The following is a 108,537-nucleotide window of genomic DNA, read 5'->3' as shown; positions in this document are numbered from 1 at the left end:
GGCCGCCCTCAAGGTGCCGCCGCAGAAGCTCATGGCGCTTGAAGCGGACGACATTGCCTCGCTGCCGGATCCGGTCTTTGCTCGCGCCCTGGCGAGCAGTGTCTGCCGCGCTTTGCGCATCGATCCGGCGCCCGTGCTCGCGAAGTTGCCCAACACGCAAAGGGTGTCGCTGGCCGAAACCGATCGCACCCTCCGTACGAACATCACCTCGGGCACGCCGCGCTGGAACAGCAGCAGTCGCTCCAGCGGACTGCCTTCGCGCGGATTGCTGACCGTGGTGCTGGTGCTGCTGGTTGGCGCGGCTGCCTTGTTCTGGTTGCCGCAATCGGTGTTCGACCAGATCAGTGCTTCCGTGTCGCGCCTGACGGCGCGCAGCGAGGCCGATGCTGAGCCGGCGCCTGCGAACGGACCTGCTTCGTCCGGTGCAACCGGCGCCGTGGCCGAAACCGTGCCCTCGCAGGCCGTGGCACCGAGTGCTCCGGTAAGCCCAGTTCCGGCAGCGGCCACCGCCACGCCAGTTGCCCCCACAGCGGTCGCCGTTGCCCCCGCTGCGCCCGTGGCGACTGCCGCAAGCGCAAGCAGCAGCCAACAACTCGTTTTCGTGGCACGCGAAGAGTGCTGGATCACCGTGACGGAAGCCGGCGGCAAGCAGTTGCTGCGTCGCAGCCTGCAAGCCGGCGAAACGGTCGGTCTGTCGGGCACGCTGCCGCTGTCCGTGGTGGTGGGCCGTGCGTCGGTGGTCGATGTGCAGGTAAGCGGCAAGCCTTACGATCTGAAGCCTGTCACGCGCGGCGGCGGCGTGGCGCGTTTCGAGGTGAAATCGTGACCGACTGCTATCCGGATCCCATTCCATCGGCGGCACCCAAGGCGCGCCGCTCGCGCCAGTCCAGTGTGGCCTGGGGCTCGCGTGTGGTCACGGTGGGCGGCGACGCCCCCGTGCGTGTGCAGTCCATGACCAACACCGACACCGTGGATGCCATCGGCACCGCGATCCAGGTGAAGGAGCTGGCTATCGCCGGCTCGGAAATGGTCCGCATCACAGTCAACACGCCCGAAGCCGCGGCGCAGGTGCCCTACATTCGCGAGCAGCTCGACCGCATGGGCATCGACGTTCCGCTGATCGGCGACTTCCACTACAACGGCCACCGCCTGCTCACCGACTATCCGGCCTGCGCCGAAGCGCTGAGCAAGTACCGCATCAACCCCGGCAACGTGGGCAAGGGCGACAAGCGCGACCGCCAGTTCGGCCAGATGATCGACGCGGCCATGCGTTGGAACAAGCCCGTGCGCATCGGCGTCAACTGGGGCAGCCTCGACCAGGAACTGCTCGCCAGCCTGATGGACACCAACAGCCAGCGTGCAGAGCCGTGGGACGCCAAGCAGGTGATGTACGAGGCGCTGATCACCTCGGCCATCGAATCCGCGAAGCTGGCCGAATCGATGGGCATGGCCGGCAACCAGGTCATCCTGTCGTGCAAGGTGAGCGGCGTGCAGGACCTGATCTCGGTTTATCGCGAGTTGGCCCGCCGTTGCGACTATGCGCTGCACCTGGGTCTCACCGAAGCTGGCATGGGCACCAAGGGCACGGTGGCGTCGGCCACGGCGCTGTCGATCCTGCTGCAGGAGGGCATCGGCGACACCATTCGCGTGTCGCTCACGCCGCAGCCGGGCGAGTCGCGCACGCAAGAGGTGGTGATTGCCTCCGAAATCCTCCAGGCGCTGGGACTGCGCGTGTTCGTGCCCAGCGTTACGGCCTGCCCGGGCTGCGGCCGCACCACCAGCACCACCTTCCAGGAACTGGCCAAGCAGATCGACGACTATCTGCGCATGCAGATGCCGGTCTGGCGTAAGAAATATCCGGGCGTCGAGACGATGAAAGTGGCCGTCATGGGCTGCATCGTCAACGGCCCTGGCGAGAGCAAGCATGCCGACATCGGCATCAGCCTGCCCGGCACTGGCGAGGCACCCGCCGCGCCGGTCTTCATCGACGGCGAAAAGGCGCTCACGCTGCGCGGCGACAATATTGCCAACGAGTTTCACCAACTCGTCGAAACCTACATCGAAAAGCGCTTCGGCGGCGAACACGCTGTCGCGGCCTGACACCTCCGCAGACTCATGGCTGAAAAATTGAATGCCGTCAAAGGCATGAACGACATATTGCCGCCCGAATCGGCGCGCTGGGAATGGCTCGAGGCCACCGTGCGCGACCTGATGGGGCGCTATGCGTACCGCAACGTTCGCACGCCGATTCTTGAGCACACGGCGCTGTTCGTGCGCGGCATCGGCGAAGTGACGGACATCGTCGAGAAGGAGATGTACTCCTTCCACGACCGTTCGGACAAGTACGGCGACAACGATCACCTGACGCTGCGGCCCGAGAACACCGCCGGCATCGTGCGGGCCGCGATCGAGCACAACATGCTCTATGACGGCGGCAAGCGCCTGTGGGCCATCGGGCCGATGTTCCGGCGCGAGAAGCCGCAGCGCGGGCGTTTCCGGCAGTTCCACCAGATCGACGTCGAGGCACTGGGTTTTGCCGGTCCCGACATCGACGCTGAATTGATCCTGCTCGCGAGCGCGCTCTGGAAGGCGATCGGCCTGACCGACGTGCGGCTGGAACTCAACAGCCTTGGCCAACCGGCAGAGCGGGCTCAGCACCGCGCCCAGCTCATCGCGCACTTCGAGGCACATGCCGACAAGCTCGACGAGGACGGCAAGCGCCGCCTGCACAGCAATCCGCTGCGCATCCTCGACACCAAGAATCCGGCGATGAAGGACGTGGTCGAGTCGGCGCCGAGACTGATGGACTTCCTCGGTGCCGAATCGCTGGCGCACTTCGAGGGGCTGAAGGCCATCCTCGATGCCAACGGCATCGCCTACACCATCAACCCACGCCTTGTGCGCGGCCTCGACTACTACAACCTCAGCGTGTTCGAGTTCGTGACCGACCGGCTCGGCTCGCAGGGCACGGTGTGCGCTGGTGGCCGCTATGACGGCCTGTTCGAGCAACTCGGCGGCAAGCCGGCGCCTGCAGTGGGATGGGCGATTGGCGTGGAGCGCGTGCTCGACCTCATGAAGGAGCAGGGCACCCAGATCCCGGTACGGGCCCCTGATGTCTATGCCGTCGTGCCTGATGCCTCCGCCATGCCGGTGGCGCTGCGTACGCTGCAGCAACTGCGCGACGCCGGCGTGCGCGTACAGATGCATGCCGCCACGGCGGATGGCCTTGGCAGCTTCAAATCGCAGTTCAAGCGGGCCGACAACAGCGGCGCCACCTACGCCTTGATCTTCGGCGCCGATGAACTTGCGCGCGGCGAAGTGACTCTCAAGGCGCTGCGCGACGGAAGCGGCGCGCAAACCTCCCGGCCACTTGCTGAAGTGGCCGCCTGGGCCGCCACCCTACAATCGCCGGCTCCCAACAACTGACAGCGCATGGCAACCCATCTCGACCTCGAAGAACAGGAACAGCTCGACCAGCTCAAGCATTTCTGGAATACCTACGGCACCCTGATCACCTCGGTCGTGCTGCTCGTCGCCGGCGCCTTCGTGGCCTGGAACGGCTGGCAATGGTATGGCCGCAACAAGGCGGCGCAGGCCTCGTCGCTCTACGACGAGGTCGAGAAGACGGCGCAGGCGGGCGACCCGGCACGCATCGCTCTCGTGCTCGACGACATGAAGAAGCGCTTCGCCGGCACTGCCTATGCGCAGCAGGCCGGCCTGCTGGTCGCCAAGACGCTGTACGAAAAGGGCAATGCCGCGGGCTCGCGCGCCGAGCTCGAATGGGTCGCGCAGAACGCCATTGACCCCGGCTACAAGGCCATCGCCCGGCTGCGACTTGCGGCCGAACTGCTCGACAGCAAGTCTTACGACGATGCCCTCAAGCAGCTCGACGGCAGCGTGCCCAAGGAATTCGAACCGCTGGTAGCCGACCGCAAGGGCGACATCTATCTGGCTCAAGGCAAGCGCGCTGAAGCACAGACCGAATACCGCAAGGCGTGGACCGGCCTCGGCGCCACCTCGGACTATCGCCGTCTGGTTGAAATCAAGCTCAACGCGGTCGGTGTCGACCCGAAGAGCCTGGCGCCCGTCGTCACCGTTACACCCGCAGCCCCCAAAACTCCCTGACCGCATCATGAATTTCAAGCGTTTCATGCCTGAATCGACCGCCCTGCGTGCGGGATCAGCTCTTGTTTTGGTAGCGTTTCTCGCCGCCTGTTCGGGTACCAGCAAGCCGAAGCCGGCCGAACTGCCCGCCAATCCGGCCCTGATGAGCGTGCGTCAGGCTTGGACTGTGCGCATCCCCGAAGTCCAGTTCCCGCTCACCACCGACATCAGCGGCGACACGGTCACCGTGGCTGGCAGCGACGGCACGGTGGTCGCCATCGACGCCCGCGCTGGTCGCGAAACCTGGCGCGTCAGCGCTGGCGCTCCGCTGGCGGCCGGTGTCGGCAGCGACGGATCGATGGCCGCGGTCGTCACTACCAGCAACGAGCTGGTCGCCATCGAGAACGGCAAGGTCCTGTGGAAGCAGAAGCTCTCGGCCCAGGCCTTCACCGCACCGCTGGTGGCAGGCCGCCGCGTGTTCGTGCAGACCGCCGACCGCAGCATCAGCGCTTGGGATGGCCAGAGCGGCCGTCGCCTCTGGATCCAGCAGCGCGCCGGTGAAAACCTGGTGCTGCGCAAGTCGGGCGTGCTCATCGCCGTGGGCGATACGCTGGTGGCCGGCATCGGCGGCCGTCTGGTCGGCATCAACCCCGCCAACGGCACCTCGCGCTGGGAATCTCCCATTGCGGCCCCGCGCGGCACCAACGACGTGGAACGCCTGGTCGACCTGACCGGTAGCGTGAGCCGTTTCGGCGACACGGTTTGCGCCCGCGCCTACTACGCCAGCGTCGGCTGCGTCGAAACCGTGCGCGGTTCGCTGGTCTGGAGCAAGTCGGCTTCGGGCGCGGATGGCGTCAGCGGCGACAGTGGTTTTGTCTACGGCACCGAGTCCGACGGCAGCGTCGTGGCCTGGCGCCGTGCCGACGGCGAACGCGCCTGGCAGATGAGCCGCTTCAAGAATCGCAACCTCACCGCGCCGCTGGCCGTGGGCCGCTCGCTGATCATCGGCGAAGACACCGGCACGCTGCATTTCGTCTCGCGCGAAGACGGTGCGCTGCTCAATCGCATCACGCCCGATGGCTCGGCCATCACCGTCACGCCGGTACTGGCCGGCAACACGGTCGTGGTGGTGACTGCCAAGGGTGGCATTTTTGGCTATCGCCCTGAATAACTTTTCTTTCTTTTTCCAAGGCCCGACCATGAATACCGAGCCATCGAAAGGCCGGCCATGAAGCCGGTCGTGGCCCTGGTCGGGCGGCCCAACGTTGGCAAATCGACCCTCTTCAACCGCCTGACCCAGACGCGCGACGCCATCGTCGCCGACTTCGCCGGACTCACGCGCGACCGCCATTACGGCAACGGCCGCCTGGGCAAGCACGAGTTCATCGTCATCGACACCGGCGGCTTCGAGCCCGATGCGGGCAGCGGCATCTACAAGGAAATGGCCAAGCAGACGCGGCAAGCCGTCGCTGAGGCCGACGTGGTGATCTTCGTGGTCGACGCCCGCGAAGGCCTCTCGGCGCAGGACCATGACATTGCCAACGAACTGCGCCGTCTCGGCAAGCCATGCGTGCTGGCGGCCAACAAGGCCGAGGGCATGCACGACGGCACCAAGCTGGTCGACTTCTACGAACTAGGCTTTGGCGACGTGCACGGCGTGTCGGCTGCGCACGGGCAGGGCATGCGCGATCTGGTCGAGCTTGCGCTCGAGCCGCTGAACCTGCCAGATCCCGACGACGAGACGGACGAGGACGAAGTCAACAAGCCGATCAAGCTGGCCGTGGCCGGCCGGCCCAACGTGGGCAAGTCCACGCTGATCAACACCTGGCTGGGTGAAGAGCGCCTGGTGGCCTTCGACATGCCGGGCACCACGCGCGACGCCATCTCCGTGCCCTTCGAGCGAAACGGCCAGCGCTTCGAGCTGATCGACACGGCCGGCCTGCGCCGCAAGGGCAGGGTGTTTGAGGCGATCGAGAAGTTCTCGGTGGTCAAGACGCTGCAGGCCATCGAGTCGGCCAACGTCGTGCTGCTGCTGCTCGACGCCACGCAGGGCGTGACCGACCAGGACGCGCACATTGCCGGCTACATCCTCGAGAGTGGTCGCGCGGTGGTGATCGCCATCAACAAGTGGGATGCGGTCGACAGCTACCAGCGCGAGCAGATCCAGCGGCAGATCGAGACCCGGTTGCCGTTCCTGAAGTTCGCGGCGCTGCATTTCATCTCGGCCATCAAGCGCCAGGGCCTGGGCCCGGTGTGGCAGGCGATCGCGCAGGCCCACAAGTCGGCCACGCGCAAGATGTCGACCCCGGTGCTGACGCGCCTGCTGCTGGAGGCGGTGCAGTTCCAGGCGCCCAAGCGCGGCGGCATGTACCGCCCCAAGCTGCGCTATGCGCATCAGGGGGGCATGAACCCGCCGGTGATCGTGATCCACGGCAATTCGCTGGAGCACGTCACCGACGCCTACAAGCGCTTCCTCGAGGGACGCTTCCGCAAGGAATTCGACCTTGTGGGTACCCCCTTGCGCATCGAGTTCAAGAGCTCGCACAATCCATTTGCCGACAAGGACGATTGAGGGAGCTTGGCCGCCGATGGCGGCCAATGAGCTGTAGCTGGAGCGGAAGTTCCGCCTTTTGAGAACCGTTATTTTCTCAAGGCTTTTGACCCCGATTGCTGCAGCGCAGAAACCCTGTGTTAAGGTCATCTCTCCAACAACTACTCTTGAACACGGAGAATATCGTGAGCAATAAAGGGCAACTTCTGCAAGACCCGTTTCTGAACACCCTGCGTCGTGAGCACGTGCCGGTTTCCATTTATTTGGTGAACGGCATCAAGCTGCAGGGCCAGATCGAGTCTTTTGACCAGTACGTCGTGTTGCTTCGCAATACGGTGACGCAAATGGTCTACAAGCACGCCATTTCCACCATCGTGCCGGGTCGTGCCGTCAACTTCTCGGCTGCCGAGAACGACGACGCCGCAGCCTGATCGCGCGGAGCGCGGCAGCTCTGCTGCCGCGCTTTTTCCCAATTTCTGATCCCGCTTGTCTGAACTGATCCCCCGCCAGGAAGGCGCCGCCGTTCTCGTCGGCGTCGATTTCGGGCTGCCCCATTTCGACAGCGAACTCGAGGAACTCGGCCTGCTCGCGCAGACCGCGGGCCTGACGCCCGTCGCCCGGCTTGCGTGCAAGCGCAAGGCGCCCGATGCGGCATTGTTCGTTGGCAGCGGCAAGGCCGAAGAAATCAAAGAGCTGGCTGCGCTGTACAGGGCAAGCGAGGTCATCTTCGACCAGGCCCTGAGCCCCGCGCAACAGCGCAACCTCGAGCGCCAGCTCGACGTTGCCGTCTACGACCGGACCTTCCTCATCCTCGAGATCTTCGCCCAGCGCGCGCGTTCACACGAAGGCAAGCTGCAGGTCGAACTGGCTCGCCTGCAGTACCTCAGCACGCGGCTGGTCCGCCGCTGGTCCCACCTGGAGCGCCAGACCGGCGGTGCCGGTGTGCGCGGCGGCCCGGGTGAAAAGCAGATCGAGCTCGACCGGCGGATGATCAGCGAGTCGATCAAGCGCACGCGCGAGCGTCTCGCCAAGGTGCAGAAGCAGCGCGGCACGCAGCGCCGCCAGCGCGAGCGCCGCGAGACCTTCAACATCTCGCTGGTGGGTTACACCAATGCGGGCAAGTCGTCGCTGTTCAATGCGCTGGTCAAGGCCCGCGCCTATGCCGCCGACCAGCTGTTTGCCACGCTCGACACCACCACGCGCAACCTCTACCTGGGCGATGCGAGGCGGCAGGTGTCGATCTCCGACACCGTGGGCTTCATCCGCGACCTGCCGCACGGCCTGGTCGATGCCTTCAAGGCCACGCTGCAGGAGGCGGTCGATGCCGACCTGTTGCTGCACGTGATCGACGCCTCCAACCCGCATTACCCCGAGCAGATGACCGAGGTGCAGACGGTGCTGCGCGAGATCGGTGCCGACACCGTTCCGCAGCTTTTGGTATTCAACAAGCTCGACGCCCTTGAAAGCGCGCAACATCCGCTGCATCTGCAGGACGAGATGGAAATCGACGGCGTGCAGGTCCCCCGCATCTTCCTCAGCGCCAAGAGCGGCGAGGGCGTGCCGCTGCTGCGTGCCGAGCTCGCCCGGCAGTCGGGCTCCGTAGCCGATACGATGACCCCTGGGGCAAACGCTGAATTGCACGATGCAGCCGATTGATTGGGCACAATCCCGCCACTGACAAGAGAACGAAGCGAATGAATTCAAAGCCAGCGCGGAGAGGGTTTCTGGGCATGTTCAACCTGAACGATGGCCGATGGGGGCGCGGCGACGAGCCGTCGTCCTCCAACGGCGACCGCCCGGCCGGCAACCGGCCCCCCGATGCGAATCCCCCCGGCGCACCGACGCCCCCGCCTTCGGGCAACAACAGCAACGACAACCGTCCCCGCGGACAAGGCCCGAACCAGGGCCCGCCCGACCTCGACGAACTCTGGCGCGACCTCAATCGCAAGCTCGGTGGCTTCTTCGGCGGCAAGGGCGGCGGCAACCGCCCCAACGGCGGCAGCGGCGGTGGCGGCAACGGCTACAGGCCCGACATGAAAAACGCAGGATTCGGCCTCGGCCTCGTGGCTGCAGTGGCGGTCCTGATCTGGCTCGGCACCGGCTTCTTCATCGTGAACGAAGGCCAGCAGGCCGTCGTCACGCAGTTCGGCAGCTACAAGAACACCGTGGGCGCAGGCTTCAACTGGCGCCTGCCGTACCCCATTCAGCGCCACGAAGTGGTGGTGACCACGCAGATCCGCTCCGCCGACGTGGGCCGCGACGCCATCGTGCGCTCCACTGGCCTGCGCGAATCGGCCATGCTGACCGAAGACGAGAACATCGTCGAGATCAAGTTCGCCGTGCAATACCGTCTGAGCGACCCGCGCGCCTGGCTCTACGAGAGCAAGTCGCCCGCCGATACCGTTGTGCAGGTGGCCGAGACTTCCGTGCGCGAGGTGGTCGGCAAGATGAAGATGGACGCCGCGCTGGCCGAAGAGCGCGACCAGATTGCACCGCGCGTGCGCGCGCTGATGCAGACCATCCTCGACCGCTACAAGATCGGCGTTGAAGTCGTCGGCATCAACCTGCAGCAGGGCGGCGTGCGTCCGCCCGAGCAGGTGCAGGCCGCGTTCGACGACGTGCTCAAGGCTGGTCAAGAGCGCGAGCGCACCAAGAACGATGCGCAGGCCTATGCCAACAACGTGGTGCCGCTCGCCACCGGTACGGCTTCGCGCCTGAAGGAAGAGTCCGAGGCCTACAAGGCGCGGATCGTGGCGCAGGCACAGGGTGATGCCGGCCGCTTCAGCGCGGTGCTGGCCGAGTACCAGAAGGCCCCGCAGGTAACGCGCGACCGCATGTACACCGACGCCATGCAGCAGATCTACGCCAGCACGACGAAGGTGCTGGTCGACACCAAGCAGGGCTCGAACCTGCTGTACCTGCCGCTCGACAAGCTCATGCAGATGAGCGGCAACAGCGGCGCCGCCGCGGCCACCCCGGTCGATGCGGCAAGTCCCAACGTTGCCGGCACCGCGCCGGCCCAGTCCTCGGTGATCCCGGTGGCCCCCGCGACGACCGATGTGCGTGGCCGCGATGGCCGCTCGCGTGACCGCGACGTGCGTTGAGAAAGGCCCGAAAGAATATGAACAGAATCGGATTCATCGCTACGTCGATCCTCGTGCTGCTCGTGCTGGCAAGCTCGACCCTCTTCGTGGTCGACCAGCGCCAGTTCGGCGTGGTCTATGCCCTCGGCCAGATCAAACAGGTCATTACCGAGCCCGGCCTGAACTTCAAGCTGCCGCCGCCGTTTCAGAACGTGTCGTACATCGACAAGCGCCTGCTGACGCTGTCGAGCGTGGACACCGAGCCCATGCTCACTGCCGAGAAGCAGCGCGTGGTGATCGACTGGTACGTGCGCTGGCGCATCAGCGACCCGCAGGCCTACATCCGCAACGTCGGTCTCGACGAGAACGCCGGTGCAATGCAGCTCAACCGCGTGGTGCGTAATGCGTTCCAGGAAAACATCAACAAGCGCACCGTGCGCGACCTGATCTCGGTGCGCCGCGAGGCCCTCATGGCCGACGTGCAGCGCGAAGTGCTGTCGGTGGTGAAGGGCGCCAAGCCTTGGGGCGTGGACGTGGTCGACGTGCGCATCACGCGTGTCGACTACGTGGAAGCCATCACCGAATCGGTCTATCGCCGCATGGAAGCCGAGCGCAAGCGCGTGGCCAACGAACTGCGTTCGACCGGTACGGCCGAAGGCGAAAAGATTCGCGCCGATGCCGATCGTCAACGCGAGGTGATCGTGGCGAACGCCTACCGCGACGCCCAGAAGATCAAGGGTGAGGGCGATGCCCAGGCTGCCTCCGCCTACAGCGAGGCCTTCGGCCGCGATCCGCAGTTCGCGCAGTTCTACCGAAGCCTCGATGCCTACAAGCAGAGCTTCAACAAGAAGAGCGACGTGATGGTGCTTGACCCATCGTCGGACTTCTTCCGCGCCATGCAAGGCTCGGGCTCAACCACCAACGCCCCTCGTCGTTGATTCTTCGCCAGGAGCCGTGAGCGCCGACACTTTCTGGAGCGCATTGGCGCTCGTCTTGGTGATCGAAGGGATCCTGCCTTTCGTCTCGCCGGGAGGGTGGCGGCGCGGCTTCGGGCAGCTCATGCAGCTGCGCGACGGCCAGCTTCGTTTCTTCGGACTTTGCAGCATCCTGCTGGGTTTGATACTGCTCTGGATCCTGGCCTAGTCTTGGGCTGGTCGCGGTCCCGGTAGAATCCCGGTTTAACCACGCCCCCGATCCCCATGTCCGCTTGGGTCCTCCCGGATCACATTGCCGATGTGCTGCCCTCCGAGGCGCGCCACATCGAAGAACTTCGACGCCAGCTGCTCGATACCGCCCGTGGCTATGGCTACGAGCTGGTGATGCCGCCGCTGCTCGAGCATCTCGAATCGCTGCTCTCGGGCACCGGCGAGGCGCTCGATCTCCAAACCTTCAAGCTCGTCGACCAGCTCTCCGGCCGCAGCATGGGCCTGCGTGCCGACACCACCCCCCAGGTGGCGCGCATCGATGCCCACCTGCTGAACCGCGACGGCGTGGCCCGCCTGTGCTACTGCGGCCCAGTGCTCCACACCCGGCCCGACCGCCCGCACGCCACCCGCGAGCCCCTGCAGTTCGGCGCCGAGATCTACGGCCATGCCGGGCTCGAGGCCGACACCGAAACCCTGCTGCTGGCGCTCGACTGCCTCGATGCCGCCGGCCTGCGCGATGGCGTGATCGTCGACCTGGCCGATGCCCGCATCGTGCGCGCCCTGTTCGCCGGCGTGCCGGTCGATGCTGCTGCGCTGGCCCGGGTGCATGCCGCGCTGGCCGCCAAGGATGCGAGCGAGCTCGAATCGCTTACCAAGGATTTCCCCGCCGCCTCGCGTGAGGGGCTGCGTGCGCTGGTCCAGCTGTACGGCGACGCGTCGGTGCTCGACGAGGCCGCCAAGGCCCTGAAGGGCACGCCCGCCGTGGGTGCTGCCCTGGCCGATCTGAAGCAGCTCGCTGCTGGCCTGCAGGGCGTGGCCGGCCGCCAGATCAGCTTCGACCTGGCCGACCTGCGTGGCTATGCGTACTACAGCGGCATGCGCTTCGGCATCTACGTGCCTGGCGCGGCCGATTCGCTGGTGCGCGGCGGCCGCTACGACGAAGTGGGGGCCGTGTTCGGCCGCAATCGTCCGGCCGTCGGCTTCAGCCTCGACGTGCGCGAACTGGTCGGCGTGCTGCCGGCCCGCCCGCTGCGCGCTGCCATCCGTGCGCCCTGGAGCGACGCGGCCGGCCTGCGTCAGGCGATTGCCCAATTGCGCAAGTCCGGTGAAACGGTAGTCTGCGTGCTGCCGGGCCATGGCAGCGAAATCGATGAATTCCACTGCGACCGCGAGCTCGTCGAGCAGGCGGGCCAGTGGAATGTCCGAGCGATCTGAATTTTTGAAGTAATGGAACGAGCATGAGCGTAACCACCGGAAGAAACGTGGTCGTCGTCGGCACCCAATGGGGCGACGAGGGCAAAGGCAAGCTGGTCGACTGGCTGACGGAAAGCGCCCAGGGCGTGGTCCGTTTCCAGGGCGGCCACAACGCGGGCCACACGCTGGTCATCAACGGTGTGAAAACCGCGTTGCACCTGATCCCGAGCGGCATCATGCGGCCCGGCGTCAAGTGCTACATCGGCAATGGCGTGGTGCTGTCGGCCGCCAAGCTCTTCGAGGAAATCGAAGGGCTGGAGAAGGCCGGCGTCGAGGTGCGTTCGCGCCTGCGCATCAGCGAGGCCTGCCCGCTGATCCTGCCGTTCCACGCCGCACTCGACATCGCGCGCGAGGCTTACCGTGAAAAGGGCGGCATCGAGAAGATCGGCACCACCGGCCGCGGCATCGGCCCGGCCTACGAAGACAAGATCGCCCGCCGCGCGCTGCGCGTGCAGGACCTGAAGCACCCCGAGCGCTTCGCGGCCAAGCTGCGCGTGCTGCTCGACCTGCACAACCACGTGCTGACGCAGGTGCTGAGCGCGCCGGCCATCGATTTCGACGAAGTCTTCAACGAAGCGATGAAGCACGCCGAGCTGCTCAAGCCCATGATGGCCGACGTTTCGCGCGAGCTGAACGACGCGCACAAGAACGGCGCCAACCTGCTGTTCGAAGGCGCGCAGGGCACGCTGCTCGACGTCGACCACGGCACCTACCCGTACGTCACCTCCAGCAACTGCGTGGCCGGCAATGCCGCCGCCGGTTCGGGCGTGGGCCCGGGCATGCTGCACTACATCCTCGGCATCACCAAGGCCTACTGCACGCGCGTGGGCGGCGGTCCGTTCCCCACCGAACTCGACTGGGCCACACCCGGCACCCCGGGCTATCACATGAGCACCGTGGGCGCCGAAAAGGGCGTGACCACGGGCCGCAGCCGCCGTTGCGGCTGGTTCGACGCCGCGCTGCTCAAGCGCTCGGCGCAGGTCAATGGCCTCTCGGGCCTGTGCATCACCAAGCTCGACGTGCTGGACGGCCTCGAAAAGCTCGAGCTGTGCACCGGCTACGAACTCGACGGCGAGATCACCGACATCCTGCCGATGGGCGCCGACGAGATCGAGCGCTGCACGCCGATCTACGAAACCCTCGAAGGCTGGAGCGAAAGCACCGTCGGCGTCACGCAGTACGACAAGCTGCCGGTCAACGCGCGCCTTTACCTGCAGCGCATCGAGCAGGTCACCGGTGTGCCGATCCACATGGTGTCGACCAGCCCCGACCGCGACCACACGATCATGATGCGCCACCCTTATTTGGCCGACTGAAGAGGAAAAGAAGAACCATGTTGACCGAAGACGGCAAGCATCTCTATGTCAGCTACGACGAGTACCACAACCTGATCGAAAAGCTCGCGATCAAGGTGCACCAGTCGGGCTGGCAGTTCGACACGATCCTGTGCCTGGCGCGCGGCGGCATGCGTCCCGGCGACGTGCTCTCGCGCATCTTCGACAAGCCGCTGGCGATCATGTCGACCAGCTCGTACCGCGCCGACGCCGGCACGGTGCAGGGCCACCTCGACATCGCCCGCTTCATCACCACGCCCAAGGGCGAGATCGCCGGCCGTGTGCTGCTGGTCGACGACCTGGCCGATTCGGGCCACACGCTGCATGCCGTGATGGACATGCTGCGCAACAACTACCCGCCCATCACCGAGTTGCGCAGCGCCGTGATCTGGACCAAGGCGCTGTCGACATTCACGCCCGACTACCAGGTGGAATTTCTTGCCACCAACCCGTGGATCCATCAGCCCTTCGAAGGCTACGACTCCATGGGCGCCGAGAAGCTGATCGAGAAGTGGTCGGTCTGATTCATCGGCAATAGACAGCGCCGCCGGCTCATCCGGCGTCGCTGAGCATCGCGGTGTAGCGCCGCTGCATCTCTTCCGGCGTCAGCTTCTCTATGCTGTGCCCCACGTTCCAGCGATGGCCGAACGGGTCGTGAAAGACGCCGGAACGTTCTCCATAAAACTGATCCTGCGGGGCCATGTTCAGCGTGGCGCCCGCGGCGACAGCGCGCGCCACCACCGCGTCGGCATCGTCCACGTGCAGGTGCAGCGTGACGGCCGTGCCGCCCAGCGTCTTCGCGCTGTGGATGTTGAACTCGGCGAATTCGTCCGAGATCATCAGGATCGCGCCGTTGTGAAAGTCCAGCTCCGCATGGCCGATGCGGCCGCTCGGCTCGGTCAGGCGAAAGATTTCCTTCACCTCGAAGACCTTGCAATAGAACTCGATGGCTGCGCCGGCATCGTGGACGCAGAGGTACGGAAACAGTTCGTGGATGGCCATGGTCTTGTCCGGTCGGTTTGATGAGATAGGCGCGATTCTGGTGGCCGGTGCTTTCCAGGTCTTGAACAAATTTGACCTGCGGGCTCGTAGTCAGATTCGCACATGCCGGGACGATGCTGGCGCCGCTCGCCGATACGCCTGCGGTGACATACCGGCGATGGCCAGGAAGTCGCGGTTGAAGTGCGCCTGGTCGCTGTAGCCGGCCTGCAGCGCCAGATCGACCCAGGGCTGGGCGGGGTCCATGGCGAACTGCCCGATCACGCGGTCGAAGCGCAGCATGCGCGCGTACTGCTTGGGCGCCAGGCCGGTCATGCCGCGAAAGAGCGCGATGAAGCGCCTGTGGCTGTAGCCGCTTTGCTTCACCAGTTCGCGGATGGCGCCGGCTTGCGCATCGTCGTCACGGGCGCTCGCGCTTGCCATGCTGGCCAGTGCCTGTGCCACCGCGGGATGCAGTCCGTGCATTGCGGAGGCGGCGAGGCGTGCGCCCAGCAGGGCATCGGCGATCGCGAGTTGCCGCGTCAGCGAGTCGGTGCCGTGGAACTGCTCTAGCGCGAAGTCTGCGTCCGCGCCCCAGAGCGCGTCCAGCGAGGTGTGGTGGTCGGCCAGCGCGTCCTCGGGTACGCCGAGCAGCGCCATGGCCGCACCCGGCTGCAGCATGACGCCCACCGAGCGCGTCTGCACCGACACGTCGCGCACGAAAAACGCCGAGCGGGCTCCGCCCACCATGGCATGACCCACCGTGAAGCCCTGTGCATCGGCATCGTCATGGAACAGGCGCAGGGGCGGCCCCGAAAGCCGGAACACGAGGTGCATGCCACCTGTGGGCAGCACGTGTTCGCGCGCGCCCGGCTGTTCCTCGTGCGGCCCATCGGGCGCGGAGGCCCACAGGAGCCGCACGAAGGGGCGCAGATGGGGGGAGGGTGGTCGGGTCAGCTGCATGGACGCGGGAAGTGTCTGCCGAGCCGCCACGCGGCGCAATCACCCCGCCCGCGAAATCCCCGGATGCGGCGCTCGCGCTAGCATCGCTCCATGAGCAAGCCTTCCACGACCCTGATCCACCACCCCTACGTTCCGCCCGCCACCTTCGCCGCGCCGCAGCCCGGCGTGTTCAAGGCATCGACCGTGTTCTTCGCCGACGTGGCCGCCATGCGCGCACGCGACTGGCGCACCAAGGCCGGCTACACCTACGGGCTGCACGGTACGCCCACCACCTTCACGCTTGAGGAGCGCCTGGCCACGCTCGAAGGCGGCACTGAATGCCTGCTCGTGCCCAGCGGGCTGGCGGCCATCTCGCTGGTGTCGTTCGCCTTTCTCAAGACCGGCGATGAGGTGCTGATCCCCGACAACGCCTACGGCCCTAACAAGGCGCTGGCCACCGGCGAGCTGGCGAATTTCGGCATCACCCACCGCATGTACGACGCGATGAATCCGGCCGACCTCGCCGCCAAGCTGTCGGATCGCACGCGGCTGGTCTGGGTCGAGGCAGCGGGCTCGGTGACGATGGAGTTTCCCGATCTGCCCGCACTCGTGAACGTCTGCCGCGCGCGCGGCGTGATGACTGCGCTCGACAACACCTGGGGCGCGGGCCTGGCCTTTGCGCCCTTCGATTTCAACGACAGCGGGCAGGGCGTCGACATCTCGGTGCACGCGCTCACGAAGTACCCGAGCGGCGGCGGCGACGTGCTCATGGGGAGCGTGATCACGCGCGACGAGCGGCTGCACCGCGCGCTCAAGCTCACGCACATGCGCATGGGTTTCGGCATCGGCGTGGGCGATGTCGAGACGCTGCTGCGCTCGCTGCCCAGCATCGCGCTGCGCTATGCCGCTCACGACCGCGCGGCGCGTGAGCTGGCCGGCTGGCTCAACGGCTGCGACGAGATCGCGCAGGTGCTGCACCCAGCGCTCGAAGACTCGCCCGGGCACGTGCACTGGCGCGCGCTGTGCGGCGAGACCGACCTGGCCGCAGGCCTGTTCTCGGTGGTGTTCGACGAGCGCTACAGCACCGAGCAGGTCGACCGCTTCTGCGACAGCCTGCAGCTCTTCCGCCTCGGCTATTCGTGGGGCGGCCCTATCAGCCTGGTGGTGCCGTACGACATTGGCCTGATGCGCGACGCCTCCGTGGCGCGCTGGCCTTACAAGGGCACGCTCGTTCGTTTTTCGATCGGCCTCGAAGACGTGGAGGACCTGCGTGCCGATCTGCAGCAGGCGCTGGCGCGGATGTAAAAAATCGCTTCCCGCTCTCTGAGAGCGTCATTGGGTACCGTCTTGGGACTGCACCGTTATCGCTTACAGTAGGCCACGCGCAGTCACCCTGACTGCCTCGCCCAAGGAGAAGCAGTGGCAACACCCAATTACGGCTACGAGAAGCGCCAGAAAGAGCTGGCCAAGAAGAAGAAGAAGGAAGAAAAGCTCCGGGAAAAGGCGAACCGCAAACTCAATCCGAGCAGCGACGGCTTGGCCCCCGGAGACCCGGAAACCGATGTGGCCTCGCTCGAACGCGATCCACCCACGGTGCCCGAGTTGCCCACCAAGAACGGTTGATCCGCTCCTGGCGTACCCATCAAGAAGCCGCCGCAGGCCTGCGCCTGCGGCGGTTTTTTTATTTCGGCAGCAGCTTGCGCAGCTCGGGCCAGACGTTGTCCAGCAGTTGCGGCTGCGCCGCGGCCGTCGGGTGGATGCGGTCGGCCTGGAACAGCGAGAGCGCGTCGGGCGCATCGGCCACGCCCTTGAGCAGGAAGGGCACGAGCGCAGACTTGGTCGCGCCCGCCACCTTGGAGAACACCGCCTCGAAGCGCCGCGTGTAGTCGCCGCCGTAGTTCGGCGGCACCTGGATGCCGACGATCAGCACCTTCGCGCCTGCAGCCTGCGCGGCCTTGGTGATCTGCATCAGGTTGCTTTCCGTGTCCGAGAGCGGCAGGCCGCGCAGAGCGTCGTTGGCGCCGAGCTCCAGCACCACGTGGCTGGGCTTGTGCTGCGCGAGCAGCGAAGCAAGGCGCGAGCGCCCGCCGGAGCTGGTGTCGCCGCTGATGCTGGCGTTGACCACGGTGGCCGCGATCTTCTGCTGCGCAAGCCTTTTTTCGAGCAAGGGTACCCAGCCTTCGCCGCGCTTGAGGCCGTACTCTGCGCTCAGCGAATCGCCGAGCACCAGGATCACCGGCTTGCCAGCCGTCGGTACTTGGGCCTGCGCCGCTGTCGTCCATAGCCCCGCGCTGCCGAGCGCGGCGGTGGTCAAGATAAAGTCACGTCGATTCAAAACCAAAGCCTTTCCATGTCCCAACCCCCGTCTGATGCCATTGTCGCCGTCGAGCATGTCTTCAAGTCCGTCACCGATTCGGCCGGCACGCTGGACATTCTGCAGGACATCGATTTCACCCTCGGCGCGCGGGAAACCGCAGCCATCGTCGGCGCCTCCGGCTCCGGCAAGAGCACCCTGTTGTCGATCATTGCGGGGCTGGACACGCCCACGCGCGGCACGGTGCGCATCGCCGGCGAAGACATCTTCGCCATCGACGAGGACGAGCGCGCCGCCGTGCGCGCGCAGCGCGTGGGCTTTGTGTTCCAGAGCTTCCAGCTGCTGGGCAACCTGAGCGCGCTCGAAAACGTGATGCTGCCGCTGGAGCTGGCCAACCGCAAGGACGCCCGCAAGGCGGCCACCGAAATGCTCGGCCGCGTCGGCCTCGGCCAGCGGCTCGGACACTACCCCAAGGTGCTCTCGGGCGGCGAGCAGCAGCGCGTGGCGCTGGCCCGAGCCTTCGTGGTGCAACCGGCGCTGCTGCTGGCCGACGAGCCCACCGGCAGCCTCGACTTCGCCACCGGCGAGCAGGTGATGCGGCTGATGTTCGACCTGAATCGCGAGCTCGGCACCACGCTCGTGCTCGTCACCCACGACCGGGGCATCGCGGCCCGATGCGAGCGACGCATCACCATCGAGGCCGGTCGTGTCGCACTTAATGAAAAAGTGGCTCTGGCGCCCGCCTGACAAGCGCAATAAGCTATTAAACATAAGTAAATAGCCAGCCACACAGGAGATATTCATGGAGGAGCTTCCGCCCGACGCCGTCCTGGCGCTGCAGCGCGGCAGGATGATCGAGGCCATCAAGATCGTGCGCGATCGCACGGGCGTGGACCTCAAGTCGGCCAAGGACGCTGTCGATCACTACGCCGACAGGCTGGAGCGGGGGGAAGGCGATGCCAGCGGACGCGGCGCGCCTGCCGCCGCCATGCAGGACCGCGGCTTCGCCTCGATGCCCTCCATCGCACTTGCAGCCCTGGCGCAGGGCAACAAGATCGAGGCCATTCGCCTCACGCGCGAAGCCACGGGCCTGAGCCTGTCTGCGGCCAAGCGGCTGGTCGACAACCACGACGATCCGGCGCTCGGCAGTTTCAGCCCCCTGACCCAGCACATGCCGCGCCGCCCGATGGACGAACCGGGCCGCGTGCACGGCGACGGCTACAAATGGCTGCCGGCGTTGATCATCGTGCTGGCGGCGGTCATGGCCTGGTTGTTGTTTGCCGGAAAGGCTTGAGTCGATGATCGTTCCCCAGTTCTGGGCCGAAGGCCGTATCCAGGAGAGCGTGGCCGGCAAGCAGTTCACCGTGCGCCGCTTCGGCTGGTCGGACGAGAGCCCGCTGGCCGCGCAGGCGCACGCCGACCAGCGCACGCGCGATGCCTTCGACCGCATCGTTCACAAGGGCGAGAAACTCGAGCGCCGCGAACGCAAGATGCCCTACAACGGCGCCGACGGTACGCCGATCCGCGAGGAAATCGTCGAGCGCCAGGGCGACACCGTCATCACGCGCAACACCTATGGGGCGCGCTGCCTCAACACGCCCGACGTGCTGTTCGTCGACATCGACTTCGAGGAGCCCTTGCGCGGCAGCGTGTTCGGCTTTGCGCTGGTGCCGGCGCTGATCGCCGGAGTGGTCGGCGGCTGGGCCGCCAAGACCTGGCTGGGCGGGCTGATCGCGGGCATCGTGGTCTTCGTCGTGGCCTGGGTCATCGGCCAGCGCAAGAAGCGCGGCGAGCACAGCGGCAACCCCGCGCCTGAGAAGCGGGCGGCCGAGCGCATCGGGCGCTTCATGCAGCAGCACCCCGACTGGCACTTGCGCATCTACCGCACGCCCGCGGGCTTCCGGGTGCTGGCGATGCACGATGTCTTCGACCCGGCCGACACCGCGGTGGCCGACTGTTTTCATGCAATGGGCGTCGACAAGGTCTACGCACGCATGTGCCGCAACCAGAAATGCTTTCGTGCCCGGCTGAGCGCCAAGCCTTGGCGCATCGGCATCGGCGAGCACATGCGGCCACAGCCGGGTGTGTGGCCGGTGTCGCCCGAGAAGCTGCCCGCGCGCGACGCCTGGATCGCGCGCTACGAAAAGGCGGCCGAGGGCCACGCCGCGTGCCAGTACCTGGAGAGCGTGGGCAATGGTGCGAAGGTGCATCCGAGCGCGCTGGCGGTGCAGGAACTGCACGACGAGCGCACCCGTGCGCTCAGCGGTTTGCCCCTAGCCTGACCACGCGAAGGGGGCAGGCCCCGGGGTAGGGATAATCCAGGGATGTCTTCCCCCAAAGTGATCTTCGGCTTCCATGCCGTGGGCGTGCGCATCAAGACCGCGCCGAAATCGGTGCTCGAAGTGATGTTCGACGCCAGCCGGCGCGATGCGCGCATGAAACAGTTCATCGCGCGTGCGCAGGAAGCCGGCGTGCGGCTGGTCGAGGCCGACGGCCTGCGGCTGTCCAAGCTCAGCGGCAGCCACGGCCACCAGGGCGTGGTGGCGCGGGTCGAACCCGTGGCCCAGGTCCGCTCGCTCGACGAACTGCTCGAAGGCCTCGAAGAGGCCGGCACCGTGCCCCTGCTGCTGGTGCTCGACGGCGTGACCGACCCGCACAACCTCGGCGCCTGCCTGCGCGTGGCCGATGGTGCCGGCGCGCATGCGGTCATCGCCCCCAAGGACCACGCGGCCGGCATCAACGCCACCGTGGCCAAGGTGGCCAGCGGCGCGGCCGAGACGGTGCCGTACTTCATGGTCACCAACCTCGCGCGCACCCTGAACGAACTCAAGGAGCGCAACATCTGGTGCGTGGGCACCAGCGACGACGCGCCGGGCACGATCTACCAGAGCGACTTCAAGCGCCCCCTGGCGCTGGTGCTGGGCGCCGAAGGCGAAGGCATGAGGCAGCTCACGCGCAAGACCTGCGACGAACTGGTGAGCATTCCGATGGCTGGCGCGGTCGAGAGCCTGAATGTCTCGGTGGCGAGCGGCGTGTGCCTCTACGAGGCGATGCGGCAGCGCGGTCTTTGAGGCCATGCGAACCCTCGTTTCAGGACTCTTCCTGCTCGTTGTGCTCGGCTTGGGAGGCTTTTACTTCACCAATCGCCAACTGGTTGATGCCAACATCGAATCACTGACCAAGGCGACATCGCCGCTAGAGATTTCGCTCAACGATTTCTCCTCGGACATGACTGAGGCCGACGTGCGCGCCGCGGTGGACTTGCCCGAGCTGCGATGTGTCGACGAGCGTGCGCTGCGTTCGATGGGTGACCGCACTTGCTACGCCAACATTAAGTCCTTCCACAAGGTGCAGGCCCTGCTGGTCGCGTTCTTCTTCAAGGAGGGCAGACTCTCCACCATCAAGATCGACGTGCCGAACTGGCGGCATACCAATATGGCGCGCGCGCTGTCCAGGCAATACGGCTCGCCGACCGGTGCGCAGGATCAACCCGTGGCCGGTGTGCGGCTGGTGCGCTGGGACGCCGAGCGCGGCCGTATCTACTACAACCGCGATCGCGAGTTGAACCGGGCGAGTTGGAGCACGGTTTACTGGGAAAGCGAGCGAAAGGCAGCTCGCCGCTGAAGTGATGCTCGTGTGCTAGCCCTTGGGCAGCGATGTGCCCTTGCGGTGGAAGTAGATGAGCTCCGCCACCCGCCGCATCTGTGGCGTGCCCAGCAGGTGGTTGAACATCCAGTCGCTCTGGAAATGGTCGAAGGCCCAGCGCAGCGTGCGCTTGAGCCGGAAGCCCGGGTAGCCACGCACGAACCACGTGGCCGGGTCGCCGGCCTCGCCGCGCACGAAGCTCGCCACCGCCTCTCCCGCGCGCTCCCCGTGCAACAGCGCCGTGTGGATGCCGCCTGCCGTCACCGGCGACACCATGCCCGCCGCATCACCCACCAGCAGGGCCCGTTCGCGCGCCACCACCGGCAGCACGCCGCCGCAAGGGATCATTCCCGCGCGTATTGCGACTGGCGGGGCATCTCCTGGCGTGACCACCGAAGCAATCTTGCGCAGCAGCGGATCGAGCCTAAGCGCGCCCGCGTCGTTGTGCACCATGCGGCGAGCCAGCCCGATCTGGCTCACGCCCACACCGTCGAGCGCCCAACCGATATAGCCGGGCGCGAGCTTGCGGTCGATGAAGCAATGCAGCAGGCCGGGCGCCATCCGCGCGCCCTGGTATTCGTGCTCGATGCCGTAGAGGAAGCGCGTGTTGCGCGACAGGCCTAGAGCCTTGGCAACGCGCGAGTGGGGGCCGTCAGCGCCCACGAGGTAGGTGGCCGTGATGCAGGGCCCTTGCGTCACAGGCACCTCCCACCGGCCGTTGAGCCACAGTGCCTGCTCGAACAGCGTGCCAAGTCGCACGTCCACGCCGCTGGCGCGGGCCGAGCCGACCATCCAGTCGAGCAGGGCGGGCGCGTCGGTGGCCCAGAACCAGTAGCCCGGCGCATGCAGGTCGACATGGCGCATGTTGGGCGAGTAGAGCCGCACCCCTTCGATGCGGCGCACGAGTGTCGCTGGCACTTCGGCCAGCCACGGCACGCTGTCGACCGCGTCCTTGACGATGATGCCGGTGGTGTGCAGCTTGGCGCCGGCGGTGGTCTTCTTCTCCAGCACCATCACGCTGAGGCCCGCAAGGGCTGCGGCCCGGGCACAGGCCAAGCCCGCAAAGCTCGCGCCCACGACGAGAAGGTCGACCTTGATGTTGCCGGGGCTTGCTGCTGGAGTCGGGGCCGGCTGGGGCGCTGCGCAGGACGAAGGGGCGAGGGGAGAAAAGAAGCTGGAAGAAGTGTGCATGGGGCAGCCAACTGGATTCGATGCGCACCGCGGTCTGCGGTGCGCATGCGAAGTTAGCTACGCCATGTGCGCGCGGCGTGAAGCCTGTGTGAACACTATTGATGCACCCGGCCGCTCAGGACGGATCCTTGCCACGTGTGCGGCTCACCGCGCTGAAGATGCCAATCCCCAGCAGGATCACCGCCCCGATGCCGATGTAGAGCGTCGGCACGCCGGCGACGGAGGCGCCCCAGATGAGGCCGCCCAGGAAGATCACGAAACCGATCATGTAGAGCGCGAATGACATCGTCGTTCCTCTGGAAGCTGAGATGCCTTGCAGTATCCCGGGCAGTGGCATGCGCCACACAGGCATCGGCCGCCAGTGCGTGTCGGAGCTTGCCTACCCTGCGCGTGCGGCTACTCCGGGCTCGCCACCAGCAGATAGCGGCAGGCGGTGCGCCCCAGCGCCTTGAAGACCAGCGGCCGGTCCACGCCGAAGTCGAGGCAGTCGCCCGGCGCGAGCTCGAAGCGCTCGTCGCCGTAGTCCACCCGCAGCGCGCCTTCGAGCATCCACAGGCATTGCCGGTAGGGTTTGCCGCTCCAGCGCGGGTAGTCGACCTGCGCCGAGCGCGGCAGTTCGACCTCGACCAGTTCGACGCCGCTGCCCGCATGGCGCTCGGTGACCTGGCGCCGCAGGTAGCCCGCCTTCGGGTCGCGCCAGACCTCCTGCTCGGCGCGCGTGCGCAGGCGCTGTGGCTGCTCTTTCTCTTCCGTCAGGAGCTGCGCCAGCGGCACGCCGAGGCCAGCGGCCAGCCGCCCCAGCAGCACGGCCGTGGGGCTGCTCTGCGCGCGCTCCACCTTGGAAATCATGGCCTTGCTCACGCCCGAGCGCTCGGCCAGTTCCGCGAGGCTCAGCCCTTGTGCCTGACGCAGCGCGAGCAGCTGGGTGGCGATGAGCATGTCGATGCTCTGGCCGGGCGTATCGGCAGGAGATGAATCGTTTCTCATATGAGATTATTATTCTCCTATATTGAACGAAATTTCAACGAGGACACCATGCGTCTCATCCCCTGCACCGAAGAAGCGCACGCCACCGCGATCCTGGCCATCCTCAACGAGGCCATCGTCACCTCCACCGCGCTATACGACTACAAGCCGCGCACGCCCGAGAACATGGTCGCGTGGTTCGCGACCAAGCGTGCCAATGGCTTCCCCGTGATCGGGGCCGTGGACGATGCTGGCAAGCTGCTGGGTTTCGCGAGCTACGGCACGTTCCGCGCCTTTCCCGCCTACAAGTACACGGTGGAGCACTCGGTCTATGTCGACAGCGCGCACCGCGGCGAGGGCCTGGGCCGCACGCTGATGGAGGCGATCATTGCCGAGGCCATCGCGCGCGAAGTGCACGTGATGGTCGGCGCCATCGATGCCGCCAACGCCGGCAGCATCGCGCTGCATGAGCGCCTGGGCTTCGAGCATTCGGGCACGGTGCGGCAGGCTGGCTTCAAGTTCGGCCGCTGGCTCGACGTGGCCTTCTACCAGCGCATTCTTGCGACGCCGCTGAACCCGGTCGACGGTTGAGGCGGTCAGGCCAGCACGAAGAAGCGCATCACCACCTCGGCCGGGTGGCGCACCCCGGCACCGACGAACATGCGCTCGTTGATCCACTTCAGCGAAGGCGATGAGGTCTCGAAGCGCGGGCTGCAGCGAAAGTACACCTGCGACGGATCGACCGGTTCGCCGCGCAGCAGCTTGCCCATTACCTCGGGCGAGGCCGAACGCACCGCATGGTTCTGCACGTAGACCAGATCGCCCGCATCGGTCTCCAGGCCATAGCGCGCGTCGAGTTCGGAGAGCGTGTCGCTCACGATCAACTGAAAGTCGCTGCCGCCCGGCAGCACGCGCGCCCGCCAGCCGTGGCCGATGGCTTCGCCGCCCGTGATCGGCACCACTCGGCGCAGCCCGCGCGGGCTGTTGCCCAGCACCTGCGGCACGCCCACCTCGACGCGCAGGTCGACGAAGTGCTCGAGCGTGGGCGCTGCGATGGTGTCGAACACGCTCATCGCTGGGAGCTGCTCAGGCGGCGGGTTTTGCTTCAGCGCTGGCGCGGTCGAGCATCTCGATGGTGCCCGCGTCGAGCTTCAGCTGCGTTGCGACCACGAGCTCTTCGAGCTGCGCGATGGAGGTGGCGCTGGCAATGGGCGCCGTCACGCCCGGGCGTGCGATCTGCCAGGCGATGGCGACCTGGCCCGGCTTGGCGTTGTACTGCTGGGCCACCTTGTCGAGCGCGTCGAGGATGCGCAGGCCGCGCTCGTTGAGATACTTCTTCGTGGTGTTGGCGCCGCGCGCGCTCTTGGCGGCATCGGCCTCGGTGCGGTACTTGCCCGTGAGGAAGCCGGCGGCCAGAGCGTAGAAGTTGATCACGCCAACTTCGCGCTTGATGCACAGCGGCTCCAGCGCATGTTCGAACACTGCGCGGTCGTACAGGTTGTACAGCGGCTGCAGGCTTTCATAGCGGGCGATGCCCAGGCGTTCCGACACGTCGAGCGCCTCGGCCAGCCGCGGCGCGCTGTAGTTCGATGCGCCAATGGCGCGCACCTTGCCCTCCTTGATCAGGTCGTCGAAGGCGCCGAGCGACTCTTCGAGCGGCGTGTTGGCATCGTCATCGTGCGACTGGTAGAGGTCGATGTAGTCCGTCTGCAGGCGCTTGAGCGAGGCCTCGACGGCTTCGCGGATGTACTTGGGCGCCAGCCCGACCTTGCCTTCGCCCATCGGCTTGCCGACCTTGGTGGCCAGCACCACGCGGTTGCGCTTGCCGCTGTGCTTGAGCCATTTGCCGATGATGGTCTCGGACTCGCCGCCGGTGTGGCCCGGCACCCATGCCGAATACACGTCAGCGGTGTCGACGAAGTTGAAGCCCGCATCCAGCCAGGCATCGAGCAGCTTGAACGACGCAGCTTCGTCGACGGTCCAGCCGAACACGTTGCCGCCGAAGGCGAGCGGGGAAACCAGGAGGCCGGAGCGGCCGAGCGGGCGAAGTTGCGACATGTCGAGTGTTCCTGTTGAAAGGGATGAGACGAAGACGAAGGATCAGACGAAGCCCACGGCGCCCAGCGCCGCTCCGGCGCCGAGCAGCCAGAGCAGATGAATGCGCGTGCGCCAGACAATAAGGGCGGAAACGCCGGTCAGCACCCACAGGTGCCAGGCAGGCGCATTGCCGGCATGGTTTCCCGCCGCCAGCACCCAGCCGGTGGCGATCAGCAGGCCCACCACCACGGGTGCCATGCCCTGTTTGAAGGCACGCACCTCGCGGCGCGTGCGGTTGCGGTGGCCCCAGCGCGTGGCGAAGTAGGTGAGGGTGGTGCTCGGCAGCATGATGCCGACCATGGTGAGCATCAGCCCGAAGAAGCCGAGCAGCCAGGCCGAGGGCCCGGCGCCGATGCCGCCGCCCGCGTTGAGCCCGACGTTCCAGCCCATCAGCGCCACGAACAGCACGTTGGGCCCGGGCGCGGCCTGCGCGATGGCGATCGAGGAACTGAACTGCGCGTCGGTGAGCCAGTTGTGCTGGACTACGAGGTAGCGGTGCATGTCGGGCACCGTGGTGATGGCGCCGCTGATCGACAGCAGCGACAGCAGCGCGTATTGCCCGAACAGGGCCAGCCAGTCGTGCCATTGCATCGTGATGGTCATGGCGCAATCCTCTTCCAGGTCCACACGCAGGCGACGCCACCCACCACCAGCAGCACCCATCCGAGCGGGATCTTGAACACCGCAATGGCCACGAACACCAGCGCCATGAAAGTCAGGCAGGTTGCAAAGCCCAGCGGATGCTTGCGCAGCTGCGGCACCAGCTTGATGCCGGTCGCGGCAATCAGCCCGCCCGACACCGCACCCATGCCGCGCAGCGCGGCCGCGACCTGCGGGTTGCCGGCGAAGTGTGCATACAGCACGGCCAGCGCGAGGATGACCACCAGCGGAATGGTCAACATGCCCGCCAGGGCGGCGAGCGCGCCGCGCAAGCCGAAGTAGCGATCGCCGATCATCAGCGCGAGGTTGATCACGTTGGGCCCCGGCATCACCTGCGCCACGGCCCAGTCTTCGAGGAACTGCTCGGGCGTGAGCCATTTCTTCTTCTCGACCATCTCGCGCTGGACGATGGCGAGTACACCGCCGAAGCCCTGCAATGCGAGCCAGGTGAACGAAACAAAAAGGTCGCGTGGCGACTGGGGCTGGGCGGCGGCGGGGGCTGGCGACGCCGCCGCGCCGGAGGCAGAAGGAGACGTGTGCATGTGGAGCGATTATCGTAGGCAGGCCCGCAACCTGCCGGGCGCCGGGCCGTAAGGCCGCCGGGCACTTTCTTCACGGGGGACACTTCAGCATGGTCAAGCAACTGCGCGCGCTCTTCGATCTCTGCCAGCGGGCCTTCAACTCCTGGTCGAACGACTACGCCCCGAGCATGGGCGCCGCGCTGGCCTACTACACGGTGTTCTCCATTGCGCCGCTGTTGCTGATCGTGATCGCGGTGGCCGGCCTGGTCTTCGGGCAGGAGGCCGCGCGCGGCGAGATCTTCGCGCAGCTCTCGGGGCTGATGGGCGAGCAGGGCGCGGCGGCGGTGCAGGGCATGCTGAAGGCCGTCAACAAGCCGACCGAGGGCATCGTTGCCACGGTGATCGGTATCGGCCTGCTGGTGGTGGGTGCCACCACCGTCTTCGGCGAACTGCAGGACGCGCTCGACCGCATCTGGCGCGCGCCGGCCCGCGCCAAGAACAAGGGGCTGTTCAACATGCTGCGCGTGCGGATGCTGTCGTTCAGCATGATCATGGGCATCGGCTTTTTGCTCATGGTGTCGCTGGTGGCGAGCGCGGCGCTCGCGGCCCTGGGCAAGTGGTGGTCGCCGGTGTTCGGCGCGTGGGAGACGACGGCGCAGGCCGTCAACTTCGTCTTCAGCTTCGCAATGGTGACGGCGATCTTCGCGATGATCTACAAGATCATGCCGCGCGCCAAGGTGCAGTGGCGCGACGTGTGGGTGGGGGCGGCTGTCACGGCGCTGCTCTTCACCGTGGGCAAGCACCTGATCGGGCTGTACATCGGCAAGAGCAGCGTGGCCTCGGGCTACGGGGCCGCGGGCTCGCTGGTGGTGGTGCTGGTGTGGGTGTATTACTCGGCGCAGATCTTCCTGCTGGGGGCCGAGTTCACCTGGGTCTATGCGCGCACCTATGGCTCCATGAAAGACACGAAGGGTGTGAGCGACCTGAATCCCTCGCCGACGCGCGACGTGCCGCTGCCGCACAACGACGCCTGAGCCTGAAGCCTTAGTTCAGCCGGCGAAGCCGCCTTCGTCGAGAAAGCCCTGTTCTTCCGCAGTGGTGCTGCGCCCGAGCATCCTGTTGCGGTGCGGAAAGCGGCCGAAGCGCGCAATGATGTCCCGGTGCAGCACCGCGTAGCGCTGTGTGTTGGCGTCGAGCGCCGCGTTGAGTCCGACCGAGCGCTCCTGCTCGGCCAGCACTTCGGAATGCATGAAGGGCAGGTAGAAGAAACGTCGCAGAACCGGCTCGCACTGCCGGTCGAAGCCTGATTCGACCGCCTGCTTTGCCACGGCCAGTGCCTTGCCGTCGGTGGCCAGCATGTGCGGGCTGCCACGCCAGGTGTTGCGGGGAAACTGATCGAGCAGCACCAGCAAGGCCAGAGCGCCTTCGGCGTCGGATGTCCAGTGGTCGAGCTCGCTGCGGGCTGCTGCCTGATGGGCGTGCGAGAAGCGTGCGGCGAAGTCGGCGTCGAAGGAGTCGTTCTTGGCAAACCAGCGTTCCGGGCCGGCTTCGCGCCAGAAATCGACCACGTCGCGGGCGGTGGGGAGAGCATTGAAAGTCATCGTTGCATTTTCTTTCAGGCTTTTTTAGCCGTTCGGCGGCCGTCAAAGTCGGGGTGGTGGCCGACAAGCCAAGCCCGTCGTGCTGCCTATGCTGTGGAGGCTTTCATAACTCAGGAGATCAAGCTCATGACCAAATATGGCACCTTTTTGCGCGCAGCCCTCATCACCGGGGTGGCCAGTGCCGCGCTGGTCGGCTGCGGAATGATGTCGAAGTCGAACGTCGCGAGCTTCAGCGGCGCGATGAATGCGGCCAGCGAAGTCCCGCCCAACATGACGCGCGGCAGCGGCATGGCCGAGGCTTGGCTCGACCGCGACACCAACGTGCTCAAGTACAAGATCACCTACACCGGCCTGAGCGGCCCGGCCACCATGGCGCACTTCCATGGCCCGGCGGCTGCGGGCGCCAATGCCGGCGTGGTGCTGCCCTTCGCCAACCCGGCGAGCCCGATCGAAGGCCAGGCCACGCTCACGCCGGCGCAGGCTGCCGACCTGTCTGCGGGCAAGTGGTACGCCAACATCCACACCGCCGCCAACCCAGGCGGCGAGATCCGCGGACAGATGCTGCCGAAGATGTGACATCCTCCCGGGGGGCAACAACCCCTGGTCAGGTTGGTGTCGCGGGGCTGGTGTCAAATGAACGCATGACGACGACACCACCGAAGAAAAAACCCCGTGCCGCCTCCAAGCCCCTCAACCCTTTTGCTTCGCGCCGCGAAGACATGCGCACCGCCCGCAAGGCGCTGGTGCTGCAGGGTGGGGGCGCGCTCGGCGCCTACCAGGCCGGCGTGTATGCGGCGCTCAGCGAAACCGAATTGCAGCCGCACTGGATTGCGGGCGTTTCCATCGGCGCCATCAATGCGGCACTGATTGCGGGCAATGCGCCCGAGCAGCGCGTCGACCGGCTGCGCGAGTTCTGGCACCTGGTGTCTTCGGGGCCTTCGCAGCGCCTGCCTTCGTGGCTGGGCGACCGGGCACTGCAGAACCAGTACAGCGCCACCATGGCCTCGCTGGTGGGCATTCCGGGCTTCTTCGAGCCGCGGTATTCGCCGGCCTTCCTGATGGGCGGGGCGGCGCCGCTGCTGAGCTACTACGACACCTCCGCGCTCAAATCCACGCTCGAACGGCTCGTCGACTTCGACCGCATTAATGCCTGCGAGGCGCGCTTCAGCGTGGGCGCGGTCAATGTGCGCACCGGCAACTCGGTGTACTTCGACAACACGCGCCAGCTCATCGGGCCCGAACACATCATGGCCAGCGGCGCGTTGCCGCCGGGCTTCGCGCCGATCAGCATCGACGGCGACGACTACTGGGACGGCGGCATCGTGTCGAACACGCCGCTGCAGTACGTGCTCGACACGCATCCGCGCAACGAGCCGCTGGTGGTGCTGCAGGTCGATCTGTTCAATGCGCGCGGCGAAATGCCGCGCACCATGGCGGGCGTGATGGAGCGGCAGAAGGACATCACCTACTCCAGCCGCACCCGCATGAACACCGATGCGCTGGCCGCCAACATGAACCTGCAGCAGGCGATTGCCGACCTGATCTCCAAGCTGCCGGCCGGCCTGCGCAGCGACCCGAGCGTGCTCGCGGTGCAGTCGCAACTCACGCACGAGCCCATCGACATCTTTCACCTGATCTACCGCGACAAGCCCTACGAGCTGGAATCGAAAGATTACGAGTTCTCGCGCGCCGCCGTGGAAGAGCACTGGGATTCAGGCGCGCGCGACATGCGCAACACGCTGGCCCACCCTGAGACGCTGCGTGCCGACGCAACGGTCAACGGCGTGACCACCTTCGACCTTGGCGAGCACGGCTCGGGGCGCGTCAAGCGGCCGGGCCTTTCGCGCTGATACACAGACACAGGCGATTCAGTTCCAACTAAGAAACCAGCGCGAGACTGGGCCGTCACTTCACTTCAACAGGAGGAAATGTTTTCATGAACATTGAAGATGTGCGACGAACGGCATTCGCGATGCCGCTGACCAGTCCCGCTTTTCCGCCCGGCCCGTACCGGTTCGTGCGGCGCGAATTTCTCATCCTCACGTACCGCACCGACATGGACGCCCTGCGCGCCGTGGTGCCCGAGCCGCTCGAAGTGGTCGAGCCGCTGGTCAAGTACGAATTCATTCGCATGCCCGACTCCACCGGCTTTGGCGACTACACCGAGTCGGGCCAGGTCATTCCGGTGCAGCTGCGCACAGCCAGGGGCGTGGAGAAGGGCGCGTACGTGCACGCGATGTACCTCAACGACCATCCGCCCATTGCCGGTGGCCGCGAGCTCTGGGGCTTTCCGAAGAAGCTTGCTTCGCCGGTGCTCGACTACGAGACCGACGTGGTGGTCGGCACGCTCGACTACGGCAAGGTGCGTGTGGCCAAGGCCACGATGGGCTTCAAGCACCGCGCGCTCGACCCGGAGCCCATCCTCGCGGGCATTGCGCAACCCAACTTTCTGCTCAAGATCATTCCGCACGTCGACGGCACGGCGCGCATCTGCGAGCTGGTGCGCTATCACATGGTCGACGTGACGCTGCACGGCGCTTGGGGCGGGCCCGGCTCGCTCGAACTGCACCCGCACGCGCTGGCGCCTGTGGCCGACCTGCCGGTGCTCAAGGTCGAATCGGCCGTGCACTACATCGCGGACATGACTCTTGCTTTGGGCACGGTCGAGTACGACTATCTCGCCTGATTCTTGCTGCCCTTTTCAAACCCGACTCTTACCAAGGAACTTCACCATGCAACTCAAGGACAAGGTCGCCTACATCACCGGCTCGGCCAGTGGCATCGGCAAGGAAATCGCCATCCTGTTCGCGCAGGAAGGCGCCAAGATCATCATTGCCGACCTCAACAAGGAAGCGGCTGACGGCACCGCGGCCGAGCTCAAGGCCACGGGCGCGCAGGCCGTCGGCGTGGGCGTCGACGTGACGAACGAAGACCAGGTCAACGCCTCGGTCGAAGAGGGTGCTGCGGCCTTCGGCGGCATCGACATCCTCATCAGCAACGCCGGCATCCAGATCGTGCACCCGGTGGAAGAGTTCAGCTTCGCCGACTGGAAGAAGATGCTCGCCATTCACCTCGACGGCGCGTTCCTCACCACCAAGGCTTGCCTGAAGCACATGTATGCACAAGGCCGTGGTGGCAGCGTGATCTACATGGGCTCGGTGCACTCGAAGGAAGCTTCGCTGCTGAAGGCGCCCTACGTCACAGCCAAGCACGGCCTCATCGGCCTGGCCAAGACGGTCGCGAAGGAAGGCGCCAAGCACGGCGTGCGCGCCAACGTGATCTGCCCGGGCTTCGTGCGCACGCCGCTCGTCGAGAAGCAGATTCCCGAGCAGGCCAAGACCCTGGGCATCAGCGAGCAGGAAGTCATCAAGAACGTGATGCTGAAGGAAACGGTCGATGGCGAGTTCACGACCACGGAAGACGTGGCTCGCGTCGCACTGTTGTTCGCGGGCTTCCCGACGAATGCACTTACCGGCCAGTCGCTCGTTGTGAGCCACGGCTGGTTCATGCAATAAGCAGACGCTACAGCTTCAGCTCCCAGGTCTCACCCACCTGCGGCGAGCCGTAGCCCTCGTGCGGCTCCGACTTGGTGAGCTGGAAGCCGCGCTTGGCATAGATGCCGCGCGCGGCCACCAGGCAGCTGTTGGTCCACAGCACCATCTTCTTGTAGCCCTTGAGGCGCGCGAAGGCGATGCATTCGTCCACCAGCTTGCCGCCCAGGCCCAGTCCGCGCGCGGCGGGCGCGAGGATCAGCAACCGCAGCTGCGCCACCGCGGCCGTTTTGCGCACCACGAAGATCGCACCCACCCGCTCGCCGTTGAGCTCGGCAATCCAGCAGCGCTCCCACTCGGGCTGGAACTTGAGCAAGAACTCGCCCGCGATGCCGGCCACCAGCGCCTCGAAGGTGCTGTTCCAGCCGTACTCGCGCGCATAGACCTCGCCGTGCTGCTGCACTACCCAGCCGATGTCGCCGGGCGCCGGGTCGCGCAGGATGGCGGCCTGGGGCTTGGGCGGAGCGGCCTCGGGGTCGAGGAGCGACTGCACCGTGCCCATGGCCTGCACCAGCTGCTGGCGCTGCGGCGGCGCGAGCGAGGCGAGCAGGGCGGTGGCTTCTTCGCGTGATTTCTGTTGCAGCGGCGCGAATGCGGCGTGGCCGGCTTCGGTCAGGCGCAGGACACTCTGGCGCGCATCGCGCGGGTGCGGCTCGCGCGTGAGCCAGCCTTCGTTCTCGAAGCGGCGCAGGATGCGGCTCATGTAGCCCGCGTCGAGCCCGAGGTCGCGCCCGATTTCGCTCGCGACCGCCACATCGCGGTGCGCCAGCTCGTACAGCACGCGCACGTCGGTCAACGACATGGCGCTGCCGAGGTAGGGATCGAGGGCGCCGATGCGGCGGGTGTAGAAGCGGTTGAATTGACGGATCGCCTTGACGGCGGCGGGATCGATGGTGGGTAAAGTCGCTGACATGGCTGCCATTGTCATTCAGATGGTTGACTTTGGCAATCAATTGAGGCTTCGAAGAGGCCCGGTCACAGGATGTTTGCCGCGACAGACATGATGGAAAACCCTAAAATCGAGGGTTGCCCACAACGGCGCTCCCACGGCGCCGTCAATTCCCACCGATGAACGCCCCCGTCGACGTCTCCTTTTTCACGCGCGCCGCCAAGCCGCTGACCAGCTACCGCAAGTACTGGGCGGCCCGTTTCGGCACGGCCAAGTTCCTGCCGACTTCGCGCAAGGAAATGGAAGCGCTCGGCTGGGACAGCTGCGACATCATCGTGGTCACGGGCGACGCCTACGTCGACCACCCCAGCTTCGGCATGTCGGTCATCGGCCGCATGCTTGAGGCGCAGGGCTTTCGCGTCGGCATCATCGCGCAGCCCGACTGGCAGAGCGCCGAGCCCTTCAAGGCGCTGGGCAAGCCGAACCTGTTCTTCGGCGTCACCGCCGGCAACATGGATTCGATGATCAACCGCTACACGGCCGATCGCAAGATCCGCAGCGACGACGCCTACACCCCCGGCGACGTCGGCGGCTCGCGCCCCGACCGCGCGGCCATCGTGTATTCGCAGCGCTGCAAGGAAGCCTGGAACGACGTGCCGATCATCCTCGGCGGCATCGAAGGCAGCCTGCGCCGCATCGCCCACTACGACTACTGGTCGGACAAGGTGCGCCGCTCCATCGTCGTCGACTCGAAGTGCGATCTGCTGCTGTACGGCAACGCCGAGCGCGCCATCGTCGAAATTGCTCACCGCCTGGCCGCCAAGGAGCCGGTGCAGCAGATCACCGACGTGCGTGGCACTGCCTATGTGCGGCGCGAAACGCCCGAGGGCTGGTTCGAGATCAATTCCACCAGCGTCGATGAGCCCGGCCGCGTCGAGGCCCACGTCAATCCGTACCTGATGGTGTCCGACCAGGCCAAGGCCAACGGCGCCACCTGTGCGAAGGAAGACGAGGCCGAAGCCGTCGCCAAGGCTGCAGAAGCCGCTGGATTGGCCGCCGGCTCGGTGGTCAACCCCACCATCAAGCCGCTGAACTTCGTGCCCAATCCGGCGCTGCAGCCCCGCGGCAAGATCGCCGTTCCGCCGCGCGACCGCTCGGTGATCCGCCTGCCGGCCTACGAGCAGGTGCGCAGCGACCCGGTGCTCTACGCGCACGCCAACCGCGTGCTGCACCTGGAGACCAACCCCGGCAACGCCCGCGCGCTGGTGCAGGCGCACGGCGAGGGCGCCACGGCGCGCGACGTGTGGATCAACCCGCCGCCCATTCCGCTCACCACGGCAGAGATGGACCACGTGTTCGACCTGCCGTATGCGCGCAGCCCGCATCCGCGCTACGCCGACGAGAACGGCAGCCACGACGGCGCGACCAAGATCCCCGCGTGGGAGATGATCCGCTTCAGCGTGAACATCATGCGCGGCTGCTTCGGCGGCTGCACCTTCTGCTCGATCACCGAGCACGAGGGCCGCATCATCCAGAGCCGCTCGGAGGATTCGATCATCAAGGAGGTCGAAGCCATCCGCGACTCGGTGAAGGGCTTCACCGGCACCATCTCCGACCTCGGCGGCCCCACGGCCAACATGTACCGCATCGGCTGCAAGTCGCCCGAGATCGAGTCGGCCTGCCGCAAGCCCAGCTGCGTGTACCCGGGCATCTGCCCGAACCTCAACACCAACCACGACCCGCTGATCAAGATCTACCGCCGGGCGCGTGCGTTGAAGGGCATCAAGAAAATCCTGATCGGCTCGGGCCTGCGCTACGACCTGGCCGTGCAGTCGCCCGAGTACGTGAAGGAGCTGGTGCAGCACCACGTTGGCGGCTACCTGAAGATCGCGCCCGAGCACACCGAGCAGGGCCCGCTCACGAAGATGATGAAGCCCGGCATCGGCAGCTATGACAAGTTCAAGCAGATGTTCGAGAAGTACTCGGCCGAGGCGGGCAAGAAGCAGTACCTGATTCCGTACTTCATTGCCGCGCATCCGGGCACCAGCGACGAAGACATGATGAACCTCGCGATCTGGCTCAAGAAGAACGGCTTTCGCGCCGACCAGGTGCAGACCTTCTATCCGAGCCCGATGGCCACGGCCACGACGATGTATCACACCAACAAGAACCCGCTGCGCAAGATCACGCGCGAGAGCGAGACGGTGGATATCGTGCGCGGCGACAAGCGCCGTCGACTGCACAAGGCCTTCCTGCGCTACCACGACGCCAACAACTGGCCGCTGCTGCGTGAGGCTTTGAAGAGCATGGGCCGCGCCGACCTGATCGGCAACGGCAAGCACCACCTCATCCCGACGTGGCAGCCGCTGACCGACGGCGGCTACACGAGCGCGCGTCGCAAGAACTCGACCGTCGCACCGGCGGTCGGCAAGTCCGCGCCGGTCAAGCTGACGCCGGTGAAGCCCTCGAAGGGCCGCATCCTCACACAGCACACCGGCCTGCCGCCGCGCGACAACGGTTCCGGCGCGGCGCCGCGCAAGGCTGCTGGTCCGGTGCGCGGCAGCATTCGCAAGCCGCGCTGAGTTTCAGAACGCCAGCAGGCCCGCTGGCAGCAGCTTGCCGACCCAGGCACCCATGGCTGCCATGTGTGCCAGCACCGTGGCCCAGTAGCCCGCCATGAAGCTCGCTTTGCGCACCTTGTGGCGGAACAGCCGCTGCGCGACCCAGGCGCCGGGCCAACCCCCGATCAGTGAGAGCAGGTGCAGCGTGTTCTCTGCGGTGCGCCAGCGGCCTGTTTCGGCTGCGTTCTTGTCGAAGCCGTAGATGAAGAAAGTCAGCAGGCTGAGCAGCGCCAAAACGCCAAGCGCGATCGGTGGAAGGCGTGCGGTCCATACGCCGTAGCCGAGCAGCGCGCCGTAGGCCATGAGCAGAAGAGCCATCGGCAAAGGGGACGAAGAAGAGGTCGACGAACGCACCGAGCGATCAGGTTGCCGGCGAGGCGGTGCCGACCTCCGCTGCGGTTGTGATTGCGGCTGCCGTGCTGCACCGGCTGCCTGTACCGACATCGCACGCGGCCCCTTGCCGCCAACATGGATCTCCTCGAAGTTCACCCTCATGCCGACCTGCGGCGTGGTGCCCCGGTCGGTGAAGTCGCGCAGATGCACGAACACATCGGCGGAGATTTCGGGGCAGCGGATGAAGCCGAAGCCCCGGTCCTTTTCCCATCGAACGAGCGTGCCCTGGCGTTTCATCGGCGGGATTCTCGCCGCTACGCGTACTGCATCTCGCCATTGCCGAACGACCAGTTTTCCTTCGCCACCTCGACGAGATTGATGAAAACATCCTCGCGCCGGATGCCCAGTTGGCCGTGCAGATCGTCGGCCACGCGCTTGTAGAAGGCCTTCTTCATCTCCGTCGTTCTTCCGTGATTCAGCGTGATCTGGATCAGCACGAAGCCCGGCGAGTAGACAACACCGAGGTAGCTCGCCGGATGGACCAGCTCGCGTGCGTCGTGCCGCGTGATGATCTGGAACTTGTCGTCTTCCGGCACGTTGATGGTGTCCCGCATGGCCTGATAAATGAGATCCCCGATGGCCGGACCCAGGGTCTCGGGGCTGTCATTGGAAAGATCGATCCGGACGAGTGGCATCTGCGGTTCCTCGAAAAAGAGTGGGAACCTAAGATACACCCCGTATCGATCGGCCATGGCGGGCGCGATGCTGCTGCTGGTGCGGCGCAGCAAGCCCGCGCAGTCCGACTGAAGGCGAGGGTGGGGCGGTCCGCTGTATGGTGTGGGCCATGAGCAGTTCGTACTACCCGTCGGCTTCATGGACGATGCGCACCCTGGCGGGGGCGCTTCTGCTGCTCGCGGCTTCGGCGCAAGTGCTTGCCGCCGCACCGGAGAATTCCTCCGCCCAGGCGCTGCGTGCCACCCATCAGCGCTTGAGCGACAAGCTCGACAAGAGCAGTTTCGGGCGGCCCGTGCAGCTCGATTCCATGGAGACGGCCGACGGCCTGCAGGGCGATGTCTACGCCGTGGTCGAGCATCCGCTCGCGGAAATCAGCACCACGCTGAAGGGATCGGCCCACTGGTGCGAAGTGCTGACGCTGCACATCAACAACCGGCGCTGCAGCACGGCCAGCGGTCCGCAGGGGCGCGAGATGCTGACGCTCTACGTGGTGCGGCGCTACGACAAGCCCATCGACCAGGCCTTCGAGCTGCCGTTCGTCTACCGGGTAGCGAGTGCCACGCCCGAGCACCTGATGGTCGAGCTGTCGGCCGAGACCGGGCCGCTGGGCACCAGCAACTATCGCGTCACGCTGGAGGCCGTGGCGCTCGACGAGCGCAAGAGCTTCCTGCATTTCAGCTACAGCTATGACCACAACACCATGGTGCGGCTGGGCACCATGGCCTACCTGGCGACCTTCGGCAGCGACAAGGTGGGCTTCACCGTGCTGGGCAAGACGCCGGAAGGCCAGCCCGACTACATCCGCGGCCTGCGCGGGCTGGTGGAGCGCAATGCGATGCGCTACTTCCTGACGCTAGATGCGTACCTTTCGGCTCCAGGGCCGGAGCAGGCCGACCGCCGCCAGCGCCGCTGGTTCGCGGCGGCCGAGCAGTACCCGCGCCAGTTGCACGAAGTTGATCTCGACACTTACCTCGCGCTCAAGCGCGAAGACCGGCAGCGCGACGGCGCCAGTCGCTGAATCAGCCGGCGAGTGTGAGCAGCGGCACGTCGCGCGCGCGGCTCATGGCTTCGAGTTCGGCGCGCGTGCGCGTCGCCAGCCAGGCGGCCAGCGCCTCGTGCGTGGCCGGCGCCAGCATGTCGCGCGAGGCGATCTGCGCCGCTTCGCAGAGCCGGTCGGCGAAGTGCGGCTCCAGCGCGGCCACGGCCACGCGGCCATCGGCGCAGGGGTAGACGCGGTAGCCGGCATGCGCGCCGCCGACCGTGCCCGAGGGCTGCGTCAGGCCCCAGGTGCGGGGCAGGGCGAGCCAGTCGGCCGAGGCGTTCAGCGCCACTTCGAGGTACACGCCGCCCGGCTTGCGGGACTGCAGCAGCATGGCCTTCAGCACCGCCTCGCTGGCGAGCAGGGCGCCGCCCATGTCGGCGTAGAGCGTCGGCGGAAGCTCGGTGCCGGTGACAAGCCCGCTTTCGGCGAGGTAAGTCAGGTCGTGGCCCGGCTCCTCGGCGCGTTCGCCCGGCGCGCCGACGATGGCCACTTGCGACAGCGACGGGTGGCGCGCCTGCAGCGCAGGCCAGTCGAGGCCGAGCTTGCGCAGCGCGGAGGGGCGGAACGACGTGAGCAGCACGTCCGTTTGCGCGAGCTCGGCGTGCAGTTGCTGTTGCCCTGCGTCTGTCTTCAGATCGGCCGTTTCGATGGCGATGCCTTCGTGCAGTGCGGCATACGCGGGCTTGTTGTAGAGCGCCATCGGGTCGCCGCCTGGCGGCTCGAGCTTCAGGCAGGTGGCGCCCATGCCACGACAGCGCAGCAGCGCCGCTGGCCCGGGCAGGTTGAGCGCAAGGCTCAGCACGCGCACGCCTTCTAGCGGTTGGAAGGAGATGGGGGTGGCACTGGACATGGGGCGTTGATCCGGAGAAACAGGTCAGCGGCCATTCTCACCCGTGCGGCGCGGGGAGAAGCCAGATTCCGCAAGCCGCCATCGAGGCGGCGCGCGTAGCATGCGCCATGGCAGCGCTCGTCCTTGCCGCTGCCGCAACGACCAAGGAGACAAAGCATGTTCGAAGCTTCCCTGATGAGCGGCCAGCGCATCCTCGTGACCGGCGGCGGCACGGGCCTCGGCCGCGCGATGGCCGAGCGCTTCCTGAGCCTTGGCGCCGACGTGGCCATCTGCGGCCGGCGCCAGTCGGTCTGCGAGGAGACCGCGGCCGAATGGCGGCAGCAGTTTCCGGGCCGGCGCATCGACGCCTTCGGTGTGGACATCCGCATCGCGCAGCAGGTCGACGAGATGGTCGAGAGCCTGTTCCAGAGCGGCGGCCTCACGGGGCTCGTCAACAACGCGGCGGGCAACTTCGTCTCGCCGACCGAAAACCTCTCGCCGCGCGCCTTCGACGCCATCGCCAACATCGTGTTTCACGGCAGCTTCTACGTGACGCAGGCCGTGGGCAAGCGCTGGGTGGCGCAGGCCAAGTCGGGCCAGTGGAAGCCGGGCGATGCATTCCGCAGCGTGATGAGCATCATCGTCACCTGGGTCGACAACGGTAGCCCCTACGTCGTGCCCTCGGCCATGAGCAAGGCCGGCATCGAGGTGATGACCAAGTCGCTCGCGGTGGAGTGGGCGCGGCACGGCATCCGCCTGAATGCCGTCGGCCCCGGCGAGATTCCGACCGAGGGCATGAGCAAGCGGCTGAACCCCGGCGAGGAGCCCGGTGCACGAAGCAAGCAGAGCAACCCGATGGCGCGCACCGGCCGCATGAGCGAACTGCAGAACCTCGCTTCCTTCCTGATGGCGCCGGGCCAGTGCGACTGGCTCACGGGCCAGAGCATCATGATGGACGGCGGCAATGCGCTGGCCACCGGCGGCAATTTCTACGAGCTGCGCCAATGGAGCGACGCCGACTGGCTGGCCGCGCGCGAACGCATCGAGGCGCAGAACCAGAAGGACAAGGCGCAGCGCTGACGCCTTACTTGCGCGGTGGCTTCACCGCCTGCACGGTGACGTGCTTGTTCACCGGGCTCGAGAGCACCAGCGAGGTTGTCACCGAGCCGTCGACCGCCAGAGCGTCCACCACGCGCTCCAGGTCGACCGGCTCGGCGATCGCGCAGCGCACGATGAAGCAGCTTTCGCCGGTCACGCGATCGGCGCTCAGCACCTCGGGCATGGCGTCGAACAGCATCAGGTACTTGGCGATGCCCGCATGCGTGGTGTCGATGCGGATGATGGCCTGCAGGCCCACGCCCAACGCCCGCAGGTTGACGCGCGCGCCGTAGCCCTCGATCACGCCGGCCTCTTCGAGCTTGCGCACGCGCTCGCTCATGGCCGGCTGCGACAGGCCGATGCGCTTGCCCAGCGCGGCCAGGCTCTGGCGCGCGTCGGCCTGCAGCGCTTCGAGGATCTGCCGGTCTTTCTTGTCGATGTTCATGCGAGGTTCGCCTTGCCCCTGCTCAGTCCGCAATGTCCGCGCCGCGCTCGGCCAGCAGGCTGCGCAGCACGGAGCGGTGGCAGTGCGACTCGTCCTCGCAGTAGCAACCCACCGACAGGGCCGTGCCGTGCGACAGCGCGGCCAGCAGGTCGAGGCTGCGGCTCGCGTCGGACTCGGCCATCTCGGCCTTGAACTTGCGCACGAAGGCGTTCCATTGCGCCGGCGAGTCGGCTTTCTGGGCCTCCTGCGCCTGCTTCATCGTCTCGACGGAGGGGGCGAGGTTCGGGTACCACACGTCGTACCAGTTCTGCGAGGCGAACTCGGTCTTCGGAACGCCGCGTGGCGGGCGGCGCACGGTGCCGACGCGCAGGCCTTCGTCGGCGGCGCGCGGGGTGCCGAGGCGGACGATGCGGATGCTCATGGTGTTTTTCCTGTTCTGTAGGCGACAGCCGCGATCATCGCCGGGCGCCGTGCCGGGCGATACTGGCGCGGCAACCGCCCAGGAGACATCGAATGACCGACCGCATCGAATGGACCCGCCACGCCGACGGCGTGGTGGAACTGCAGCTCGCACGTGCCGACAAGATGAACGCGCTCGACCCCGCGATGTTCGACGCACTGATCGAAGCCGGCGAGGCGCTGCGCGACGACAAGGCTGTGCGGGCCGTGGTGATCTCGGGCCGCGGCAAGGCTTTCTGCGCGGGGCTCGACATGGCGTCTTTCGAGCGCATGCAGCAGCAGGGCGCGGGCTCCGGAGTGCTGGGCGAGGGCGCTGCCGGTGCTGACCTGCTGGTGCGCACGCATGGCATCTCGAACGCCGCGCAGCAGGTGGCGATGGTCTGGCGCGAGGTGCCGGTGCCGGTCATCGCGGCCGTGCACGGCGTGGCCTTCGGCGGCGGGCTTCAGGTGGCGCTGGGTGCGGACATCCGCATCGTGGCGCCCGACACGAAGCTTTCGGTGATGGAAATCAAGTGGGGCCTGGTGCCGGACATGGCCGGCATGGTGCTGATGCGTGAACTCGCCCGCAGCGACGTGGTGCGCGAGCTCACCTTCACGGGCCGCATCTTCTCGGGCGAGGAAGCCTTGCGCATCGGCTTCGCCACCCGCGTCGCAGCCGATCCGCTGGCCGAGGCGCTGCAGATGGCACACGAAATCGCCGGCAAGAGCCCCGACGCGATCCGTGCAGGCAAGCGGCTGCTCAACGCGTCGACGTCGCACAGCGCGGCCGAAATGCTGCTGGCCGAGTCGGTCGAGCAGAAGGCCCTGATCGGCAGCCCGAACCAGGTCGAAGCCGTGAAGGCCAACATCGAGCGGCGCGCGCCGCGTTTCGGCGCTCCAGCCTGATCCGCCGGGCTCCCGGGCCCGTGCGACTCATCATCTGTGCCCGGGCGATCGGGTAATCCCCCAGCCCACCGGGGCCGAACTTCACGCACCCTCGCACCCCATCTTCCACAGGTGCCGTAGAGCCCGCGTTTACCAGTGGCCGGGTCCTTCAAATTCGCGCCCAAACGACCGAAAAGAATACAAAGTGCTTTTTAAGTGTCTTTGTGTAAGAATTAAGTAGTTGTTTTAAAGGGAGAATGGACGGGAATGGAGGCAATTTGTGTGCAGAAGGTCACGTCTTCCTCTCTGATGGCTTCCGCGGAGGATGGCTCCTGACAGCGCACTCATTAACAATTGAAAGCTTTGCTTAGCGACGGCGATCCTGCATGTCGACGACCACGTTTTTTTGCAACCTCAGCGTGCCCATTCTGGTGGGCGAGGATCGCTACAAGTACATCCCCATCGTGGGGGTCTTCCGCAGCATTCCATTCGATCAAGTCGATGAATGGGTGATGCACCCCGACGGCCAGCCGCGCAGTGACCGCGAGCTGGCGGCCGAAGTTCTTGTCGAGATCCGCAAACCACTCGGTTCGAGTGGACGCACAGCGCCGCACGCTTTCGACGTGGGAGACATCCTGCAGCTCGACCGCGCCGCCGCGATTGTCGTGTCCACTTTCCTGGCGGCGCTTCCGCGCGTCTGACGCACTCCCTTCAGTCGCACCTGAAGAGCACGCCGCTGCCCGGGGTGTTCGGCGCATCGGCCTGTTCCAGAAAGCGGATCGGGTTTCCGTCCTTGCGGCAGTAGGCCTCCGCTTCCTGCTGGCTCGCCGCCCGAAGAATCCCATCGTAGAGACGCACCACGCCGGTCACGGGAGTGGAGCAGCCGGCAATGGCGGTGGCGAGGGGAAGAAGGGCGAGCAGCAATCGGCGCATGAAAGAAGACGGGTCCGGTGAAAGACCCGCGACTTTAAGCGCTGCTGCTTCCCACCGCCCAATAGAAAGTCGGCCTTGCCCCGTTGAGCAGGTAGTCGCCCACCACGCGCCCCTTGTAGATGGTCGGGTTGTGCGAAGCCAGCGTGCGCGCATTGCGCCAGTGCCGGTCGAGCCGCCGATCTTCCTGCAGTGCCGAGGCGCCGCCGATGTCGAACAGCCGCGTGCCCGCCTGCAGCACCGCGTCGACGATGCCGGCCTGCGCCTTGGCGGTGTTCAGCTCCACCTCGAACAGCAGGCTCTCGGGCACGGCTTCGCCGCGCTGGCGGAAGCGGTCGACTTCGCCCAGCCCGCGCGCCACGGCCTGCACGGTCGAGGTCGCGACGAAGGCTGTGCTCGCGAGCTGGCCGATGACCTGCTGCACCAGTGGGTCTTCGCGCGGCGTGTCGCCGCTGCCGTGGCTGTAGACGCGTTTGCGCGGCTGCACGAAGGCCACGGCGTCGCGCACGATGGCGCGCGCAATGCCCGCCAGCGTGGCGAGGTGCGTGAGCTGGAAATGCGCGGTCAGCGGCGTGGGCTGGTCGCGCACGTACAGCAGCACGTTCTCTGCCTTCACCCGCACGTTGCGAAAGCGCGTGGTGCCCGATGCGCTCAGCCGCTGGCCGAAGCCGCGCCAGTCGTCCACGCGCTCCACGCCCTGCGCTTCGGCCGGCACGAGCGCAATCACGCGGTCGCTGCTGCCGTCGTCGTTCAGGCGCTGGGCTGAAACCGAGATCCAGTCGGCGTACAGCGTGCCGGTGCTGTAGTACTTGTCGCCATCGAGCCGCCACGCGTCGCCGTCGCGCTTCAGCGTGGTCTGCAGCGTCCCGAGCGGGCCTTCGCCAAGCTCGGTGGTGGCATTGCCGAAGATCACGCCCTCGGCCGCGAGGCGCATCCACGGGCCGTGCAAGGCCGGGTCGATCTCCGCGAACAGCCGCTCGATGAAGCCGAAGTGCGCGCGCAGGATCTGCGGCAGGTTGGAGTCGGCCTCGCCGAGTTCGATCAGCAGGTCGTAGAGCTGCTCGACCGAGCCGCCCAAGCCGCCGTGTTCGAGCGGAACGCGCAGCGCGCCGAAGCGCTCTGCGTTGAGCCAGGCCACGGGTTCGTAGGCGAGCTTGCGTTCGTTCTCGCGCTGCGCCGCATGCTCGGCGATGCGCTGGAAAACGGGGCGGAAGCGGGCTGCGAGCTGCTGCGAGGAGGGCACTTGCGTGCCCGGGGCGTACGTTGCGGGCCGCGTCGTTGCTTGGATGGATTCCATGGAGGCGGGGCGCCCCTGGAAGGGCGCCCGGAAAGAGAGAGAAACAGGCGCCCGACTGTCCCCCGCGGCGGGGAGCTTGTGAAATACGCTTTTCGAGTTTTCTTATGCCGCCCGTTCCTATCCCTTACCGCCGGCCGCGCGCGTCCACCGGCCAGATGGCGACCAGCGTGCCGCCTTCGACCACGTGGTACGCGTCATGTAGATTGACCGTCGGGTCGCAGTGCGGGGTGATGAACTCCACGCGCGCGCCCAGCGCGGGCCGTTGCGCCTGCGAGCCCGGGGGCAGCATCAGCTTGCCGTGCTCATCGCCGAAGAAGGCGTAGCGGCTCGACGCGTCGGCGCCCTTGGCCACCAGCGGCACGCCGCTGTCGGTCGAGAAGCACTTGGTGCCGCCGTCCACCGTCACCCAGTCGGGCGCATTCGTGCTGACCACCGCCGTCTGCACGAACAGCGAGACATCGAAGGGCGAGGGTTGTTCGCCGCTGGCCAGCACGCTCGTGTATTCGGCGTCCATGAACACATACGAGCCCGCCTGCAGTTCGGTGAACGCGTTCTCCTGCGAGTCGAGGTCGTGCGTGCCGGTGCCCGCGCCCGTCACGATGTCGAAGTTCAGGCCCTGCCGCTTTGCCGCCGCGACGATGCCTGCCACGGTTTCGCGCAGGCCGGCCGCCGCCGCGCTGCGCTCTTCACGCGACACGATGTGCTGCAGGTTGCCCGCGTACGACTGCAGCCCGCGCAGCCGCAGGCGCGGCTCGGCGGCTGCCAGCGCCGCCAGCTCGAGCACCTTTGCCTGCGTGGCGGCGCCGGTGCGGTTGTAGCCCGCGCCGTAGTCCACCAGCACGTCGAGCGGGTGCGTGAGCTCGCTCGCGGCGCGTGCCAGGTCGGCCAGGTTCTGCGGGTTGTCGACCACCACCATCACGTCGCCCGGACGCGCACGCTGCGCCAGCTTGATGAGCCGCGCAATCTTGCTGGGCGTGACAGCGGGCGAGGTGATGAGCACGCCCGGAATGCCGCCCTGGACCATCACCTCCGCCTCGCCCAGCGTGACGCAGCTCACGCCGATGGCGCCGGCCGCCACCTGGCGCCGTGCGATCTCGACCGACTTGTGCGTCTTCACGTGCGGGCGCAGGTTCACGCCGCGGGCCTTGGCAAAGGCAGCCATTCGTTCGATGTTGCGCGTCATCGCGGGCAGGTCGATCAGCAGGGCGGGCGTGTCTAGAAGATGGCGTCCGCCGGGAACGCCGATCAGCGGCGCGTTGACTTGCAGCAGGTCTTGGGGCATCGGGGAAAAGCCTTCGTGGAGGCGCTTTGTGGAGGAGATCGGGGCGAGATGATCGCACCGAAACGCCTGCCTCCTATCTGTCGGCTGGCGGGCTCGCCTTCAGCGCCGCCATCAACAGGCGCCCGGTGGTCTGCAGGTGCTCGGCGATCAGCGTCTGCGCCGCCTGGATGTCTCGGTTGAGCACCGCATCGAGCAGCGCCTGGTGTTCGGCCCCCACGTCCCGCGCCTGCTTCGACAGCGGTGCCGACAGCTGCCGGTAGCGTTCGCTCTGCTGGTAGAGCATCTGGTGCATGCGCAGCAGCCAGCCGTTCGGGCAGCCCGCCACCAGCGCGTTGTGGAACTCCGCGTGGCTCGCCGTCCATTCGGCGCTCAGCATCGTGGGCATGGCCGCGTCGCGCTCGGCCAGCCGCGAGAGGCGGTGGTGCGCCGAGACCACGCTGCCTTCCCAGGCGAGGTCGCCGTGGCGGATGGCTTCGGCCAGGCACAGCTTCTCGATCTCGATGCGCGCCTTCACCAACTCTTCGAGGTCGGTCGCCGAGATGGGGCTCACGCGGTAGCCGCGCGCCGGCTCCGACACCACCAGCGCCTCGGCTTCCAGCATGGCGAGGCCTTCGCGCACCGCGCCGGCGCTCACGTCCAGCTCTTCGGCCAGCGCGGCGATGTTGAGCTTCGAGCCCGGCAGCAACCGCCCGCCCACGATGGCCGTGCGCAGCTCGGTGAACACCTGTCGTGTCTGGCTCATGCCCTTCGTTTTTTCGTTCATTGCACTCCCGTCACCGCGAAAAACGGCCTGATGTTACTTGTTAACCCTAATGATCCATGGATCGACAAACAATAGACTAATGTCGAAAGAATATATTATTTGTTCCAACATGGATAGCCGATTGGAGACATACGACATGGCCGATATCCAGCTTCGCACCCAGAAAAGCCCCGAGCGCGCGGCGTTGCACAGCGTTCATTCGCTCGACGCCTTCGTCTTCACCGTGCCCGACCTCGACGAGGCCACGCGCTTCTACGACGCCTTCGGGTTACAGCCCCGAAGAGAGGGCAACCGGCTCGACCTGTACACCGCAGGCCACCCGCACGCCTGGGGTTCGCTGTACCAGGCGTCCGGGGTGAAGAAGCTGCAGTACCTGCGTTTCGCCTGCTTCGCGGAAGACTTCGACGCCATCGCCGCGCGCATCGAGCGCCTGGGCGTGCCGCGCTGCTCGCCGCATCCGCTGGGCGACGACCGCGGCCTGTGGGTGCTTCACCCGGATGGCTTTCCAGTGCAGGTCGTCGTGGCCGCCAAGAGCGCGCCGGACGCGGGCAGCGAGCCTGTCGTTGCGCCGCGCCCACCCGTGGGCACGGGGGCATCGCCGAACCGCGCGCGCATTCCGAAGGTGCATCCGCGCCGGCTCTCGCACATCCTGATGTTCTGCGCCAAGGTGCCAGAGGCCTTGCGCTTCTACGAAGACGCGCTGGGCCTGCGCGTTACCGACCGCTCGGGCGATCTCATCGTGTTCATGCACGGCGCGCACGGCAGCGACCACCACCTGATCGCGATGGCGCATTCGAACGGCCCGGGCCTGCACCACCTGAGCTGGGACGTCGCGAACATCGACGAAGTCGGCCGGGGCATGGAGCAGATGTACGCCGCCGGCCATGTGCGCGGCTGGGGCGTGGGGCGCCACGTGCTGGGCTCGAACTACTTCCACTACGTGCGCGACCCGTGGGGCAGCTACTCGGAGTACTCCTGCGACATGGACTTCGTGCCCGGCGACTTCGACTGGCGCTCCGCCGACCACCCGCCCGAAGACTCCTTCTACGCCTGGGGCCCCAAGGTGCCCGAGGACTTCGTCACCAATTTCGAGGTCGAGGCCGCCAAGGCCTGAGACCTTTTTCCATCGCACCCGAACCACAAGGAATCTTCATGCGTCTCCTCGCCTTCCACCACAACGGCAAGCCGGTCCTCGGCCTGCGCCTCGGCCAGGAGGTCGTCGACCTCACAGCCGCAGGCCTGCCCGCCACGCTCGACGAACTTCTGCGCGCCGGCCCCGAAGCCCTGGCCGCCGCGAAGAAGGCCGGCGACTCGGCCCGCACGCGCCTGCCGCTGTCCGACATCGACTGGCTGCCGCCGGTGCAGTCGCCCTCCAAGGCCATTGCCGTGGGCCTCAACTACATCGACCACGCGGCCGAAAGCAAGTTCGACCCGCCGACCTACCCGGTGCTGTTCCATCGCTTCCCGTCGTCATGGGTGGGCCACAAGCAACCGATCGTGCGCCCGCACGTGTCCACGCAGTTCGACTACGAAGGCGAGTTGCTGGTGGTCATCGGCAAGGCCGGGCGCTACATCAAGAAGGGCGATGCGCTGAACCACGTGGCGGGCTATTCGGTGTTCAACGACGGCTCCATTCGCGACTACCAGTTCAAGTCCGCGCAATGGATGATGGGCAAGAACTTCGACCGCTCGGGCTCCTTCGGCCCCGAGTTCGTCACCGCCGACGAGCTGCCCGCGGGCGCCACCGGCCTGAAGCTGCAGACGCGCCTGAACGGCACCGTGCTCCAAGACGCCAACACGCGCGACATGATCTTCGACGTTGCCACGCTGGTGTCGGTGTGCTCCGAGCCCTTCGCGCTGCAGCCGGGCGACATCATCATCGCCGGCACGCCCTCGGGCGTGGGCCTGGCGCGCAAGCCGCAGATCTTCATGAAGGCTGGCGACGTGTGCGAAGTGGAGATCGAAGGCGTCGGCCTTCTTTCGAACCCCGTCGTCGACGGGGACTGAGCGGCGGCAGCAGCACCAAGGCCGCGCTGACCAAAACAATTACGGAGACAAAAAATGAGCATCGATCGTCGTTCCTTCGTCGCGGCCGCCAGCGCTTTCGGTGCTCTCGGCACCGGCGCGCTGTTCAGCAGCGCTGCCGCCGCGCAGCAGCCCTCGGGCAAGCCCATCCGCGTGGGCGGCACGCTGGCGCTCACCGGGCCGCTCTCGGCCACGGGGCTCGTGCACAAGCTCACGGGCGAGATCTACGTGGAGTCGCTCAACCAGCGCGGGGGCCTGCTGGGCCGGCCGGTGGAGTGGGTGCTGAAGGACGACCAGTCCAAGCCCGACCTCGCGCGCACGCTGTACGAGCAGCTCGTGACGGCCGACAAGGTCGATCTGCTCATCGGCCCGTATGCCACGGGCGCGATTCTTTCCGCCATGGGCGTGGCCCAGCGCTACAACAAGACGCTGGTGCACCACACCTTTGGCATTCCGAGCCTGGCCAAGTACGACCAGCAGTTCCCGGCGTGGTCGCTCGGCCCCGACCCCGAGAAGACCATGCCCGCGACGGTGATGGACGCGCTGGCCACTTCGCCCAAGCCGCCGAAGACCATCGCCATCGTCACCAGCAAGTTCCCTTCGGTGCATTTCGTTGCGCTGGGCGCGCGCGAGGTGGCAAAGCAGCGCGGCCTGAAGGAGGTGCTGTTCCTCGAGTGGGACTTCGGCAATCGCGACTTCGGCCCCATCGCTGGCCGGCTGAAGGAGGCCAACCCCGACTTCATCTGGAACGGCGCCATCGGCCTGGAGGGCAACCAGCTGCTCGACGCGATGAAGAAGATCGACTACGCACCGCTGCATCACTTCTATCACGTGCCCGCGCCCGCGCCGATGCTCAAGGCGCCAGAGGCCAACGGCGCGCTGGCCACCACCATCTTCGAAGACCATCCGCCGTTCACCGACAACCCGACGGCCGCCGAGTTCGTGAAGGTCTACCGCGAGCGCGCGGCCAAGGCCGGCATGCCCGACACGGCGGTGGAAACGCAGGCCGCCGCGTCGTTCTCGGCCTGGCAGATCATCGAGGCCGCCGTGGTCGCCACCAAGGGCATCGACGACAAGGCCATGGCCACCTGGCTGCGCGCCAACAAGGTCGACACCATCCAGGGCAAGTTGCGCTTCAACGAGCGCGGCAACTTCGGCGACGACCTCGGCAAGGTGAAGCAGGTGCAGAACGGCAAGTGGGTGGTGGTGTGGCCGAAGGAGTGGGCTGCCCCCGGCGCGAAGCTGCAGACGCGGGGAGTAACCAGCTGATGAGCTTCCCCAGTGCCACGCTGCTGGCCCAGTCGATCCTGGCGGGCCTGTTCACCGGGGCGCTCTACGGCCTGCTGGGGCTCGGCCTCAGCCTGTCGTGGGGGATGCTGCGGCAGATCAACCTCGCGCACTTCGCGCTCGCCTTTCTCGGCGCCTACCTCACGTACGAACTGTCGAGCCATCGCGGTGTCGATCCGCTGCTCACGCTGGTGGTGATCGTGCCGCTGTTCTTCGTGCTGGGCGTGGCGCTGCATTGGGTGCTGACGCGCTTTCGCGTGAGCCCCTTCAACTCGCTGCTCGTCACCTTCGGCATCACGGTGATCATCGAGGCGCTGCTGCAGTGGACCTGGACGGCCGACTACCGCAAGCTCGAATCGAGCTATGCGGAGCACAAGCTGCAGATCGGCCCGCTCTACCTGCCGGTGCCCGAGCTCATCACGCTGGTGCTTGGCGTGGGCATCTCGCTGGCGGTGTGGTTCGCGCTGCGCCGCACCGACCTGGGCAAGGCGATGCGCGCCGCCGCCGAAGACGCACCTATCGCCGCGGCCTTCGGTGTGAATCAGAACGCGCTGGCGCTGATGCTCTCGGGCCTCAACGCGGCGCTGGCCGGCGTGGCGGGCGTGTGCATTGCTCTGGCGTACACGCTGTCGCCCTCGCAGATCTATGCGTGGATCGGCGTGGTGTTCGCGGCCGTGATGCTGGGTGGGCTCGGCCGCCCGCTCGGGCCGCTGATCGCGGGTTGCATCATCGGCGTGACCGAGGCCGTGACCATGACGGTCACTGCGCCGTCGTGGGCGCCGCTGGTGTCGTTCTCGCTCTTGATGTTCGTGCTGCTGGTGCGGCCGGGGAGGGTGGCATGAAGCGCTCGTTCCTGCTGATTCTTGCGGCCGGCGCGGGGCTGGCTGTGGTGCCGTGGCTCGGGCTGCCGGCGTTCTACGAATCGATCCTGTACCTGGTGCTGCATTGGGTGGCGCTGGCCACTTCGTGGAACCTGCTGTCGGGCTACTCGGGGTATTTCTCGTTCGGGCATGGCGCGTTTTTCGGCATCGGCATGTACACCACGGCCACGCTGGCGACGCGTTTCGACATTCCGTTTCTCTGGACGCTGCCGGCCGCCGCCGTGGTGGCTGCGCTGTTCGGCACGCTGCTGGGCGCCGTGGCGTTCCGCGTGCAGGCAGTGCGCGCCGAGCTGTTCTCGCTGCTGACGCTGGCCGCCACCTTCGTGGTGGCGACCATCATCCTCAACACGCCCATCGATGGCGGCCCCGGCGTGTACATGAGCGCCGTGGCGGTGCCGCAGATCGGGCCGACGGCCTCGGGCACCTTCTATCTGCTGGCCCTGGGCGTAGCAGTGCTGACGGTGCTGGCGTCGCTCGCCGTGTACCACTCGCGCTTCGGCACCGGGCTGTTCGCCATTCATGACGACGAGGACGTGGCCGAGGTGATGGGCGTGCCCACGTACCGCTTCAAGCTCGGCGCCTTCGCGCTCTCGTGCGGGCTGGCGGGCGTGGTGGGCGGCGTGCATGCGCTCTTCGTGTCGTACGTGACCACGGGCGACACCTTCACCATCGCGATGCCGCTCACGGTGGTGCTGATGTCGGTGCTCGGCGGCACGCGCCACTGGGCCGGGCCCATCGTCGGTGCGACGGCGATCACGCTGCTGCTCTATGCCTTCACGGGCGGCGACAGCGCGATCATCGGCAAGGGCCTGACGGGGCTGGTGCTGATCGTGGTGATCCTTTTCATGCCGGAAGGCTTGCTGGGGCAGGCGCTGAAGTGGTGGAACGCGCGGCGCGGTGCGCCTGCTGCTTCGTCCGCGCCGGTCCATGTGGCCGTGGCTGATGAAGTGCAGAAGCCCGCCGGCATCACCGGCGAAGTGCTGCTGCGCGCCGAGGGCGTGCGCAAGTCTTTCAAGGGCGTGCACGCGCTGCGCGGTGTGAGCCTCGAAGTGCGACGCGGCGAGATCCTCGGCCTGCTCGGGCCCAATGGCTCGGGCAAGTCGACCTTCATCAACGTCGCGAGTGGCCACTATGCGGTGACCGCCGGGGTCATCGAGTTCGAGGGCCGGCGCATCTCGGGCGTGCCGGCGCACCGCATCGCGCAGGGCGGCATCGCGCGCACGTACCAGATCCCGCGTCCCTTTGCCCACCTCACGGTGCTGGAGAACGTGGCGCTGCCCGCGATGTTCGGCGCTGCCGCACTCGACCGTCAGACGGCGGAAGCCGAGGCGTGGCAGTGGCTGGCCTTCACCGGGCTTACCGAGCGTGCGCACGCCTTGCCGGCGGACCTGAACCTGCACCAGCGCAAGTTCCTGGAGTTCGCGCGCGCACTGGCCTCGCGGCCGCAGGTGCTGATGCTCGACGAGGTGCTGTCGGGCCTCACGCCATCGGAAATCGACGAGGCCGTGGCGCTGATCCGCCGCATTCGCGACCAGGGCGCCACCATCGTCTTCGTCGAGCACGTGATGCGCGCGGTGATGGCGCTGTGCGACCGCATCGTGGTGTTCAACCGCGGCGAGGTGCTGGCCGAAGGCGCGCCGCATGACGTGATGCAGCGGCCCGAAGTGGTGTCGGCCTACCTGGGCCAGGCCATGGAGGCGGAGGCGCCCGCCGCGCCTGCTGCGGCGTCATCCGCGGCGAATGCAGAAAGGGAGTTGGCCCATGCTTGAACTCGAATCCATCCGCGTCGCCTACGGGCAGGCCACTGCGCTGTGGGATGTGTCGCTTTCCATCGGCAAGGGCGAGCTGCTGTGCATCGTCGGGCCGAACAGCGCGGGCAAGAGCACGCTCATCAATGCGGTGGCGGGGCTGCACCGCATCAGCGCCGGGCGCATGCGCTTCGAGGGGCAGGACATCTCGCGCCTGGCGCCGCATCGCTTCTGCGCACAGGGCATCGCGCTGGTGCCCGAGGGGCGGCGCCTGTTCACCGAGATGACGGTGCGCGAGAACCTGGAACTCGGCAGCTACCTGCGCGCGGCACGGCTGGAGCGCGCGCGCTCGATGGAGCACGTCTGCACGCTGTTCCCCGCGCTGACGGAAAAGCTGGAGCAGCCGGCCGGCTCGCTCTCAGGTGGCCAGCAGCAGATGGTGGCCATCGGCCGCGCGTTGATGGCGCGCCCCAAGCTGCTGCTGCTCGATGAGCCTTCGCTGGGGCTGGCGCCGAGCATCGTGCTCGACATGTTCACCGCCATCCGGCGCATTCATGCCGACGGCATCGCGGTGCTGCTGGTGGAGCAGAACGTGGGCATGGCGCTCGACTTGGCCGAGCGCGCTGCGGTGCTGGAAGAAGGGCGCATCGTCGCGCTGGGCCGGCCGGAAGAACTGATGGCGCGTCCGGAGCTGCGGCGCGCCTACCTGGGGCTGGATGCTGAAGGTGGCGCTACGCCGGGTGCGACGGCCCATGGTGCCCGGGCCGCCGCAGCGCCAGCCACCACAGCAGCGCGGCATTGATCGCCCAGCTGCCGGCCAGCATCATCAGCGCCGTGTTCGCCACGCCGGGCGAGAGGTCGAGCGTCAGCAGGCTCAGCGACCACGGCAGCCCGCCAGCGATGGCAACCAGCATGCCGGCCTCGCTGTCGGGCACGACAGCGCAGGCCAGGATGCAGACGGCGCCGGTGATCGTGTAGATCAGTGCGGCGGCGCGCCATCCGGGGCGTTGAGGCGGTCGTGAATTTGCGGGCATGCCTTGAGCATCGCCGATCCCGCATCAAGCCGTGAAGGCCTGTTACGCGAAGGGGCGTAGTGTTTTGGCGACGCCGTGTTCAGTGGCTTGCCAACTTCTGCACGCTTGGGGCGATTGGTGCTTCGGGCAGCGCGGCTTCGATGCCGAGCGCCAGTGCCAGCAGCGCCGTGTCGGAGCCTTGTGCGCCGGTCAATTCCAGCCCGGCGGGCAGGCCGTTGGAGGTGAGGCCCATCGGCAGGCTCACCGCCGGCAGGCCCGCCATGCCGGCCGGGCCGGTGTTGCGGATGTAGGCCGAAAAAGCCGAGATGGGACGGCCGCACAGCGTTACCTCCACGTCTTCGCCGAGGCGCGCGGCGGTCAGCGGGCTGGTCGGGAAGACGAGGGCGGCCAGGTCGTGCCGCGCGAAGCAATTGCGGTACGCCGCCTGCATGCGCGGGCGCAGGGTGTGCAGCGCGTGGGCGTAGGCCTCGGGCGTGATGGCCGCCGCGCCGAAGAGGCGTTCGAACAGCGGGCGCACGTCGGGGCTGACCACCGCGTCGGTGAGCGCGCGCGCGTCGAAGAGGCGGTCGTGCCGCGCGAAGTAGGCGGCCAGCGCGGGCAGGATCTCGTGCAGCGAGATCGTCATCGATCCCTCTTGAAACAACGCACCGGCTTCGGCGAGGTCGCAAGGCACCAGCACGGCACCGGCTGCGCGCAGCAGCTCGAGGCGCTCGCGGGCCAGCTCGGCCACGGGCGGATCGACCTCTTCCCAGAAGTAGGCCTCGGGCACGCCGAGGCGCACGCCTGTGAGCGGTGTCGGAGCAATTCGCAGCGGCCCGCCGGCGATTGCGTGGTCGACCAGCACGCAATCGTCCACGCAGCGCGCCATGACGCCGGCGGTGTCGAAGGTTGGCGATATCGGCACCAGCCCTTCGTCCGGCCAGCGGTGCACCGTCGGCCGGAAACCCACCAGTCCGCACAGCGCGGCAGGCACGCGTACCGAGCCGCCCGTGTCGGTGCCGATGGCCACCGGCGCGGCGCGCAGACCCAGCAGCGCCGCGTTGCCGCCGCTGGAGCCGCCCGTGACGCGCGTGGCGTCGAACGGATTGCGCGACGGCCCGAAGCCATGGTTGTTGCCGGTAACGCCCTGCGACCACTCATGCAGGTTCGTCTTGCCGAGCACTAGCGCGCCTGCGTCAATCAGCCGTTGTGCTACGCCGGCGTGCATGCGCGGCCGGTGGTCCGCCATCCACGGGCTGCCGGCCGTGGTCGGCATGCCGGCGACGTCGATGTTGTCTTTGAAGGCCAGCGGCACGCCATATAGAGGCAGCGTTCCCGGCACGGGGCGCGGTGCCGCGTCGAGCGCGGCAGCGGCTGCGTGGAGCGCCGCAGGGTCCAGGTGGAGCAGGGCGCCGAAGGGTGCGATGGCGCCGGCGCGTTCCAGCAGCGCCTGCGCGTAGTCGGTGGCGCGCAGTTCGCCGCGCGCCATCTGCCCGGCGGCCTCGCGGGCGGAAAGATCGGCCAGCGCATGGATTCGGTTCATGAAGGCTCGAAGTGGGGGCGGAAGCTGCAGTCCGGTGCATGTTTTGGGCCAATTCGCACTTCCGGCGCCAGAAAACAGCCTGAAATTGCATGGCATGAATACTGCTTTGAGAGTTTTTTGTATCCATGAGGCCATCCAATGTCTTTCAAGTCCTTGCGTATCCTGGCCGCCGTCGCAGCGTCGATGGCTCTTCTGGCGGGCATGCCCGCGTCTGCTGCCGAGAAGGTCTCGCTGCGCCTCAAGTGGCTGGCGCAGGCGCAGTTCGCCGGCTTCTATGTGGCCAAGGCCAAGGGCTTCTATGACCAGGGCGGTCTCGACCTGACGATCAACCCGGGCGGCCCGAACCTCAACGTCGAGACGCTGGTCGCTTCGGGCAACGACACCTTCGGCCTTGCCGGCGGCACCGAGACCGTGCTGCTCGCCCGCGAAAAAGGCCTGCCGCTGGTCTGCATCGGCGTGACCGTGCAGAACACGCCCTTCACGTACGTGGCCTACAAGGATTCCGGCATCACCAAGGTGAAGGACTTCGCGGGCAAGAAGGTCGCGACCTGGTTCACCGGCACGCAGTACACGCTGTACTCGATGCTCGCCTCGGCCGGCGTGAAGCAGAGCGACCTCACCATCGTTCCCCAGTCGGGCTCCATGGCGCCCTTCGTCGAGAAGCAGTTCGACGTGGCCGCTGCCACCTACTACAACGAACTCAACACGCTGAAGGAGCAGGGCCTGGGCGACAAGCTCACGCTCATCAAGCCCGACGACTACGGCGTGGTCGTGCAGCAAGACACCGTGCTCGTCTCGGAGAAGTACCGCAACGAGAAGCCGCAGCAGGTGCAGGCCTTCCTGACCGCCACCATCAAGGGCTGGAAGTACGCGCTGCAGAACAAGAAGGAAGCCATCGACATCGTCATGGCCGCCGCCCCCAGCCTGAACCGCGCGCACCAGGAAGCCATGCTCGATGAGTTCGAAAAACTCGTGAAGGCCGGCAAGGGCACCACCGACGGCATCCTCGCCATCGACCTGCCCACGGTGGAGAAAATGCAGGCGCAGCTCGTCGGCTACAAGGCGCTGAAGGCGCCGGCCGACCTGTCGAAGGCCTACGACGCCAGCTTCTGGAACCAGGTGCCGGCCGGCGACAAGAAGTTCTGAGCCGCAGCGCCATGAAGTTCATGCCTCACGAAGTGATGCCGCCCGCCGTGAGCGACACGGCGCCGCCCATGCTCGAACTGGTCAACGTGTGGAAGCGCTTCGGCGAAGCGCAGGCACAGACCGTCGCGGTGTCGGGCGTCAACCTGCGGATCGCGAAAGGCGAGTTCGTCACGCTCGTGGGCCCCTCGGGTTGCGGCAAGTCGACCCTTTTCAACATGATCGCGGGCCTGCTGCCGCCTGACGACGACGGTTCGCTGCTGTTCGGCGGCACCCCGCAGCGCGACGGCCAGCTTCTCGGCAAGGTGTCGTTCATGCCGCAGCGCGACCTGCTGTTTCCGTGGCGCACCGTGCTCGACAACGCCATCCTCGCGCTCGAGGTGGAAGGCGTGCCGCGCAAGGAAGCGCGCGAACGGGCCCGCGCCATGCTGCCCGAGTTCGGCCTGGCAGGCTTCGACAAACACTATCCGCACCAGCTCTCGGGCGGCATGCGCCAGCGCGTGGCGCTGATGCGCACCTTCTTGTTCGAGCGCGACCTGATGCTGCTCGACGAACCCTTCGGCGCGCTCGACGCGCTCACGCGCAGCCGCATGCAGCACTGGCTGCTCGACATCTGGGCGCGCCACTGGCGCACGGTGCTCTTCATCACGCACGACATCGACGAGGCCATCGTGCTGGGCGACCGCGTGCTGGTGATGAGCGCGCGCCCCGGCACGGTGAAGAGCGAGACCGTGATCGACCTGCCGCGCCCACGCGACCCGTCGATCGTGCTGACGCCCGAGTTCATCCGCATCAAGCAGCACCTGCTGGCCGAGATCGAGGAAGAAAGCCGCAAGACCTTCGCGCAGGAGGGCACCGCTTCGTGAACGCCCTCTTGCAGCGCGCAGTGCGCTCGCCCGCGCTGGCCTTCGTGGGCCTGGCGCTGGTGTGGGAACTCTGCGTGCACGCCTTCGCACCATCGCCGCGCTATCTGCCGGCGTTGAGTGCCATCGCGCAGGACGCGTGGTCGGTGTGGCCGCAGCTTGCGCGCGGCTTCGGCCGCACGCTGCTCGAAACCGTGCTCGGCTTCGCGATGGGTGCGCTGTTCGGCTGCGCCTGCGGCACGGTGTTCACCTATTCGCGCTGGATGGAGCGCTCGGTGTTCCCGCTGTTCGTGGTGTCGCAGACGGTGCCGGTGGTGGCCTTCGGCGCACTCATCGTCATCTGGTTCGGCAACTCGCTGCTGGCCAAGGTGATGACGGCGTTCTTCCTGACCTTCTTTCCCGTCACGGTGAACACGCTGCGCGGGCTGAAGTCGTGCGACCCGCAGCGCATTGCGCTGATGAAGAGCTTCGGCGCCAACCGCTTCGTGATGTTCTTCAAGCTGGCCGTGCCTTCGGCGCTGCCGCAGATCATGGTCGGGCTGCGCGTGGCCATCGGCCTGAGCCTGATCGGCTCGGTGGTGGGCGAATGGTTCGGCGAAACCGTGGGCCTGGGCGTGATGCTCATGGAGGCGATGAACGCCGATCTCGTGGTGCGCCTGTGGGTGGTGATGTTTGCCTGCGGGCTGATGGGTGCGCTGCTCTACGGGCTGCTCACCTTCGTGGAAAGGAGGCTCGTATGGTGGCGCAGCGAAAGCTGATGGCTTCCGCGCAGCGAAAGCTGATGGAATCGCCCGTCGTGCCGGTGGTGCTGGGCATCGTCGTGCTGCTCGCGGTGTGGGAGGGTGCGATATTGCTCTTCAGGATTCCGCCGTTCGTGCTGCCCAGCCTTGGCACGATCGTGCAGCATGCGTTCACCGACACGGGGCGCTTGATGAGCGCGTTGCTGGCCACGCTGGGCGAGGCGCTCGGCGGCTATGCATTGGGCAGCCTGCTCGGGTTGTTGCTGGCTGTGGTGCTGCTGCTGGCGCCGCCGCTGGAGCGCATCGTGATGCCGCTGGCGGTTGCGGTGAACGCCGTGCCGACCGTGGCTTATGCGCCGCTGTTCCTGATCTGGTTTGGCCTCGGCGCCGCTTCGAAGATCGCGCTGGTGGCGCTGGCCGTTGGCTTCACCATGCTGGTGAACGCGCTGCACGGCCTGAAGCAGGCCGACATCGCGGCGGTGAACCTGATGCGCAGCTTCGGGGCGGGGCAGCTGAAGATCGTGTGGCGCCTGCGCCTGCCGGTGGCGATGCCGTCGGTGGTCACCGCCCTGCGCATCGGCGTGCCGCGCAGCATGATCGTCGCGATCGTCGGCGAGATGCTGGGTGCCTATGCGGGCCTGGGGCGAATGATCTATGAATCGACACAGCAGGTCGATCTGCTGAGCGTGTGGTCGGCGGTGCTCGTTGCATCGATCGCGAGCATGGTCTTCTACGGCCTGCTCGTGTGGATCGACCAGAAGCTGGTTTGGTGGCGTTGATGGCAAAGACGAATCCCGCGGCGTACCCCGACACCGAAGCCGAGCTGCGCGTGCAGCTCGCCGCCTGCTATCGGCTGGTGGCGCACTTCGGCATGGACGACCTGATCTACAACCACATCTCGGCACGCGTGCCGGGGCCGGAGCATCACTTCCTCATCAACCCCTACGGGCTGCTGTTTTCCGAAGTGACGGCTTCGTCGCTGGTGAAGATCGACCTCGACGGCAACAAGGTGGACGACACGGACGCCGAGGTCAACCAGGCCGGCTTCGTGATCCACAGCGCGATCCATGCAGGGCGCCCCGATGCCCTGTGCGTGCTGCACACCCACTCCGAGGCCGGCACCGCCATCGCCGCCATGCCGAACGGCCTTTCGCCGCTGAGCCAGTTCGCGATGCGCTACCAGGGCCACACCGCCTTCCACGACTACGAAGGCGTGGCGCTGGAAACCGGCGAGCGCGAGCGGCTGGTGCGCGACCTGGGCCCGCACCACACGCTGGTGCTGCGCAACCACGGCATCCTGACAGTGGGCCGCACCATCCCGGAGGCCTTCATCCTCATGTACTACTTCGAGAAGGCGGCCAAGGTGCAGCTGCTCGCGCAGGGCGGTGTGGCGCCCGGCGAATCGCTGGTGTACCCGCAGCCCGAAGTGAGCGATCTGGCCGCACGCCAGTTCACCGAATTCGCCGGCGACATCCTGCCGCCCGGCACGCGCGAATGGCCTGCGTTCCTGCGCATGCTGGAGCGCACCCAGCCCGACTACCGGCTTTGAGCGTCGGCACTTTCCTCTTCAATCCCAGAGACACATTTCGACCATGCAACTCGAGAACCTCACCTCCTTCATCGGCACCGAAGTCAAAGGCATCGACCTGCGCGAGCCCGTGAGCGATGCCGACTTCGCGGTGCTGCGCGACACGCTCAACCAGCGTTCCGTGCTGCTGTTTCGCGGCCAGAGCATCAACGAATCGCAGCACGTGGCCTTCTCGCGCCGCTTCGGCCCGCTGCTGGGCCACGTGCTCACGCAGTTCCTGAAGAAGGAGCACCCCGAGGTCTACGTGCTGTCGAACGTGTCGGAAAACGGCAAGCCCATCGGCAACCACAAGGAGGGCTGGAACTGGCACTCCGACCTCTCGTACAAGGCCGAGCCCTCGATGGGCGCGCTGCTCTACGCGCTCGAAGTGCCGCCGGTGGAAGGCGACACCTTCTTCGCCTCGATGCACGCAGCCTACGAAGCACTGGGCGACGACATGAAGGCGCGCATCCGCCCCATGACGGCCACGCACAGCTACGCCAACTACTACGGCAAGGCTTTTGCCGACCGCAACCCGCTCACGCCCGAGCAGTTGGCGGCCACGCCCGACGTGGTGCACCCGCTGGTGCGCACGCACCCCGAAACCGGCCGCCTCTCGCTCTACGTGGGCGAAGACGTGGTCAAGCACATCGATGGCCTGCCCGCCGAGGAGAGCACCGCGCTGCTGGCCGAGCTGAACGCGCACGCCATCTCGCCGGAGTTCAGCTACCGCCACAAGTGGCTCGCGGGCGATCTGCTGGTGTGGGACAACCGCTGCACCATGCACCGCGCCACGCCGTACGACGACAACGTGTACCGCCGCGTGATGCATCGCACCACCGTGGCCGGCGACCGCCCGTTCTGACATTTCCACCCGCCAGGCAGGCCCCGCGTTTGAAGAAAACCGACCAAGACAAGCACAACAAGGAAGGCAAGAACATGGAACCGAACGAACCCGAGACGGCAGCGGAACCTCCGGTGCTGCGCGGACGCGAGCGCCAGCGCGGCAAGGGCGCCACGCTGTCCGACGAGCTGAAGGACACGCTCGAAGACCTGATCGTCAGCGGCGTCATGAAGCCCGGCGCGCGGCTCGACGAGGCCGAACTCGCCGAACGCTTCAAGGTGTCGCGCACGCCGGTGCGCGAGGCGCTCAAGGCGCTGGCCGCCACCGGCCTTGTCGACCTGCGCAGCCGCCAAGGGGGAGTGTGCGTGGCGCGCATCTCGCTGCCCATGCTCATCGAGATGTTCCAGATGATGGCGGTGATGGAAGGCCTGTGCGCCAAGTTCGCCGCGCGCCGCGCCACCGAGGCGCAGAAGCAGCGCATGAGCCAGTTGCACGACGAGCTGACGAGCATCCTCGCCTCGGGCGACCACTCGCGCTTCTACGACGTGAACCAGGACTTTCACGATGCGCTCTACGAAGCCTCCAACACGCATTACCTGGCCGAGCAGACGCGCGCGCTGCGCAAGCGCGTGCGCGTGTACCGCCGCTACGTGACCTTCCAGCCCGGCCGCATGACCGCCACCATCGGCGAGCACGGCGCCATCCTCGACGCCATCCGGCGCAACGACCCGGGCGCCGCGTTCAACGCCGCCATCGACCACGTGAGCCTGCTCGAGGACGACATTGTCGATCTGATCGCCGCGCTGTCCGAGCAGGACAACGGCGCTGCCTGAGCCTCTTCTTTCAACGCCACCCTTTTTCCTGATCGCATCCCCAGGACATCACTCCATGAAACTCGAACTCGAAGGCAAGACCGTACTCATCACCGGCGCCTCCAAGGGCATCGGCCTTGCGGCCGCCCATTCGTTCGCGGCCGAAGGCTGCCACCTGCAACTGGCCGCGCGCGACGGCGCCGCCCTGGCGGCCGCCAAGGAAGAGATCGAGAAGATCTACCCGATCAACGTGCGCATCCACCCGATGGACCTGGCCGCGCCCGGCGCGATGGCGCAGCTGGCCGAAGCAGTGGGGCACGTCGATATCCTCGTGAACAACGCGGGCGACATTCCCGCCGGCCCCATCGAATCGCTCGACTTTGCCGTGGTGCGCCGGGGCTTCCAGCTCAAGGTGCTGGGCTACATGGAGCTCAGCCAGATCTACTACGCGCGCATGAAGGCTGCGGGTGGCGGCGTGATCGTGAACGACATCGGCAACTCCGGCGAGAACTGGGACGCCAACTACATCGCCGGCTCTACCGGCAATGCGGCAGTGATGGCCTTCACGCGCGCCCTGGGCGGCGTGAGCCTGGACGACGGCATCCGCGTGGTGGGCGTGAACCCCGGCCCCGTGGCGACCGACCGCATGGTCAAGCTCATGAAGCGCCGCGCCTTCGACACCCATGGCGATGAAGGCCGCTGGGAAGAGCTGTTCGACAACTACCCCGGTGGCCGCCCGGCCACGCCGGAAGAGGTGGCCGAGCTGATGGTGTTCCTGGCTTCGCCGCGTGCGGGCTACATCACCGGCACGGTGGTGACCATCGACGGCGGCATCGCGGCGCGTGGCTCGATCATCAAGACCAGCAAGAAAGTGGTCGAGGCCGAACAGGCCCGGAGGCTCGCGGCATGAACGCAGCGCTGAACCCCGCCGCTGCAGTGCCGGCCGTGACGAGCGACGCCGAAACCCGCAACCAGTATTTCGACCGCCTGTTCACCAACCCCGACCTGATGTGGCTGGGCCAGAACACCAACCACTTTCCGCTGCACCCGGCCGTGCGAAAGGCGCTGCACGATGCCATCGACGACGAGAGCTTTCACGCCTACGCGCCACCGCTGGGCATGGAAGCGCTGCGCTCGGCCATCGTTGCCGACCTGGGCGTGCCGGACCAGTCGGCCGTGGTGACCGACGGCGCGGTGTCCGCGCTGGCGCTGGCCTGCCGTGCGTTCTGCGTGGCGGGCAAGGGCTTCGTGACCACCGACCCGGGCTGGAAATGGCCGCTGCAGTTTGCCGCCAAGGCCTGCTCGGTGATCACCGAGATTCCGATCTACGGGCCGGAGTACGGCTTCAAGCTGTCGGCAGAGGCACTGGCCGCGTCGACCGACGGGAACACCACCGTCATCTATCTCGTGGACCCGAACAACCCGCTGGGCACCACCTACACCGAAGACGAGATCCGTGCCTTCGCGGACCGTGCGAGAGAGATCGGCGCCATCCTCATCCACGACTGCACTTACCGCGACTTTGCCGACAGCCACACGCTGGCTTCGCGCTTCTATCCGGAAGGCACCGTGACCATCGTGAGTTTCTCGAAGTGGCTTGGCCTCGCGGGCCTGCGCCTCGGCGCACTGGTGGCCTCGCCCGAACTGCTCGCGCGAATCCTGCCGCATTCGCAGGCGCCGCTGGGTGCAAGCGTGCTGGCGCAGCGCGCGGCCATCGCGGGCCTGGCTGTGAAGGACGAATGGATGGCCGAAGTGGTCGCGCGGCAGCGCGAGAACCAGCAAATGATCGTCGATGCCTTCGCCAGGCTGCCGGGCTTCGAGGTGCCGGTGTTCCCGTCGCAGGCCAACTTCATCGTGGTCGAGTGCAGCAAGGCGGGCGTGACGCCCGAGGCGCTGGTTACCGCGCTGGGCGAGCACGACATCATGGTGCGGCAGGGCACGTATCACACGCCGCGCTTCGGACATCGCTTCGTGAAGATCTCCACCACCGTGCCGAAGGCCTGGGCGCAGGCGCTGTGCGACGTGCTGCCGCAGGCGGTCGAGCGTGCGCGCAGCCTGCCGGCCACGGCGGCCCTTTTCTGAAGAAAGGCCGACGATGAGTTTCGCCACCACCCCCGACGGCGTTCGCCTCTACTACGAGACCGCTGGTAGCGGCACGCCGATCGTGTTCGTGCACGAGTTCGGCGGTGACCACCGCAGCTGGGAGCCGCAGATGCGCTACTTCGCGCGGCGCCACCAGTGCGTGACCTTCGGCGCGCGCGGTTATCCGCCATCGGACGTGCCGGCCGACATGGAGCGCTATTCGCAAGCCACCGCGGCCGACGACATCGCCGCGGTGATGAATGCGCTGGAACTGGAGCGCGCACACATCGTGGGCCTGTCGATGGGCGGCTTCGCGACGCTGCACTTCGGCCTTCGCCATGCGAAGCGCGCTTCATCTCTTGTGATTGCCGGCGCGGGCTATGGCGCGGAGAAGGAGCACGAGGAGTACTTCCGCGGCGTTTCGCTCGAAGTGGCCAAACAGTTCGAAGCGCAGGGCTCGGAGAAATTCGCGCGCACCTATTCGCTGGGCGCAAGCCGCGTGCAGTTCCAGAACAAGGACCCGCGCGGCTGGCAGGAGTTTGCGACCTGGCTGGGCGAGCACGATGCCCTCGGCGCAGCCAACACCATGCGCGGCGTGCAGGCGCGGCGCCCGTCGATCTACGACCTGGAGAGCGATCTGCGCGTGATGAACGTGCCCTCGCTCGTGGTGGTCGGCGACGAGGACGACCATTGCCTGCAGCCCGGCATCTTCCTCAAGAAGACCGTGCCGGCCTGCGGCCTCGCCGTGATGCCAAAGACCGGCCACACGCTCAACCTGGAAGAGCCCGCCGCGTTCAACGCCTTGCTGGCCGAGTTCTTTGCCCAGGTCGAGGCCGGCCAGTGGAAGCCGCGCGATCCGCGTGCGCTGCCAAGCCAGATCATGAAGACCGACTGATGACCACCGAAACCGCCACCGAAGAAGTCGCCGGAGAGCAGGGCATCTGGCGCATCGATGCCGACCGCCTGTGGGACCGGCTCATGGTGCTCGCCCGCATCGGTGCTACGCCGGGCGGCGGCGTAGACCGGCAGGCGCTGAGCGCGGAAGAGATCGCGTCGTGGCGCATGATGATCGACTGGGCGCTGTCGGCCGGGCTGGAGCCTTCGACCGATGCGGCCGGCAATCTCTTCATCGCGCTGCCGGGCATCGACCGCGACGCACCGCCCGTGCTCGCGGGCAGCCATCTCGACAGCCAGCCCGGTGGCGGGCGCTTCGACGGCGTGTACGGCGTGGTGGCTGCGCTGGAAGTGCTGACCACGCTGGCCGCGCGTGGCGTGCATCCGCCGGTGGACGTCGTCTGTGTGGCGTGGATGAACGAAGAGGGCTCGCGCTTTGCGCCCGGCATGATGGGCTCGGAAGCCTTTGCCGGCGTGCGCAGCCTCGAGGCCGTGCGCGCGGTGCGCGATGCCGATGGCATCTCTGTCGCCGATGCGCTCGATGGTTTGCACGCTGCGTTCCCGGCGCTGCGGTGGCGGCCGCTGGGCTTTCCGGTGGCAGCGTATGTAGAGGCGCACATCGAGCAGGGGCCGATGCTGGAAGCGCAGGAGTGCGTGATTGGCGTCGTTACCGGTATCCAGGGCAAGAAGACATTCGACGTCGTGGTCGAGGGCGAGCGCGGTCACGCCGGCACGCTCGCGATGGTCGAGCGGCGCGATGCGCTCGCCGCCTTCACGCGCATCGCCACGGCGCTCTATGCCGAGATCGGCGGCCACGACGACGCGGTGAAATTCACCATCGGCCGGCTGCAGGTCGAGCCGAACGCGCCCTCGGTGGTGCCCGAGCGGGTGACGATGCGCATCGACCTGCGGCATCCCGACAATGCGGTGCTCGAACATCTGGGGCAGCGGCTGGCCGCGCTGTGCGAGTCGCTTGCCGGGCCGTGCCAGGCGAGCGTGACGCCCCTGGTCGATGCCCCGTCCAACGGCTTCGATCCCGCGTTGCAGCAGGCGATTGCGCAAGCCGCCGAGCGCATCGGACAGCCGCACATGCCGATTCTTTCGGCTGCCGGCCACGACGCGCGCCACATGGCGCCGCTGTGCCCAAGCGCGATGATCTTCATTCCCTGCCGCGACGGCGTGAGCCATGCGGAACACGAGTGGGCGGAGCCCGCGCACGTGGCGGCCGGCGCGAACGTGCTGCTGCGCGTGCTGCTGCCCTATGTGAGGAGCGGAGCATGACTGCCGCTGACATCGCCACCGTCGTCGACATGGCCGATCTGCCGATGCAGCATCCGCGCGCGCCGGCCAGCGTCGCGCAGGCCAGGGCGCGCTTTTTCAATTCCGGCAACGCCTTCAACGTGAAGCTGCCCGAGGTGCCCGCGCGGCTTTTTGCGCCACCGCAGGAAGGGCGCTACGGCATGTTCGACTGCGACCAGTCGCGGGTGCTGGGCTGTGGCTTTCCGGCCACCACGCCGCTGATGCTCGCGCGCTACGTGCGCATTGCCGCCCGCGATGCGCTGCTGCCGCTGGACGTGTGCGCCACCGGTTCGGTCTGGTACGTGATTTCCGGCAGCGGCAGCCTGACGGGTGCGGTCGACAGGTTGACCTTTGGCACGGGCGATGTGTTCCTGCTGCCCGGCGCGCCGGGCTATCGGCTCGAAGCGGGCGCCGAGGGCGTGCTGCTGTGGACCGTCGGCAACGAGCCGCAGCTGGCTTTTGAACGAGCGCAGCCGGCGCCCGTGGCCAAGGCAACCATCGACGCCGTGCACTATTCGGCCGCGGAGATCGAGCGCCAGTTCGCGCTGATTTTCTCGAGCGGCACGAGCGACGAGACCTCGGGCCGCGCGCTGATTTTCTCGTCCGACCGGCAGGCGGCCGCGCGCAACCTCACGCCCACGCTGACATTGAGCTTCAACACGCTCGAGCCGGGCACGCACCAGCGTACGCACCGCCACAACTCCGCCGCCATCACGCTGGTGGTGCAGGGCGAGGGCTGCCATTCGGTGGTGGGCGATGCGGTGTGCCCGTGGGCGCCGTGGTCCACGCTGGTCACGCCACCCGGTGCGCCGCATTCGCACCACAACGCGGGCCCGCGCGGCGCGCTCTTCCTCATCGTGCAGGACGGCGGGCTGCACTATCACGCACGGACTATGGGCTTCGAGTTTCTGGAGGCCGCCGGCTGACCGGTGAGCGCTGGCCGGCAGGGAAGACAACGTAGAAGCCGAACGTTCACATCCGCTTCTTCGGATTGTCATTTGGGCGCGCCACCATGCGCGAATGGCTGGTCAACTTATCTCCATCGCCCTGACAGTGGATCAACACGACGAGGGCGACTATTTCTGGGTGCTGCTGGAGTCCTTCGACAACTCGATGGAGTTCGAGCCGCTGATGGAAGCAGCCAAGGGCTTTCATACCTACGCCGAGGCGTTGCAGGCGGGCTACGCCGTGCTGCGCGGCCTGTCGGAAGACCTGAACGTCGGCCCGCGCGAAGAGGTCGACGAATCGGCGTTCGCTGAAGAAGACGACGCTGTCGGCGAGCTCGACTAGCGGCGCATCCCCCCGAGTTTTTCGCTGTCGGCGCGCAGAAGTCCGTCGCGCCGAAATCCGCGCTCACCTGCGCGCCTATGCCGATTGACGGAACCCACAAACATGGGTGGTGTTAGCCAATTGGCGGATGTCCAATGGCTGTCAGCAAGCGTAGGCTCTGACCGACACGTTTCCCCGTGGCCATGCGGAGACAGTGCAGCACTGCATGTCGCAGGTGTCGCGGTCGGTGGGCGTGTCCTGTCAAGACAGCCGCTGATGCGAGCCACAAGAAAGTCGGGGAATCAAATGGTCGAGTATTTCCGGGTAGGGTTGCCCTACATCCGTGTGCGTTTCAAAGTGCCCGCGCGACGCGGAAGCCGTGTCGAGCTCAACGGCAAATTCGGTGTCATCACCGGTGCCAGCGGGGAACACGTCCTGGTCAAATTCGACGGCGAGTTCGCGGCGGCAATTGTTCACCCTGTTGACCTCAACTATGTGGAGGCAGGGGAAGCAACCGAGCCGGTGAAGCTTCAGCCGTCGGTGCCGGGGGGCGTGGCCAGGCCTTGCGCCGAGTAGGGCGCGGAAACGACAACGCTGGCGTCCGAGGCCCACTGCACGGCGTATTGGTCTGCGAACTCTTCGGTCTGGCGGGCGTTTGCGCCGCTCCAGTGCCTCGTGTACCAGTCGACATGGTGGCCGACCTCGTGGCAGAACAGGTGCTCGATGTAGAAGCGCCTGAGATCGGCTTGTGAAAAGTCGACATGCCAGCGGCCTTGGTCGCTGACAACCTTGGCGCCGTAGCGCACATAAGGCGCTACATGCTGGGGCTTCGGCTTCTTGCGGCCGACGTACAAGCGTCCATCCACCCGCCAGGGATAGAGAACGATGACGCGCACGCCGCTGCCGTAGATGAACTGTGCCAGCGGCGCGTTGGGCCCGGTCATGCGCATCGGCCTGCGGCGAAGCCAGATATGCGTGACGCCCTTGCCATGGTCGACGGGGAGCGCACGCAACGCGGCCGCACATTCCTCTACCGACACGGGAAAGAAGAACTCGCGCGACGGATTGTCCTGAATGAGCAGAGGCAACGCCTGACCCGGCGCCGGCCGTTGAAGCGAGTGGGCGCGGGCAAAGATGTTGTCGGTGAGCCGGCGACGCATGCGCCCGCCATAGATGTCGCCGAAGGTTCGGCTCTTCTTCCACGGGGTCGCTGAACGGTTCTTCATGGGGGCGTGGTGCCGGGCAGGGCTATGCTCGGCGGCAGTTTTTGATGCGGCCGAAATGATATGAAGAAAACCAACCCACCGAAGAAGACCAGCAGCTACGACATCAAGAAGCAATGGCACTGGGGCCGCGCCATGCGCGAACTGCGCATCGCCGATTTCCTGAAAGACGGACGGGTGCTGGTGCCAGGCGAATACACCGGCGAAGGGCCGGCCACCGACGACGGCACCGGTGCGCTGCGAACTGTGGGCGGCATCCAGGTCGGGGCTGCCGACTACGCGACGGGAATGATGTGGGTGGGCCGCAAGCTGCGTGAGGGCGACTTGCCTTCAAAGAAGCCCGACTGATCGCCCCCATTTGGTCGCCGCGGCGGTGCAACCGAACACACGACGGTCGCTGAATCGACTGCTCAACCAGCCGCAGACTGGTTAACAACAGCAAAAGACTGTATATTCATCCAGTCTTTGGCCGCAAGCCTTGGTCAGCGCGGTACGCGCTGGGGGGCGATGAACCATGAACCAGTTTGAGCTTTTCTTCCCGCGGGCTGTGGCAACAGCATTGCCCATGGCATTGCCGCAACACGTGCCGGTGCCGTCGCTGTCGCCACCGTTGCCGTTGCCGTTGCCGTTGCCGCAAGAAGATCGCGAGGAGCCATTCCAGTTCGAAGACGTCGAGGTCGAGGCGCGTGTCACGTACGCCGTGCGGCTAGCCGACTACCCGCATCCGGCAGCCGATGCCGTGAAGGTCGCCGAGCAGCGCTTCCGGCGCGAGATCGACCGGCAGCTGGGCGCCGATGTGGTCGAGGCGCTGCGCGCATTCCAGAACGCGAGCGAATCGAGCGAAAGCGATCTGTCGAAGGCGGAGATCGCGATGGCCAAGCGCTGGGCCAAGGCCTACGACGCCGCACGCACCGCGGGCTTTCGCGACCTGGGAGACACCGACGAAGCGTTCTTCGACGTGCGGCCGATCTGAGCCGCGCTGACGGCCGCGCCTGCAGGTTGCGCGGAAGGTGACGATTCGGCCGCAGCTGTGTCAAAGTCGGGCAAGGCTTCAGACATCACTGCTTCGAAAGCGCATCGTGTTTCGTCGACCATCCATCACCTTCCGGACGACGGCCTTCGTGGCCGTGGTTTGCCTCGCCCTCGTGGCGCTCGACGGCTTGAATAGCTGGCACTCGCGAACGGTTCAGCTTCAGCAGATGAGCGTTGCGACGTCGAATCTCGCGCGCGCAATGGCACAGCAGGCGGACGACACGATCAAGCAGGCTGACACGGCATTGGTCGGCATGGTCGAACGCATCGAGCACGACGGCACGGGGCCGGAGGCCATCGAACGGCTTCGCAAGGTGTTCGCGATGCGGGTGGCCGAACTCCCACAGCTCGATGGGCTTCACATCTACGACAAGGATGGAAACTGGGTCGCAAACTCCCGGCAAGTAGCGCCGCAAAACCTGAACAACGCGGACCGCGAGTACTTTCTTTTTCACCGCGAGCACGAGGAGCGCGGACCGCACATCGGTGCGCCGGTGAGGAGCCGGACCACCGGCAGACTGCTCGTACCCGTCTCCCGACGCATCAATCATGCGGACGGCAGCTTCGCCGGGGTGGCGCTCGCAACGATCAGGGTCGACTTCTTTACGAAGTTCTACGACAGCCTCGACATAGGCCAGGCAGGCGCCGTTGCACTGATCCTCGAGAACGGGACGATGATGACTCGCCGGCCGTACAGCACCGACATGGTCGGCAGAAGCATGCTGGACACAGGTCTCTTTCGTGCGTACGCGGCCCAGGGCCCGGTCGGGACGGCCGAAATCATGTCGGCGCAGGACGGCATCACGCGGCTGAACAGCTTCCGGCGCCTCACCAACTATCCGCTGTTCGTTGCAGCGGCCCTTTCCAAAGACGAGATCCTGGCCGCCTGGTGGCGGGAAACGCTTTGGCATACGGGGGGCGTCATTCTTCTGGCGTCGATCGTCGGTTTCGTGGGATGGCGGCTGGTGAAGCAGATGGAGCTGCGCAGCAAGACCGAGGCCGAACTGCGGCGCGCACGCGACGCGCTGGAGACGCTCAACAAGACCCTGAACACCCTCGCCATGGAGGACGGCCTTACGGGGTTGGCGAATCGCCGGCAGTTCGACGTGACGCTCGACAACGAGTTCAGCCGGGCCATGCGAGACGCGAGCACCCTGGCGCTCATCCTGATCGATGTCGATTGCTTCAAGCAGTTCAACGACATCTACGGCCATACGGCCGGGGACGAGTGCCTGCAGACGATCGGCCGCACCATCGCAGGCCTCGCATCCCGCCGCCCGGGAGACCTCGCGGCCCGCTACGGCGGGGAAGAACTGGCCGTGCTGTTGCCGAACACCGATGTGGCTGGCGCGGCCGTGCTGGCGGAAAGAATCCGCAGCGCGGTGCGCGACCTGGCAATCGTGCACGCCGGTGCTCCCGACGGCTTTGTGACGCTGAGCGCCGGCGTGGATGCGCTCAGCCCCTCGGTCACCCACGGACCGCCGAAGGAGTTGATTCAGGCGGCCGACAAGGCCCTGTACGCGGCCAAGATGGGAGGCCGGAATCGCGTTTGCACAGCGGCGATGCGTCCGACGACAACTTGAGCGCCTTTCCGCGCTCCCGCTGCGAGGACAGGCGGCGATACACGCAAACCGCATAAACAAGCGCGAAATCCGGATTTCCCTGCGGACCGCATCACGGGCAAGACTCGAAGGCTTTCGACAACCCAGCTTTCTCTTCGGATGCCCGGCATTTCCCACTCCCCGCGCCAGCTTCGCCTCGGCTTCTTCAGCCGCCTGCTCGACGACGCGACAGCCGCCGAGCGCTACCGTCTCGCCGCTGCGCAGATCGCCCACGCCGAGGCCTTCGGCTTCGATTCGGCCTGGGTGGCGCAGCATCACTTTCACGAACACGAGGGCGGGCTGCCGTCGCCGTTCGTCTTCCTTGCCTATGTGGCCTCGCGCACGAAGCGCATTCGCCTGGGCACTGGCATCGTCACGCTGCCTTTGGAAAACGCCGTGCGCGTGGCGGAGGACGCGGTCGTGCTGGATCTGCTCTCGCAAGGCCGGCTCGAGGTGGGCGTGGGAACGGGCGGCACGCCCGAGTCTTTCGCGGCCTTCGGGTTGGATGGCAACGACCGTTCGGCCATCTTCGCGAGACAGCTTGCCGCGGTGCGCGCAGCGTGGGCTGGCAAGCCGCTGCAGGGCGGCGACACGCTGTACCCCGCGGGCTCGCCGCTGCTGGACCGCATCTGGCAGGCCACGTTCTCGGTGAGCGGTGGCACGCGCGCGGGGGAGGCTGGCGACGGCCTGATGCTCTCGCGCACGCAGCCGCGCCCCGAGCACGCGCCCGAAGCATCGCTCGCCGACATCCAGAACCCGATCGTCGATGCCTACCTGGCTGCATTGCCGCCCGGCAGCACGCCGCGCATCGTGGGCTCGCGCAGCGTCTTCGTCGCGGAGACGCGCAAGGAGGCGCTGCGCCTGGCCGACATCGGTCTGCGCCGCTCGGCGGCCCGCTTTGCCGCATCGGGGCAGGTCGGCCTCGCAGACCGCGCTGGCCCTGATGCATCGCTCGAACAGCTGATTGCCGCATATGACGTGCACGTCGGGTCGCCTGACGACGTGATCGCCTCGCTGCGTGCCGATAAAACGCTCGCGCGTGTGACCGACCTGGTTTGCCAGGTGCACTCCGTCGATCCGCCGCACGAGGCGATCCTGCGCTCCATCGAACTGACCGCCACCGTGGTTGCGCCAGCCTTGGGCTGGGCGCGTAGCGCGGGTGTGTCGGACCTTCAATCCCTTGCACTTCTCTAGGCTGGATTTCATGAACGCCACCGTTTCTTCTTCTGTGTCCGCTGTGCCCGACGTCATCGACCGGCTCGTCGGCATCGAGCCGGGCAGCCACCTCGACCAGATCCGCGTACAGCGCGAGCAGGCGCGAACCCATGCGCAGCAGAGTTATCTCTCGCTGTTCGCGCCGACGCCGCCCGTGTTTGGAAATTTCGAAATCGCGGACCGGTTTGCCGTCGCGGCCTTCGTCGCCGGACTGCATGGGCAAGCCGACGTGGCGCGCTTCTATGCCGATGCGCTGGCCGGGCAGGGCGCTCGTGCCGGGGTGGCGGAGGCCATCTCCATCGAAACGAAGCGGGGCTCCACGCAAGGGCCGTACGGCCGCTATCCCGCAGGCCCGCTCAGCGCCGAAGATGCTTCCGGCCCTTCGTATGCGGTGGGCGCCGCGCAGCGTCCAGTGCTTGGCGAGCGGCTTTCGGCCGGCCTCGCGCATGCGCACCTGCTGGTCTTTCACCCGCGCGATGCGAGCCCGGCCGCGCTGCAGTCGCTGCTCGATGCGGGGTGGTCGAGCACCGAGATCGTGACCTTGTCGCAGCTCGTGGCCTTCCTCGCATTCCAGATCCGTGTCGTCACCGGCCTCAGGGCGCTGGCGCAACGCCCCGTCACCCTTGTCGATTGACCCGAGGAACAAACACCATGACCGTCGAATCCGCGCTGAGCCATCCCGAAAACACCCATCCGAATGCCTTCACGCAGGCGCAGCTCGAATGGCTGCCCTGGCTCGAACCTCTGCCCGAGGCCGAACTGACTGAGCGGCATTTCGCCGGGCTGGTGGACGCGTCGCGCGCCAAGTCGCCGTACTTCCGCCTGCTGGCGCGCGACCCGGACATATTGGGTGCCCGCACGCGCACCGACAAGGACATCTTCTACAACCCCGAAGCCGGCCTGCCGCGCGCCGAACGCGAACTCTCGGCCGCCGCGGCCTCACGCTACAACGGCTGCATCTACTGCGCCTCGGTGCATGCGCGCTTCGCCTCGCATTTCTCACAGCGCACGGACGATGTGCAACGCCTGCTGGACGAGGGCGTGGAGGCCGACCTGGGCGAGCGCTGGAATGCGATCGTGGCGGCCTCGGTTGCGTTGTCGTCCACGCCTTCCGCGTTCGGGGCGGAGCACATCGAGCAGCTGCGCGCGCAAGGGCTGGATGATCTTGCGATTGCCGACGTCATCCACGGAGCGGCGTTCTTCAACTGGGCCAACCGGCTTATGCTGTCGCTGGGCGAACCGCAGGAGCGCGGAGGAGATTGAGTCACGCCAACAGGCTCAGGAGCCAGTTGAAGAATTGACCGATGGCAACCAGTGCCGCCCAGAGAGCTCGGAGTGCGTCCAGCAAGTTCACCGTCCTGCAATTCAACAGATGCGCTGTTTCAGCGAGGACCAAAACCTGGCCCGGGCCCGCCATGGCCGCCGTGCCCAAAAAATGCAGCCAGGAAGGTCGCAGCGATGATTCCGGTGGCTACGGCCACGAGCACATATTGCCCGTCGACATAGCGCCAGGCGTAGCCCTGCGGAGGCGCATAGAGACCTCTGGACTGCCAGTCGCTCACGACATACACCTCGCCTTGATACCCGGGCGGCAGAGGCGAGCCTGGCGCCAGGACGACATTGGTGGCAACGGGCGTTGGCGCGACCACGCAGCCGCCGAGAGTGGATGCGGCAACGACAGCGGCCATGGAGACCGCGGTGAGTTTCTGGGTGATGTATCGCATGTTGGTTGAGCTCCTTTGAACAACGAAGGCTCAGCCTATGCCACCACTTGGGCCGAAATTTGGAGATGCGCTGAGAGGTGCCGGTCTCAAGGTCGCACCTCGCAGGACGGCAGGTATCGTTTCACGGAACTCCCGCGCAAACTTCACGTTGGCTTCGATGGGGGCGCGCACACTGCCTCTCGACAGCGGTTCGGCGCTGGTAGAGGCCAGGGAGAAAAAAGCCGCTCAGGGAAACCGCCTCGATGCCGACCGCTGTCGCCTTTCTTTTCGCACTCAGGCGCTGCCCCAGCAATAGATGATGCGTCGGTGCCGACCTCTTCCATGCCGCTTGGATAATGCGGTCTTTGTGTCAGCAGCAAAGCAAGAATGAGTGCCGCGGATTTTCTTTTCTCTCCCGAAGTACAGAAGCTCCTCACGGTCCTGTACGCGGCGCCCGATCAACAGTTCTCGACGAGCGAGCTTGCAGGGCGAGCGAAGCTGGGTGAGGCCGAGACCGCCCTCACCGTGGAGCATCTCGTCCGCAGCGGCATCGTGAAACGGCAGGCGGCAAAGGCAGACCAGGCCGATACCGTTCAGGTCGATCGCTCGTTCGTCTTCCACAACGAACTGCGGAACATTGCGCTGAAATCATTCGCGGCTGCGGAACCGATCCGTTCCATGCTGCGTTCCAAGTTCAAGGACTCGGTCGTGCGCGCGTTCGTGCTGGGAGAGGACGCGCAAGGCACTGTGGAACTGCTGGTCGTGCATGGTCGGCTGGTCCCTGACGAAGCCACCATGACGACAGCTTGTCAGAAGTTGTCGAAAACAATGGGCCGGCACCTCAAGGTGCACGTCATCCCGATCACCAGGCTCAATGGCATGTCGCCGCGCGATCCGTTGTCCTCGAAGCTCTCCACGACCACCGTGCATGAGGTCGTCGCGCTCGGGGATACCAAGGCGGCACTGCCTGTCGAACGAAACAGTCTTTTGCAGGCGGCCAGGAAGAAGCTGGCTACGCTGGCCAGACCATCCGCACGATAGGCTTCGGCGATGCGAGCCATGCTCAGCGTGCTGCCGGCAGCCGGCGAAACATGGTTCGCCCCGTGTTCCGGAAAGCGGGGCGAACCCGCGAGCTCCAAGGCGTTGCGCGCACGGCCAGCCACTCGGGGCTGCCCAGGGTCTCGACGCCTGCGAGGTCGTAGCAGGCGTAGTAGCGCGGCGAGCCTGCGGTGTCGATGTACCGGGCCGCTCGGATGGTTCCCGGCACGGCTGCCAGTCCGGGCAGGTGTTCCTGCGCGTACCAGGCGTTGAGGTCGTCCTCGAACTCGGGGAGCACGTCCGTTTCCACAACGTAGTGGTGCGAAGCAACCTGGCCGGCCGACGCGCCCTGCACCTCTTGCAAGCAGGCGAGCCGTTTCCACTCGCCGGCAACACCCTGGGGCGTGAACGTCGGCGGCGTGTTCCCTGCCGAGTAGAAATAAACCAAAGCGCCATTCATTGCCTGCCATGGCTGAACTTCAGGCGGCAGCGTGCGGACCGGCGCGAGCGGCTGATCGACCATGGATGTGTCGGACTTGAGAAGCCATAGATCCTGCATTCCGGGCTCCTCGTTCAATGTGCGATGTTCAGGGCAACCAGCAGGCGCGACACCATGTTGTAGGCCGCCACTGTCGCCACGACTTCCACCACGCCCTTGGGGTCGAAGTGCTGCTGGATACGGCCCATGAGCTCTTCCGGAACCACGATCTCGCGGGTCATGGCATCCGCGAGTTCGAGCACCAGGCGCTCCAGCGGCGCGAACATGTCGGGCAGCACGTCTTGGCGGACGGCATCGATCTTCTCGGCGCTGACGCCCGCCTTCTGTGCATGCGGCACGTGCGCGTCGTACTCGAAGCTGGCGCCGTTGAGAACGGCGACCCGAAGGATCATCAGCTCGCGAAGATCGGCGGGTATGCCAGTCTGGTTGCGAACCGCCGTGAGCATGCGCTCCCAGCCCGAGGCGATTGGCTCGCTGTTGAGGAGCACCTGATAGAGCAGCGACACGCGACCGCGCTGCGCCATGATGCGGGACTCGATCTCGGCCAGCTCGGGGCGGGTGCCGGGCTGCACGAGGGGTACGCGGATAGGGGTCGTCATCATTCGGCCTTGATGTTTTTGGCGCGGATCAGCTTCGCCCATTTCTCGGTGTCCCGCTTCTGGATGGTCGCCAGTTCCTGGGGCGTGGACCCGACGGGCTCCGTGCCCGTCTTCAGCAATTTCTCGCGCACGCCTGGATTGGCCAGCGTGTTGCGCACCGCCTTGCTGAGCGCCTCGATGATCTCGGGCGGCGTCTTCGCAGGCGCAAACAGCGCATACCAGTTGTTGGTGTCGACACCCCTTATGCCTTGCTCTTCCAGTGTCTTCACGTCCGGCAACGAAGGGTGCCGCTTGCTCGAAGCCACACCCAGCGCCTTGAGCCGTCCGCCTTGCAGATGTCCAAGCAGCCCGGGCACGTCGCCGAAGAATCCGCCGATCTGGCCCCCCATCAGGTCTGTGATGGCCGGTGCTGCACCCTTGTAGGGGACATGAAGCAGCCTGGCGCCGCTCGAATCGGCCAACTGTTCGATTGCCAGATGCGGAATGCTCCCCGTGCCGGAGGAGCCCATCGGCGTTGGCTCGGCGCGCTTCTTCGTTGCGGCCACGAAGTCGGCCGCGTCCTTGGCTGGGTTGCTCTGCTGGGTCACCAGCAACTCGACGTTGTTGACGACCAGCGAGACCGGCGCGAAGTCGCGCTGCATGTCGTAGGGGAGCTTCTCGTACAGCGAAGAATTGATCGCAGCCGCACCGACGCTGGTGAACCACAGCGTGCCGCCGTCCGGGGCCGACTTCATGACATCGATAGCGCCAATCGCGCCGTTGGCGCCGGGCTTGTTGTCGACGATGACCGTGCGGCCCAACTCCTTGCCGAGCTGTTCGGAGAGGATCCGGGCGACCGAGTCGACAGGTCCCCCGGAGGTGAAGGAAACGACGATCCGCGTCGTCTTCGGCTGTGCATGGACAGCGGGCGCCAGCGCTATGGCGAATGCTGCCGTGAGCAGGATGCGTTGAATGGTCATGAATGTCTCCGTCTTTTTGGGCAACTCGAATCTCAGTCGCAGCGCGCGGTCATGCCGCCGTCGACGATCAGTTCGGTGCCGGTGATGAATCGGGCCTCGTCGCTGGCCAGGAACAGTACCGCGCTCGCCGTGTCCCGGCCGTCGCCCATGAAACCGAGCGGAATCCGCTTCCGGCGCTGGGCCAGCAGTGCGTCGACGTCGCCGCCTGCGCGCTGCTTCGCCAGGCGTGTTTCGACCATCGGCGTGTGCAACTGCCCCGGCACGACGCTGTTGACCCGGACACCCTGGGCCGCGTGCTGGACCGCGATCACGCGCGACATCTGGATGACGCCGGCCTTGGTCGCGGCGTACGCCACCTGCGCACTGCCCGTCCAGCGCAGGCCGGAAGTCGAGGAGATGTTGACGATCGAACCCGCGCCCTTCGCCAGCATCGTGGGAAGCACATGCTTGCAGGTCAGGAACACGCTCTTGAGGTTGGTGTCGATTTGCAGATCCCATGCTTCTTCGGCCAGCTCCACCGGCCCGCCCGCTGCGGACCCTCCCACGTTGTTGACGAGGACGTCGATCGTCCCGTACGTGTCCAGACACGCGGTCGCCATGGCCGCCACGCTCTCGCTGTTCGTGACGTCGCAGACCCACGGCGTGATCGATGCGCGGGCGTCGCCGGCCAGCTCGAGCGTCTCGTCGAGCCGGGCGCGGTCGCGATCGACCGCCAGGACCCTGGCGCCCTCCTGGGCGAGCCGCACGGCGATGGCGCGGCCATTGCCCCAGCCGGCGCCGACGCAACCGGCACCGGTCACGATGGCGACCTTGTTCTCGAATCGGAGGCTCATGGCCTGTCTCCAAACTGATAAAGGCGTTCCGGATTGCCGACCAGCAGCGCATGGCGCGCAGATTCCGTGGGGGCGATCTCGGCAATGAGGTCGACGAGTTGCTGCTCGTCGGGAATGGGGCCTGCGTGGTTCGGGTGCGGCCAATCGTTGCCCCAGACGACCCGGTCGCCGAACTCGGCGATCAGCGTTCGGGCAAAGGGCTGGGCGTCGGCGTAGGGCGGGCCCAGCCGCGTGATGCGGTCCATGCCGCTCACCTTGACCCAGAAGCGCTCGTCCGCCATCAACCGCAGCAGCGCCCGGAAGTCTGGCTGATCAAGACCCAGCGCCGCATCGATGCGCCCGATGTGGTCGATCACCACCGGCGTGGGCGAGCGACGCAGCGCGGGCGCCAGGTTGGTGAGCAGCGCGGGATCGCCGTGAATCTGCAGATGCCAGCCGAGCGGCGCGAAGCGGCCCGCCAACGACAGGACCTCCTCCATGTCCGCGTGCCGGCCGAGGTGTCCCATGAAGTTGAAGCGGACGCCACGAAAGCCCGCAGCGTGGAGCCGCTCGAGTTCTGCGTTGCCGACGTCGGTCGGCAGCAGGGCGATCGCTCGGTAGCTTGAGGGCCGCGATGCAACGGCGTCCTCTGCGGCGCGGTTGTCGAAGCCGTGGCAGGTCGACTGCACGACCACGCAGCGTTGCAGGCCAAGGCGGTCGTTCAGCGCGTAGAGGGCTTCCTTGGGCGCATCTGCTTCGGGAACGAAGGCGGCGTCCGGCGCGTAAGGGAAGCGCGCGCCGGGCCCGAACACATGACAGTGGGCGTTGCAGGCACCTGGGGGAAGAGGGGAAGTCATGCAGGCAGTTTCCCCATCGATAGCCACCGGCGTAAGGACAGTACGCCTATATCAGCTATGCTGAATTCCTATGGAGTTGCGCCAGCTGCTGTATTTCGTCACCGTGGTCGATGCGGGGAGCTTCAGCCGCGGCGCTGTGGCGCTCAACCTGGCGCAGCCCAGCCTGAGCAGGCAGATCGCCTTGCTGGAGGCAGATCTCGGGCAACGCTTGCTGGTGAGAACCGGACGCGGCGTGACCACGACGGACGCAGGCGCTGTGCTGCTCGTTCACGCACGCGCGATGCTGGACATCTCCCGTCGCGCCCGCGACGAATTGCAGGAACTGGACGAGAGTCCTGGCGGCCGTATCGTGGTCGGCATGCCGCCGCGGGTGGCCCTGGGCTTGAGCACGCCCCTGATTCAGCAGTTTCGGGAGAGGTTTCCGCGCGCTGTCATCACCATCCTCGAAGGCCTGAGCGTCGCACTGCGCGAATCCCTGATCGCGGGGCGGCTGGATCTGGCGCTGCTGTTCGATCCCGCCGCTTCGCCCCAGCTGAGCTTTCAGCCCTTGATGCGCGAAAAGCTATTGCTGGTCGCGCCGCCCAAGAGCAAGCTGCCAGCACGCGTCGGACTGGCGGCACTTGCGAACTACCCCATGGTTCTGCCCAGCGCGCCAAACGCAATCCGGCACCTGCTCGACTCCGTCCTTGGCCCGCGTCGCATCGAACTCCAGGTGCTCGCGGAGGTGGGAGCTGTCCACACCGTGCTTGCGCTCGTTGCAACCGGGGTCGGATGCACGATTCTTCCGGAGAGCGCTCTGGGTGCGCCCGGCGGCGAAGCACTGCCGCGGGCGCCGATCGGGCCGCCCAGCATCTGGAATGCATTGGTGCTTGCGACACCGACCGCGCGTCCGGCCACCCGTCTCGTGCGCGGTACGGCGCAAATTCTTCAAGAGCTGGATTTCCGGCGTCGCGAGACGGATCTGCGACATATCTATCGCTTGTCGAAATAGGGTATGAAGACATCGTTGGCGGATACGCCCACTTGCTTCACCCAATCCAGCGAAAAACGTTCCCCGAGACGCTTGACGTCTCGACCGAACAAATAGGAAGGCGATTCGATCTTCATGCCGCTTCGCTTCAATTCTTCCAGGGACTGAGCGGCAACCGATGCGCTGTTGGACCATCCGCGAAGTTCCGCCGCAGCGCTCGCGTTCTTCAACGCCTCGCGCAGTGGGGCGCCAATGGCGTCCCATGCCTTCTTGTTGGCAAACACAATGTTCTTGGGAAAGAACGCATTGATTTCATAGAAGTAGTGCATGGACTGCCATGCACGGCTTTCCACTCCAGTCACGGCAGACGTCATCATGCAGTCGATGCGTCCATCAGCGAGTGCCTTGTTGAGTTCGGTAGCTGGAACATCGACGGCTTCGGTGCCCATGAGCGTTGCGATCTTTGCAGTGTTTGCGTTGAATGTGCGCATTCGCATGCCGCGCATGTCCCCCAATCCGCCAAGCGGTCGGGTCGAGTACAGGCCTTGCGGTGGCCACGGCACGGCATATAGAACCTCCAGTCCCCGGCTTGCGAATGCTTTCTCGATCAGGGGACGCTGAATTCGCCAGAGCCGAAGTGCATCGGCATAGCTGTCGGTGACGAATGGAACCGAATCTGCGCCCGCCATCGGAAGGTCGGCGACGAGGCTGCTCATGATGACTTCGCCAGCTTCGACTTTTCCGTCCTGCACGGCGGATTGGATGGCATTCAGCGCATACAGGGAGCTTTTGGGATAAACGTCGATATGAAGCTGCCCCTGCGTTGCGAGTTCAACATCATTGGCCATCGCAATGAGATTGGCCGTGTGAAAGTTTTCCAACGGGTATGCCGTTGCAATCCGCCAAACGGTTGCACCGCGTGCGGTGGAAAGAGCCCCCGCGCCGCACGCGAGCAGGGTAAAGGTACGACGAGTGACTCGATTGCTCATGGATGACCTCAGTTGATGCTGCGAAGGAGGGTCACATGCCCAGATACACGCGACGTACTTCGGGGTTGTCGCGCACCTCGGCTGCCTTGCCCGACAGCATCAGTCGGCCTGTCTGCAGCACGTAGGCACGCTCCGCGATCTCCAGGCTTTCAGCCAGACGCTGCTCGACCAGAAGCACAGTCACGCCGGCCTTTCGAATCGTCAGCACGGCCTCGAAGATTTCGTCGACCAGCTTGGGCATGATTCCTTGCGAGGGTTCGTCCAGCATCAGAAGGCGCGGCCGTGTCATCAGTGCGCGGCCGATGGCCAGCATCTGCTGCTCGCCACCCGACAGCGTCTCCGCCCGTTGCTTCAGGCGTTCCTTCAAGCGCGGAAACAGCGTGAACACCTGGGCCAGCGGCGCGTCGCGGTCAGCCTTCTTGCGATGCAGGTAGCTGCCCAGGCGCAGGTTGTCTTCCACCGACAGGCGTGGAAACAGCCGCCGGCTCTCGGGAACGAACGCCAGGCCGCGCGCGGCGATCTGGTGGCCGGGCAGGGCATCGATGGCCTCGCCGGCAAAACGAACCTGGCCCGACTGGGTTTTGACCAGCCCGGCAATCGACTGGAGCAGAGTCGACTTGCCGGCACCGTTGGCACCGGCGACGACGACGATTTCGCCCTCGTTCACGGACACCGAAATATCGGCGATGGCGACCATGCCGGCGTAGGCGGTGGTCAGGCCGCTGACTTCAAGCAGCATGGCGTGTTCCCAGGTAGGCGGAGATCACCGCCGGGTCGCGCACGACGTCGGCAGGGCTGCCGCTGGCGAGAACGGTGCCGAGGTTGAGGACGATGGCGCGGTCGACCAGCGGCATCACGATCTGCATCACGTGCTCGACCATGACAACCGTGATGCCCGCGTCGCGCACGCGCCGGATCAGCTCCACGCCCAGTTGCGCCTCGCTTGGCGTGAGGCCCGTGAGCACTTCGTCGAGCAGCAGCAGCTTCGGTTCGGTGGCCAGCGCGCGCGCAACCTCCAGGCGACGCTTCTCGGGCGGCGTGAGTTCGCCGGTAAGGGTGCCGGCCGTGCGCGAGAGGCCCGTGAAGTCGAGCACCTGCAGTGCCGCGAGGCGAGCCGCCTTCGACGAGGCGTGGCGCACGAAGCCGCCGACCATCACGTTCTCGAGCACCGTCATGGAATCGAAGGAGCGCGGGACCTGGTACGTGCGCGCAATGCCGAGCGCACAGCGGCGCGTGGCCGGCAGTTCGGTGATGTCGCGGCCGTCGAAGCGGATGCTGCCCGAGGTCGGCAGATAAGCGCCTGCGATCAGGTTGAACAGGGTCGACTTGCCCGCGCCGTTGGGTCCGATCAGACCGAGGATCTCGCCCCGGTGCACACGCATGCTCACGTCACGGTTCGCAACGAGGCCGCCGAAGCGGCGCGTGACGTCGATCGTCTCCAGAAGAATGTCGAGGCTCATCGTGCGGCCTCCCGGATCCGGGTCTTCCTGGCGAACAGCTTGATCAGCCCTTCGGGCTTGAGCAGCGCCACCGCCATGACGAGGCCGCCGTACAGCATCAGGTCGAGGCCGCCGCCGGAGCCGCCGACGTAGCTGCGCGTGAATTCCGAGAGCGGCACGAGGATCGCGGCGCCGAGGATCGGCCCCCACAGCGTGCCGATGCCGCCGAGCACCACGGGTAGCACCATCAGCAGCGAGAACCTGAAGTGCATCACGCTGTCGGGATCGACGTAGGACACGAAGGCCGCATAGAAGCCGCCGCCAATCGCGGTGAAGAAGGCCGACAGCGCGGCGGCCGCCATCTTGGACCGGAACACGGTCACGCCGAGGCTTTCGGCGGCTTCGGGATGGTCCTTCACGGCGCGCCACCAGTAGCCCCATTTCGAGCCTTCGATGAAGAAGGTCAGCAGCCAGGTCACGACGAGCAGCCCGAGCGCGAAGAAGATGTAGGGCGTCTTGTCGCGCGCAAACTGCAGCGTGGCCCAGCTGTCCGGGCCAAAGGGCCACTGGATGCCCGTGGCGCCGCCGAGCCAGTCCCAGTTGTGGACGATCAGCAACCCCATCTCGGCGATCACCAGGGTCGCGATCGAGAAGTAGTGACCCTTCAGCCGGAAGGTGCCGTAGCCGAGCGCCAGGGCCAGCAACACCGCCAGCCCGCCACCGGCGAGCATGCCGAACCAGGGCAGCACGCCGTAGCTCACATAGAGCTTGCTGACCGCATACGCGCCAACGCCGAAGTACAGCGCGTGGCCGAGCGAGATCTGGCCGCAGTAGCCGCCGAGGATGTTCCAGCTCTGGGCGAGGGCGGCGTACATCAGCGTCAGCACGATCACGTTGCGCAGGTAGGCGTTCTTCACCAGCAAGGGAAGCAGCGCGATGAGTGCGAACACCACCACTGCCTCGATGAGCTGGCGGCGCCGATGCCGGGTGACGCCGGCCAGCAAAGAAGACGAAGAAGACGGCGGGGCCGCGGGGGAAGATGGGATGGACATCAAAGCTTCCCGAACAGCCCCTGCGGGCGAAGAAAAATGACGACCAGATAGAGCGCGTAGATGCCCATCGATTTCATGGCCGGCGGCAGGATGTTGGCAGTGAGGGCTTCGACCAGCCCGACGACGATGCCCGCAACGAGCGCGCCGAACACGCTGCCGAAGCCGCCGAGCGCGACGGTGATGTAGGCAATGGTCGCAAAGCCCGCGCCCACCTGGGGATGAATGGCGTAAGAGGTTGCGAGCACCGCGCCCGCCACGCCGACCAGCGCCGCACCCAGGCCCCAGCCGAGCGCGAACACGCGGTTGCTGTCGATGCCGACCAGCGCGACCGCGCCCTTGTCCTCGCGCGTGGCCTCCAGCGCCCGGCCGAAGTCGGTGCGCGTCGTCATCAGGTACAGGCCGCCGAAGGCGACCAGCGAGATGAGGCCGCCGAAGATCTGCGACCAGGGCAGGAAGATGCCGCCGAGGTCGAGCGTCTTCGCGCTGAGCCAGGTGTGGTCGACGTTGCGGAAGTCCGGCGTGAAGAAGAATTGCGCACCGCCCTGGATCAGCGTCGCCAGGCCGAAGGTCGAGAAGATCTGGACCATGCCCGTGTTGACCTTGGAGCGCATCGCATGCCGCACCACGCCCGCATAGACACTCGCGCCAACGATGAACATGACAGCCGCCACCAGCGGCAGCGAGAGCACCGGATCGAGGTGTGCGAACACCGCGAAGCCGAAGGTCGCGTACATGGCGAGCATGAGGAACTCGCCATGGGCGAAGTTCACCACGTCCATCAGCCCGAAGATGAGCGAGAGCCCGGCAGCGATGAGGGCGTAGATCAGCCCCATCAGCAAGCCGGTGGCCAGGATCTGCGGCAGTGCGGAGGCAGTCATGGGTTCATCGGCCAGACCGGCGTCGCGGTCGCGACTTCGAACGGAAACACCGTCGAGAACTTACCTGCCTTGAACTGGATCAGCACGGGGCTGGCAAATGTGTTCTGGCCCGTGGCGTCGAACTTCACGCGCTTCCACGGCATGATGGTTTTCTCGCCTGGAATGTCGGTGGCAACCAGCGCTTCGCGGATCTTCTTCGGCTCGATCGACCTGGCGCGGTCTATGGCCTCCGCCAGCACCATCAGCGCGGTGAACACCCGCGAGGTCTGGTCGTTGAGGTCGCGTCCGGCGCGCGCCTTGAACATGTCGTTCACGGCCTTGGCCGACGGCCGCTTGTCGCCCATGTCAGCGGAGAAGCTGGCGCGCGAGATCATGCCCTGGAGCTTGTCGCCCACCGATTCGAGCGTGGGTTTCTCGATATAGCCGGCCGCCTGCGTCACGAGGTTCTTCGGCTTGTAGCCGATCGACGCCATTGCATTGGTCAGCAAGATTGCGTCGCTGGTGTAGCTGGAGGGCAGGAGCACGTCGGGGTTGGCCGTCTTGATCTGCTGGGCCTCGGCGCTCAGCGAGGGCGAGTTGGCGCGGTACTTGATGTCGCAGGCGATCTTGTAGCCCCGCTCGTTGGCCAGCTTGCGCTGCACGGCGGACGAGTCCGTGCCGAAGATGGTGTCTTCGTAGAAGATGCCGACGCTGCCGATCGGCTTGCCCTTGCCCTTCATCGCATCCATGAAGTCGAACATGGCCTCGCTGAACATCTCGTCATGCGCCGAGGTGCGAAAGAAGTACTTCAGGCCGCGCCGGCTCAGGCTCGGAGAAGAGGAATCGGCGCAGAGATAGGGCACCTCGTAGCGCTCGCAAGTGGCGCTCACCGTGGCGGAGACGGCCGAGTGGAATGCACCGACGATGGTGCACACATTTTCCTGCGTGATCAGGCGTTCCGCCTCGGAGCGGCCCTTTTGCGGGTCGCCCTGGTGGTCGGCGTAGACCACCCGCACCTTTGCGTTCCCCAGGCCTGCAAGGCCGGCATTTTTGGCGCCCGGCAGGTCGAGCGTGCTGGCGGTGTTGATGATTTCCAGTGCGGTGTCGATCGCGTGCTTGCTGTCCACGCCGACCTGCGCGCTGGAACCCGTCAACGGGTAGATCACACCGATGACGACCTCGCCTTTCTGGGCCAGGGCCTGGGTGAAGGCGCCGTTCAATGCCACGGTGCCGGCAATGCCAATGAGGGCTTGTCTGCGTTTCATGAATGAATCTCCGGTACTGCAGGGGTGAATCGGGGAGGAAGCGTGAAGGCGATGAAAAGTCAGAACACCGCGAGGTGGCTGTTGCGGACGTCCGAGACCAGCATCTGCCCAGGCTTGTGGGTGATTGCAAGTTTCGGGCGCGCTGTGCGAATGGCGCGTTGCGGTGTCACGCCGCAGGCCCAGAACACCGGCACTTCGCCGCGCCGGATCTCGGAGCGCTCGCCGTAGTCGGGCTGGTCGATGTCCCGGATGCCGATGGCCGCCGGGTCGCCGAAATGCACCGGCGCGCCGTGCACGCCCGGGAAGCGCGACGTGATCTGGATCGCGCGGATGGCCTGCTGCGGCGTCATCGGCCGCATGCTCACGACCATCGTGCCGCCGAAGCGGCCGCTGGGGACGTTGGCGATGTGGGTGTCGTACATCGGCACCGTGGAGCCCTGTTCGATATGGCGTATCGGCAGTCCGGCCTCCAGCAAGGCTTCTTCGAAGGACATCGAGCATCCGATGACGAAGCCGACCATGTCGGCGGTCCACAGTTCGCGCAGGTCGAGCACTTCGCCGGCCGGCTCGCCGTCGCGAAAGACGCAGTACGCCGGTGCATCGGTGCGCAGGTCTACCTCGCCGAGCTCGGGCACGCGCCAGTCGCCGAGCTCGCTGACGCCGATCACCGGGCAGGCCTTCGGATTCAGGCGGCAAAAGCGCAGGAACTCTTCGGCGAATTCGCGCGGCAGGATCGCCAGGTTGCCCTGTGTGTAGCCGGGGCTGTGGCCTGCGGTCGGGCCCCTGAAGCGGCCTTCCCGGATCTCGCGGCGCAGATCGGCGGGATGCATCCAGATCGTGGAGTTCATCGGGTTCTCGAGGGAAGTGAGCAAGGAATTTGCTTACTGTAGGAATCGCAGTGCACCGCGTCCATCGAGGAATTAGCGCGGGCACTGTTCAGAGAAATTGAACAGCGCACGCCCCACGCCGGGGAATGAAGCTGCAACGTAGTGCGCTCGCGCACTGGATCAGGAGCAAGTGAACACCAAATTCATCGAGACCTTCGTGATGCTGGCCCGCATCTGCAGCGTGCGCCGCGTGGCGGAGCACCTCAATGCCACGCCCGGGACCATCTCTATGCGTGTGCGCAGTCTCGAGGAGGAACTGGGCGTCACGCTGTTCGACTACGACCACAAGACCATGCGCATCACGCCGGATGGCTCGCGCCTGCTGCGCCATGCCGAAGGTGTGCTGGAAGCAACGCGCGCCATCCAGGCTGCTGCGGCAAGCGGCAGCGTGATCGGCGGCCGCATCCGCGTCGGCGTGCTCGAGACGGCCGTGCACACCTGGTTGCCCGACTTCATGAAAGCGATGCGGACCCAACTGCCGCAGGTCGAAGTCGATCTCACGGTCGACCTCACCGTCGATCTGGCCGACCAGTTGATGCGGGGCACCCTGGACTTCATCCTGCGGGTGAGCAACGAGGTCGGCAGCAGTTATTCGGTCATGGAAGACCTGATGTCGCTGCCCATCCACTGGGTCGCCAGGCGTGGGCTCATCCCCAAGCGCGACGCCCTGCGCAAGACACTCTCGCACCAGCTGCTGACGCAGGTGCGCGGCACGACACCGCACATCGCCGCGGTCAATCTCGCACAGCAACTCGCGGCGCGCCAGGGCATGGCGCAAGGCGATCTGCGCATCTCCGGTTCACCGTCGCTGGCGGCATTGGTGTCGCTGGTGCGAGAGGGTGTCGGTGTCGGCATCATCCCCGGCTTGCTGGTCAGGGAACACATCGAACGCGGCGAACTCGTGCTGCTGCCGTTGCCCGCGCCACCCTCTCTCGGAGTGGCGCTCTCGCACCAGCCCAATGCGACGCCCATCGTGCTGCGCACCGCCGACATCGCGCGACAGGCTTGCAAGGCGTATTGCAGGCGTTGCGGCACCCAGTGGGTGCAGCACCTCGGCTGACTGGCATACCAAACTTGAAAACACCTTCAACCAACATGCAAGATGCGATGCCGACGATTCCTCCCGGTTGGGCCTGCGACTTTGTGCACCGTCTTGCGATGCGCGCGCCGAAGTGGGGCGTTCAGCCCGGTATCGGCCAAGAATGCCGAGTGCCATGAGCTCCAGCGCACCGACAGCGTCTGTCCGCATCACGGGCTGGCAAATCGAACCGGTGGGCGATCGATGCCTCCAAGTGCGCTTGGGCGATCGGGTGGGCGCCGAAACCAGTCGCACCGTGCAGAACGTCGCTGCGTACCTGTCATCGGCAAGCCTGCCCGGCGTATTCGATGTGGTGCCCGCGTTCACGACCGTGGCCTTGCACTATCAGCCGCTCGCATTCGCGCGACGCCAGGGGGCGGCATCCCTGCAGCTGGCACGGCGCATCGAGCGACTGCTGGGCGGTGACATTCCCACGCTGCCAGTGAACGACCAAGTGATCGACATCCCCGCCTGCTATGGCGGCGAATACGGCCCCGACCTGGAAGATGTGGCCCGGCGCTGCGGCCTGACGGCCGATGAAGTCGTGGGGCTGCATTCCGCGACGCCGATGTCGCTCTACGTCTACTTCTTCTCACCGGGCAACCCGTTCTTCGGTCCGGTCGATCCCCGGCTGAAGGTCCCGCGGCGCGCGACGCCGCGCCTGCTCGTGGAGGCAGGGTCGGTCGCCATCGCAAACGGCATCACGTCCATCTACCAGACGGCGCTTCCCGGAGGCTGGAACGTGATCGCCCGTACCCCTTGGAGCATGTTCGATGTGACGAAGACCCCACCGACGCGGATGCAGCCCGGCGCCCGGGTGCGCTTTCATCCGATCTCGCCTTCGCAATTCGCGCAGATGCAGGAGCCCCGGTCATGACCCGGGGCCCGTTCGCGCACATGCAGGTTCTGCAGCCGGGCATGTTCTCTGTGGTGCAGGACTTGGGGCGCCTGGGCCACCAGCACCATGGCGTTCCGGTGACTGGCGCCATGGACGAGTGGTCGCACCGGGTTGCCAACATGCTGGTCGGCAATGCCGACGATGCGGCGGTGCTCGAATGCACGCTGACCGGCCCCGCTGTTCAATTCACCCGGGACACGCTGCTGGCTGTCTGCGGTGCGCAGGTACGCATCATCGCGGGGGACCAGCCCGTTCCCATGGGGTGCGCCGTGCTGCTGCGCCGTGGCGTGACGCTGGCTTTCGGCGAGCGCAGCAGCGGCGCCCGGATGTACCTGGCGGTGCGCGGCGGCTTCGCGACGACGCCCGTGCTCGGCAGTCGCAGTACCTACCTGCCCGGAAACTTCGGAGGCCACGAGGGGCGGGCGCTGCGCAAGAACGACCGGGTGCCTCTTGCTGCGTCAGACCCGAATGCGCCCACGCTGGCGCTCGAGCGCATCCTGGTGCAAAGCGGCTTGCCGTTCGTGGCGGCAGCGCGCATCGGCACCGAACTGCCGGACGGATCGCCCGAAGGCGTTCGCTTCATACCGGGGCCGCAGTGGAGCGCCTTCTCTGCCGAGGCGCAGGAGCGCTTTGTCAGCCAGCCCTTCGTGATCTCGTCGCGATCCAACCGCATGGGTTACCGCCTCGAAGGCCCCGGCCTGCAACTCACGCAGCCGCTGGAGATGATTTCGGAGGCCACGAGTTTCGGCACGGTGCAAGTGCCGCCTGACGGCCAGCCTATCGTGCTGATGGCTGACCGCCAAAGCGCAGGCGGCTATCCCAAGATCGCCTATGTCGCGAGCGCTGATCTTCCGCGCCTGGCCCAGGCGCTTCCGGGTGCGTCCATCCGCTTCACTCCGGTGGCCCAGCAGGCGGCCGAGCAAGCCTGGCTCGATCTCGAAGACCGGCTGGCGCTGGTGCGGGAGATGGCCGCGCACGCGCTCGCCTGAGCCCGCATCGAACCGCACGCCCCCACTCACAAGGAACAAGGAAACACAGCCATGCCATCGATCGACATCAACTGCGACATGGGCGAGAGCTTCGGCCCCTGGGTCATGGGGCAGGACCTCGAGATCCTCCCGCACGTGACCTCCGCGAACATCGCCTGCGGCTTCCATGCCAGCGACCCCGACACCATGCTGAAGACCGTGCGGGCGGCCATTGCCAATGGCGTGGCGCTGGGCGCCCATCCCGGTCTGCCTGATCGCCAGGGCTTCGGACGGCGCGCGATGGACATGTCGCCGGCCGAGGTCTATGCGCTGGTCATCTACCAGGTCGGTGCGCTGCAGGGCTTTGCACGGTCCCAGGGCGCATCGCTGCACCACGTCAAGACCCACGGCGCCCTCTACAACATGACCGTGCGGCAGCCGGCGCTCGCCGAAGCGGTGGCGCAGGCGGTGTTCGATTTCGATCCGACGCTGCAGCTGTTCGTGGCGAACAGGAATATGGCCCAGGCCGCGCGCGACAAGGGCCTGGCGGTGTGCTCCGAGGTCTTCGCAGACCGCAGCTACCAGGACGACGGCACGCTGACACCGCGCTCGCAGCCGGGCGCCATGATCGAAGACGTCGAGCAGGCCATCGCACAGGTACGGCGCATGGTGCTCGAGGGTGTCGTTCGCTCCGTGAACGGCGTGGACGTGCCGGTGGCCGCCGACACCCTTTGCCTTCACGGCGACCAGCCCGGCGCCGTCGTGTTCGCCCGGCGAATCCGCGCGGCGTTGCTGGCCGACGGCATTGCCATCGCGCGGACCTGAGCGTTTTCCACTGCACGCCCTTGCTGCGATCGGCGCGGCCTGCCTGGTCCCGCCTGGAGGTTCAGGCACCGGCTCGCGGACAGCAGGCGCAAACGCCACTCTGCCGGAGTCGCCGATAGCTCGAACCGTCGCTCTGCGCAACAGCGGCATGCCGCGAATTTCCCTCGCTTCGCCGCCCACCCAGTGAAGCCGGCACGCTCAGCACGCGGCCAGACTCCGACCCGCACGCGGGGCAGGGCGCTGGCCTGTCGAACAGGGTCATCGGCCGCCGTTCGACGAACGGTCCGCAGCGCGGGCAGGTGTAGTCGTAGGTGGGCACAGAGCTACCAGCCGCCCGATTCCCCACGCGCCACGTAGCGGCCGCTGCCGGCCTTGCCGAGCCATCGATCTCCGTCGACGAGGAGTTCACCGCGCAACAGCACCTTTTTCACTTGCCCCGTCACGCCCCGGCCTTCGAACAGCGTGAAATCGCAGTTGCCGTGCTGCGTCTTCGCGGAGATGACGTGTGGCGCATCGGGGTCGAAGAGCACCAGGTCGGCATCGCTGCCGACGGCGATCGTCCCTTTTTGCGGAAACAGGCCGAACAGCTTCGAGGGCGCCGTGGACACCAGCTCGACGAAGCGGTTGAGCGAGATGCGGCCCGCGCGCACGCCGCCGTCGTAGAGGGTTGCCATGCGTGTTTCCACGCCGGGTACGCCGTTGGGGATCTTCGAGAAATCGTTCCGGCCGTACGGCTTCTGGTTCACGCGCCCCAGGTGCCCTTCCTTCATGCAGAAGGGGCAATGGTCGGTCGAAACCAGTTGCAGGTCGTCGGTGCGCAGCGCGGTCCACAAGGCCTGCTGCGACTCCTTGGAGCGAAGGGGCGGACTCATCACGTAGCGTGCCAGATCGAAGTCCTCGCTGTCGTAGGCACTGTCGTCGAAGAACAGGTAGTGCGGACAGGTTTCGGCAAACACCGGCACCCCCATGTCCCGGGCCTCGACCACATGCTTGAGCGCCTCTTTGGCCGAGAGATGGACGAAGTACACGGGCGCATCGGCGAGTTCGGCGAGCTTGATGCCGCGGTGCGTGGCTTCGCCCTCCATGATCGCCGGCCGTGTGAGCGCGTGGTACTTGGGTGCGGTGTGCCCCTGTGCCAGCGCCTCCTTGATGAGGAGTTCGATGATGGTCCCGTTCTCGGCGTGCAGCGCGATCATGCCGCCGTGCTGCCCGACCATGCGCATGGCCTGGAAGATGGCCGCGTCGTCGACCATCACCGAACCCGGGTAGGCCATGAACATCTTGAAGCTCGAGACTCCCTCGTGGCGGATCGCATGCTGCATGTCGGCCAGCGCCTGGTCGTCCACGCCGGTCACGATGACGTGGAAGCCGTAGTCGATGCAGGCCCCGTCGGCACCCTTCGCACGGGCCCCTTCGATGGCCTCGAGCACGCTCACGCCCTTGCGCTGGAAGGCGAAGTCCACGATCGTCGTGGTACCCCCGAAAGCGGCCGAGCGCGTGCCCGACTCGAAGCTGTCGCAGGTGGTCGAGTCGCCGAAGGTGTTGTCCATGTGGGTGTGGCAATCCACCCCGCCGGGCAGCACCAGCATGCCGGCGGCGTCGATGACCTCGACGTCGGCGCCGACATCGAGTGCGCGGCCGATGGCGACGATGCAACCGTCGTCGATCAGCAGGTCGGCGGTGTAGTCGTCCACGGCCGTGACGATGCGGCCGTTGCGGATGATCTTGCGGGTCATGGGCGGGGCTCTCCTTGGTCGGTTCGGTTCAGGCGTGCACGCCGGCCTCGACCAGCGCACGTTCCAGTGCCGCGACTTCATCGCGTGGCAGCGGTCCTATCGGGGGGCGCATGGCGTCGCTCGGAAAGCGGCCCAGCAGCTTGAGGCAGGTCTTCAGGCGTGCCGTGGCGTACCCGCCGGGCGCGGTGCCATAGATCGCCTTGGCGAGCGGGTAGATGCGATCGTTGAGATTGCGTGCCTGCGCGAGGTCGCCACGCTTGATCGCAAGGTCGAGGTCGATCACCAGCTCGGGAACGACCGCGGCCAGGCTCACCAGGCTGCCCTCGCTGCCGATCGCGAAACAGGTCAGCAGATGCTCGTCGCCCGAGGCCATCATGGCGACGTGCGGCGCCACCCGCTTCACCAGGCGGCGGTTGGCCTCGTAGGCCGCTGCCTCCCAGCTTCCCTCCTTGATGCCGACCACATGCGGCATCTGGGCGAGCTCTGCCAGCACCTCAGGGCGATAGGCGAGGGTGCCTGCATTGACGCCGGCCTGGTAGAGCATCAGGGGCATCAGCGCGTTGGCATTGGCGATTTGGTGGTGCGTCACCGCCATGCGCGAGTCTTGCGAGAGCGCCCACGAGAACGGCGGGAAGACCAGCACGGCATCGGCCCGCGCAGCCTTGGCATCGTCGACATGGCGCTGGGCCTCGAAGCTGTCTTCGGCATTGATGCCGCACACCAGCAGCGATCGTTCGCCGCAAACCTCGAATGCGATCTCGACCACCCGGCGCTTTTCCTCGCGCGAGAGCGAGAAGTTCTCGCCGGCATGGCCGTTGATCAGCAGGCCCTTCATGCCCGGCACAAAGGCGTTGGCCTCGAGATGACGCGCCAGCGTCGCTTCGTCGATGCGGCCGTCGTCGAGCAGCGGGCACAGGGTGGCGGCGTAGATGCCGTGGAAAGCGTCGGGTTGTTGGGGAATCATGGGAACGGGTTGTCAAGCGCCGGGCATCGGCATGCCCAGCAGGCGGGCGGGATCGAAAAGAGGCAGTTCGGGCTGCTGCCCGAGGATGTGCTGGGCCATGATCCGGCCCATGAAAGGGCCGCTGGTGTAGCCCGAGTGGGCGCTGCCGACCACGTAGGCCCGCGGCACGCCAGGCACGTCGCCGATGATCGGCATGGCGTCGGCCGTCTCGGCTTCCAGGCCGAGCCAGATGCGCGCGATGCGGGCCTCGGCCAAGGCGGGGAGTGCATAGGCCGCCAGGCGCATGTTGCCCACGAGATTCTGCGGACGGGCCTCGACGCCGCCACGCTCGCGGTCGCCTTCACCCTGCCAGCCGCCACCGATCAGCACGGTGCCGTTGGCGAACTGCTTGAGCGACAGCAATCCGTTGGCGACGCTGAGCACGGTGCGCATCACCGGTCGTATGCGCTCGGTGATGATGAGCTGGTTGATCAGCACCTTGATCGGGATCTGCACGCCGAGCCAGGCGAGCATGTTCTCGATCCACACCCCGCCTGCGAGGACCACGCGCGTCGCCTGCAAGGGCGGCCGGCTCGCCGCGCCACCGAATCGGATCACGTGGCCCGAGTCTCCGGAATCGATGCCTTCGACGGGCGTGTTCTCGATCACGTCGACACCGGCGGCCATGAGCGCATGGCGGAAGGCGCGGCCCGTGAGATAGGCGCTCGCGAAGCCATCGATGTCGCAATAGCCCGCCTTCAGCAGGCCGGGATGCACGCCGGGCTCGATCTCTCTCGCGCGCGCCGGCGAGATGACTTCGATCGGCGCGCCGTATTCGCGCCGGGCTTTGGCGCGCAGTTCGACCAGCTCGCACTCGGCCTCGGTAAAGGCGAGCGTGAGGCCCGGCACATGGGTCGCGAGCACGCCCATGCCCAGCCATTTCTCGGCGTCCATCCACATGTGCCAGGCGCGCATTGCATAGGGCACCAGCGCGGCGCGCGTCATGTGCAGCGTCAGCGTGCCGGCGTTGACGCCGGATGCCTCGCGGCACAGAGGCCCGCGATCGACCAGTGCGACCCGCATGCCGCCTTGCGCGAGATGCAGCGCGGTCGAGCAGCCCATGACGCCGCCACCGATCACGACCGCGTCGTATGCGGCCGAGAAGCGCACGTTGTCGCTCACAGCGGTGCCGCCTTCGGGATCGGGATGTCGGCATAGGTGTAGTTGCCGGCCACCTCGGCGAGCGAGACTGGACGCAGCGGCGCCCGGCCTGTGAAGCAGCCCACGGCTTCGCGGCTGCCCGCGTGAGCGGCGAGCAGGGCGCCCGCGATGTCCCCGCAGGTGCGGCCCTGGCAGGGGCCCATACCGCAGCGTGTCCAGGCCTTGAGTTGATTCATGTCGCGAGCGCCATCGCGCGCGGCGGCGTCGATTTCGGCACGGGTCACGTCTTCGCAGCGGCAAACCACCGTGTCGGGCGCGATGCTCGCGACGGCGCCTTCGCGCAGTGCCATCAGACCCGCCATCGCGCGCCCGAAGCGGGCGGGCTTGCGCCATTGCGCGAGCAGTCGATCGCGCTCGAGCGCATGGGCCTCGGCCGTCAATCGCCCGAGATCGTGGGCGCAGGCCACGGCCGCAAGTTCGCCGTGGGCGCTGGCTGCGGCGGCACCGGCAATGCCAGCCCCGTCGCCTGCGACGTACAGACCGGCGACGGAAGTTCGGCCTTGCGCATCGGCGTCGGCAATCCAGCCACCGCGCGCCGCTTCGTATCGATGGCGCGCGCGCAGCAGCCGGGTGACGTCGGTGCCGGGCACGAGGCCGTGCCCGACCGCGACGGCGTCTGCCTCGAAAGCCACAGGCGTGGCATGCGCAACGGGCGCACCGGTCATGTCGACCGGCTGCGCGTGAACCAGGAATCCGTCGCCGAGTGCCTCGACCGACGCGATGCCGTGGCGATAGAGCAGCGGCACACCCGCCTTGCGCAGGCGCGCCTGCCATTGCACGCCCTGCCACAGCAGATCGGGCCGGCCTGCCAGCGAAGGCAGGGTCTGCAGCCAGTCGGCCCGGCTGGACAGGTCCAGCACTGCAGCGACCTCGCCGCCGGCCTTGAGGATGCCGCTGGCCACAGCCAGCAGCAGGGGGCCGCTGCCTGCCACCAGCGTGCGGCGCCCGGGCAGCATGTTCTGGGACTTGAGGAGGATCGTGGCCGCGGCCAGGCCGATGACGCCGGGCAAGGTCCAGCCGGCGAAGGGAACGACCCGTTCGGTCGTGCCCGTTGCCACGAGCAATGCGCGCGGCTGCCAGCTCGTCACGCCCTTGGGGCCGATCAGGTCGGTGCGAAGGCTGCTGCCCACGTTCCACACCTTGTGGCCGAACAGGCATCGGATGCCGGAACGGTTCAACTCGGCGCGCAGGGCGTCGCCCTGTACGGCTTCAGCCGAGGGCCGCGCGCCCGCGGCCCGCGTGAAGCCCGGGGGCAGGGGGCGCCACACCTGTCCTCCCGCGTCGGAGTTCTCATCGACCAGCAGGACGTCGAGGCCACAGGCCTGCGCGCGCAGCGCTGCGCGTCCACCGGCCGGTCCGGCGCCGATCACCAGCAGATCGATGGGGGAAGGGAGCGTTTCAGCCAAGACGCTGCTCCCGGAAGTCGAGCGATTCGATCTCCAGGCCCGCCGCCGCCGGCACCTGGCAGGCCGGCAGCTTGCGCCCGCCGACCCATACGAGGCATTCCTGGCAGGAGCCCATGAGGCAGAACATTCCGCGCGGCGCGTTGTCGCGCGGACTTCGTCGCAGTTCGCGCTGTCCTGCGGCAAAGAGTGCCGCCGCGACGCTCTCGCCCTCGAACGCGTCGACCGTACAGCCGTCGGCCATGAAACGCACCGCAGGTCCGCGCTGCACCGCCTGGTCGGCGCGCAGCGATGGCATCGCAGAAGTTGAGCTTTTCGTCATGAGAGGAAGTGACGGAATGAACGGCGGAATGAACGGCGGAATGAACGGGTAGACGCGAACTGAAAGCTTGGACTGGACCGTTCGAAGTTTATTGTATACATTCAATATATATATCTTATATTTTTTGAAGACAAAATGCGATCTGGCATTCGTCTTGCATCCGTTTTCCCCGACATCCGGGCCGCTTCGGCGACTGGTTCAACCTTCACCCTCTAGGAGTTTTTCTCGATGAAGCAGATAAGGAACACCATCCGCCGCACCCTCCTGGTTGCCGGATCGCTCGCGCTGGGTTCGGCGCTGATGGGCCTGCCGGCCATGAGCTCGGCGCGCACGCTCGATGAAATCGTGGCCAGCAAGAAGCTCGTGATCGGCGTCAATCCGACCTTGCCTCCGCTGGGCATCTTCAATGACAAGAATGAAATCGACGGCTTCGATGTGGACATTGCGCGCAAGCTCGGCGAACTGCTGGGCGTCAAGACCGAGATCGTGCAGGTCGGCTCGCCCGACCGCATTCCCTTTGTGAGCAGCGGCAAGATCGATGCGGTGCTCGGCGCCATGACGATCACGGCTGAGCGCCAGAAGGTGATCGACTTCACGGTGCCGCTGCACACCGAAGTGCTGGGCGTGCTGACCACCAAGGCCAAGCCCTACAAGGACTGGATGGAGCTCAACGACCCGGCGGTCAGGCTGGTCGAGGTGCGTGGCGCCACGCCCGTGAAGCTGGTGCAGGAAAAGCTGCCCAAGGCGCAACTGCTGCTGCTCGACAACTACCCCGATGCGGTGCGCGCCATTGCCCAGGGCCGGGCCGACGCAATGATTGACGTGATGGACTTCATGACCGAGCACACGGCCAAGCACAAGGTCGACTGGCGCATCGTGGATGCACCGATAGAGGTCTACTTCTGCGGCATCGGCGTGCAGAAGGGCAACGACGCCTTGCGCGAGAAGCTCAGCGCCGCCGTCAAGGAAATGCACAAGAGCGGCTACGTGGACGAACGCTGGAAGAAGTGGTTCGGCGGCCCGATGCTGCACGATCCGCGCACCGCACCAACCTATAAATAAGGCCGCGAGGGTAGGGCATAGGGCATGCAATTCGACTACTCACCGGTGCTGGAGCGCCTGCCCTATCTGATAGGCGGCGCCTGGCTGAGCCTGCAGATCGCGTTTCTCGCGTTTGCCTTCGGAATGCTGCTCGGCCTTGGCGGCGCCTCGGTGCGCGCCTATGGCCCGCGCTGGGCGCGACGCGTCGTCGGCGCCTATGTGGTGTTCTTCACCAATACGCCGCAGCTGGTGCAGATCTTCTTCATCTTCTTCGCGCTGCCCGATGCCGGCATCCTGCTGTCGCCATACCAGGCCGTGCTGATCGGCATGACGCTCAATGCCGGTGCCTACCTCACCGAGATCCAGCGAGCGGGCTTCGAATCGGTGCGCCTGCCTGAACTGGAGGCCGCCGAAACGCTGGGCTTCTCGCGCATTCAGACCATCCGCTATGTGATCCTGCCGCACATCGTGCGCGTGCTGTTTCCGCCGCTGTCCAACCAGTACATCCTGATGACCCTCGGCACGTCGATGGCGGCCGTATTCGGCGTCGAGGAGCTCACCGGACGGGCCTACAACATCAACTCCGAGACCTTCCGCTCGATCGAGGTGTTCACGGTTGCCGCGGTGCTCTACATCGTGATCACGCTGATCGCCACGCTGTCGCTCGCTTTCGTCGGAAAGCGGTTCTTCCGCGCCAAGATGAGGTGGTTCTGATGCTCGACCAGATCCTCCAGGAGCTGCCTCGCTTCTTCAGCTACTACAACCTGCTCTTCTTCGCGAAGGCGCTGGGCGTGACCTTTGCCTTGTCGGCCATCGGCTGCGTCGTCGGCTTCTCGCTGGGCTTTCTGCTCGCGGCCGTGAGGCTGGACACCCGACCGGCAGGTCGGCCCCTGCGCGTTGCTTCGACGGTCTTCATCGAACTGTTCAGGCGCATCCCTTTCCTCGTTACCCTGATGCTGGTGTTCTTCATCTTCCAGGGGCTCAACGCCGACCTGGCCATGTTCACCGTGGCTTTGATCAGCGTCTGCCTCATCGCCACCGCATTCATCGCCGAAATCGTGCGCAGCGGACTCGAATCGGTGCATCGCAACCAGTGGGACGCCGCGGCGGCGATGAACTTCAGCTACCTGCAGACGCTGCGCCTCGTGATCGTTCCGCAGGCCTGGAAGATCATTCTTCCGCCGGTCTTCGGCTTCTTCGTCCTGTTCATCAAGGACACCGCGCTGGCCTCGCAGATTGGCGTTGTCGAGCTGGCCTTTGCCGGCAAGACGATGAACAACAAGGGCTTCTCGGCCACGCTCGTCTACGGCACGGTGCTGGCCCTTTATTTCATGCTGTCCTATCCGCTGGCCCGGTTCGGAAAACACCTGGAGAAAAAGCTTGCCCCAACTCGAAATCGTTGACCTGAAGGCCAACTACGGCTCACACACCGTACTCGAGCGCATCAACCTGTCGGTCGAAAAGGGCGAGATCGTCAGTCTCATCGGCCCCTCGGGCTCGGGCAAGAGCACCTTGCTGCGGGTGTTGATGGGGCTGCTGCCGCCGATCGAGGGCCAGGTGCGCATCGACGGCCAGGCGCTCGACTACAACGACCGTGAGCAGCTGCGTCGCCTGCGTTCGCAGATGGCCATCGTGTTCCAGCAGTACAACCTGTTCCAGAACATGACGGTGCTCGACAACGTGACCGTCGCACCCATCAAGGTCAAGGGACGGCCGCGCAAGCAGGTCGAGGACTACGCGATCCAACTGCTCGAGAAGGTCGGCATGGGTGCCAAGCTGAAGGCGTACCCCGACCAGTTGTCGGGCGGCCAGCAGCAGCGTGTGGCAATTGCGCGCGCACTGGCGCTGCAGCCGGGCATCCTGCTGCTCGACGAGGTCACTGCCGCCCTCGACCCCGAACTCGTCAACGAAGTGCTGGACACGGTGCGGCTCCTGGCGGCCGAGGGCATGACGATGTTCATCGTCTCGCACGAGATGGGCTTCGTGCGCGAGGTATCGAGCAAGGTCGTTTTCATGGCCGACGGGCACGTGGTCGAGATCGGCGCGCCGCGGCAGATCTTCGACGAACCCCGCGAGGCACGTACCCGCGAGTTCGTCGGCAAGATACTGCGGCATTGATCGGCTCGTGCGCCGCTGCCGGCCTAGGCCTACTGCGGCAGCTCGGTCACCAGTCCGTTGCTGAGCCTCGAGAGCGTATAGCGCGCAAGGTTGCGCAGATGGGTGACGACCGCCTGTTCGGCTGCCTTCTCGTTGCCTGCGATGTAGGCGTCCAGGATCGCCAGGTGCTCGGCCCTGTCGTCCTCGATGCGATTGAAGGGGTCGACCACCTCGAAGAGGCGGCACAGCACGCGCAAATGGGCGATGGTCTCGGCCAGCATCGCGTTGCCGGATGCACGCGCGAACATGCCGTGAATCTCGTCATCGGCGTGCCAGTGGCTCGAGCCCTGCTGGCTTGAATCCAGGGACAGGATGTCATTGCGCAGGCGCTGCACCAAGTCTGCGGGCACATGCCCTATGGAGAGCGACACGGCCTGCGACTCCAGTCGTTCGCGCACCTGCAGGCACTGGAAGTAGTGCGACGCCGTGATGCGTCGCACCGCATAGGAGCGCGCGTTGGCCCGCACCAGCAAGCCTTCGCCCTCGAGTCGAAGCAAGGCTTCGCGCAGAGGCGTGCGCGACATCTGGAGCCGCTCGGCAAGGCGTCCCTCGACCAGCACTTCGCCGCCGGTCAGCTCGCGCTGCAGAATCAGCCGCCGCACGACCGCGTAGGCCCGGTCGGTCAGGTTCGTCGAGTCTTCGCCGGAGGCGTCCGGCGCGGTCGCAGCGGTCTTCGTGCGCTTCACGGGCACCTGCGCGGGCTTGCGAGCGCGCGAGACCTTGCCGGGCGAAGCCGTCTTCCCGGGCTTCGCATGCGGCGTTGGCTTGATCGCGGCTTTGGGTTTCATATGATTTGTCTACAAACTGTGTGCAATCGAAGAATGCCACAGCATACGATGTCCCATCGGCTGGTCCGGCAATGTCACATGTCGGCGCCTTCGTCAACGAGCTTCCGGATGCCTTCTTTGATGTGCCCGTGCTCTGGGTGCATGGGTACACGCATCAGCAGTTCGACTATCGAGTGCCGGAAGAGATGACTTGTGAAGCTGCTCATCCTCTCCGACCTTCACGCGGAGTTCGAGACCTTCGAGATTTCGAAGGATCTGGACCATGACGTGGCCGTCATTGCGCTTCTCGACGTTGTTTGCCCCCATTGCCAATTCTTTTCATGTGATAGGCAATGCGCCAGTAGTAGATGAAGGTCAATGCCAGCGCGGTCACGAAATAAACGAAGCGATAAACGAAGCTTGGGTCGCGAAAGGTTGTAGGCGTCAGAACGTGAGGAAGCCCCAGGAACATCACAGCACTCACGATCAAGTTCAGTACCAAGACCTTGACCCCGATCGGAACCGCAATGGAGGCGAAGCGAAGGATGAAATCTCGTCCACTTGAGCCACCATTGGCCAGAAATGCCTCGTGCGTGCCAAAGGCGCTGATTGCGAGGACGATGGCTGCCTCGAAGGGCAGTGTCCAGTCTCGGTAGCCGCCAAACCATAGAGCAGAGTAGAGCGCAAACGCATACAGGAACGCGGACCCCATCATGTATTTCAGGGAGTCCAGCTGAGTGACCTCGCCTCGAGCCAAATCGTCTCGAAGCCGATGAGTCCGCCATATGTGAAATGCCATGAGATTCTGTGTTGGGCTGTGTGGAGTGGCAGAGACTTCATTCAGCCTCTGGACTTCATCAAGATACCAATTTGCAAACCATCGGAATAGCCGAATAGGGCCTTGATCTGTACGGGCTCTTCGAAACGGGCGTTGATCTTCCAAGTACGCAGACATTTCGGTTTCAGCTCAACGAATCGCTTCGGCAAGCTGCGCCGCGAGAGAGTTCCCAGCATAGGCGAACAGGCGCGGAGCTATTCAGGGCAGGCTATGGAGCAAACCCACCGACGCGAAAAAATAGACCCAGGATCAGCATTTGCACCAGCCACCACTGACCAAACAGCAGGCCAATGGTCACTCCCACTATTGACCAGCACCTCAAGCCGACTTGCCGAAGAACTACGGCAGCCAGCCCACAGTTCAGGATTCCGAGCAGGGACAGGAAAACCCAGTACCACTGGTTGGCCCAAAGAGTCTTGTAGGCCGCGAACGTGAGCAGAGATGCGCAGGCAAAGGGCGCCCACAGCATGACCACAGATCTGGAATTTTTCACATGAAGCTTCCGACGCAAATCACGGCCATGTGAGCATTGTTGTGCGGCAGCGCAAGATCTAGGAGATCAAGAGATCCGAATCGTCATTGACCACGGCGACCATGAAGCCCCAACAGACCGCGGCAAGAATCTCCACGAGCCCGATAGGTTGCCAAACAATCCCTCGTCTGCCGCGCAGGTCTTGAAGACCCAGTTCACGCAGCGCGAAGGCATGACCATGCATCGCAGCGTCTTTCAATACTTCGTAGGAGCGACGAAGGTCGAGCGAGACACCTTTGCCATGAGCCAACGAATAGCCAACACGAAACATCGAGGGCAGATGCCGCCGCTCCGCACCCCTCGCATAGAAGCGATAGGCCTTCGCGTGCTCGCCGGCTCTCGTCAACCAACGACCGTAGTAAAAGCAGCCCAGAGGGTGTCTATGAGCTGCTGCTCGCTCGTAATAAACCGCAGCTTGGCTCTCGTCTTTCTCGCAGCCGATCCCCTGAGACAGCATCCAGGCGACAAACACCTGACTTTCGACGTGCCCTTCATCTGCCTGCACTTGATACAGATCAAAGGCCAGATAGATCAGCCCGTCTTTGTAGGCCGTGCGGGCGACGATCGGTTTTTCCTCGCGGTTCGCATACATGTGCCCAGGGCCTCGGGCAGACCTGGGGTCAGAAGGAAAGCTGCTTTCTTTCGCTACCCGCATACACATTGGGGGTGCGTCGGATAGTTGCGCCACCCTTCAGGCGCATTCGGTATTCGTTTCTCTCCCTTGATCTGCCAAGGCAGCGGATAACACTGCTTTCTGCAAGCCTCTTGCGCGGTTTGTCGCGGCTGCTTGCCTCGCTCCCAGCCGTACCACCCGGCCGCCGCGGACAGCAGGACGAGAGCCGTCAAGAAGATTGCCGTCGAGCGTTGCAGTTTCATCTCATCGGATCGCTTCAACAACCGGTCCGCAAACAGTTCTGCAGCCAGCATCCGCAGAGCATTGGCCGACTTTGTTAGGTACACAGATCGTCCTGCAGCTCGGCCCTGTTGGCAATATCGGCACTGTCGGGACGAACGGCCCGGAACGCTGCGGATTGATCAGCCCTTCCAGCGCGTTGGGAACGCTCGGATGGCGGAACTGTTCACCTGCCCCGGTGAGCGATCCCGCGCCATCGGCGTAGTTTCCTTGCCCCTCGAGACGCCCCAGGTACCCTTGCGCAGAGGACTCTGTCCCACGCGGTTGCAATGGCTGTGGTCCAGGTGGACGCGTTGGCATATGCGGCAATTGTGGCTGCCGATACATCGGTGTGGGGTAGTTGATGCTTGCACCGCCACCACGCAGTCCGAGTGGGTCCGTAAACCCCAGTGGATTCGCATCAACATAGCCAAACCGATTCCACCCCCCATCCAGCCCGATCGGATCCGGCTGGCTATATCGCCCAGTCCTCGCGTCATAGCTGCGGAAGTAGTTGTAGAACAGTCCCGACTCCTCGTCCGCATACTGCCCCGGGTACCTCAGGTTGAACTTCACCTCTGCGATGTTGGTAGTGCCCGGGTTCGGGGTCGTCTCCAGATTGGCGAACCGGTTCTTCGCCAGCGTCGGTTTGTCCTCTCCAAATGCGCTGTAGCCCCACTGCCAGACCGCTTGCCCGGTCGCGTTGCTGAGCTTGCGCGGCGTGTTCAGGTGATCGCTGTGCACCGCATACGTGGCGCCATTGACCACGGCGACGATCGGTATCGGCCCGTTGGCTGTCGGCAGGTAGATGTATTGCGCTTCGCCCGCACTGTTCGTGCCGCCGCTGCCCACCTCTGCGATCAGGCTGCCCTGCTCGTCGTAGACGTAGGCATAGCCGAGTTGCTCGGCTTGTGTCGTGGTCGGACTCCACAGCTTGGTGAAGAACGCCACGAGGCTGCTCCAGAAGCCCGGGTCGTTCTCATCGCCCTGGCTTGGTGGATACAGTGGCTCGGTCTTGAACACGCGCTGGCCCAAGGCGTTGTGCGCGTAGCGCGTCGTCGGGCTGACGTCGTTGGCGCCCGTCGTGGCCGTGGCCAGGCGTCCTTCCGCGTCGTAGCCGTAGCTCCTGAGGCCGTCGCTTGTCAGGTCGCCGTTGGCGTTGTATCCATAAGCGACGCTGGTGCTGCTGGTGCCGTTGATGGTCTGGCTGAAGCCCGCGAGGCGGTTGGTACCGGGCTGCAGGGTGTAGCCGCGGCTGGTGGTCTGGCCCGCCAGCACGCGGGTGCTCGCTGTCCGGTTGCCGTTGGCGTCATAGCTGAAGCTGGCGCTGTCGCCGGTGCCCGCGGTGGCAGTGAAGCTGACGATGCGGCCCGTTGCGCTGTAACCGACGCTCCACGTGGTGTCGGCCGCGGCAATGGTGCTGTGACCAGGGTCGCTGTCGGCAGGGCCCCACAGGTTCTGCGTGAGGCTGCCGATGCGTCCAGCCGCGTCGTAGGTGTAGCTGCTGAATTCGGTCTGGGTCAGTCGCGTGGCGCTGTCGTAGCTGCGGTTGGCCGCGAGCTTCGGACTGGTGCTGGTGAATGCCCAGTTCCAACCCGTGGGCTGGCCCAGGGCATTCCAGGTGACGGCGTCGATCAGCGGTGTGCCGTTCCAGCCGAGTTGCACGAGGCGGCCGGTCGTGTCGTAGAAGTGGCTGAGCGCGCCACCGTTCGGGTACGTGACGCTGGCGAGTTGGCCGGTGGCGGTGTTGTAGGTGTAGGCGACTTGCTGAACGCTACCCGTAGTTGCGCCTGTCGCCAAGGTTTGCTTCTTGAGGGTGACGCGTCCATGGGCATCGCGGGTGTACTCGGTGGTGCCGGAACGATCAATGACCTCGCTGAGGTAGCCCTTGCTGTTGGCGCTCAGGTCGTAACGCAGGGTCGTGGTCTTGCCGTCCGCGAAGACGAGGCTGGTCGGACGTCCCAGCGCATCGCGGGTGATGCTCGTGGCCTGGCCGAGCGCATCGGTGATCTGGCTGGGCAGGCCGAGGGCGTCGTACTGGCTGCTGCGAGGGCCGCTGTCGGCACTGGCTTCTGCGGTGGCGTTGCCCAGGGCGTCGCGGCTGTAGCTGGTTGCGATGGCGTTGAAGTCGCTGGCCTGGGTGACGGCATTGAGCGCGTTGTAGCCGAGGCCGGCACTGGCGTTGGCCGCGTCGGTGATGGTCTTGACGCGGGCCAGGGCGTCCAGGCTCCAGCTGGTGCTCTGGTTCAGACCGTTGGTCTGGCCGATGCGATCGCCGCTGGCGTCGTAGCTGAAGCTCTCGTTCTGGCTGGTTCCCTGCGTCTGGGTGGCGACGCGGTTGAGCTTGTTGATGGTGCGCGCAGTCGTCCAGGCGATCGAACCGGACGTGTTGAGCGTCTGCTCCGTCAGGCGGTTGCCAGCCGCGTCGAGGGTGTAGGTGCCGCTCTCGCCACGGTTGTTGCTCCAGCCGGTCAGGCGTTGTGCTGCGTCGTAGGTGTAGCTGGTGATCAGCCCGGTGGGCAGCGATGTCGTTGCGATCGTACCGGTGGGGTGGTAGGTCAGGACCGTGGTCTGGCCAGGCCCCGTGCCCACGGTGCGCGTGAGCAGCCGGTCGTATGCATCCCATGTGAAGGTGGTGACCAGGCCGTTCGGGTCGGTCTGGCTCGTGAGGCGGTTGGCCGCGTCGTAGGTGTAGGCGGTGATGTGGCCCAGCGCGTTGGTCGCGGTCAGCGCATTCCCACGGGTGTCGTACGTGTACGTGGTGACAGCGCCATTGGGCTCGGTGTACGTATGGATGAGGCCTTCAGTCGTGTAGGTCCTCTGGCCCGTGCGTGTCATGCCACCGGTGTCGGCAATCGTTTCGGTGAGCTGTCTGCCGACGGTGTCGTAGGTGTATGCGGTGTCTCGGCCCGTCTGGCTGACCAGTGTCGGCACTGGCAGTGTCGTGTCCCAGGTTGTGGCGATGGCTCTTTGCTCGGGCGCACCGAGCGCCTCCGTGCGCGAGGCCTCCAGGCCTCGGGTGTTGTAGGTAAAGCTGGTGACGCTGCCGGTCGCGTTGGTCTGGCTCGACAGGAGACCTCGGGCGTCGTAGGTGAACGACGAGTTGCTGGCCGGGCAGCCCGGTGCCGGTTCGCCCTGGATCTGGGAGATGCGCTTGACGCCATTGACGACGACGTAGTGGTAGGTCGTGGCTCGGCCCACTGGATCGGTCACGGTCGTCGTGCCGTTGGTGTTGTAGGCCACCTGCGTGAGCCCGGCATTGCCTGCATGCGTGGTGCTTGTCGCACGGCCCAGCGAGTCGTAAACGTAGGTGGCGAAGCGAACGCCCAGCTCATCGGTCACGCCCGTGAGAAAGCGTGGATTGCCGGCGTTCTCGTAGTGGTAGGTGCGACTCGTCACGCTGGCGCCGGCGGTCTTGGTGACGGAAGTGAGCCGGCTGGTGGTGTCGTAGTTGTAGGCGACGCTGAAGTTGGGCGTGGTCAACGAGCGCGGCTGGAAGTGGGCGTCTTCCGTGTAGCCGATGCTGTTGCCGAATCCGTCCGTCACGGTCACGGAGCCGTTGGTGCCGTAGGAGAGGCTGTGATACCAGCCATCGGGATGGGTCTGCTTCGTCAGGCGACCGGTGGTGTTGAACTCGTACTGAGTGTTGTCCACGTCGACATAAAGCCAGCCCGTACTCGTTTGTGTGAGCGTGCCGAGCTCGTCGGCATCGGGCGTGATGGTCGACCCGCTGCGTGCGAACGGCGACTCGCGCCCGTTCGCATGGAGTAGCACGGCCTCGGTCGCACTGATCCTCAGGCGCATGGCGTACGAGTAGCGCCAGTAGCCGTCGGCGCTGTTGAAGATGCGTGCGAACCTGAGCGGGTAATGCGTGGACGCGCTGCGGAAGTCTTCTTCTTCCTGCACCTTGTTGCCCATCGCGAAGTTGATGGGGTTGCCCGTGCACGACTGCGGTCCGTTGCGCTCGGAGCCGTCGCCCTTGTTCTTGCGCGGGATGACGTCGGAGGTGTCGTAGTAGACCGTCATGTAGTCCGACGCGCTGCATCCACCGACGCTGCCGGAGACCGCCAGGTAGTTCGGGCCTGAGCGCAGCGTGACGGGGACGCCGCGTCCTTCCAGGAACGACACGACGGCGGTGAAGGAACCGGAGTAGCTGAAGAAGGGCGAGCCGTTGAGCGTGGCGGTCACGGTGCCGGCGTCACCCGTGGTGGCATCGCCGCCACCGGTCCCGTACACCGTGATGTTCGGCGAGGTGACCTTGGCACCCTTGCTGGGCGATGTGAAGCTCAGCGAGCAGGCCGCCTGGGCCCATCCGGAAATGCTCAGCAGCGTGAGCACTGCAGCGCCTTGCAGAGCGAGTCGCTTGATCTGGCGATGGTTGAAGCTGCCGTGCGCGGCAGTCGCGTCGAAATGCATGCGTGACCCTCGTTAATTCTTTTGAATTCGGATGCATTGCCCTGTGCAGCAATGATCGGAACGAGCGTAACGACATGTTCAATGAGGCAATCAAAAGTCCTTTTCTGGTTTCTGTGATTGCTCATCGAAAGGATTACTTTGACCTCCTTGAGATCTCATCAGAGGTATCGAGGTCGCACCTCACAGGACGGCAGGTATCGTTTCACAGAACTCTCGAGCAGAGTGCACGTTGGCTTCGAGGGGGGCGCGCACACTGCTTCTCGACAGCGGTTCGGCGCTGGTAGAGGCCAGGGAGAAAAAAGCCGCTCAGGGAACCGCCTCGATGCCGACTGCTGTCGCTTTTCCATACTCAGGCTCATAAGCCCGGTGGCGGCGCTTCAGGGCTGCAACGGCGCGGCGCAATGCGTCCATGCCAAACATCGCCTCGATCCTCAAAGATGAAATCTCCCGCATTGCTCGCAAAGAGGTGCGCGCCGAGACGCCGATGATGGCGGGTATGCCGGAGCCTGTGCGCAAGAGCCTCGCGTGTAGCGCGGCAGGCGATTACCCCGGAAAGTGAGTGGCTGAATTCCAATTCGAGGACTGGTCGAGAGTACATAAGTTCGCAAACAATGGTTGCAGGCTGTTTCTCTACAGCGCGTTCCGCCTAGTCTCTCGACACAACATGCCTCTCAGCCAGACCACTCCCCATAGCCCACTGCCCGACTCGCTCACCCGGCGTTCCCTGCTGGTGTCATGCGCCACTGCCACCTCGCTCGGGCTCGTCAGCCTGCCGGGCTTCGCCAAGGAGAAGGACAACAAGGCCGCGGTCGTGGACGACACCATCGTGATTGGCCAGTCCGCACCGTTCAGCGGCCCGTCCGCGCAGCTCGGCACGGAGTTCAACCTGGGCGCACGCATCTGCTTCCAGATGATCAACGAGGGGGGCGGCATCCACGGCCGCAAGATCGAACTGCACGCCAAGGACGACGCCTACGACCCCCAGACCACGGCAAGCAACACGGCCGAACTGCTGGAGCAGGATCGTGCCGTTGCGCTGTTCGGCTATGTCGGCACCTCCACCACGCTGGCGGCCTTGCCGTTGGCCGTGGCTGCCCAGGTGCCGTTCTTCGCGCCGGTCACCGGTGCCGAGGCACTGCGCCAGCCGTTCAACCGCGTCGTCTTCAATGTCAGGGCGAGCTATTTCGATGAAGCCGAATACATCCTCGATCAGCTCTCGGTCACCGGCATGAAAAGCTTTGGGGTCTTCCATCAGAACGACGCCTACGGCAAGGCCGGGCTCGATGCCATGACCAAGGCGAAAGCCAAGCGCAACCTGGCGATCGTTGCAACGGCGACGGTGGAACGGCACAGCACCGATGTGGGGGCTGCCGCCAAGGCGCTCCAGGCGGCACGCCCGGATGCCGTCGTGCTGATCAGTTCCTACACTTCCAGCGCGACCTTGATCAAGGAAATGAAGAAGGCCGGCTACACCGGCCAGTTCGTCAGCGTGTCCTTCGTTGGCGGCAAGGCGCTGGCCGACGAACTGGGCAGCTCCGGTGCGGGCGTGATGATTTCCGAAGTCGTGCCCTTCCCCTGGGGCAAGGCTTCTCCCCTGCAGAACGAATATGCCCGGGCCATGCAGAAGGCCGGAGTGCCGCAGATGAGCTTCGGATCGATGGAGGGCTTCCTGGCCGCGAAGACCCTGGCCGAAGGGCTGCGCCGCACGGGACGCGATCTCACGAGGGCCAGGCTCACGGCAGCGCTGGAGACGATGGGCAACTGGGACGCAGGCGGCTTTACCGTGTCGTTCACCCCGGACAACCACAACGGCTCGCGATTCGTCGAGATGACCATGATCGGCGCGGGTGGACGTTTCGTTCACTGACGGCAAAGAACGCCAAGGCTGCTCCGAAGAGCCCCCTGACGCAAGCCAGGGGGCAGCAATTGAACGCGGTGCTCAGCGGCCGGCGTACGGCAGCGATGAGTGATGCACGACGATGCGCAGCTTGCCGGCATCGTCCTTCACGAAGGTCCAGGTCTTGTCGACCGTGGTGACCTTGCCGTCCGGGCCGGTGAACATCACGTTGCCCAGCGTGCTGGCCGTGTCGCCGTGGATGAGCACCGCGCTGTTCGCAATCTCGCACTTGTTCCAGCCTTTCAGGGCGAAGCCGGTGTCGTTCGGGAAGGCCGGATTGCCGCCCACGAAGTACGCCAGCGCGCCGTCGCGGGCGGTGCGAAAGGTCTGCGGCGATGTCGTGAGCGTCGGCTTGAACAGCACCGCGCCCTGCTGGTAGGCGTATGCGCTGTCGATGACCTTCTCGGCCAGCGCCTTGGCCACCGGCTGCCCGCCGGCGGAGTTCGCAGCGCTGATGTCTACCAGTGCCTTGCACCAGGCCTGCTGGGCTCCAAGGACTTCGGCCTCGGTGATGCTGCGGCCGGCGGCTTTCTCCTTGGCGGCGGCCGGCAGGATCGCCCCCGCGATCAGGAAACTGGCGATGGCGATATGGGTGAATTTGTTCATCTTCATTTTCCGGTTGAGGTGGTTGGATATCGGAACGGCCTGATGGCTTGTCCCGAGACCCAAATTGCACCAGCGCGGAATGCACAAGGGGTGAAGCGCGCATTAAGTGGCGCTGAGTAGAAGATGAATATCGGATGAATGGACTTCGCTTATCTCGACCTTCGGCGCAGACCACGAAAGCCCGGAGCAGGCAGATGGAACCCCATCTTTGCCAATGCAGAGAGGCAACGCCGCCTCATCGGCAGAAATGATTGATTAGATCAATAACTCGTCGAACCATATAAAAGTGCAACGGCGCCACCTGGACGCTGGAACAGGAGAACTTGTGCGACTGTATGTTTCCCCGCTTCCTTTTGAAACCGCACTGAGCGGCTCATTTCTCGGCACCAGCCATGCACGCAGCGCAGAGCTCGACGAGGACATGGACTCCATGCGGGTCTTGCTCATCGACCATCAATCGACCCAGTGCAAGACCTTCAACGAGGGGCTGGAGAGAAACGGTTTCACCGTCGACATAGTGAATGGCGAGAACGCAGCTGCGAACCCGGTCATCGCGCAGGACTACGCGCTCATCCTCCTGAACTCGATGCGGCCTGGCCAGGACGGATTTCATGCCGTTCGAACGATCCGGCGCAAGACGGATGCACCTCTGCTGGTTCTGACCGAACGCGACAGCGTTGCTGCTCGCATGGCGGGCCTGGAACTTGGAGCGAACGACTATCTGGTCAAGCCGTTCCAGTTTTCCGAACTGCTGGCCCGCGTCAAGGCGTTGGCCCGCAGCACCGGTGTACGCCGTCAACCGGTGCTTCGCCTGGCCGATCTGGAGCTCGACGAGCGGCGCGCAAAGTTTGCCCGCGATGGGACCGAACTCGAACTGACCAGGATGGAGTTCACGTTGCTGGTGGTGTTGCTTCGCAACCAGGGCACGGTACTTTCACGGCCCATGCTCGCCAGGCGCGTCTGGGATGTGGAATTCAATGCCAAGACCAACTCGGTTGACGTGGCCATCCTTCGCCTGCGCAGCAAGCTTGATGCGCCGTTCGAGGCGAAGCTGCTGCATACGGTGCGAGGCGAGGGGTACGTCCTCGAAGATCGCGCCGGACCCTTGTCAAGCAAGGGCGAGAAGAATACCGAATGCACCTGAAAGGGTGACGCAACCATCCGACGCCCCCAAATGTGTATGCGGGTAGCGGCCTGCTTGCGGCATCCGAAAGAGGGGCCATGGCTCGCACACTCCCGCGCCAATGCGCTAGATTTTTCCTCTGGCCATGCGAAGCGGATCGACCAGGCGGTCATACGCCTCGGCACTCAAGTAGCCCAGTTCGATGGCTGCCTCGCGTGGAGCAATGCGGTGCTCCACGGCGGTTCGCGTGATGCGCGCCACCTTGTCGTAGCCAAGCACCGGGTTGAGCGCCGTCACGGACAGCAATGCGTTGCCCAGGTTCGATTCGAGGCGCTCGCGATCG

At 65.9% G+C, this 108,537-nt stretch carries 119 protein-coding genes and 1 pseudogene (2 of these 120 only partly in view); 71 read left to right on the top strand and 49 right to left on the bottom strand.

Annotated features, from left to right (window positions below; all coding sequences use genetic code 11):
* The 14 genes from ACSFBF_RS06640 to ACSFBF_RS06575 form a co-directional block, all read left to right on the top strand.
* Positions 1-826: the 3' portion of a helix-turn-helix domain-containing protein gene (locus ACSFBF_RS06640; RefSeq protein WP_435465526.1), read on the top strand. 134 nt of this gene lie to the left of the window's left edge; the window shows 826 of its 960 coding nt (coding positions 135-960); the start codon falls outside the window, past its left edge; its stop codon occupies positions 824-826.
* Positions 823-2,100 carry a flavodoxin-dependent (E)-4-hydroxy-3-methylbut-2-enyl-diphosphate synthase gene (ispG, locus tag ACSFBF_RS06635; protein ID WP_258349850.1) on the top strand — a complete coding sequence of 426 codons (1,278 nt, stop codon included), beginning with the start codon at positions 823-825 and terminating at the stop codon, positions 2,098-2,100. The genes ACSFBF_RS06640 and ispG overlap by 4 nt, the downstream gene beginning before the upstream one ends.
* A gap of 15 nt (positions 2,101-2,115) precedes the next feature.
* Positions 2,116-3,426 (top strand): histidine--tRNA ligase, encoded by a 1,311-nt coding sequence (hisS, locus tag ACSFBF_RS06630; RefSeq protein ID WP_435465525.1) that lies wholly within the window; start codon positions 2,116-2,118, stop codon positions 3,424-3,426.
* Between the two features lie 6 nt (positions 3,427-3,432).
* Positions 3,433-4,125, top strand: coding sequence for a YfgM family protein (locus ACSFBF_RS06625; RefSeq protein ID WP_093052203.1), 693 nt, complete (start codon positions 3,433-3,435; stop codon positions 4,123-4,125).
* A gap of 7 nt (positions 4,126-4,132) precedes the next feature.
* Entirely contained in the window at positions 4,133-5,275 is a 1,143-nt protein-coding gene (gene bamB / locus ACSFBF_RS06620; protein ID WP_435465524.1) for an outer membrane protein assembly factor BamB, read from the top strand.
* 57 nt (positions 5,276-5,332) lie between these two features.
* A complete protein-coding gene (gene der / locus ACSFBF_RS06615) occupies positions 5,333-6,676 on the top strand; it encodes a ribosome biogenesis GTPase Der (RefSeq protein ID WP_056598124.1) in 1,344 nt (447 codons plus the stop codon).
* A gap of 164 nt (positions 6,677-6,840) precedes the next feature.
* Positions 6,841-7,086, top strand: coding sequence for an RNA chaperone Hfq (hfq, locus tag ACSFBF_RS06610; protein ID WP_012747311.1), 246 nt, complete (start codon positions 6,841-6,843; stop codon positions 7,084-7,086).
* Positions 7,087-7,141: 55 nt separating this feature from the next.
* The gene (gene hflX / locus ACSFBF_RS06605) at positions 7,142-8,311 is read left to right on the top strand and encodes a GTPase HflX (protein ID WP_435465523.1); all 1,170 of its coding nucleotides are present in this window, start codon (positions 7,142-7,144) and stop codon (positions 8,309-8,311) included.
* A gap of 74 nt (positions 8,312-8,385) precedes the next feature.
* Complete coding sequence (gene hflK, locus ACSFBF_RS06600; RefSeq protein WP_435465522.1) at positions 8,386-9,759, top strand: FtsH protease activity modulator HflK; 1,374 nt, start codon at positions 8,386-8,388, stop codon at positions 9,757-9,759.
* Positions 9,760-9,776: 17 nt separating this feature from the next.
* A complete protein-coding gene (gene hflC / locus ACSFBF_RS06595) occupies positions 9,777-10,676 on the top strand; it encodes a protease modulator HflC (RefSeq protein ID WP_093176659.1) in 900 nt (299 codons plus the stop codon).
* Between the two features lie 16 nt (positions 10,677-10,692).
* On the top strand, positions 10,693-10,881 hold the full coding sequence (locus tag ACSFBF_RS06590) for a DUF2065 domain-containing protein (RefSeq protein ID WP_081269108.1): 189 nt from the start codon (positions 10,693-10,695) through the stop codon (positions 10,879-10,881).
* A gap of 56 nt (positions 10,882-10,937) precedes the next feature.
* Positions 10,938-12,098 (top strand): ATP phosphoribosyltransferase regulatory subunit, encoded by a 1,161-nt coding sequence (locus tag ACSFBF_RS06585; RefSeq protein ID WP_435465521.1) that lies wholly within the window; start codon positions 10,938-10,940, stop codon positions 12,096-12,098.
* Between the two features lie 23 nt (positions 12,099-12,121).
* Positions 12,122-13,453 carry an adenylosuccinate synthase gene (locus ACSFBF_RS06580; protein WP_435465520.1) on the top strand — a complete coding sequence of 444 codons (1,332 nt, stop codon included), beginning with the start codon at positions 12,122-12,124 and terminating at the stop codon, positions 13,451-13,453.
* 17 nt (positions 13,454-13,470) lie between these two features.
* Positions 13,471-13,995, top strand: a complete 525-nt coding sequence (locus ACSFBF_RS06575) for a phosphoribosyltransferase (protein WP_081269111.1) — start codon at positions 13,471-13,473, stop codon at positions 13,993-13,995.
* A 28-nt stretch (positions 13,996-14,023) separates the two neighbouring features.
* On the opposite strand, the gene ACSFBF_RS06570 is transcribed toward ACSFBF_RS06575, so the two are convergent.
* Positions 14,024-14,473, bottom strand: coding sequence for a VOC family protein (locus tag ACSFBF_RS06570; RefSeq protein WP_435465519.1), 450 nt, complete (start codon positions 14,471-14,473; stop codon positions 14,024-14,026).
* A 90-nt stretch (positions 14,474-14,563) separates the two neighbouring features.
* Complete coding sequence (locus ACSFBF_RS06565; protein ID WP_435465518.1) at positions 14,564-15,412, bottom strand: AraC family transcriptional regulator; 849 nt, start codon at positions 15,410-15,412, stop codon at positions 14,564-14,566.
* Between the two features lie 90 nt (positions 15,413-15,502).
* Between ACSFBF_RS06565 and ACSFBF_RS06560 the strand changes: the two genes are divergently transcribed.
* Positions 15,503-16,696 (top strand): PLP-dependent transferase, encoded by a 1,194-nt coding sequence (locus tag ACSFBF_RS06560; protein WP_093176665.1) that lies wholly within the window; start codon positions 15,503-15,505, stop codon positions 16,694-16,696.
* Between the two features lie 114 nt (positions 16,697-16,810).
* The gene (locus tag ACSFBF_RS06555; RefSeq protein WP_093052173.1) at positions 16,811-17,014 is read left to right on the top strand and encodes a hypothetical protein; all 204 of its coding nucleotides are present in this window, start codon (positions 16,811-16,813) and stop codon (positions 17,012-17,014) included.
* 58 nt (positions 17,015-17,072) lie between these two features.
* Here ACSFBF_RS06555 and ACSFBF_RS06550 read toward each other — a convergent pair whose 3' ends face one another.
* Positions 17,073-17,705 (bottom strand): arylesterase, encoded by a 633-nt coding sequence (locus tag ACSFBF_RS06550; protein ID WP_435465517.1) that lies wholly within the window; start codon positions 17,703-17,705, stop codon positions 17,073-17,075.
* Between the two features lie 36 nt (positions 17,706-17,741).
* Between ACSFBF_RS06550 and ACSFBF_RS06545 the strand changes: the two genes are divergently transcribed.
* Genes ACSFBF_RS06545 through ACSFBF_RS06525 form a run of 5 tightly spaced genes read left to right on the top strand, consistent with a single transcriptional unit; the run spans position 17,742 to position 21,329 of the window.
* Positions 17,742-18,452 carry an ABC transporter ATP-binding protein gene (locus tag ACSFBF_RS06545; RefSeq protein WP_093052161.1) on the top strand — a complete coding sequence of 237 codons (711 nt, stop codon included), beginning with the start codon at positions 17,742-17,744 and terminating at the stop codon, positions 18,450-18,452.
* Between the two features lie 55 nt (positions 18,453-18,507).
* On the top strand, positions 18,508-18,999 hold the full coding sequence (locus ACSFBF_RS06540; protein WP_435465516.1) for a hypothetical protein: 492 nt from the start codon (positions 18,508-18,510) through the stop codon (positions 18,997-18,999).
* A gap of 4 nt (positions 19,000-19,003) precedes the next feature.
* On the top strand, positions 19,004-19,987 hold the full coding sequence (locus tag ACSFBF_RS06535; RefSeq protein WP_435465515.1) for an inorganic phosphate transporter: 984 nt from the start codon (positions 19,004-19,006) through the stop codon (positions 19,985-19,987).
* A 42-nt stretch (positions 19,988-20,029) separates the two neighbouring features.
* The gene (gene rlmB / locus ACSFBF_RS06530; RefSeq protein WP_435465514.1) at positions 20,030-20,776 is read left to right on the top strand and encodes a 23S rRNA (guanosine(2251)-2'-O)-methyltransferase RlmB; all 747 of its coding nucleotides are present in this window, start codon (positions 20,030-20,032) and stop codon (positions 20,774-20,776) included.
* A 4-nt stretch (positions 20,777-20,780) separates the two neighbouring features.
* Entirely contained in the window at positions 20,781-21,329 is a 549-nt protein-coding gene (locus ACSFBF_RS06525) for a hypothetical protein (RefSeq protein WP_435465513.1), read from the top strand.
* 15 nt (positions 21,330-21,344) lie between these two features.
* On the opposite strand, the gene ACSFBF_RS06520 is transcribed toward ACSFBF_RS06525, so the two are convergent.
* The 3 genes from ACSFBF_RS06520 to ACSFBF_RS06510 form a co-directional block, all read right to left on the bottom strand.
* Positions 21,345-22,541 (bottom strand): NAD(P)/FAD-dependent oxidoreductase, encoded by a 1,197-nt coding sequence (locus ACSFBF_RS06520; RefSeq protein WP_435465512.1) that lies wholly within the window; start codon positions 22,539-22,541, stop codon positions 21,345-21,347.
* Positions 22,542-22,656: 115 nt separating this feature from the next.
* Positions 22,657-22,827: a hypothetical protein gene (locus tag ACSFBF_RS06515; protein ID WP_176928733.1), complete on the bottom strand. Its 171-nt coding sequence runs from the start codon at positions 22,825-22,827 to the stop codon at positions 22,657-22,659.
* A 110-nt stretch (positions 22,828-22,937) separates the two neighbouring features.
* The gene (locus ACSFBF_RS06510) at positions 22,938-23,528 is read right to left on the bottom strand and encodes a helix-turn-helix domain-containing protein (RefSeq protein ID WP_435465511.1); all 591 of its coding nucleotides are present in this window, start codon (positions 23,526-23,528) and stop codon (positions 22,938-22,940) included.
* 48 nt (positions 23,529-23,576) lie between these two features.
* Here ACSFBF_RS06510 and ACSFBF_RS06505 point away from each other — a divergent pair, with 48 nt between their 5' ends.
* On the top strand, positions 23,577-24,098 hold the full coding sequence (locus ACSFBF_RS06505) for a GNAT family N-acetyltransferase (RefSeq protein ID WP_435465510.1): 522 nt from the start codon (positions 23,577-23,579) through the stop codon (positions 24,096-24,098).
* Positions 24,099-24,103: 5 nt separating this feature from the next.
* Here the strand turns inward: ACSFBF_RS06505 and ACSFBF_RS06500 are convergent, their stop codons facing one another.
* The 4 genes from ACSFBF_RS06500 to ACSFBF_RS06485 are packed head-to-tail and all read right to left on the bottom strand — an operon-like array spanning position 24,104 to position 26,806.
* On the bottom strand, positions 24,104-24,580 hold the full coding sequence (locus tag ACSFBF_RS06500) for a DUF3237 domain-containing protein (protein WP_435465509.1): 477 nt from the start codon (positions 24,578-24,580) through the stop codon (positions 24,104-24,106).
* A 13-nt stretch (positions 24,581-24,593) separates the two neighbouring features.
* The gene (locus ACSFBF_RS06495) at positions 24,594-25,565 is read right to left on the bottom strand and encodes an aldo/keto reductase (RefSeq protein WP_435465508.1); all 972 of its coding nucleotides are present in this window, start codon (positions 25,563-25,565) and stop codon (positions 24,594-24,596) included.
* A gap of 42 nt (positions 25,566-25,607) precedes the next feature.
* Entirely contained in the window at positions 25,608-26,207 is a 600-nt protein-coding gene (locus tag ACSFBF_RS06490; RefSeq protein WP_435465507.1) for a chromate transporter, read from the bottom strand.
* The gene (locus ACSFBF_RS06485; RefSeq protein ID WP_435465506.1) at positions 26,204-26,806 is read right to left on the bottom strand and encodes a chromate transporter; all 603 of its coding nucleotides are present in this window, start codon (positions 26,804-26,806) and stop codon (positions 26,204-26,206) included. Before ACSFBF_RS06485 ends, ACSFBF_RS06490 begins: the two co-directional genes overlap by 4 nt.
* Before the next feature lie 89 nt (positions 26,807-26,895).
* Between ACSFBF_RS06485 and ACSFBF_RS06480 the strand changes: the two genes are divergently transcribed.
* Positions 26,896-27,819, top strand: a complete 924-nt coding sequence (locus tag ACSFBF_RS06480) for a YihY/virulence factor BrkB family protein (protein WP_435465505.1) — start codon at positions 26,896-26,898, stop codon at positions 27,817-27,819.
* Between the two features lie 15 nt (positions 27,820-27,834).
* Here ACSFBF_RS06480 and ACSFBF_RS06475 read toward each other — a convergent pair whose 3' ends face one another.
* Positions 27,835-28,386, bottom strand: coding sequence for a DUF924 family protein (locus tag ACSFBF_RS06475; RefSeq protein WP_435465504.1), 552 nt, complete (start codon positions 28,384-28,386; stop codon positions 27,835-27,837).
* A gap of 126 nt (positions 28,387-28,512) precedes the next feature.
* Between ACSFBF_RS06475 and ACSFBF_RS06470 the strand changes: the two genes are divergently transcribed.
* The 4 genes from ACSFBF_RS06470 to ACSFBF_RS06455 all read left to right on the top strand — a co-directional run bounded on the left by ACSFBF_RS06470 (position 28,513) and on the right by ACSFBF_RS06455 (position 31,901).
* Positions 28,513-28,962 (top strand): CHRD domain-containing protein, encoded by a 450-nt coding sequence (locus ACSFBF_RS06470; RefSeq protein ID WP_435465503.1) that lies wholly within the window; start codon positions 28,513-28,515, stop codon positions 28,960-28,962.
* A 65-nt stretch (positions 28,963-29,027) separates the two neighbouring features.
* Entirely contained in the window at positions 29,028-30,236 is a 1,209-nt protein-coding gene (locus ACSFBF_RS06465; RefSeq protein ID WP_435465502.1) for a patatin-like phospholipase family protein, read from the top strand.
* A gap of 86 nt (positions 30,237-30,322) precedes the next feature.
* Positions 30,323-31,072: an acetoacetate decarboxylase gene (locus tag ACSFBF_RS06460; protein WP_435465501.1), complete on the top strand. Its 750-nt coding sequence runs from the start codon at positions 30,323-30,325 to the stop codon at positions 31,070-31,072.
* Between the two features lie 46 nt (positions 31,073-31,118).
* Positions 31,119-31,901, top strand: a complete 783-nt coding sequence (locus tag ACSFBF_RS06455; protein ID WP_435465500.1) for a 3-hydroxybutyrate dehydrogenase — start codon at positions 31,119-31,121, stop codon at positions 31,899-31,901.
* Between the two features lie 7 nt (positions 31,902-31,908).
* On the opposite strand, the gene ACSFBF_RS06450 is transcribed toward ACSFBF_RS06455, so the two are convergent.
* Entirely contained in the window at positions 31,909-32,859 is a 951-nt protein-coding gene (locus ACSFBF_RS06450; protein WP_435465499.1) for a bifunctional helix-turn-helix transcriptional regulator/GNAT family N-acetyltransferase, read from the bottom strand.
* A gap of 146 nt (positions 32,860-33,005) precedes the next feature.
* On the opposite strand from ACSFBF_RS06450, the gene ACSFBF_RS06445 reads away from it, so the two are divergent.
* Complete coding sequence (locus ACSFBF_RS06445; protein ID WP_435465498.1) at positions 33,006-35,408, top strand: YgiQ family radical SAM protein; 2,403 nt, start codon at positions 33,006-33,008, stop codon at positions 35,406-35,408.
* Between the two features lie 3 nt (positions 35,409-35,411).
* Here the strand turns inward: ACSFBF_RS06445 and ACSFBF_RS06440 are convergent, their stop codons facing one another.
* Positions 35,412-36,077 carry a DUF1294 domain-containing protein gene (locus ACSFBF_RS06440; protein WP_435465497.1) on the bottom strand — a complete coding sequence of 222 codons (666 nt, stop codon included), beginning with the start codon at positions 36,075-36,077 and terminating at the stop codon, positions 35,412-35,414.
* Between the two features lie 17 nt (positions 36,078-36,094).
* Positions 36,095-36,475: a tautomerase family protein gene (locus ACSFBF_RS06435; protein ID WP_435465496.1), complete on the bottom strand. Its 381-nt coding sequence runs from the start codon at positions 36,473-36,475 to the stop codon at positions 36,095-36,097.
* 149 nt (positions 36,476-36,624) lie between these two features.
* Here ACSFBF_RS06435 and ACSFBF_RS06430 point away from each other — a divergent pair, with 149 nt between their 5' ends.
* On the top strand, positions 36,625-37,533 hold the full coding sequence (locus ACSFBF_RS06430; protein ID WP_435465495.1) for a hypothetical protein: 909 nt from the start codon (positions 36,625-36,627) through the stop codon (positions 37,531-37,533).
* A gap of 1 nt (position 37,534) precedes the next feature.
* Here ACSFBF_RS06430 and ACSFBF_RS06425 read toward each other — a convergent pair whose 3' ends face one another.
* On the bottom strand, positions 37,535-38,407 hold the full coding sequence (locus ACSFBF_RS06425) for a CoA transferase (RefSeq protein WP_435465494.1): 873 nt from the start codon (positions 38,405-38,407) through the stop codon (positions 37,535-37,537).
* Between the two features lie 156 nt (positions 38,408-38,563).
* On the opposite strand from ACSFBF_RS06425, the gene ACSFBF_RS06420 reads away from it, so the two are divergent.
* Positions 38,564-39,466 (top strand): SDR family oxidoreductase, encoded by a 903-nt coding sequence (locus ACSFBF_RS06420; protein WP_435465493.1) that lies wholly within the window; start codon positions 38,564-38,566, stop codon positions 39,464-39,466.
* Positions 39,467-39,470: 4 nt separating this feature from the next.
* On the opposite strand, the gene ACSFBF_RS06415 is transcribed toward ACSFBF_RS06420, so the two are convergent.
* Both ACSFBF_RS06415 and ACSFBF_RS06410 read right to left on the bottom strand, forming a co-directional pair.
* Positions 39,471-39,929, bottom strand: coding sequence for an Lrp/AsnC family transcriptional regulator (locus ACSFBF_RS06415; protein WP_435465492.1), 459 nt, complete (start codon positions 39,927-39,929; stop codon positions 39,471-39,473).
* A gap of 22 nt (positions 39,930-39,951) precedes the next feature.
* Positions 39,952-40,350: a DUF488 domain-containing protein gene (locus tag ACSFBF_RS06410; protein ID WP_435465491.1), complete on the bottom strand. Its 399-nt coding sequence runs from the start codon at positions 40,348-40,350 to the stop codon at positions 39,952-39,954.
* A gap of 92 nt (positions 40,351-40,442) precedes the next feature.
* Between ACSFBF_RS06410 and ACSFBF_RS06405 the strand changes: the two genes are divergently transcribed.
* Entirely contained in the window at positions 40,443-41,273 is an 831-nt protein-coding gene (locus ACSFBF_RS06405; RefSeq protein WP_435465490.1) for a crotonase/enoyl-CoA hydratase family protein, read from the top strand.
* A gap of 365 nt (positions 41,274-41,638) precedes the next feature.
* Positions 41,639-41,953 (top strand): hypothetical protein, encoded by a 315-nt coding sequence (locus ACSFBF_RS06400; protein WP_435465489.1) that lies wholly within the window; start codon positions 41,639-41,641, stop codon positions 41,951-41,953.
* A gap of 10 nt (positions 41,954-41,963) precedes the next feature.
* Here the strand turns inward: ACSFBF_RS06400 and ACSFBF_RS06395 are convergent, their stop codons facing one another.
* The 4 genes from ACSFBF_RS06395 to ACSFBF_RS06380 all read right to left on the bottom strand — a co-directional run bounded on the left by ACSFBF_RS06395 (position 41,964) and on the right by ACSFBF_RS06380 (position 45,503).
* Positions 41,964-42,185, bottom strand: a complete 222-nt coding sequence (locus tag ACSFBF_RS06395) for a hypothetical protein (protein ID WP_435465488.1) — start codon at positions 42,183-42,185, stop codon at positions 41,964-41,966.
* A gap of 34 nt (positions 42,186-42,219) precedes the next feature.
* Entirely contained in the window at positions 42,220-43,479 is a 1,260-nt protein-coding gene (locus ACSFBF_RS06390; RefSeq protein ID WP_435465487.1) for an acyl-CoA dehydrogenase family protein, read from the bottom strand.
* Positions 43,480-43,603: 124 nt separating this feature from the next.
* Positions 43,604-44,761 (bottom strand): DSD1 family PLP-dependent enzyme, encoded by a 1,158-nt coding sequence (locus ACSFBF_RS06385; RefSeq protein ID WP_435465486.1) that lies wholly within the window; start codon positions 44,759-44,761, stop codon positions 43,604-43,606.
* Positions 44,762-44,834: 73 nt separating this feature from the next.
* Complete coding sequence (locus tag ACSFBF_RS06380) at positions 44,835-45,503, bottom strand: GntR family transcriptional regulator (RefSeq protein WP_435465485.1); 669 nt, start codon at positions 45,501-45,503, stop codon at positions 44,835-44,837.
* 157 nt (positions 45,504-45,660) lie between these two features.
* Here ACSFBF_RS06380 and ACSFBF_RS06375 point away from each other — a divergent pair, with 157 nt between their 5' ends.
* From ACSFBF_RS06375 to ACSFBF_RS06350, 6 genes are read left to right on the top strand one after another with little or no spacing between them, the layout of a single operon-like run.
* On the top strand, positions 45,661-46,638 hold the full coding sequence (locus ACSFBF_RS06375) for a VOC family protein (protein WP_435465484.1): 978 nt from the start codon (positions 45,661-45,663) through the stop codon (positions 46,636-46,638).
* Between the two features lie 38 nt (positions 46,639-46,676).
* Positions 46,677-47,531 carry a fumarylacetoacetate hydrolase family protein gene (locus ACSFBF_RS06370; RefSeq protein ID WP_435465483.1) on the top strand — a complete coding sequence of 285 codons (855 nt, stop codon included), beginning with the start codon at positions 46,677-46,679 and terminating at the stop codon, positions 47,529-47,531.
* 54 nt (positions 47,532-47,585) lie between these two features.
* Positions 47,586-48,818: an amino acid ABC transporter substrate-binding protein gene (locus tag ACSFBF_RS06365; RefSeq protein ID WP_435465482.1), complete on the top strand. Its 1,233-nt coding sequence runs from the start codon at positions 47,586-47,588 to the stop codon at positions 48,816-48,818.
* On the top strand, positions 48,818-49,678 hold the full coding sequence (locus ACSFBF_RS06360; RefSeq protein WP_435465481.1) for a branched-chain amino acid ABC transporter permease: 861 nt from the start codon (positions 48,818-48,820) through the stop codon (positions 49,676-49,678). The genes ACSFBF_RS06365 and ACSFBF_RS06360 overlap by 1 nt, the downstream gene beginning before the upstream one ends.
* Complete coding sequence (locus ACSFBF_RS06355) at positions 49,675-51,486, top strand: branched-chain amino acid ABC transporter ATP-binding protein/permease (protein ID WP_435465480.1); 1,812 nt, start codon at positions 49,675-49,677, stop codon at positions 51,484-51,486. The genes ACSFBF_RS06360 and ACSFBF_RS06355 overlap by 4 nt, the downstream gene beginning before the upstream one ends.
* Positions 51,479-52,267 (top strand): ABC transporter ATP-binding protein, encoded by a 789-nt coding sequence (locus ACSFBF_RS06350; protein WP_435465479.1) that lies wholly within the window; start codon positions 51,479-51,481, stop codon positions 52,265-52,267. Before ACSFBF_RS06355 ends, ACSFBF_RS06350 begins: the two co-directional genes overlap by 8 nt.
* On the opposite strand, the gene ACSFBF_RS06345 is transcribed toward ACSFBF_RS06350, so the two are convergent.
* A complete protein-coding gene (locus tag ACSFBF_RS06345) occupies positions 52,197-52,499 on the bottom strand; it encodes a hypothetical protein (RefSeq protein WP_093052060.1) in 303 nt (100 codons plus the stop codon). The genes ACSFBF_RS06350 and ACSFBF_RS06345 overlap by 71 nt on opposite strands.
* Before the next feature lie 79 nt (positions 52,500-52,578).
* Positions 52,579-54,021 (bottom strand): amidase family protein, encoded by a 1,443-nt coding sequence (locus ACSFBF_RS06340; RefSeq protein WP_435465478.1) that lies wholly within the window; start codon positions 54,019-54,021, stop codon positions 52,579-52,581.
* Between the two features lie 138 nt (positions 54,022-54,159).
* On the opposite strand from ACSFBF_RS06340, the gene ACSFBF_RS06335 reads away from it, so the two are divergent.
* The 14 genes from ACSFBF_RS06335 (at position 54,160) to ACSFBF_RS06270 (ending at position 66,110) form a co-directional block, all read left to right on the top strand.
* On the top strand, positions 54,160-55,167 hold the full coding sequence (locus ACSFBF_RS06335; protein ID WP_435465477.1) for an ABC transporter substrate-binding protein: 1,008 nt from the start codon (positions 54,160-54,162) through the stop codon (positions 55,165-55,167).
* A gap of 11 nt (positions 55,168-55,178) precedes the next feature.
* Positions 55,179-56,030: an ABC transporter ATP-binding protein gene (locus ACSFBF_RS06330; protein ID WP_435465476.1), complete on the top strand. Its 852-nt coding sequence runs from the start codon at positions 55,179-55,181 to the stop codon at positions 56,028-56,030.
* A complete protein-coding gene (locus tag ACSFBF_RS06325) occupies positions 56,027-56,785 on the top strand; it encodes an ABC transporter permease (RefSeq protein ID WP_435465475.1) in 759 nt (252 codons plus the stop codon). The genes ACSFBF_RS06330 and ACSFBF_RS06325 overlap by 4 nt, the downstream gene beginning before the upstream one ends.
* Positions 56,764-57,546 carry an ABC transporter permease gene (locus ACSFBF_RS06320; RefSeq protein ID WP_435465474.1) on the top strand — a complete coding sequence of 261 codons (783 nt, stop codon included), beginning with the start codon at positions 56,764-56,766 and terminating at the stop codon, positions 57,544-57,546. The genes ACSFBF_RS06325 and ACSFBF_RS06320 overlap by 22 nt, the downstream gene beginning before the upstream one ends.
* A complete protein-coding gene (locus tag ACSFBF_RS06315) occupies positions 57,546-58,316 on the top strand; it encodes a class II aldolase/adducin family protein (RefSeq protein ID WP_435465473.1) in 771 nt (256 codons plus the stop codon). The genes ACSFBF_RS06320 and ACSFBF_RS06315 overlap by 1 nt, the downstream gene beginning before the upstream one ends.
* Before the next feature lie 43 nt (positions 58,317-58,359).
* Positions 58,360-59,199 carry a TauD/TfdA dioxygenase family protein gene (locus ACSFBF_RS06310; protein WP_435465472.1) on the top strand — a complete coding sequence of 280 codons (840 nt, stop codon included), beginning with the start codon at positions 58,360-58,362 and terminating at the stop codon, positions 59,197-59,199.
* 74 nt (positions 59,200-59,273) lie between these two features.
* Complete coding sequence (locus ACSFBF_RS06305; protein WP_435465471.1) at positions 59,274-60,011, top strand: GntR family transcriptional regulator; 738 nt, start codon at positions 59,274-59,276, stop codon at positions 60,009-60,011.
* Between the two features lie 55 nt (positions 60,012-60,066).
* Positions 60,067-60,900, top strand: a complete 834-nt coding sequence (locus ACSFBF_RS06300) for an SDR family oxidoreductase (RefSeq protein ID WP_093176710.1) — start codon at positions 60,067-60,069, stop codon at positions 60,898-60,900.
* On the top strand, positions 60,897-62,072 hold the full coding sequence (locus ACSFBF_RS06295) for a pyridoxal phosphate-dependent aminotransferase (RefSeq protein ID WP_435465470.1): 1,176 nt from the start codon (positions 60,897-60,899) through the stop codon (positions 62,070-62,072). Before ACSFBF_RS06300 ends, ACSFBF_RS06295 begins: the two co-directional genes overlap by 4 nt.
* Positions 62,073-62,085: 13 nt before the next feature.
* Positions 62,086-62,967, top strand: coding sequence for an alpha/beta fold hydrolase (locus ACSFBF_RS06290; RefSeq protein WP_435458157.1), 882 nt, complete (start codon positions 62,086-62,088; stop codon positions 62,965-62,967).
* A complete protein-coding gene (locus tag ACSFBF_RS06285) occupies positions 62,967-64,247 on the top strand; it encodes a Zn-dependent hydrolase (RefSeq protein WP_435465469.1) in 1,281 nt (426 codons plus the stop codon). The genes ACSFBF_RS06290 and ACSFBF_RS06285 overlap by 1 nt, the downstream gene beginning before the upstream one ends.
* The gene (locus ACSFBF_RS06280; protein ID WP_435465468.1) at positions 64,244-65,191 is read left to right on the top strand and encodes a cupin domain-containing protein; all 948 of its coding nucleotides are present in this window, start codon (positions 64,244-64,246) and stop codon (positions 65,189-65,191) included. The genes ACSFBF_RS06285 and ACSFBF_RS06280 overlap by 4 nt, the downstream gene beginning before the upstream one ends.
* Before the next feature lie 94 nt (positions 65,192-65,285).
* Positions 65,286-65,555, top strand: coding sequence for a hypothetical protein (locus tag ACSFBF_RS06275; protein WP_435465467.1), 270 nt, complete (start codon positions 65,286-65,288; stop codon positions 65,553-65,555).
* A gap of 285 nt (positions 65,556-65,840) precedes the next feature.
* Entirely contained in the window at positions 65,841-66,110 is a 270-nt protein-coding gene (locus tag ACSFBF_RS06270) for a hypothetical protein (RefSeq protein WP_435465466.1), read from the top strand.
* On the opposite strand, the gene ACSFBF_RS06265 is transcribed toward ACSFBF_RS06270, so the two are convergent.
* Positions 66,065-66,760, bottom strand: a complete 696-nt coding sequence (locus ACSFBF_RS06265; protein ID WP_435465465.1) for a hypothetical protein — start codon at positions 66,758-66,760, stop codon at positions 66,065-66,067. The two genes, ACSFBF_RS06270 and ACSFBF_RS06265, sit on opposite strands and share 46 nt — an antisense overlap.
* A gap of 60 nt (positions 66,761-66,820) precedes the next feature.
* Between ACSFBF_RS06265 and ACSFBF_RS06260 the strand changes: the two genes are divergently transcribed.
* The 6 genes from ACSFBF_RS06260 (at position 66,821) to ACSFBF_RS06235 (ending at position 71,868) form a co-directional block, all read left to right on the top strand.
* Positions 66,821-67,105 (top strand): hypothetical protein, encoded by a 285-nt coding sequence (locus tag ACSFBF_RS06260; protein WP_435465464.1) that lies wholly within the window; start codon positions 66,821-66,823, stop codon positions 67,103-67,105.
* 217 nt (positions 67,106-67,322) lie between these two features.
* Positions 67,323-67,730: a hypothetical protein gene (locus ACSFBF_RS06255; protein ID WP_435465463.1), complete on the top strand. Its 408-nt coding sequence runs from the start codon at positions 67,323-67,325 to the stop codon at positions 67,728-67,730.
* 106 nt (positions 67,731-67,836) lie between these two features.
* Positions 67,837-69,372, top strand: coding sequence for a GGDEF domain-containing protein (locus ACSFBF_RS06250; RefSeq protein WP_435465462.1), 1,536 nt, complete (start codon positions 67,837-67,839; stop codon positions 69,370-69,372).
* Positions 69,373-69,510: 138 nt separating this feature from the next.
* Complete coding sequence (locus ACSFBF_RS06245; RefSeq protein ID WP_435465461.1) at positions 69,511-70,584, top strand: putative FMN-dependent luciferase-like monooxygenase; 1,074 nt, start codon at positions 69,511-69,513, stop codon at positions 70,582-70,584.
* Between the two features lie 10 nt (positions 70,585-70,594).
* Positions 70,595-71,239 carry a CMD domain protein gene (locus tag ACSFBF_RS06240; protein ID WP_435465460.1) on the top strand — a complete coding sequence of 215 codons (645 nt, stop codon included), beginning with the start codon at positions 70,595-70,597 and terminating at the stop codon, positions 71,237-71,239.
* Positions 71,240-71,256: 17 nt separating this feature from the next.
* The gene (locus tag ACSFBF_RS06235) at positions 71,257-71,868 is read left to right on the top strand and encodes an alkylhydroperoxidase domain protein (RefSeq protein WP_435465459.1); all 612 of its coding nucleotides are present in this window, start codon (positions 71,257-71,259) and stop codon (positions 71,866-71,868) included.
* Positions 71,869-71,987: 119 nt separating this feature from the next.
* On the opposite strand, the gene ACSFBF_RS06230 is transcribed toward ACSFBF_RS06235, so the two are convergent.
* Entirely contained in the window at positions 71,988-72,329 is a 342-nt protein-coding gene (locus ACSFBF_RS06230; protein WP_435465458.1) for an RcnB family protein, read from the bottom strand.
* Positions 72,330-72,695: 366 nt separating this feature from the next.
* Here ACSFBF_RS06230 and ACSFBF_RS06225 point away from each other — a divergent pair, with 366 nt between their 5' ends.
* A complete protein-coding gene (locus tag ACSFBF_RS06225) occupies positions 72,696-73,349 on the top strand; it encodes a hypothetical protein (protein ID WP_435465457.1) in 654 nt (217 codons plus the stop codon).
* A 22-nt stretch (positions 73,350-73,371) separates the two neighbouring features.
* Here ACSFBF_RS06225 and ACSFBF_RS06220 read toward each other — a convergent pair whose 3' ends face one another.
* The 5 genes from ACSFBF_RS06220 to ACSFBF_RS06200 are packed head-to-tail and all read right to left on the bottom strand — an operon-like array spanning position 73,372 to position 77,072.
* Positions 73,372-73,905, bottom strand: a complete 534-nt coding sequence (locus tag ACSFBF_RS06220) for a hypothetical protein (protein WP_435465456.1) — start codon at positions 73,903-73,905, stop codon at positions 73,372-73,374.
* A 14-nt stretch (positions 73,906-73,919) separates the two neighbouring features.
* Complete coding sequence (locus ACSFBF_RS06215; RefSeq protein ID WP_435465455.1) at positions 73,920-74,447, bottom strand: carboxymuconolactone decarboxylase family protein; 528 nt, start codon at positions 74,445-74,447, stop codon at positions 73,920-73,922.
* Positions 74,444-75,403, bottom strand: coding sequence for a Bug family tripartite tricarboxylate transporter substrate binding protein (locus ACSFBF_RS06210; protein ID WP_435465454.1), 960 nt, complete (start codon positions 75,401-75,403; stop codon positions 74,444-74,446). The genes ACSFBF_RS06215 and ACSFBF_RS06210 overlap by 4 nt, the downstream gene beginning before the upstream one ends.
* A 32-nt stretch (positions 75,404-75,435) precedes the next feature.
* Complete coding sequence (locus tag ACSFBF_RS06205) at positions 75,436-76,236, bottom strand: SDR family NAD(P)-dependent oxidoreductase (RefSeq protein ID WP_435465453.1); 801 nt, start codon at positions 76,234-76,236, stop codon at positions 75,436-75,438.
* Positions 76,233-77,072, bottom strand: a complete 840-nt coding sequence (locus ACSFBF_RS06200; protein ID WP_435465452.1) for an amidohydrolase family protein — start codon at positions 77,070-77,072, stop codon at positions 76,233-76,235. The genes ACSFBF_RS06205 and ACSFBF_RS06200 overlap by 4 nt, the downstream gene beginning before the upstream one ends.
* Positions 77,073-77,142: 70 nt before the next feature.
* On the opposite strand from ACSFBF_RS06200, the gene ACSFBF_RS06195 reads away from it, so the two are divergent.
* Positions 77,143-78,063, top strand: a complete 921-nt coding sequence (locus ACSFBF_RS06195) for a LysR substrate-binding domain-containing protein (protein ID WP_435465451.1) — start codon at positions 77,143-77,145, stop codon at positions 78,061-78,063.
* Here the strand turns inward: ACSFBF_RS06195 and ACSFBF_RS06190 are convergent.
* Genes ACSFBF_RS06190 through ACSFBF_RS06160 form a run of 7 tightly spaced genes read right to left on the bottom strand, consistent with a single transcriptional unit; the run spans position 78,045 to position 84,492 of the window.
* Positions 78,045-79,031 carry a TRAP transporter substrate-binding protein gene (locus tag ACSFBF_RS06190; RefSeq protein ID WP_435465450.1) on the bottom strand — a complete coding sequence of 329 codons (987 nt, stop codon included), beginning with the start codon at positions 79,029-79,031 and terminating at the stop codon, positions 78,045-78,047. The genes ACSFBF_RS06195 and ACSFBF_RS06190 overlap by 19 nt on opposite strands.
* Positions 79,032-79,062: 31 nt before the next feature.
* Positions 79,063-79,770 carry an ABC transporter ATP-binding protein gene (locus ACSFBF_RS06185; protein ID WP_435465449.1) on the bottom strand — a complete coding sequence of 236 codons (708 nt, stop codon included), beginning with the start codon at positions 79,768-79,770 and terminating at the stop codon, positions 79,063-79,065.
* Entirely contained in the window at positions 79,760-80,491 is a 732-nt protein-coding gene (locus ACSFBF_RS06180; RefSeq protein WP_435465448.1) for an ABC transporter ATP-binding protein, read from the bottom strand. The genes ACSFBF_RS06185 and ACSFBF_RS06180 overlap by 11 nt, the downstream gene beginning before the upstream one ends.
* Positions 80,488-81,522, bottom strand: coding sequence for a branched-chain amino acid ABC transporter permease (locus ACSFBF_RS06175; RefSeq protein ID WP_435465447.1), 1,035 nt, complete (start codon positions 81,520-81,522; stop codon positions 80,488-80,490). The genes ACSFBF_RS06180 and ACSFBF_RS06175 overlap by 4 nt, the downstream gene beginning before the upstream one ends.
* Positions 81,522-82,400, bottom strand: a complete 879-nt coding sequence (locus ACSFBF_RS06170; protein ID WP_435465446.1) for a branched-chain amino acid ABC transporter permease — start codon at positions 82,398-82,400, stop codon at positions 81,522-81,524. Before ACSFBF_RS06170 ends, ACSFBF_RS06175 begins: the two co-directional genes overlap by 1 nt.
* A complete protein-coding gene (locus ACSFBF_RS06165; protein WP_435465445.1) occupies positions 82,397-83,644 on the bottom strand; it encodes an ABC transporter substrate-binding protein in 1,248 nt (415 codons plus the stop codon). The genes ACSFBF_RS06170 and ACSFBF_RS06165 overlap by 4 nt, the downstream gene beginning before the upstream one ends.
* 59 nt (positions 83,645-83,703) lie before the next feature.
* Positions 83,704-84,492: a putative hydro-lyase gene (locus ACSFBF_RS06160; RefSeq protein ID WP_435465444.1), complete on the bottom strand. Its 789-nt coding sequence runs from the start codon at positions 84,490-84,492 to the stop codon at positions 83,704-83,706.
* Positions 84,493-84,661: 169 nt separating this feature from the next.
* Between ACSFBF_RS06160 and ACSFBF_RS06155 the strand changes: the two genes are divergently transcribed.
* The 4 genes from ACSFBF_RS06155 to ACSFBF_RS06140 all read left to right on the top strand — a co-directional run bounded on the left by ACSFBF_RS06155 (position 84,662) and on the right by ACSFBF_RS06140 (position 88,300).
* The gene (locus ACSFBF_RS06155) at positions 84,662-85,591 is read left to right on the top strand and encodes a LysR family transcriptional regulator (RefSeq protein WP_435465443.1); all 930 of its coding nucleotides are present in this window, start codon (positions 84,662-84,664) and stop codon (positions 85,589-85,591) included.
* A 154-nt stretch (positions 85,592-85,745) separates the two neighbouring features.
* Positions 85,746-86,486: a 5-oxoprolinase subunit PxpB gene (pxpB, locus tag ACSFBF_RS06150; protein ID WP_435465442.1), complete on the top strand. Its 741-nt coding sequence runs from the start codon at positions 85,746-85,748 to the stop codon at positions 86,484-86,486.
* Entirely contained in the window at positions 86,483-87,496 is a 1,014-nt protein-coding gene (locus tag ACSFBF_RS06145) for a 5-oxoprolinase subunit C family protein (RefSeq protein ID WP_435465441.1), read from the top strand. The genes pxpB and ACSFBF_RS06145 overlap by 4 nt, the downstream gene beginning before the upstream one ends.
* A 51-nt stretch (positions 87,497-87,547) precedes the next feature.
* Complete coding sequence (locus ACSFBF_RS06140) at positions 87,548-88,300, top strand: LamB/YcsF family protein (protein WP_435465440.1); 753 nt, start codon at positions 87,548-87,550, stop codon at positions 88,298-88,300.
* A 61-nt stretch (positions 88,301-88,361) separates the two neighbouring features.
* Here the strand turns inward: ACSFBF_RS06140 and ACSFBF_RS06135 are convergent, their stop codons facing one another.
* The 6 genes from ACSFBF_RS06135 to ACSFBF_RS06110 are packed head-to-tail and all read right to left on the bottom strand — an operon-like array spanning position 88,362 to position 93,925.
* Positions 88,362-88,619, bottom strand: coding sequence for a zinc ribbon domain-containing protein (locus tag ACSFBF_RS06135; protein ID WP_435465439.1), 258 nt, complete (start codon positions 88,617-88,619; stop codon positions 88,362-88,364).
* A 4-nt stretch (positions 88,620-88,623) separates the two neighbouring features.
* Positions 88,624-90,036 carry a dihydropyrimidinase gene (gene hydA / locus ACSFBF_RS06130; RefSeq protein ID WP_435465438.1) on the bottom strand — a complete coding sequence of 471 codons (1,413 nt, stop codon included), beginning with the start codon at positions 90,034-90,036 and terminating at the stop codon, positions 88,624-88,626.
* A 28-nt stretch (positions 90,037-90,064) separates the two neighbouring features.
* Positions 90,065-91,000, bottom strand: coding sequence for a dihydrodipicolinate synthase family protein (locus tag ACSFBF_RS06125; protein ID WP_435465437.1), 936 nt, complete (start codon positions 90,998-91,000; stop codon positions 90,065-90,067).
* 12 nt (positions 91,001-91,012) lie between these two features.
* Positions 91,013-92,161, bottom strand: a complete 1,149-nt coding sequence (locus ACSFBF_RS06120; protein ID WP_435465436.1) for an NAD(P)/FAD-dependent oxidoreductase — start codon at positions 92,159-92,161, stop codon at positions 91,013-91,015.
* Positions 92,158-93,606: an FAD-dependent oxidoreductase gene (locus ACSFBF_RS06115; protein ID WP_435465435.1), complete on the bottom strand. Its 1,449-nt coding sequence runs from the start codon at positions 93,604-93,606 to the stop codon at positions 92,158-92,160. Before ACSFBF_RS06115 ends, ACSFBF_RS06120 begins: the two co-directional genes overlap by 4 nt.
* Complete coding sequence (locus ACSFBF_RS06110; protein WP_258349757.1) at positions 93,599-93,925, bottom strand: (2Fe-2S)-binding protein; 327 nt, start codon at positions 93,923-93,925, stop codon at positions 93,599-93,601. The genes ACSFBF_RS06115 and ACSFBF_RS06110 overlap by 8 nt, the downstream gene beginning before the upstream one ends.
* A 228-nt stretch (positions 93,926-94,153) precedes the next feature.
* Between ACSFBF_RS06110 and ACSFBF_RS06105 the strand changes: the two genes are divergently transcribed.
* Genes ACSFBF_RS06105 through ACSFBF_RS06090 form a run of 4 tightly spaced genes read left to right on the top strand, consistent with a single transcriptional unit; the run spans position 94,154 to position 97,084 of the window.
* Positions 94,154-94,987 (top strand): transporter substrate-binding domain-containing protein, encoded by an 834-nt coding sequence (locus tag ACSFBF_RS06105; protein WP_435465434.1) that lies wholly within the window; start codon positions 94,154-94,156, stop codon positions 94,985-94,987.
* A 24-nt stretch (positions 94,988-95,011) separates the two neighbouring features.
* A complete protein-coding gene (locus tag ACSFBF_RS06100; protein WP_435465433.1) occupies positions 95,012-95,680 on the top strand; it encodes an amino acid ABC transporter permease in 669 nt (222 codons plus the stop codon).
* Positions 95,680-96,369: an amino acid ABC transporter permease gene (locus ACSFBF_RS06095; RefSeq protein ID WP_093051929.1), complete on the top strand. Its 690-nt coding sequence runs from the start codon at positions 95,680-95,682 to the stop codon at positions 96,367-96,369. The genes ACSFBF_RS06100 and ACSFBF_RS06095 overlap by 1 nt, the downstream gene beginning before the upstream one ends.
* Positions 96,347-97,084: an amino acid ABC transporter ATP-binding protein gene (locus ACSFBF_RS06090; RefSeq protein WP_435465432.1), complete on the top strand. Its 738-nt coding sequence runs from the start codon at positions 96,347-96,349 to the stop codon at positions 97,082-97,084. The genes ACSFBF_RS06095 and ACSFBF_RS06090 overlap by 23 nt, the downstream gene beginning before the upstream one ends.
* 29 nt (positions 97,085-97,113) lie before the next feature.
* Here ACSFBF_RS06090 and ACSFBF_RS06085 read toward each other — a convergent pair whose 3' ends face one another.
* The 4 genes from ACSFBF_RS06085 to ACSFBF_RS06070 all read right to left on the bottom strand — a co-directional run bounded on the left by ACSFBF_RS06085 (position 97,114) and on the right by ACSFBF_RS06070 (position 104,568).
* Positions 97,114-97,911 (bottom strand): GntR family transcriptional regulator, encoded by a 798-nt coding sequence (locus ACSFBF_RS06085; protein WP_435465431.1) that lies wholly within the window; start codon positions 97,909-97,911, stop codon positions 97,114-97,116.
* Between the two features lie 274 nt (positions 97,912-98,185).
* A complete protein-coding gene (locus ACSFBF_RS06080; RefSeq protein ID WP_435465430.1) occupies positions 98,186-98,689 on the bottom strand; it encodes a hypothetical protein in 504 nt (167 codons plus the stop codon).
* A gap of 590 nt (positions 98,690-99,279) precedes the next feature.
* Positions 99,280-99,852, bottom strand: a complete 573-nt coding sequence (locus tag ACSFBF_RS06075) for a tetratricopeptide repeat protein (RefSeq protein WP_435465429.1) — start codon at positions 99,850-99,852, stop codon at positions 99,280-99,282.
* Between the two features lie 285 nt (positions 99,853-100,137).
* Complete coding sequence (locus tag ACSFBF_RS06070) at positions 100,138-104,568, bottom strand: RHS repeat-associated core domain-containing protein (protein WP_435465428.1); 4,431 nt, start codon at positions 104,566-104,568, stop codon at positions 100,138-100,140.
* 409 nt (positions 104,569-104,977) lie between these two features.
* Between ACSFBF_RS06070 and ACSFBF_RS36030 the strand changes: the two are divergent.
* Both ACSFBF_RS36030 and ACSFBF_RS06060 read left to right on the top strand, forming a co-directional pair.
* Positions 104,978-105,050 (top strand): annotated as a pseudogene (locus ACSFBF_RS36030) (helix-turn-helix domain-containing protein); the annotation flags it as partial.
* Positions 105,051-105,127: 77 nt separating this feature from the next.
* Positions 105,128-106,435, top strand: a complete 1,308-nt coding sequence (locus tag ACSFBF_RS06060) for an ABC transporter substrate-binding protein (RefSeq protein WP_435465427.1) — start codon at positions 105,128-105,130, stop codon at positions 106,433-106,435.
* A gap of 72 nt (positions 106,436-106,507) precedes the next feature.
* Here the strand turns inward: ACSFBF_RS06060 and ACSFBF_RS06055 are convergent, their stop codons facing one another.
* Positions 106,508-107,071, bottom strand: a complete 564-nt coding sequence (locus tag ACSFBF_RS06055; protein WP_435465426.1) for a hypothetical protein — start codon at positions 107,069-107,071, stop codon at positions 106,508-106,510.
* A gap of 325 nt (positions 107,072-107,396) precedes the next feature.
* Here ACSFBF_RS06055 and ACSFBF_RS06050 point away from each other — a divergent pair, with 325 nt between their 5' ends.
* Positions 107,397-108,215 (top strand): winged helix-turn-helix domain-containing protein, encoded by an 819-nt coding sequence (locus tag ACSFBF_RS06050; RefSeq protein ID WP_435465425.1) that lies wholly within the window; start codon positions 107,397-107,399, stop codon positions 108,213-108,215.
* A 105-nt stretch (positions 108,216-108,320) separates the two neighbouring features.
* Here the strand turns inward: ACSFBF_RS06050 and ACSFBF_RS06045 are convergent, their stop codons facing one another.
* Positions 108,321-108,537: the end of a class II fumarate hydratase gene (locus ACSFBF_RS06045; RefSeq protein ID WP_435465424.1), read on the bottom strand. 1,178 nt of this gene lie beyond the right edge of the window; 217 of the gene's 1,395 nt are visible here — the last part of the coding sequence; its start codon lies beyond the right edge, outside the window — the gene reads right to left on this strand; its stop codon occupies positions 108,321-108,323.

It is taken from the genome of Variovorax nivicola, from assembly GCF_051216475.1.
Classification (GTDB): domain Bacteria; phylum Pseudomonadota; class Gammaproteobacteria; order Burkholderiales; family Burkholderiaceae_C; genus Variovorax.
Note: the sequence above shows the minus strand (reverse complement) of the source record. Positions and strands in the feature narration are given on the sequence as shown.

Coding starts and splice junctions, on each gene's coding strand:
- hisS (WP_435465525.1), top strand. CDS start 2,116: ATGGCTGAAAAATTGAATGCCGTCAAAGGCATGAACGACATATTGCCG.
- ACSFBF_RS06625 (WP_093052203.1), top strand. CDS start 3,433: ATGGCAACCCATCTCGACCTCGAAGAACAGGAACAGCTCGACCAGCTC.
- bamB (WP_435465524.1), top strand. CDS start 4,133: ATGAATTTCAAGCGTTTCATGCCTGAATCGACCGCCCTGCGTGCGGGA.
- der (WP_056598124.1), top strand. CDS start 5,333: ATGAAGCCGGTCGTGGCCCTGGTCGGGCGGCCCAACGTTGGCAAATCG.
- hflK (WP_435465522.1), top strand. CDS start 8,386: ATGTTCAACCTGAACGATGGCCGATGGGGGCGCGGCGACGAGCCGTCG.
- hflC (WP_093176659.1), top strand. CDS start 9,777: ATGAACAGAATCGGATTCATCGCTACGTCGATCCTCGTGCTGCTCGTG.
- ACSFBF_RS06585 (WP_435465521.1), top strand. CDS start 10,938: ATGTCCGCTTGGGTCCTCCCGGATCACATTGCCGATGTGCTGCCCTCC.
- ACSFBF_RS06580 (WP_435465520.1), top strand. CDS start 12,122: ATGAGCGTAACCACCGGAAGAAACGTGGTCGTCGTCGGCACCCAATGG.
- ACSFBF_RS06575 (WP_081269111.1), top strand. CDS start 13,471: ATGTTGACCGAAGACGGCAAGCATCTCTATGTCAGCTACGACGAGTAC.
- ACSFBF_RS06570 (WP_435465519.1), bottom strand. CDS start 14,473: ATGGCCATCCACGAACTGTTTCCGTACCTCTGCGTCCACGATGCCGGC.
- ACSFBF_RS06565 (WP_435465518.1), bottom strand. CDS start 15,412: ATGCAGCTGACCCGACCACCCTCCCCCCATCTGCGCCCCTTCGTGCGG.
- ACSFBF_RS06560 (WP_093176665.1), top strand. CDS start 15,503: ATGAGCAAGCCTTCCACGACCCTGATCCACCACCCCTACGTTCCGCCC.
- ACSFBF_RS06545 (WP_093052161.1), top strand. CDS start 17,742: ATGTCCCAACCCCCGTCTGATGCCATTGTCGCCGTCGAGCATGTCTTC.
- ACSFBF_RS06540 (WP_435465516.1), top strand. CDS start 18,508: ATGGAGGAGCTTCCGCCCGACGCCGTCCTGGCGCTGCAGCGCGGCAGG.
- ACSFBF_RS06535 (WP_435465515.1), top strand. CDS start 19,004: ATGATCGTTCCCCAGTTCTGGGCCGAAGGCCGTATCCAGGAGAGCGTG.
- rlmB (WP_435465514.1), top strand. CDS start 20,030: ATGTCTTCCCCCAAAGTGATCTTCGGCTTCCATGCCGTGGGCGTGCGC.
- ACSFBF_RS06525 (WP_435465513.1), top strand. CDS start 20,781: ATGCGAACCCTCGTTTCAGGACTCTTCCTGCTCGTTGTGCTCGGCTTG.
- ACSFBF_RS06520 (WP_435465512.1), bottom strand. CDS start 22,541: ATGCACACTTCTTCCAGCTTCTTTTCTCCCCTCGCCCCTTCGTCCTGC.
- ACSFBF_RS06515 (WP_176928733.1), bottom strand. CDS start 22,827: ATGTCATTCGCGCTCTACATGATCGGTTTCGTGATCTTCCTGGGCGGC.
- ACSFBF_RS06510 (WP_435465511.1), bottom strand. CDS start 23,528: ATGAGAAACGATTCATCTCCTGCCGATACGCCCGGCCAGAGCATCGAC.
- ACSFBF_RS06505 (WP_435465510.1), top strand. CDS start 23,577: ATGCGTCTCATCCCCTGCACCGAAGAAGCGCACGCCACCGCGATCCTG.
- ACSFBF_RS06500 (WP_435465509.1), bottom strand. CDS start 24,580: ATGAGCGTGTTCGACACCATCGCAGCGCCCACGCTCGAGCACTTCGTC.
- ACSFBF_RS06495 (WP_435465508.1), bottom strand. CDS start 25,565: ATGTCGCAACTTCGCCCGCTCGGCCGCTCCGGCCTCCTGGTTTCCCCG.
- ACSFBF_RS06490 (WP_435465507.1), bottom strand. CDS start 26,207: ATGACCATCACGATGCAATGGCACGACTGGCTGGCCCTGTTCGGGCAA.
- ACSFBF_RS06485 (WP_435465506.1), bottom strand. CDS start 26,806: ATGCACACGTCTCCTTCTGCCTCCGGCGCGGCGGCGTCGCCAGCCCCC.
- ACSFBF_RS06480 (WP_435465505.1), top strand. CDS start 26,896: ATGGTCAAGCAACTGCGCGCGCTCTTCGATCTCTGCCAGCGGGCCTTC.
- ACSFBF_RS06475 (WP_435465504.1), bottom strand. CDS start 28,386: ATGACTTTCAATGCTCTCCCCACCGCCCGCGACGTGGTCGATTTCTGG.
- ACSFBF_RS06470 (WP_435465503.1), top strand. CDS start 28,513: ATGACCAAATATGGCACCTTTTTGCGCGCAGCCCTCATCACCGGGGTG.
- ACSFBF_RS06465 (WP_435465502.1), top strand. CDS start 29,028: ATGACGACGACACCACCGAAGAAAAAACCCCGTGCCGCCTCCAAGCCC.
- ACSFBF_RS06460 (WP_435465501.1), top strand. CDS start 30,323: ATGAACATTGAAGATGTGCGACGAACGGCATTCGCGATGCCGCTGACC.
- ACSFBF_RS06455 (WP_435465500.1), top strand. CDS start 31,119: ATGCAACTCAAGGACAAGGTCGCCTACATCACCGGCTCGGCCAGTGGC.
- ACSFBF_RS06450 (WP_435465499.1), bottom strand. CDS start 32,859: ATGGCAGCCATGTCAGCGACTTTACCCACCATCGATCCCGCCGCCGTC.
- ACSFBF_RS06445 (WP_435465498.1), top strand. CDS start 33,006: ATGAACGCCCCCGTCGACGTCTCCTTTTTCACGCGCGCCGCCAAGCCG.
- ACSFBF_RS06440 (WP_435465497.1), bottom strand. CDS start 36,077: ATGAAACGCCAGGGCACGCTCGTTCGATGGGAAAAGGACCGGGGCTTC.
- ACSFBF_RS06435 (WP_435465496.1), bottom strand. CDS start 36,475: ATGCCACTCGTCCGGATCGATCTTTCCAATGACAGCCCCGAGACCCTG.
- ACSFBF_RS06430 (WP_435465495.1), top strand. CDS start 36,625: ATGAGCAGTTCGTACTACCCGTCGGCTTCATGGACGATGCGCACCCTG.
- ACSFBF_RS06425 (WP_435465494.1), bottom strand. CDS start 38,407: ATGTCCAGTGCCACCCCCATCTCCTTCCAACCGCTAGAAGGCGTGCGC.
- ACSFBF_RS06420 (WP_435465493.1), top strand. CDS start 38,564: ATGTTCGAAGCTTCCCTGATGAGCGGCCAGCGCATCCTCGTGACCGGC.
- ACSFBF_RS06415 (WP_435465492.1), bottom strand. CDS start 39,929: ATGAACATCGACAAGAAAGACCGGCAGATCCTCGAAGCGCTGCAGGCC.
- ACSFBF_RS06410 (WP_435465491.1), bottom strand. CDS start 40,350: ATGAGCATCCGCATCGTCCGCCTCGGCACCCCGCGCGCCGCCGACGAA.
- ACSFBF_RS06405 (WP_435465490.1), top strand. CDS start 40,443: ATGACCGACCGCATCGAATGGACCCGCCACGCCGACGGCGTGGTGGAA.
- ACSFBF_RS06400 (WP_435465489.1), top strand. CDS start 41,639: ATGTCGACGACCACGTTTTTTTGCAACCTCAGCGTGCCCATTCTGGTG.
- ACSFBF_RS06395 (WP_435465488.1), bottom strand. CDS start 42,185: ATGCGCCGATTGCTGCTCGCCCTTCTTCCCCTCGCCACCGCCATTGCC.
- ACSFBF_RS06390 (WP_435465487.1), bottom strand. CDS start 43,479: ATGGAATCCATCCAAGCAACGACGCGGCCCGCAACGTACGCCCCGGGC.
- ACSFBF_RS06385 (WP_435465486.1), bottom strand. CDS start 44,761: ATGCCCCAAGACCTGCTGCAAGTCAACGCGCCGCTGATCGGCGTTCCC.
- ACSFBF_RS06380 (WP_435465485.1), bottom strand. CDS start 45,503: ATGAGCCAGACACGACAGGTGTTCACCGAGCTGCGCACGGCCATCGTG.
- ACSFBF_RS06375 (WP_435465484.1), top strand. CDS start 45,661: ATGGCCGATATCCAGCTTCGCACCCAGAAAAGCCCCGAGCGCGCGGCG.
- ACSFBF_RS06370 (WP_435465483.1), top strand. CDS start 46,677: ATGCGTCTCCTCGCCTTCCACCACAACGGCAAGCCGGTCCTCGGCCTG.
- ACSFBF_RS06365 (WP_435465482.1), top strand. CDS start 47,586: ATGAGCATCGATCGTCGTTCCTTCGTCGCGGCCGCCAGCGCTTTCGGT.
- ACSFBF_RS06360 (WP_435465481.1), top strand. CDS start 48,818: ATGAGCTTCCCCAGTGCCACGCTGCTGGCCCAGTCGATCCTGGCGGGC.
- ACSFBF_RS06355 (WP_435465480.1), top strand. CDS start 49,675: ATGAAGCGCTCGTTCCTGCTGATTCTTGCGGCCGGCGCGGGGCTGGCT.
- ACSFBF_RS06350 (WP_435465479.1), top strand. CDS start 51,479: ATGCTTGAACTCGAATCCATCCGCGTCGCCTACGGGCAGGCCACTGCG.
- ACSFBF_RS06345 (WP_093052060.1), bottom strand. CDS start 52,499: ATGCCCGCAAATTCACGACCGCCTCAACGCCCCGGATGGCGCGCCGCC.
- ACSFBF_RS06340 (WP_435465478.1), bottom strand. CDS start 54,021: ATGAACCGAATCCATGCGCTGGCCGATCTTTCCGCCCGCGAGGCCGCC.
- ACSFBF_RS06335 (WP_435465477.1), top strand. CDS start 54,160: ATGTCTTTCAAGTCCTTGCGTATCCTGGCCGCCGTCGCAGCGTCGATG.
- ACSFBF_RS06330 (WP_435465476.1), top strand. CDS start 55,179: ATGAAGTTCATGCCTCACGAAGTGATGCCGCCCGCCGTGAGCGACACG.
- ACSFBF_RS06320 (WP_435465474.1), top strand. CDS start 56,764: ATGGTGGCGCAGCGAAAGCTGATGGCTTCCGCGCAGCGAAAGCTGATG.
- ACSFBF_RS06315 (WP_435465473.1), top strand. CDS start 57,546: ATGGCAAAGACGAATCCCGCGGCGTACCCCGACACCGAAGCCGAGCTG.
- ACSFBF_RS06310 (WP_435465472.1), top strand. CDS start 58,360: ATGCAACTCGAGAACCTCACCTCCTTCATCGGCACCGAAGTCAAAGGC.
- ACSFBF_RS06305 (WP_435465471.1), top strand. CDS start 59,274: ATGGAACCGAACGAACCCGAGACGGCAGCGGAACCTCCGGTGCTGCGC.
- ACSFBF_RS06300 (WP_093176710.1), top strand. CDS start 60,067: ATGAAACTCGAACTCGAAGGCAAGACCGTACTCATCACCGGCGCCTCC.
- ACSFBF_RS06295 (WP_435465470.1), top strand. CDS start 60,897: ATGAACGCAGCGCTGAACCCCGCCGCTGCAGTGCCGGCCGTGACGAGC.
- ACSFBF_RS06290 (WP_435458157.1), top strand. CDS start 62,086: ATGAGTTTCGCCACCACCCCCGACGGCGTTCGCCTCTACTACGAGACC.
- ACSFBF_RS06285 (WP_435465469.1), top strand. CDS start 62,967: ATGACCACCGAAACCGCCACCGAAGAAGTCGCCGGAGAGCAGGGCATC.
- ACSFBF_RS06280 (WP_435465468.1), top strand. CDS start 64,244: ATGACTGCCGCTGACATCGCCACCGTCGTCGACATGGCCGATCTGCCG.
- ACSFBF_RS06275 (WP_435465467.1), top strand. CDS start 65,286: ATGGCTGGTCAACTTATCTCCATCGCCCTGACAGTGGATCAACACGAC.
- ACSFBF_RS06270 (WP_435465466.1), top strand. CDS start 65,841: ATGGTCGAGTATTTCCGGGTAGGGTTGCCCTACATCCGTGTGCGTTTC.
- ACSFBF_RS06265 (WP_435465465.1), bottom strand. CDS start 66,760: ATGAAGAACCGTTCAGCGACCCCGTGGAAGAAGAGCCGAACCTTCGGC.
- ACSFBF_RS06260 (WP_435465464.1), top strand. CDS start 66,821: ATGAAGAAAACCAACCCACCGAAGAAGACCAGCAGCTACGACATCAAG.
- ACSFBF_RS06255 (WP_435465463.1), top strand. CDS start 67,323: ATGGCATTGCCGCAACACGTGCCGGTGCCGTCGCTGTCGCCACCGTTG.
- ACSFBF_RS06245 (WP_435465461.1), top strand. CDS start 69,511: ATGCCCGGCATTTCCCACTCCCCGCGCCAGCTTCGCCTCGGCTTCTTC.
- ACSFBF_RS06240 (WP_435465460.1), top strand. CDS start 70,595: ATGAACGCCACCGTTTCTTCTTCTGTGTCCGCTGTGCCCGACGTCATC.
- ACSFBF_RS06235 (WP_435465459.1), top strand. CDS start 71,257: ATGACCGTCGAATCCGCGCTGAGCCATCCCGAAAACACCCATCCGAAT.
- ACSFBF_RS06230 (WP_435465458.1), bottom strand. CDS start 72,329: ATGCGATACATCACCCAGAAACTCACCGCGGTCTCCATGGCCGCTGTC.
- ACSFBF_RS06225 (WP_435465457.1), top strand. CDS start 72,696: ATGAGTGCCGCGGATTTTCTTTTCTCTCCCGAAGTACAGAAGCTCCTC.
- ACSFBF_RS06220 (WP_435465456.1), bottom strand. CDS start 73,905: ATGCAGGATCTATGGCTTCTCAAGTCCGACACATCCATGGTCGATCAG.
- ACSFBF_RS06215 (WP_435465455.1), bottom strand. CDS start 74,447: ATGATGACGACCCCTATCCGCGTACCCCTCGTGCAGCCCGGCACCCGC.
- ACSFBF_RS06210 (WP_435465454.1), bottom strand. CDS start 75,403: ATGACCATTCAACGCATCCTGCTCACGGCAGCATTCGCCATAGCGCTG.
- ACSFBF_RS06205 (WP_435465453.1), bottom strand. CDS start 76,236: ATGAGCCTCCGATTCGAGAACAAGGTCGCCATCGTGACCGGTGCCGGT.
- ACSFBF_RS06200 (WP_435465452.1), bottom strand. CDS start 77,072: ATGACTTCCCCTCTTCCCCCAGGTGCCTGCAACGCCCACTGTCATGTG.
- ACSFBF_RS06195 (WP_435465451.1), top strand. CDS start 77,143: ATGGAGTTGCGCCAGCTGCTGTATTTCGTCACCGTGGTCGATGCGGGG.
- ACSFBF_RS06190 (WP_435465450.1), bottom strand. CDS start 79,031: ATGAGCAATCGAGTCACTCGTCGTACCTTTACCCTGCTCGCGTGCGGC.
- ACSFBF_RS06185 (WP_435465449.1), bottom strand. CDS start 79,770: ATGCTGCTTGAAGTCAGCGGCCTGACCACCGCCTACGCCGGCATGGTC.
- ACSFBF_RS06180 (WP_435465448.1), bottom strand. CDS start 80,491: ATGAGCCTCGACATTCTTCTGGAGACGATCGACGTCACGCGCCGCTTC.
- ACSFBF_RS06175 (WP_435465447.1), bottom strand. CDS start 81,522: ATGTCCATCCCATCTTCCCCCGCGGCCCCGCCGTCTTCTTCGTCTTCT.
- ACSFBF_RS06170 (WP_435465446.1), bottom strand. CDS start 82,400: ATGACTGCCTCCGCACTGCCGCAGATCCTGGCCACCGGCTTGCTGATG.
- ACSFBF_RS06165 (WP_435465445.1), bottom strand. CDS start 83,644: ATGAAACGCAGACAAGCCCTCATTGGCATTGCCGGCACCGTGGCATTG.
- ACSFBF_RS06160 (WP_435465444.1), bottom strand. CDS start 84,492: ATGAACTCCACGATCTGGATGCATCCCGCCGATCTGCGCCGCGAGATC.
- pxpB (WP_435465442.1), top strand. CDS start 85,746: ATGAGCTCCAGCGCACCGACAGCGTCTGTCCGCATCACGGGCTGGCAA.
- ACSFBF_RS06145 (WP_435465441.1), top strand. CDS start 86,483: ATGACCCGGGGCCCGTTCGCGCACATGCAGGTTCTGCAGCCGGGCATG.
- ACSFBF_RS06140 (WP_435465440.1), top strand. CDS start 87,548: ATGCCATCGATCGACATCAACTGCGACATGGGCGAGAGCTTCGGCCCC.
- hydA (WP_435465438.1), bottom strand. CDS start 90,036: ATGACCCGCAAGATCATCCGCAACGGCCGCATCGTCACGGCCGTGGAC.
- ACSFBF_RS06125 (WP_435465437.1), bottom strand. CDS start 91,000: ATGATTCCCCAACAACCCGACGCTTTCCACGGCATCTACGCCGCCACC.
- ACSFBF_RS06110 (WP_258349757.1), bottom strand. CDS start 93,925: ATGACGAAAAGCTCAACTTCTGCGATGCCATCGCTGCGCGCCGACCAG.
- ACSFBF_RS06105 (WP_435465434.1), top strand. CDS start 94,154: ATGAAGCAGATAAGGAACACCATCCGCCGCACCCTCCTGGTTGCCGGA.
- ACSFBF_RS06100 (WP_435465433.1), top strand. CDS start 95,012: ATGCAATTCGACTACTCACCGGTGCTGGAGCGCCTGCCCTATCTGATA.
- ACSFBF_RS06095 (WP_093051929.1), top strand. CDS start 95,680: ATGCTCGACCAGATCCTCCAGGAGCTGCCTCGCTTCTTCAGCTACTAC.
- ACSFBF_RS06085 (WP_435465431.1), bottom strand. CDS start 97,911: ATGAAACCCAAAGCCGCGATCAAGCCAACGCCGCATGCGAAGCCCGGG.
- ACSFBF_RS06080 (WP_435465430.1), bottom strand. CDS start 98,689: ATGGCATTTCACATATGGCGGACTCATCGGCTTCGAGACGATTTGGCT.
- ACSFBF_RS06075 (WP_435465429.1), bottom strand. CDS start 99,852: ATGTATGCGAACCGCGAGGAAAAACCGATCGTCGCCCGCACGGCCTAC.
- ACSFBF_RS06070 (WP_435465428.1), bottom strand. CDS start 104,568: ATGCATTTCGACGCGACTGCCGCGCACGGCAGCTTCAACCATCGCCAG.
- ACSFBF_RS06055 (WP_435465426.1), bottom strand. CDS start 107,071: ATGAACAAATTCACCCATATCGCCATCGCCAGTTTCCTGATCGCGGGG.